The organism is Nocardioides humi, assembly GCF_006494775.1.
In the GTDB taxonomy this organism is placed as follows: Bacteria; Actinomycetota; Actinomycetes; order Propionibacteriales; family Nocardioidaceae; genus Nocardioides; species Nocardioides humi.
The window spans coordinates 2,523,482-2,638,824 of the sequence record NZ_CP041146.1 but is presented as its reverse complement, the minus strand read 5'-3'; the positions used below and the strand labels follow the sequence as shown (position 1 = coordinate 2,638,824).

100 protein-coding genes, 1 pseudogene and 1 riboswitch (1 of these 102 cut by a window edge) are annotated in these 115,343 nt (G+C 73.5%); of the genes and pseudogenes, 67 read left to right on the top strand and 34 right to left on the bottom strand.

Annotated features, from left to right (window positions below; all coding sequences use genetic code 11):
- The 5 genes in view from FIV44_RS12875 to FIV44_RS12855 are tightly spaced (at most 31 nt apart) and all read left to right on the top strand, a layout consistent with a single transcriptional unit that may run on beyond the window.
- Positions 1–249, top strand: the final stretch of a protein-coding gene (locus tag FIV44_RS12875) for an acyl-CoA dehydrogenase family protein (RefSeq protein ID WP_141004785.1). Its footprint begins 783 nt before the window's first position; 249 of the gene's 1,032 nt are visible here — the last part of the coding sequence; its start codon lies off the left edge, out of view; its stop codon occupies positions 247–249.
- Positions 246–1,784: an AMP-binding protein gene (locus tag FIV44_RS12870; protein WP_141004784.1), complete on the top strand. Its 1,539-nt coding sequence runs from the start codon at positions 246–248 to the stop codon at positions 1,782–1,784. Before FIV44_RS12875 ends, FIV44_RS12870 begins: the two co-directional genes overlap by 4 nt.
- Positions 1,785–1,787: 3 nt before the next feature.
- Entirely contained in the window at positions 1,788–2,183 is a 396-nt protein-coding gene (locus FIV44_RS12865; protein WP_141004783.1) for a Zn-ribbon domain-containing OB-fold protein, read from the top strand.
- A complete protein-coding gene (locus FIV44_RS12860; RefSeq protein ID WP_141004782.1) occupies positions 2,180–3,334 on the top strand; it encodes a thiolase C-terminal domain-containing protein in 1,155 nt (384 codons plus the stop codon). Before FIV44_RS12865 ends, FIV44_RS12860 begins: the two co-directional genes overlap by 4 nt.
- 31 nt (positions 3,335–3,365) lie before the next feature.
- Complete coding sequence (locus FIV44_RS12855) at positions 3,366–4,514, top strand: ABC transporter substrate-binding protein (protein ID WP_141004781.1); 1,149 nt, start codon at positions 3,366–3,368, stop codon at positions 4,512–4,514.
- Between the two features lie 42 nt (positions 4,515–4,556).
- On the opposite strand, the gene FIV44_RS31340 is transcribed toward FIV44_RS12855, so the two are convergent.
- The 4 genes from FIV44_RS31340 to FIV44_RS12835 all read right to left on the bottom strand — a co-directional run bounded on the left by FIV44_RS31340 (position 4,557) and on the right by FIV44_RS12835 (position 7,715).
- Complete coding sequence (locus FIV44_RS31340; RefSeq protein WP_219996429.1) at positions 4,557–4,883, bottom strand: LLM class oxidoreductase; 327 nt, start codon at positions 4,881–4,883, stop codon at positions 4,557–4,559.
- A gap of 544 nt (positions 4,884–5,427) precedes the next feature.
- A complete protein-coding gene (locus FIV44_RS12845; protein WP_141004779.1) occupies positions 5,428–5,934 on the bottom strand; it encodes a nuclear transport factor 2 family protein in 507 nt (168 codons plus the stop codon).
- Positions 5,935–5,949: 15 nt separating this feature from the next.
- Positions 5,950–6,435: a MaoC family dehydratase gene (locus FIV44_RS12840; protein WP_141004778.1), complete on the bottom strand. Its 486-nt coding sequence runs from the start codon at positions 6,433–6,435 to the stop codon at positions 5,950–5,952.
- Positions 6,432–7,715, bottom strand: a complete 1,284-nt coding sequence (locus tag FIV44_RS12835; protein WP_141004777.1) for an acetyl-CoA hydrolase/transferase family protein — start codon at positions 7,713–7,715, stop codon at positions 6,432–6,434. Before FIV44_RS12835 ends, FIV44_RS12840 begins: the two co-directional genes overlap by 4 nt.
- A gap of 193 nt (positions 7,716–7,908) precedes the next feature.
- Here FIV44_RS12835 and FIV44_RS12830 point away from each other — a divergent pair, with 193 nt between their 5' ends.
- The 12 genes from FIV44_RS12830 to FIV44_RS12775 all read left to right on the top strand — a co-directional run bounded on the left by FIV44_RS12830 (position 7,909) and on the right by FIV44_RS12775 (position 21,124).
- A complete protein-coding gene (locus FIV44_RS12830; RefSeq protein ID WP_181411146.1) occupies positions 7,909–8,796 on the top strand; it encodes a branched-chain amino acid ABC transporter permease in 888 nt (295 codons plus the stop codon).
- Positions 8,797–8,812: 16 nt separating this feature from the next.
- On the top strand, positions 8,813–9,736 hold the full coding sequence (locus FIV44_RS12825; RefSeq protein ID WP_141004775.1) for a branched-chain amino acid ABC transporter permease: 924 nt from the start codon (positions 8,813–8,815) through the stop codon (positions 9,734–9,736).
- A complete protein-coding gene (locus tag FIV44_RS12820; RefSeq protein WP_181411145.1) occupies positions 9,733–10,554 on the top strand; it encodes an ABC transporter ATP-binding protein in 822 nt (273 codons plus the stop codon). Before FIV44_RS12825 ends, FIV44_RS12820 begins: the two co-directional genes overlap by 4 nt.
- On the top strand, positions 10,499–11,203 hold the full coding sequence (locus FIV44_RS12815) for an ABC transporter ATP-binding protein (protein ID WP_141004774.1): 705 nt from the start codon (positions 10,499–10,501) through the stop codon (positions 11,201–11,203). The genes FIV44_RS12820 and FIV44_RS12815 overlap by 56 nt, the downstream gene beginning before the upstream one ends.
- A 41-nt stretch (positions 11,204–11,244) precedes the next feature.
- A complete protein-coding gene (locus tag FIV44_RS12810; protein ID WP_141004773.1) occupies positions 11,245–12,165 on the top strand; it encodes an SDR family NAD(P)-dependent oxidoreductase in 921 nt (306 codons plus the stop codon).
- Between the two features lie 4 nt (positions 12,166–12,169).
- Positions 12,170–13,135 carry a nuclear transport factor 2 family protein gene (locus tag FIV44_RS12805; RefSeq protein ID WP_141004772.1) on the top strand — a complete coding sequence of 322 codons (966 nt, stop codon included), beginning with the start codon at positions 12,170–12,172 and terminating at the stop codon, positions 13,133–13,135.
- Positions 13,136–13,272: 137 nt separating this feature from the next.
- Positions 13,273–14,442 (top strand): acyl-CoA dehydrogenase family protein, encoded by a 1,170-nt coding sequence (locus FIV44_RS12800; protein WP_141004771.1) that lies wholly within the window; start codon positions 13,273–13,275, stop codon positions 14,440–14,442.
- Complete coding sequence (locus FIV44_RS12795) at positions 14,442–16,454, top strand: SDR family oxidoreductase (RefSeq protein WP_141004770.1); 2,013 nt, start codon at positions 14,442–14,444, stop codon at positions 16,452–16,454. Before FIV44_RS12800 ends, FIV44_RS12795 begins: the two co-directional genes overlap by 1 nt.
- 3 nt (positions 16,455–16,457) lie before the next feature.
- Positions 16,458–17,426: an amidohydrolase family protein gene (locus FIV44_RS12790; protein ID WP_141004769.1), complete on the top strand. Its 969-nt coding sequence runs from the start codon at positions 16,458–16,460 to the stop codon at positions 17,424–17,426.
- Entirely contained in the window at positions 17,423–19,000 is a 1,578-nt protein-coding gene (locus tag FIV44_RS12785; protein WP_141004768.1) for a class I adenylate-forming enzyme family protein, read from the top strand. Before FIV44_RS12790 ends, FIV44_RS12785 begins: the two co-directional genes overlap by 4 nt.
- Positions 18,997–19,881 (top strand): LLM class F420-dependent oxidoreductase, encoded by an 885-nt coding sequence (locus FIV44_RS12780; RefSeq protein WP_141004767.1) that lies wholly within the window; start codon positions 18,997–18,999, stop codon positions 19,879–19,881. The genes FIV44_RS12785 and FIV44_RS12780 overlap by 4 nt, the downstream gene beginning before the upstream one ends.
- Positions 19,882–19,891: 10 nt before the next feature.
- Positions 19,892–21,124 (top strand): PucR family transcriptional regulator, encoded by a 1,233-nt coding sequence (locus FIV44_RS12775; RefSeq protein WP_141004766.1) that lies wholly within the window; start codon positions 19,892–19,894, stop codon positions 21,122–21,124.
- On the opposite strand, the gene FIV44_RS12770 is transcribed toward FIV44_RS12775, so the two are convergent.
- On the bottom strand, positions 21,070–21,840 hold the full coding sequence (locus FIV44_RS12770; protein ID WP_141004765.1) for an SDR family NAD(P)-dependent oxidoreductase: 771 nt from the start codon (positions 21,838–21,840) through the stop codon (positions 21,070–21,072). The genes FIV44_RS12775 and FIV44_RS12770 overlap by 55 nt on opposite strands.
- Before the next feature lie 80 nt (positions 21,841–21,920).
- On the opposite strand from FIV44_RS12770, the gene FIV44_RS12765 reads away from it, so the two are divergent.
- Together FIV44_RS12765 and FIV44_RS12760 are read left to right on the top strand one after the other, a co-directional pair.
- A complete protein-coding gene (locus tag FIV44_RS12765; RefSeq protein ID WP_141004764.1) occupies positions 21,921–22,523 on the top strand; it encodes a hotdog fold domain-containing protein in 603 nt (200 codons plus the stop codon).
- Between the two features lie 99 nt (positions 22,524–22,622).
- Positions 22,623–24,308: a flavin-containing monooxygenase gene (locus tag FIV44_RS12760; RefSeq protein WP_141004763.1), complete on the top strand. Its 1,686-nt coding sequence runs from the start codon at positions 22,623–22,625 to the stop codon at positions 24,306–24,308.
- Positions 24,309–24,367: 59 nt separating this feature from the next.
- Here the strand turns inward: FIV44_RS12760 and FIV44_RS12755 are convergent, their stop codons facing one another.
- Positions 24,368–26,080 (bottom strand): cation:proton antiporter, encoded by a 1,713-nt coding sequence (locus FIV44_RS12755; RefSeq protein ID WP_141004762.1) that lies wholly within the window; start codon positions 26,078–26,080, stop codon positions 24,368–24,370.
- A gap of 68 nt (positions 26,081–26,148) precedes the next feature.
- Here FIV44_RS12755 and FIV44_RS12750 point away from each other — a divergent pair, with 68 nt between their 5' ends.
- Together FIV44_RS12750 and FIV44_RS12745 are read left to right on the top strand one after the other, a co-directional pair.
- A complete protein-coding gene (locus FIV44_RS12750; protein WP_141004761.1) occupies positions 26,149–26,580 on the top strand; it encodes a helix-turn-helix domain-containing protein in 432 nt (143 codons plus the stop codon).
- Between the two features lie 9 nt (positions 26,581–26,589).
- Positions 26,590–27,021, top strand: a complete 432-nt coding sequence (locus tag FIV44_RS12745) for a VOC family protein (RefSeq protein WP_141004760.1) — start codon at positions 26,590–26,592, stop codon at positions 27,019–27,021.
- 8 nt (positions 27,022–27,029) lie between these two features.
- Here FIV44_RS12745 and FIV44_RS12740 read toward each other — a convergent pair whose 3' ends face one another.
- Positions 27,030–28,307, bottom strand: coding sequence for a Glu/Leu/Phe/Val dehydrogenase dimerization domain-containing protein (locus FIV44_RS12740; RefSeq protein ID WP_219996428.1), 1,278 nt, complete (start codon positions 28,305–28,307; stop codon positions 27,030–27,032).
- A complete protein-coding gene (gene hppD / locus FIV44_RS12735) occupies positions 28,307–29,512 on the bottom strand; it encodes a 4-hydroxyphenylpyruvate dioxygenase (RefSeq protein WP_141004759.1) in 1,206 nt (401 codons plus the stop codon). The genes FIV44_RS12740 and hppD overlap by 1 nt, the downstream gene beginning before the upstream one ends.
- Before the next feature lie 119 nt (positions 29,513–29,631).
- Here hppD and FIV44_RS12730 point away from each other — a divergent pair, with 119 nt between their 5' ends.
- The gene (locus FIV44_RS12730; RefSeq protein ID WP_219996427.1) at positions 29,632–30,135 is read left to right on the top strand and encodes an Lrp/AsnC family transcriptional regulator; all 504 of its coding nucleotides are present in this window, start codon (positions 29,632–29,634) and stop codon (positions 30,133–30,135) included.
- A gap of 290 nt (positions 30,136–30,425) precedes the next feature.
- On the opposite strand, the gene FIV44_RS12725 is transcribed toward FIV44_RS12730, so the two are convergent.
- From FIV44_RS12725 to FIV44_RS30455, 4 genes are all read right to left on the bottom strand, one after another.
- Positions 30,426–31,127, bottom strand: a complete 702-nt coding sequence (locus FIV44_RS12725; protein ID WP_141004758.1) for a hypothetical protein — start codon at positions 31,125–31,127, stop codon at positions 30,426–30,428.
- A gap of 226 nt (positions 31,128–31,353) precedes the next feature.
- Complete coding sequence (locus FIV44_RS12720) at positions 31,354–33,147, bottom strand: TolB family protein (RefSeq protein ID WP_141004757.1); 1,794 nt, start codon at positions 33,145–33,147, stop codon at positions 31,354–31,356.
- A gap of 68 nt (positions 33,148–33,215) precedes the next feature.
- The gene (locus tag FIV44_RS12715) at positions 33,216–33,911 is read right to left on the bottom strand and encodes a helix-turn-helix domain-containing protein (RefSeq protein ID WP_141004756.1); all 696 of its coding nucleotides are present in this window, start codon (positions 33,909–33,911) and stop codon (positions 33,216–33,218) included.
- Positions 33,908–34,675, bottom strand: a complete 768-nt coding sequence (locus tag FIV44_RS30455; protein ID WP_181411144.1) for a hypothetical protein — start codon at positions 34,673–34,675, stop codon at positions 33,908–33,910. The genes FIV44_RS12715 and FIV44_RS30455 overlap by 4 nt, the downstream gene beginning before the upstream one ends.
- Positions 34,676–34,842: 167 nt before the next feature.
- Here FIV44_RS30455 and FIV44_RS30450 point away from each other — a divergent pair, with 167 nt between their 5' ends.
- Together FIV44_RS30450 and FIV44_RS12705 are read left to right on the top strand one after the other, a co-directional pair.
- Entirely contained in the window at positions 34,843–35,856 is a 1,014-nt protein-coding gene (locus FIV44_RS30450; protein ID WP_181411143.1) for a hypothetical protein, read from the top strand.
- Between the two features lie 175 nt (positions 35,857–36,031).
- Positions 36,032–37,855 carry a phosphoenolpyruvate carboxykinase (GTP) gene (locus tag FIV44_RS12705; RefSeq protein WP_141004754.1) on the top strand — a complete coding sequence of 608 codons (1,824 nt, stop codon included), beginning with the start codon at positions 36,032–36,034 and terminating at the stop codon, positions 37,853–37,855.
- Between the two features lie 4 nt (positions 37,856–37,859).
- Here FIV44_RS12705 and FIV44_RS12700 read toward each other — a convergent pair whose 3' ends face one another.
- Positions 37,860–38,423 (bottom strand): TetR/AcrR family transcriptional regulator, encoded by a 564-nt coding sequence (locus FIV44_RS12700; RefSeq protein ID WP_141004753.1) that lies wholly within the window; start codon positions 38,421–38,423, stop codon positions 37,860–37,862.
- A 64-nt stretch (positions 38,424–38,487) separates the two neighbouring features.
- Between FIV44_RS12700 and FIV44_RS12695 the strand changes: the two genes are divergently transcribed.
- The gene (locus FIV44_RS12695; protein WP_141004752.1) at positions 38,488–39,135 is read left to right on the top strand and encodes a lysophospholipid acyltransferase family protein; all 648 of its coding nucleotides are present in this window, start codon (positions 38,488–38,490) and stop codon (positions 39,133–39,135) included.
- Positions 39,136–39,142: 7 nt separating this feature from the next.
- Positions 39,143–40,291, top strand: a complete 1,149-nt coding sequence (locus FIV44_RS12690) for a zinc-binding dehydrogenase (protein WP_141004751.1) — start codon at positions 39,143–39,145, stop codon at positions 40,289–40,291.
- An 8-nt stretch (positions 40,292–40,299) separates the two neighbouring features.
- On the opposite strand, the gene FIV44_RS12685 is transcribed toward FIV44_RS12690, so the two are convergent.
- Together FIV44_RS12685 and FIV44_RS12680 are read right to left on the bottom strand one after the other, a co-directional pair.
- Positions 40,300–40,860, bottom strand: coding sequence for a hypothetical protein (locus FIV44_RS12685; RefSeq protein ID WP_141004750.1), 561 nt, complete (start codon positions 40,858–40,860; stop codon positions 40,300–40,302).
- Positions 40,861–41,127: 267 nt separating this feature from the next.
- Positions 41,128–42,846 (bottom strand): FAD-binding dehydrogenase, encoded by a 1,719-nt coding sequence (locus FIV44_RS12680; RefSeq protein WP_246086938.1) that lies wholly within the window; start codon positions 42,844–42,846, stop codon positions 41,128–41,130.
- Positions 42,847–42,929: 83 nt separating this feature from the next.
- Here FIV44_RS12680 and FIV44_RS12675 point away from each other — a divergent pair, with 83 nt between their 5' ends.
- Positions 42,930–45,917, top strand: coding sequence for an MMPL family transporter (locus tag FIV44_RS12675; RefSeq protein ID WP_219996426.1), 2,988 nt, complete (start codon positions 42,930–42,932; stop codon positions 45,915–45,917).
- Entirely contained in the window at positions 45,914–46,501 is a 588-nt protein-coding gene (locus FIV44_RS12670; RefSeq protein ID WP_141004749.1) for a TetR/AcrR family transcriptional regulator, read from the top strand. Before FIV44_RS12675 ends, FIV44_RS12670 begins: the two co-directional genes overlap by 4 nt.
- Before the next feature lie 98 nt (positions 46,502–46,599).
- On the opposite strand, the gene FIV44_RS12665 is transcribed toward FIV44_RS12670, so the two are convergent.
- Positions 46,600–48,186: an adenylate/guanylate cyclase domain-containing protein gene (locus FIV44_RS12665; RefSeq protein WP_141004748.1), complete on the bottom strand. Its 1,587-nt coding sequence runs from the start codon at positions 48,184–48,186 to the stop codon at positions 46,600–46,602.
- 48 nt (positions 48,187–48,234) lie between these two features.
- Here FIV44_RS12665 and FIV44_RS12660 point away from each other — a divergent pair, with 48 nt between their 5' ends.
- Together FIV44_RS12660 and FIV44_RS12655 are read left to right on the top strand one after the other, a co-directional pair.
- Positions 48,235–48,744, top strand: a complete 510-nt coding sequence (locus FIV44_RS12660) for a nuclear transport factor 2 family protein (RefSeq protein WP_141004747.1) — start codon at positions 48,235–48,237, stop codon at positions 48,742–48,744.
- Positions 48,741–49,277, top strand: coding sequence for a PGPGW domain-containing protein (locus tag FIV44_RS12655; RefSeq protein ID WP_141004746.1), 537 nt, complete (start codon positions 48,741–48,743; stop codon positions 49,275–49,277). The genes FIV44_RS12660 and FIV44_RS12655 overlap by 4 nt, the downstream gene beginning before the upstream one ends.
- 72 nt (positions 49,278–49,349) lie before the next feature.
- Here FIV44_RS12655 and FIV44_RS12650 read toward each other — a convergent pair whose 3' ends face one another.
- From FIV44_RS12650 to FIV44_RS12630, 5 genes are all read right to left on the bottom strand, one after another.
- Positions 49,350–50,588 carry an Ig-like domain repeat protein gene (locus FIV44_RS12650; protein WP_141004745.1) on the bottom strand — a complete coding sequence of 413 codons (1,239 nt, stop codon included), beginning with the start codon at positions 50,586–50,588 and terminating at the stop codon, positions 49,350–49,352.
- Positions 50,585–51,214, bottom strand: coding sequence for a hypothetical protein (locus tag FIV44_RS12645; RefSeq protein WP_141004744.1), 630 nt, complete (start codon positions 51,212–51,214; stop codon positions 50,585–50,587). The genes FIV44_RS12650 and FIV44_RS12645 overlap by 4 nt, the downstream gene beginning before the upstream one ends.
- A 181-nt stretch (positions 51,215–51,395) precedes the next feature.
- The gene (locus FIV44_RS12640; protein ID WP_141004743.1) at positions 51,396–52,082 is read right to left on the bottom strand and encodes a response regulator transcription factor; all 687 of its coding nucleotides are present in this window, start codon (positions 52,080–52,082) and stop codon (positions 51,396–51,398) included.
- A complete protein-coding gene (locus tag FIV44_RS12635) occupies positions 52,079–54,103 on the bottom strand; it encodes a sensor histidine kinase (RefSeq protein WP_141004742.1) in 2,025 nt (674 codons plus the stop codon). Before FIV44_RS12635 ends, FIV44_RS12640 begins: the two co-directional genes overlap by 4 nt.
- 189 nt (positions 54,104–54,292) lie before the next feature.
- On the bottom strand, positions 54,293–54,814 hold the full coding sequence (locus FIV44_RS12630) for a hypothetical protein (RefSeq protein ID WP_141004741.1): 522 nt from the start codon (positions 54,812–54,814) through the stop codon (positions 54,293–54,295).
- A 118-nt stretch (positions 54,815–54,932) separates the two neighbouring features.
- Here FIV44_RS12630 and FIV44_RS12625 point away from each other — a divergent pair, with 118 nt between their 5' ends.
- The 9 genes and pseudogenes from FIV44_RS12625 to FIV44_RS12580 all read left to right on the top strand — a co-directional run bounded on the left by FIV44_RS12625 (position 54,933) and on the right by FIV44_RS12580 (position 67,589).
- Positions 54,933–55,517 carry a sugar O-acetyltransferase gene (locus tag FIV44_RS12625; RefSeq protein ID WP_141004740.1) on the top strand — a complete coding sequence of 195 codons (585 nt, stop codon included), beginning with the start codon at positions 54,933–54,935 and terminating at the stop codon, positions 55,515–55,517.
- Positions 55,514–56,035: a patatin-like phospholipase family protein gene (locus tag FIV44_RS12620; RefSeq protein WP_141004739.1), complete on the top strand. Its 522-nt coding sequence runs from the start codon at positions 55,514–55,516 to the stop codon at positions 56,033–56,035. The genes FIV44_RS12625 and FIV44_RS12620 overlap by 4 nt, the downstream gene beginning before the upstream one ends.
- A 1-nt stretch (position 56,036) precedes the next feature.
- On the top strand, positions 56,037–57,215 hold the full coding sequence (locus FIV44_RS12615) for a TetR/AcrR family transcriptional regulator (RefSeq protein WP_141004738.1): 1,179 nt from the start codon (positions 56,037–56,039) through the stop codon (positions 57,213–57,215).
- 32 nt (positions 57,216–57,247) lie between these two features.
- Positions 57,248–57,499 carry a type II toxin-antitoxin system Phd/YefM family antitoxin gene (locus FIV44_RS12610; protein WP_141004737.1) on the top strand — a complete coding sequence of 84 codons (252 nt, stop codon included), beginning with the start codon at positions 57,248–57,250 and terminating at the stop codon, positions 57,497–57,499.
- A 199-nt stretch (positions 57,500–57,698) separates the two neighbouring features.
- Entirely contained in the window at positions 57,699–57,917 is a 219-nt protein-coding gene (locus tag FIV44_RS31335; protein ID WP_219996425.1) for a PIN domain-containing protein, read from the top strand.
- 50 nt (positions 57,918–57,967) lie between these two features.
- Positions 57,968–61,692, top strand: a pseudogene (recC, locus tag FIV44_RS12600) (exodeoxyribonuclease V subunit gamma).
- Positions 61,689–65,054: a UvrD-helicase domain-containing protein gene (locus tag FIV44_RS12590; RefSeq protein ID WP_246086937.1), complete on the top strand. Its 3,366-nt coding sequence runs from the start codon at positions 61,689–61,691 to the stop codon at positions 65,052–65,054. Before recC ends, FIV44_RS12590 begins: the two are co-directional and overlap by 4 nt.
- Positions 65,051–66,844, top strand: a complete 1,794-nt coding sequence (gene recD / locus FIV44_RS12585) for an exodeoxyribonuclease V subunit alpha (RefSeq protein WP_141004733.1) — start codon at positions 65,051–65,053, stop codon at positions 66,842–66,844. Before FIV44_RS12590 ends, recD begins: the two co-directional genes overlap by 4 nt.
- Positions 66,845–66,989: 145 nt before the next feature.
- On the top strand, positions 66,990–67,589 hold the full coding sequence (locus FIV44_RS12580) for an ACT domain-containing protein (RefSeq protein ID WP_425465172.1): 600 nt from the start codon (positions 66,990–66,992) through the stop codon (positions 67,587–67,589).
- Between the two features lie 9 nt (positions 67,590–67,598).
- On the opposite strand, the gene FIV44_RS12575 is transcribed toward FIV44_RS12580, so the two are convergent.
- Positions 67,599–68,045: a nitroreductase family deazaflavin-dependent oxidoreductase gene (locus FIV44_RS12575; RefSeq protein ID WP_141004731.1), complete on the bottom strand. Its 447-nt coding sequence runs from the start codon at positions 68,043–68,045 to the stop codon at positions 67,599–67,601.
- 55 nt (positions 68,046–68,100) lie between these two features.
- Here FIV44_RS12575 and FIV44_RS12570 point away from each other — a divergent pair, with 55 nt between their 5' ends.
- From FIV44_RS12570 to FIV44_RS12470, 20 genes are all read left to right on the top strand, one after another.
- Positions 68,101–69,045 carry a 1,4-dihydroxy-2-naphthoyl-CoA synthase gene (locus tag FIV44_RS12570; protein WP_141004730.1) on the top strand — a complete coding sequence of 315 codons (945 nt, stop codon included), beginning with the start codon at positions 68,101–68,103 and terminating at the stop codon, positions 69,043–69,045.
- A 181-nt stretch (positions 69,046–69,226) separates the two neighbouring features.
- Positions 69,227–70,024 (top strand): TIGR04255 family protein, encoded by a 798-nt coding sequence (locus FIV44_RS12565; protein ID WP_181411142.1) that lies wholly within the window; start codon positions 69,227–69,229, stop codon positions 70,022–70,024.
- Positions 70,025–70,170: 146 nt separating this feature from the next.
- Positions 70,171–70,545, top strand: coding sequence for a hypothetical protein (locus FIV44_RS12560; protein ID WP_141004728.1), 375 nt, complete (start codon positions 70,171–70,173; stop codon positions 70,543–70,545).
- A 25-nt stretch (positions 70,546–70,570) separates the two neighbouring features.
- Positions 70,571–71,008: a hypothetical protein gene (locus FIV44_RS12555; protein WP_141004727.1), complete on the top strand. Its 438-nt coding sequence runs from the start codon at positions 70,571–70,573 to the stop codon at positions 71,006–71,008.
- Positions 71,009–71,337: 329 nt separating this feature from the next.
- Positions 71,338–72,564, top strand: coding sequence for an ROK family protein (locus tag FIV44_RS12545; protein ID WP_141004725.1), 1,227 nt, complete (start codon positions 71,338–71,340; stop codon positions 72,562–72,564).
- Between the two features lie 88 nt (positions 72,565–72,652).
- The gene (locus FIV44_RS12540) at positions 72,653–73,207 is read left to right on the top strand and encodes a flavin reductase family protein (protein ID WP_141004724.1); all 555 of its coding nucleotides are present in this window, start codon (positions 72,653–72,655) and stop codon (positions 73,205–73,207) included.
- A gap of 145 nt (positions 73,208–73,352) precedes the next feature.
- Positions 73,353–74,426 carry an ABC transporter substrate-binding protein gene (locus FIV44_RS12535; RefSeq protein ID WP_141004723.1) on the top strand — a complete coding sequence of 358 codons (1,074 nt, stop codon included), beginning with the start codon at positions 73,353–73,355 and terminating at the stop codon, positions 74,424–74,426.
- Positions 74,426–75,277 (top strand): ABC transporter permease, encoded by an 852-nt coding sequence (locus FIV44_RS12530; RefSeq protein ID WP_141004722.1) that lies wholly within the window; start codon positions 74,426–74,428, stop codon positions 75,275–75,277. The genes FIV44_RS12535 and FIV44_RS12530 overlap by 1 nt, the downstream gene beginning before the upstream one ends.
- The gene (locus FIV44_RS12525; RefSeq protein ID WP_141004721.1) at positions 75,250–76,056 is read left to right on the top strand and encodes an ABC transporter ATP-binding protein; all 807 of its coding nucleotides are present in this window, start codon (positions 75,250–75,252) and stop codon (positions 76,054–76,056) included. The genes FIV44_RS12530 and FIV44_RS12525 overlap by 28 nt, the downstream gene beginning before the upstream one ends.
- The gene (locus FIV44_RS12520; protein WP_141004720.1) at positions 76,056–77,420 is read left to right on the top strand and encodes an LLM class flavin-dependent oxidoreductase; all 1,365 of its coding nucleotides are present in this window, start codon (positions 76,056–76,058) and stop codon (positions 77,418–77,420) included. Before FIV44_RS12525 ends, FIV44_RS12520 begins: the two co-directional genes overlap by 1 nt.
- Entirely contained in the window at positions 77,417–78,490 is a 1,074-nt protein-coding gene (locus FIV44_RS12515) for an LLM class flavin-dependent oxidoreductase (protein WP_141004719.1), read from the top strand. Before FIV44_RS12520 ends, FIV44_RS12515 begins: the two co-directional genes overlap by 4 nt.
- The gene (locus tag FIV44_RS12510; protein WP_141004718.1) at positions 78,490–79,302 is read left to right on the top strand and encodes an NADPH-dependent oxidoreductase; all 813 of its coding nucleotides are present in this window, start codon (positions 78,490–78,492) and stop codon (positions 79,300–79,302) included. The genes FIV44_RS12515 and FIV44_RS12510 overlap by 1 nt, the downstream gene beginning before the upstream one ends.
- A 59-nt stretch (positions 79,303–79,361) precedes the next feature.
- Complete coding sequence (locus FIV44_RS12505; protein WP_141004717.1) at positions 79,362–80,411, top strand: aldo/keto reductase; 1,050 nt, start codon at positions 79,362–79,364, stop codon at positions 80,409–80,411.
- On the top strand, positions 80,408–84,202 hold the full coding sequence (locus FIV44_RS12500; RefSeq protein ID WP_141004716.1) for an ABC transporter ATP-binding protein: 3,795 nt from the start codon (positions 80,408–80,410) through the stop codon (positions 84,200–84,202). The genes FIV44_RS12505 and FIV44_RS12500 overlap by 4 nt, the downstream gene beginning before the upstream one ends.
- Before the next feature lie 99 nt (positions 84,203–84,301).
- A complete protein-coding gene (locus FIV44_RS12495) occupies positions 84,302–85,867 on the top strand; it encodes a sulfatase family protein (protein WP_141004715.1) in 1,566 nt (521 codons plus the stop codon).
- Positions 85,868–85,901: 34 nt separating this feature from the next.
- Complete coding sequence (locus FIV44_RS12490) at positions 85,902–86,594, top strand: NAD-dependent deacylase (protein ID WP_141004714.1); 693 nt, start codon at positions 85,902–85,904, stop codon at positions 86,592–86,594.
- Complete coding sequence (locus FIV44_RS12485; protein ID WP_141004713.1) at positions 86,594–87,055, top strand: MarR family winged helix-turn-helix transcriptional regulator; 462 nt, start codon at positions 86,594–86,596, stop codon at positions 87,053–87,055. Before FIV44_RS12490 ends, FIV44_RS12485 begins: the two co-directional genes overlap by 1 nt.
- A gap of 86 nt (positions 87,056–87,141) precedes the next feature.
- Positions 87,142–87,531 carry a cupin domain-containing protein gene (locus FIV44_RS12480; RefSeq protein WP_141004712.1) on the top strand — a complete coding sequence of 130 codons (390 nt, stop codon included), beginning with the start codon at positions 87,142–87,144 and terminating at the stop codon, positions 87,529–87,531.
- A 55-nt stretch (positions 87,532–87,586) separates the two neighbouring features.
- Entirely contained in the window at positions 87,587–88,312 is a 726-nt protein-coding gene (locus tag FIV44_RS12475; protein ID WP_141004711.1) for a hemerythrin domain-containing protein, read from the top strand.
- Between the two features lie 7 nt (positions 88,313–88,319).
- A complete protein-coding gene (locus tag FIV44_RS12470) occupies positions 88,320–88,625 on the top strand; it encodes a thioredoxin family protein (protein WP_141004710.1) in 306 nt (101 codons plus the stop codon).
- Positions 88,626–88,639: 14 nt separating this feature from the next.
- Here the strand turns inward: FIV44_RS12470 and FIV44_RS12465 are convergent, their stop codons facing one another.
- Both FIV44_RS12465 and FIV44_RS12460 read right to left on the bottom strand, forming a co-directional pair.
- Entirely contained in the window at positions 88,640–89,998 is a 1,359-nt protein-coding gene (locus FIV44_RS12465) for a hypothetical protein (protein ID WP_141004709.1), read from the bottom strand.
- Positions 89,935–92,007 (bottom strand): ATP-binding protein, encoded by a 2,073-nt coding sequence (locus FIV44_RS12460; RefSeq protein ID WP_181411141.1) that lies wholly within the window; start codon positions 92,005–92,007, stop codon positions 89,935–89,937. Before FIV44_RS12460 ends, FIV44_RS12465 begins: the two co-directional genes overlap by 64 nt.
- A 135-nt stretch (positions 92,008–92,142) precedes the next feature.
- On the opposite strand from FIV44_RS12460, the gene FIV44_RS12455 reads away from it, so the two are divergent.
- From FIV44_RS12455 to FIV44_RS12445, 3 genes are all read left to right on the top strand, one after another.
- Entirely contained in the window at positions 92,143–93,543 is a 1,401-nt protein-coding gene (locus FIV44_RS12455; protein WP_181411140.1) for an Ig-like domain-containing protein, read from the top strand.
- Between the two features lie 133 nt (positions 93,544–93,676).
- On the top strand, positions 93,677–94,189 hold the full coding sequence (locus tag FIV44_RS12450) for a sigma-70 family RNA polymerase sigma factor (protein WP_141004706.1): 513 nt from the start codon (positions 93,677–93,679) through the stop codon (positions 94,187–94,189).
- On the top strand, positions 94,182–94,874 hold the full coding sequence (locus tag FIV44_RS12445) for a hypothetical protein (protein WP_141004705.1): 693 nt from the start codon (positions 94,182–94,184) through the stop codon (positions 94,872–94,874). The genes FIV44_RS12450 and FIV44_RS12445 overlap by 8 nt, the downstream gene beginning before the upstream one ends.
- A gap of 69 nt (positions 94,875–94,943) precedes the next feature.
- On the opposite strand, the gene FIV44_RS12440 is transcribed toward FIV44_RS12445, so the two are convergent.
- Positions 94,944–96,236, bottom strand: coding sequence for a PD40 domain-containing protein (locus FIV44_RS12440; protein WP_141004704.1), 1,293 nt, complete (start codon positions 96,234–96,236; stop codon positions 94,944–94,946).
- A gap of 758 nt (positions 96,237–96,994) precedes the next feature.
- On the opposite strand from FIV44_RS12440, the gene FIV44_RS12435 reads away from it, so the two are divergent.
- Positions 96,995–98,278 (top strand): FAD-binding oxidoreductase, encoded by a 1,284-nt coding sequence (locus FIV44_RS12435; protein WP_141004703.1) that lies wholly within the window; start codon positions 96,995–96,997, stop codon positions 98,276–98,278.
- Positions 98,279–98,510: 232 nt separating this feature from the next.
- On the opposite strand, the gene FIV44_RS12430 is transcribed toward FIV44_RS12435, so the two are convergent.
- Positions 98,511–99,155, bottom strand: coding sequence for a TetR/AcrR family transcriptional regulator (locus FIV44_RS12430; RefSeq protein WP_141004702.1), 645 nt, complete (start codon positions 99,153–99,155; stop codon positions 98,511–98,513).
- A gap of 128 nt (positions 99,156–99,283) precedes the next feature.
- Here FIV44_RS12430 and FIV44_RS12425 point away from each other — a divergent pair, with 128 nt between their 5' ends.
- Positions 99,284–101,446: an MMPL family transporter gene (locus FIV44_RS12425; RefSeq protein ID WP_141004701.1), complete on the top strand. Its 2,163-nt coding sequence runs from the start codon at positions 99,284–99,286 to the stop codon at positions 101,444–101,446.
- A gap of 57 nt (positions 101,447–101,503) precedes the next feature.
- Positions 101,504–103,396 carry a serine/threonine-protein kinase gene (locus tag FIV44_RS12420; protein WP_141004700.1) on the top strand — a complete coding sequence of 631 codons (1,893 nt, stop codon included), beginning with the start codon at positions 101,504–101,506 and terminating at the stop codon, positions 103,394–103,396.
- A gap of 158 nt (positions 103,397–103,554) precedes the next feature.
- Here the strand turns inward: FIV44_RS12420 and FIV44_RS12415 are convergent, their stop codons facing one another.
- From FIV44_RS12415 to FIV44_RS12380, 8 genes are all read right to left on the bottom strand, one after another.
- Positions 103,555–104,307 (bottom strand): ABC transporter permease, encoded by a 753-nt coding sequence (locus FIV44_RS12415; RefSeq protein ID WP_141004699.1) that lies wholly within the window; start codon positions 104,305–104,307, stop codon positions 103,555–103,557.
- On the bottom strand, positions 104,304–105,386 hold the full coding sequence (locus FIV44_RS12410) for an ATP-binding cassette domain-containing protein (RefSeq protein WP_141004698.1): 1,083 nt from the start codon (positions 105,384–105,386) through the stop codon (positions 104,304–104,306). Before FIV44_RS12410 ends, FIV44_RS12415 begins: the two co-directional genes overlap by 4 nt.
- Before the next feature lie 166 nt (positions 105,387–105,552).
- The gene (locus tag FIV44_RS12405) at positions 105,553–106,314 is read right to left on the bottom strand and encodes an ABC transporter ATP-binding protein (RefSeq protein ID WP_141004697.1); all 762 of its coding nucleotides are present in this window, start codon (positions 106,312–106,314) and stop codon (positions 105,553–105,555) included.
- Positions 106,311–107,330: a FecCD family ABC transporter permease gene (locus FIV44_RS12400; protein WP_246086936.1), complete on the bottom strand. Its 1,020-nt coding sequence runs from the start codon at positions 107,328–107,330 to the stop codon at positions 106,311–106,313. The genes FIV44_RS12405 and FIV44_RS12400 overlap by 4 nt, the downstream gene beginning before the upstream one ends.
- Positions 107,327–108,100 carry a class I SAM-dependent methyltransferase gene (locus FIV44_RS12395; protein ID WP_246086935.1) on the bottom strand — a complete coding sequence of 258 codons (774 nt, stop codon included), beginning with the start codon at positions 108,098–108,100 and terminating at the stop codon, positions 107,327–107,329. The genes FIV44_RS12400 and FIV44_RS12395 overlap by 4 nt, the downstream gene beginning before the upstream one ends.
- Entirely contained in the window at positions 108,097–109,134 is a 1,038-nt protein-coding gene (locus FIV44_RS12390) for an ABC transporter substrate-binding protein (protein WP_141004696.1), read from the bottom strand. Before FIV44_RS12390 ends, FIV44_RS12395 begins: the two co-directional genes overlap by 4 nt.
- A gap of 67 nt (positions 109,135–109,201) precedes the next feature.
- A riboswitch (cobalamin riboswitch) is annotated at positions 109,202–109,387 on the bottom strand.
- Positions 109,388–109,424: 37 nt separating this feature from the next.
- Entirely contained in the window at positions 109,425–110,054 is a 630-nt protein-coding gene (locus FIV44_RS12385; RefSeq protein WP_181411139.1) for a PadR family transcriptional regulator, read from the bottom strand.
- Positions 110,055–110,080: 26 nt separating this feature from the next.
- Positions 110,081–112,867, bottom strand: coding sequence for an ATP-binding protein (locus tag FIV44_RS12380; protein ID WP_141004695.1), 2,787 nt, complete (start codon positions 112,865–112,867; stop codon positions 110,081–110,083).
- Between the two features lie 108 nt (positions 112,868–112,975).
- On the opposite strand from FIV44_RS12380, the gene FIV44_RS12375 reads away from it, so the two are divergent.
- Complete coding sequence (locus FIV44_RS12375) at positions 112,976–113,452, top strand: hypothetical protein (protein ID WP_141004694.1); 477 nt, start codon at positions 112,976–112,978, stop codon at positions 113,450–113,452.
- Positions 113,453–113,499: 47 nt separating this feature from the next.
- Complete coding sequence (locus tag FIV44_RS12370) at positions 113,500–114,984, top strand: MFS transporter (RefSeq protein WP_246086934.1); 1,485 nt, start codon at positions 113,500–113,502, stop codon at positions 114,982–114,984.
- Positions 114,985–115,343: the final 359 nt, after the last annotated feature.

Here is a 115,343-nt window from a genome sequence, read left to right as displayed (position 1 = left end):
GCGGTCGACGAGCCGGACGGGTCGCGCCGTGCGGCCGCCGCCAAGGCCTACGCCGGCGACGCGGCCGCCCGGGCCAATGTCGACGCGCTCCAGCTGCACGGCGGGATCGGGTTCACCTGGGAGTACCACCTGCACCTCTGGCTCAAGCGCGTGATGGGCCTCGCCGCGTCGTACGGCACCACGACGGCGCTGCGCCGCGACCTCGCGCGCGAGCTGCTGGCCCGGGTGACCGAGGAGCGGCGCGGATGAGCGAGCTGGGCTTCTGGCGGCTCGCCGCGGCCGCTCCGCAGGCCTGCGCCGTGGTGGAGCCGGACGGCACCGCCGTCACCCGCGGTGAGCTCCTGGCCCGGGCGAACGCCACCGCCCGCCTGCTGCGCGCGCTGGGCCTGGAGCGCGGCGACCGCGTCGTGGGCGTGGTCGCCAACGAGTCGTGGGCGATCGCGCTGGTGCTCGCCTGCCAGCAGGTCGGCGCCTACTACGTCCCGGTCAACACCGCGCTGACCACCACCGAGGTGGGCCATATCGTCGAGGACGCCGCCCCGGTGGCCGTGCTCTGCTCGCTCCCGTACGCCGACACGGTGCGCGCCGCGGCCGACGCGGTCGGCCTGCCGGCCGAGCGACGCCTCGCGTTCGGCGTCGCCGAGGGCTTCCGCGACCTCACCGCCGCGATCGCGGGCGTGCCCGCGGGACCGGTCGAGGACCGCTCCCCGGGCTCCTACCTGGGCTACACCTCCGGTACGACGGGCCGCCCCAAGGGCGTGCTGCGCCGGCTGCCCGAGGGCGACCCGGACGACGTGTTCGCCGCGGGCGCCGCCTGGCAGCTCGGCATGTTCGGCATCACCCCGCTCGACGACGGCGTGCACCTGGTGACCTCGCCGCTGAGCCACACCGCGGTGAGCGGGCTCGCGGTCACCTCCCTGCACTACGGCCACGCCGTGGTGCTGACGAGCCGCTTCGACGCGGAGCAGGTGCTCCGGCTGATCCAGGAGCACCGGGTCACGACGACGCACATGGTGCCGACCCAACTGCACCGGCTGCTGCGCCTGCCCGAGGAGACCCGGGCGGCGTACGACGTCGGCAGCATGCGCAACCTGGTGCACGGCGCCGGGCCCTGTCCCGCGTCGGTGAAGCGCGCGATCATCGCGTGGTTCGGGCCGGTCGTGTGGGAGTACTACGGCGCGACCGAGGCCGCCGGCACCGCCATCTCCAGCGCCGAGTGGCTGGAGCGGCCCGGCAGCGTGGGGCGCCCGCAGCCCGGCGCCGAGGTCCGGATCCTCGACGAGGACGGTGCGGAGGTCCCCACCGGCACCGACGGCGCGGTCTACCTCCGGATGGGCGCCCACGCGTTCGAGTACCGCGGCGACGACGCCAAGACCCGGTCCGGCCGCGTCGGCGACTTCGTGACCGTCGGGGACCTCGGCCACCTGGACGAGGACGGCTACCTGTACCTGCTCGGCCGCTCCGCCGAGGTCATCGTCAGCGGCGGCGTCAACATCTACCCCGCCGAGGTCGAGGCCGCGCTGCTGGAGCACCCCGACATCCAGGACGCCGGCGTGGTCGGGCTGCCCGACCCCGAGTGGGGCGAGCTCTCGTGCGCCGTGATCCAGGCCGCGCCCGGCTCGTCGCTGCACGGCGGCGACGTCGCCGGCCAGCTCGCGCCCTTCCTCCATGACCGGCTCGCACGCTACAAGGTGCCGCGCCGGTACCAGGTCGTCGCCGAGCTGCCCCGCGGCGCCAACGGCAAGCTCCGCAAGCATCTGCTGCCCGACCTCGTGAGGAAGTGACCCGTGAAGCCCGTCCCGACGCCCACCCCGGACACCCGGGATTGGTTCGACCGGATCGACGCCGGTGAGCTGACCGTGCCCCGGTGCGCGGCCTGCGGGTCGTTCTTCCTGTACCCGCGCAGCAGCTGCCCCCGCTGCGGTGCGCGCTCGGTCGAGCTGGTCCCGGCCGCGGGCACGGGCGTCCTGCTGTCGTTCGTCGTCAACCACCGCGGGCCGGCCGGCTTCGAGGCGCCGTACGCCCTCGGTGTCGTCGCGCTCGCGGAGGGACCGCGCCTGACCGGCGTGGTCCGCACCGACCGGCCGGATCGGCTGGAGGTCGACGCGCCCGTGCGGGTGGCCTTCGAGGAGCGCGGCGAGCGCCGCGTCGTCTGCTTCGACCTCGAGGAGGCCACGGCATGAGCCTGCGCGGAGCGATCGCGATCGTCGGCGCCGCCGAGAGCACCGACCTGGGGAAGATCCCCGACAAGTCCGCCCTGGAGCTGCACGTCGACGCCGCGCTCAACGCGCTCGCGGACTGCGGACTCACCCCGGCCGACGTCGACGGCGTCGCCTCGGCGGGTGAGATGCCCGTCGACGTCGCCGACTACCTGGGCATCGTGCCGGAGTATCTCGACGGCACCAACGTCGGCGGCTCGTCGTACATGCTGCACGTGCGGCACGCCATGGCCGCGATCAGCGCGGGCCTGTGCGAGACGGTCCTCGTGACCCACGGCGAGTCGGGGCGCTCGCGGATCGGCATGACGCCGTGGGCGCCGGCGCCGCAGTCGTTCATGGCGCAGCTGGAGGTGCCGCACGGCCCGGTGGGCGCGCCGTCGCTGTTCCCGATCGGCGTGCGCCGCTACATGGCGGAGTACGGCATGACCCGCGAGCAGCTCGCGCTGGTCCCCGTCGTGCAGCGCCGGTGGGCGGCGATGAACCCGCGCGCCAAGCTGCGCGACCCGATCACCGTCGAGGACGTGCTCGCCTCGCCCGTCATCGCCGATCCCGTGCACCTGCTGCACTGCTGCCTGGTCACCGACGGCGGCGGCGCGCTCGTGCTCACCTCCGCCGAGCGGGCCCGCTCGCTCGACCTGCCCCACCCGCCCGTGTACGTCCTCGGCGCCGGCGAGTCCAGCGAGTCGTCGGTCGTCTCCGGGCTGGAGAGCCTGACGTCGTCGCGGGCCATCCGGGTCGGCGGCGAGCGGGCCCTCGCCCAGTCGGGCGTCGCGCACGCCGACGTCGACCACCTGATGATCTACGACGCCTTCGCCCACGTGCCGATCTACGGGCTCGAGGACCTGGGCTTCGTCGGCCGCGGCGAGGCGCCGGCGTTCATCGAGGACGGCAACACCGCCCCCGGCGGCAGCCTGCCGATGAACACCAACGGCGGCGGGCTGTCGTACACCCACACCGGGATGTACGGCATGTTCGCCATCCAGGAGTCCGTGCGCCAGGTCCGCGGCACCGCCCCCGCGCAGGTCGACGGCGTCGACGTCAGCGTCTGCACCGGCGTCGGCGGCATGTTCATGAGCTCCGGCACGCTCGTGCTCGGCAGCGCAGCGACCCTCTGATCCTTCTGCCCCCACCTGACAGGAGCGCCCGATGCGCCGAGCCGCCCGCACCCTCATCGCCCTCGCCGTCGCCGGCGGCGTCCTCGCCGGATGCTCCTCGTCGGACGACGACGGCGCGACGACGTACCTGATCGGCGCGCCGATCGTGCAGTCCGGGCCCGGCGCCTTCGCCGGCAAGCCGGTCGCACAGGGGATCGAGCTCGCCGTCGCGGAGATCAACGACAGCGGCTTCCTCGCCGACGGGGCGCGGATCGAGCTCGAGATCGTCGACACCGCCGGCGACCCGGGCAAGGCGATCGCCGCCTATCGGCAGCTCGAGGCCGACGACGCGTCCGCCGTGCTGTGCTGCACGCTCGGCGGCGAGGCCGGAGCGCTGTCGCCGCTGCTGAAGGAGAGCAGCGTCCCCGGCGTCGTGACCGTCTCCATCCTCGACGACCTGGCGGACCCGCCGTACCTGTTCCGGCCGTTCGAGGTCCCCTCGGCGCCGGGCGGGATGTACGACCAGTTCCTCGACACCGTGCTCCCGGCGAGCGGCTTCGGCGACGCGGTGATGGTCGTCAACGACGACAACGACGCGATGGTGCAGGATGCGGCGGTCTACGAGACGGGCCTGGAGCGCCACGGCGTCCGCCTCGCCAAGACGATCAGCGTCGGCACCGCCGAGACGTCGTTCACCTCCGTCGCCACCGAGATCGCCAGCATCGACCCGGACGTCGTGGTCGCCAGCACCATCGGCTCCTCCACCGCCAACCTCGCCAAGGCGCTGCGCAGCCGCGGTTGGGACAAGCCGATCGTCTCCAACGTCGGTGCCGACAGCCGCGCGGCCTACGACGCGTCGGGCGGCGACCTGGCCGGCACCGTCTTCCCGACGCCGTTCAGCGCCGCGTTCCCCGTCAACGACGAGGGCGCCGCCTTCGCCGCGGCCTACGAGGAGGAGTACGGCGAGGCGCCCGACATGTTCGCCGCGCAGGGCTACACCGCCCTGTGGCTCGTCGCCACCGCCCTGCGCGACGCCGGCAGCGGCGACCCGGCCGACGTCGCGAAGGCGCTCGCGGCGATCGAGGAGCAGGTATCGGTCTACGGATCGCTGCGCTACACCGAGGGCCAGGCCGAGGTCGAGGAGCCCGGTCGGTACCTCGTCTGGGGCGAGGACGGCGCGCTCACCCCCTGGTCCGCCTGATTCCGCCGGGTCGGCGCAATTCTCAGGCCACGTCGTGCCTGATCAAGGGGCGAGAGCGGCCAGGAGGCGCTGCCAGTCGGCGACCGGGAGGGCCTGGTCCTTCCAGCCGGCCTCGCGGTCGAGCACCTGGAGGCAGACGTGGTCGGCGCCGGCGGCGACGTGCTCGTGGAGCCGCGCGGCGACCCGTTCCGGGTCTCCCCAGGCGACGAGGCCGTCGACCAGTCGGTCCGAGCCGCCCTGGCCGGCGTCCTCCTCGGTGAAGCCGAGGCGCTCCCAGCTGGACCGGTAGTTGGGCTGGCCGAGGTACATCGCGAGGTGGCGGCGGGCCGCGGCCCGGGCCAGGCCGGCATCGGCCTCGAGCACCACCATCTGGGTCGGGGCGAGGAACGCCCCGGGCCGAGGGCGTCCCGGGCGCTCGCGGTGTGCTCGGGCGTCGTCAGGTACGGGTGCGCCCCGGCGGCGCGGGTGGCGGCGAGCTCGAGCATCCGCGGACCGAGGGCTGCGAGCACCCGGTGCCCGGCATCCGGGCCGCCGGCGTCGTCGAGCTCGTCGAGATAGCCGCGCATCCGGCTCAGCGGTCGGCGGTAGCGACCGGGGTCGGCGTGGTCGACGAGCTGGGCGTGGCTGACGCCCAGCCCGAGCAGGAACCGGTCGGGGTCCGGGAGCGCGCGGACGGCGCTCGCGACGTCGTCGGCCGCCATGGTCCAGATGCTGAGGATGCCGGTGGCCACGACGGTGCGCGAGGTGGCGGCGAGCAGCTCCGCCACACGGGGGAACGGGTCGGCGAGGCCGCCGGTCATCCACAGCGCGGAGCAGCCCGCCTCCTCCAGGGCGGCGGCGGCATCCTGGGCGGCGGGCGCCTCGCGCAGCCGGAGCGCGCTGGACCAGGCACCCCACCGGCCGGCGGGCAGGCTCACCGCTCCTCCGCCGTGGGCGGCGTCAGGACGGAGCCGTGCGCCAGGTCGGCGACCCAGGAGGCGAACCGCCATCCCTCGCCGGTGCGGACGAAACGGCCGGCGTACGACCCGACGACGACGTGGCTGCCGCCGTCGCGGCGGTAGTAGGCGATGCCCTTGAAGGTGCCCGTCGCCCGGTCGCCGTCGACGTCGATCTCGCTGTTGGTGAAGGTGTGCAGGATCCACGGCATCGAGGAGCGGAGCCGGACGAACTGCTCGCGGATCTCCTCCCGGCCGCGGCAGGGCGGCCGCGCGGCGTTGATGCTGTAGACGCCGTCCGGCAGCCAGAGGTCGGCGAGCGCGTCGACGTCCGCATGGCTCGGTCCGGCCCAGCCGCCGTCGCACAGCGTGTGGTAGCGGCTGGCGAGCGCCTCGATCGCGCGGACGCTCTCGAGCTCGGCCAGCCGCTGCTCCAGCCGCTGCAGCCGGAGGGTGGGGTCGTCGGTCTCCGTGGGGGTGGTCATGCCGGTCCTCCGATGTCAGGCGAGCGCGGTCTCGCCCTCGGGGACGAACTTCACGAGCGCGGTGCGGACCGCCGTGCACACCAGCACCCCGTCCTGGTTGAGACCGCGGTGCTCGAGGGTGACGATGCCCTGCCCGGGGCGGGAGGCCGACGGCCGGCGGTCCTTGATCTCGGTCTCGCAGTAGAGCGTGTCGCCGATGAAGACGGGCGCGGGGAAGGCGATCTGCTGGAAGCCGAGGTTGGCGATCGTCGTCTTCTGGGTGAGGTCCGGTACGCCGATGCTGCAGACGATGCCGAGGGTGAGCAGGCTGTTGACCAGCCGCTGGCCGAACTCCGACTCCGCCGACTTCACCGCGTCGAGGTGCAGGCTCTGCGTGTTGAGGGTGATGCTGCAGAAGAGGACGTTGTCGGCCTCGGTGATCGTGCGTCCCGGCTCGTGCTTGAACACGTCGCCCGGGATCATCTCCTCGTAGTAGCGGCCGCGGCGGGTGTGGACGGTCATGGAGTCTCCTCGTTGCGTGGTTCGGGCTCGGTGGGGGTGAGCAGGCCGTCCCGGTGGTCGGGATGCGCGACGGCCGCGAGGGCCTCGGCCCGCTCGGCCTCGGTGCGGCCGCGGAGCCAGGCGACGCCGTACTCCGTGACCACGGCGTCGGGGGTGTGCCGCGCCAGCGAGACGACGTCGGCCCCCAGGCGCCGGACGATCCGGCTGTGCCGGCCGTCGGGGGTGGTCGAGGGCAGCGCGATGACGGAGAGCCCGCCGTCCGAGCCGAAGCCGGCCTCGACGAAGTCGGCGCTGCCGCCGATCCCGGAGACCTGCCGGCTGCGGACCAGCTCGGAGCCGACCTGGCCGGCCAGGTCGACCTCGACGGCGGAGTTGACGGCCACCAGCCGCGGGATCTGCGCCAGCACCCGGGGAGCATGGGCGACCCGGCTGTCGCGCAGCACGATCGCGGGATTCCCGTCGGCGAACTCCATGAGGGCGCGCGTGCCCATCAGCTCGGCGGCGGAGATCGCCGGGGTGTCGCCGGTGTCGGTCCAGCGCAGCAGCCCGCGCTCGAAGAGGCCGACCATCGCGTCGTTGGCCATGCCGACGACGCGCACCGGGCCGACGCCGCTCTCGGCGAGGAACGCCGTGATCGCCTCGGGGACGGCGCCGATGCCCAGCTGGAGGGTCGGCTCGGAGGGCAGCAGCCCGAGCACGTGGGCCGCGACCCGGTCGCTGACCTCGTCCCGGACCGCGGCGGGGAACTCGCACGGCGGTGTGTCCGCGTCCACCAGGACGTCGAGCTGGGAGACGTGCAGCAGGGAGTCGCCGGTCGTGCGGGGCGTGTGCGGGTCGACCTCGGCGATGACGAGCGCGGCGCGGGCGACCGCGTGGCACACGTAGCTCGCGGACGGCCCGAGGCTGCACCAGCCGTTGCGGTCCGGCGGGGAGACGCGGACGAGCGCGACCGAGGTCTCCCACTGGTCGAGCAGCCCGGGTACGGCGGATCCGCGCGCCGGGACGTACTCCACCCGGCCGGGGGCGAGGGCGGCCCGGGCGGGTCCGTAGGGATGCCAGGTGCGGTAGCGGAGCAGTCCCTCGGCGGCGGCGTCGAGGAAGGGGTAGTCGCCGAGCTGCAGGCCGGAGTAGAGCGTCGGGCGGCCGAGCAGGTCGGCGGCGCCGGCCAGGTGGGTCAGCAGCGTCTCCGGCGTCCCGCATCCGGGGGAGGCCACGATCGCCGCTCCGGGGGGGATGCGGCGCACTGCCTCGCTGGGCGTGCGGTGCGCGGGCAGCTGCACGCGGCCACCTCCTTGGGTCGTCCGGCGGTCCCGGGGCAACCGCGAACGTAGTCCCTGCCATGAATTTAAGCAAGTGCTTGATTCACCTCTTGACAGGGGGTGTGTGACGTGGCTTACTTGCCCTTCAAGCGAGCGCTTGATTCAGCGACGGGACCGGACTCGGCGTCGCTCGCCAGAAGGAAGGGACCGTTCCGTGCACCTGCTGATGCAACAGCTGCTCAACGGCATCGCACTCGGGTCGATCTACGCGCTCTTCGCGGTCGGGTTCTCGCTGATCCTGGCCAAGATGGGCATCCTCAACGTCGCCCACGGCACCTTCGCGACCTGGGGCGCCCTGTCGTCGTACTGGCTGGTGTTCGAGCACGGGCTGAGCTTCTGGCTCGCCCTCGTCCTCGGCGTCGTCTTCGCCGGCGGGCTGGGCGTCGCCGCCGACCTGATCGCCTTCGAGCCCCTGCGCAAGCGCAACGCCGGCGTCTTCGCCCCGATCATCGCCAGCATCGGCATCTGGATCGTGCTGCTCACCCTCGCCGAGGCCTTCAGCGGCCCGTCGGCCACCAGCTACCCGACCGACTCGGTCCCCACCGAGCCGATCCGGTTCGCCGGGCTGCTGCTGCTCCCCGCGCAGGTGATCAGTGTGATCGCCCTCGTCGCGATCGTGACCGCGGTGCACCTCCTGCTCACCCGCAGCCGGTTCGGCGCCGCGGTCCGTGCCGTGTCGGTGGACCCGCGGTCGGCGACCATCGTCGGCGTCAACGCCCGGCGCACCCTGATCGCGGTCGCCTTCCTCGCCGCCGCCATCGCCGGACTGGCCGGCATCCTCGCGGCCCTGTCCGACAACAACGTGTCGTTCGGCATCGGGGAGGCCCTGCTGCTCAAGGGCTTCGCCGCCGTGGTGGTGGGCGGCTACGGCGACATCCGCGGCGCGGCCCTGCTCGGCGTCGCCATCGGCGTGCTCGAGGTGATGAGCGCGCAGTACATCTCGTCCGGCTTCCGGGACGCGATCACCTTCGGGGTGCTGCTGGTGGTCCTCGTGGTCCGGCCGCAGGGCATCTTCGGCGAACGACAGCTCGTCCGAGCCTGAGCAAGGAGAACGACTCGTGAGCACAACAGCCTGGATGATCACCCTGCAGTTCGCGGGGGTCAACGCGCTCTTCGCCCTGGCGATCTACGCGTCGCTGTGGACGGGCGTCCTGAGCCTCGCGCCGGTCTTCTTCGGTGCGGTCAGCGCCTTCACCTTCGGCTACGTCGCCGGCACGCTCGGCCTGTCGCCCTTCCTCGGCCTGCTGCTGGGCGCGGCCCTCGGGGCGGTCCTCGGCGCGCTGACCGCCGGCCTGCTGGTCCGCCTCGACAGCCACTACCTCGCCATGGCCACCATCGCCATGGTGCTGATCGGACGGGTGCTCATCCTCAACCTGCCGGAGTACACCGGCGGCGCGACGGGCACCCTCGTCCCGGGCGACCTCGGCACCTGGGCCTGGCTGATCGGGACCCTGGTGGTCGCCGGCTACGTGATGGCGCGGCTCGCCGGCTCGCGCTTCGGGCTCGCCGCCGACGCCGTCCGGGAGGACCCGGCCGTCGCGGAGACGCTGGCGATCTCGCCCCGCCGCATCCAGTTCGTCGGCATGATCATCTCCGGTGCCCTCGGCGGGGTCGCGGGCATCCTGCAGTCCAGCTTCCTGCAGTACATCGGCCCGGACACCTTCTACACCCACCTGGGCTTCGTCACCCTGGCGGCGGTCGTCCTGGGCGGTGCCTTCCACTGGCTGGGACCCATCATCGGCGCGATCGTCTTCACGATCCTCCCGGAGCTCCTCCGGGAGCCGATGGGGGAGTACGACCGGGTCGTCACCGGCGTGCTCCTGGTCCTCATCATCATCTACATGCCGCGCGGCCTGGTCGACGTACGACGGCTCCGGCTGGTGCGCTCGCGCTGGTGGCGACCGAAGGGCGGAGGCTCCGAGCCGGACGGCCCGGACCCGCGCGACCCCCGGCCCGCCGTCCCGGCGGAGGTGGCGTCGTGACCGGGCTCGCGGTCGACATCGTCGGCCTCACCAAGGCGTTCGGCGGCCTCAAGGCGGTCGACGACGTGACGATCCAGGTGCCCCCGCGCAGGATCCACGGCATCCTCGGCCCGAACGGCGCCGGCAAGACCACCGTGCTCAACATGGTGAGCGGCTTCATCCAGGCCGACTCCGGCCGGCTCGACGTCTTCGGCCACGACGTCACCCGGATGCAGCCGTTCCAGATCGCGCGGCGCGGCGTCGCGCGCACGTACCAGAACATCCGCCTGTTCCCCGGCCTGACGGTCCTGGAGACCGTCGTGGCGGGCGCCTACATGCAGCGGAGCTCGACGATCGCCGGTGCGATCCTGATGAGCCCGGCCGAGCGACGGGAGCGCCGCGAGATGCGCGAGCGCGCGGCCGAGCTCCTGGACAAGGTCGGCTGCCGGGCGCCGCACTCGGCGCTCGCCGAGACCCTGTCGTACGGCGACCAGCGCCGGGTCGAGATCGCCCGCGCGCTGGCGACCAACCCCAAGGTCCTGCTGCTGGACGAGCCGACCGCCGGGATGAACGACGCCGAGTCGGAGCAGGTGGGTCGGCTGCTGGTCGAGCTCCGCGAGCTGGGGCTGACGCTGATCCTCATCGAGCACAACATGCGGCTCGTCGAGGAGTTCTGCGAGACCGTCTCGGTGATGAACTCCGGTGCACTCCTCGCCGAGGGTGCGCCCACGTGGTGCCTGGAGCAGGACGAGGTCAAGGAGGCCTACTTTGGAAAGCGATCCGATGCTGCGCGTATCGCGACTCTCCGCCGCGCACGGCGCGGTCCCGGCGGTTCGTGAGGTCGACATCGAGGTCGCCCAGGGGACCCTGGTCGCCCTCATCGGCTCCAACGGCGCCGGCAAGACGACGACGCTGAACACCATCGCCGGCCTGCACAAGCCCTCGGGCGGCACGGTGACGGTGGGCGGCCGCGACATCACCGGCTGGGCCTGCCACCGGGTGGTCCGCTCCGGCGTGGCCCTCGTCGCCGAGGGACGCCGGGTGGCGCCTCCGCTGACCGTGCTGGAGAACCTCGAGCTGTCCGCCTACAGCGGGCGCAGCACCAAGGCCCAGCAGCGGGAGCAGCTCGCGGAGGTCTTCGACCTGTTCCCCCGGCTCGCCGACCGGCGCGACCAGCTCGCGGCGTCGATGAGCGGCGGCGAGCAGCAGATGCTGGCGTTCGGCCGGGCCCTGATGACCCGTCCGGAGGTGCTGCTGCTCGACGAGCCGTCGATGGGCCTCGCGCCGTCGATCGTCGACGTCCTGTTCCAGACCATCGAGACCCTGCACAACGGCGGTGCCACGATCCTGCTCGTCGAGCAGAACGCCGAGCTCGCCCTGGCCGTGAGCGAGCGCGTCTACGTGATGCAGCGCGGCCAGATCGTCACCGACGGAACCGCGGAGGCCGTGCGCGGTCGCGCGGAGGTCATGTCCGCCCTCTTCGGCTGACCCGTCGAAGCCCGTCCGAACCAGAAGGAGCCCCACCCACCATGAGCGAGATCAGGCTGGACGGTCGCGTCGCCGTCGTCACCGGAGCCGGACGAGGACTCGGCCGCGAGCACGCACTCCTGCTCGGCGCCCGCGGCGCCGCCGTGATCGTGAACGACCGCGGCGGCGCCCTCGACGGCGCCGGCGGCGAGGCGTCGCCCGCCGAGCAGGTCGTCGAGGAGATCCGGGCGGCCGGCGGGATCGCGATCCCCGACACCAACGACGTCAGCACCCTCGAGGGCGCGTCGCGGATCGTGGCGACGGCGACCGAGACCTACGGCCGGCTCGACATCCTGGTCAACAACGCCGGCATCCTGCGCGACCGGTCGATGGCGAAGCTGACCCCCGAGGAGGTCGGCCCGGTCCTCGACGTCCACCTCGGCGGCACGATCTGGATGAGCAAGGCCGCCTGGCCGGTCATGGCCGAGCAGGGCTATGGGCGGATCATCAACACGACGTCGGCGGCCGGCATCTTCGGCAACTTCGGCCAGACCAACTACGCCGCGGCGAAGGCCGGCATCTGGGGCGTCACGAAGACCCTCGCGATCGAGGGCGCCCGCAGCGGCATCCAGGTCAACGCCATCGAGCCCGGCGCGCGGACCCGGATGACGGAGAACCTGCTCGGCGACCTGGCCGACCGGCTCGACCCGAGCCTGGTGGCGCCGCTCGTGCTGTGGCTGGCCGCCGCCGAGTGCGAGACGACCGGCGAGGTCTACAACGTGGGCGGCGGCCGGGTGGCCCGGGTCGTGATCGCCCAGACGCCCGGCTTCTTCTCCCGCGAGGTCACGCCCGAGGCGCTGCGCGACAGCTGGGACACGGTGAACGACCCCGACCTGGCCGAGGTGATGACCTCCTTCCAGCAGGAGCTCGGCGTCCTCGTCCAGCTCCTGTCGGACGGCGACCGCGCCGGAGCCGGTGCCTGACCCGATGACGGTCACCGGGCCCCTCGCCCCGGCGCTGCGCCTGCTGGCAGCGCTGGACGCGAACGACGCGGAGGGCGTACGACGCTGCTTCGCGGCGGACGGGACGTGGTGGGTCGACACCGGCCTGGACCGCGCCGCCGGCAGGCTCGACGTCGACCCGGGCGACGACCGTCCCTGGCCCCTGCACGGGCTGATGCCGGCGCAGGCGAAGTGCGACCTGCTCCGCTCGGTGCCGGAGCGCTTCCCCGGCGGCGTCCGGCAGCACGTCCGCCGGTCCTTCGCGGGCGGCGACGTGGCCGTGGTGGAGGTCGAGGGCGACGGGCTGTTCCGCGGCGAGCGGCCCTACCGGAACAGGTACGCCTTCGTGCTCACGGTCCGCGACGGCGCGGTGACCTCGCTGCGGGAGTACCTCGACACCGCGCACAGCGCCGCGGTCTTCGACGGCCGCGGCCTGGAGCGTCGATCGCTCGCGCCGGAGCCCGTCGCCGACGTCCTCGCGGACGGGGCGGATCGCGCCGGGCCCGGCGAGCGGCTCGCCGCCGACTTCCTCGGCGCCCTCGAGGCGGCCGACGGCGATCGCCTGCTCGCCCTCTGCACGCCGACGGCGACCTGGTGGGCCGACGGCGGCCGCACGCGCACCGCGGGGCCTGAGGCTCCGGCGCACCCCGACGCCGAGCTGGTGGTCGTGGGCCGCGTCCCGGTCGCCGTACGGGCTCCCCGGATCGGCGGCCTGCGCACGACCTTCCCCGACGGGCTGCGCCTGCGCGCGCACCGCGTGGTGACCGACGACGACGTCGACCGCACCGGGCTGGTGGCGGTCGAGGTGCAGGGCCACGGTGTCCACCGCCGTGGCGGCACCTACCAGAACCGCTACGTCTTCGTGCTCCGCGCGGAGCACGGCCGCCTGGCCGAGATCCGGGAGTACTGCGACACCCGGCACGCCTTCGACGTCTACGGGATCGACCGATGACTCCAGTAAAGCAAACGCTTGATTCTAATCAAGCGCATGCTCTACTGTGCGACGAGAGTCGCTCACCGAACACCCCTCACGAAGGACGACGATGAAGCTCACGTTCCGACGCACCGTTTCCCTGCCGGCGGTCGCCGATGCGTGAGCTGCGCGACCCCGAGCACGAGCTGATCGCCACGGCGATCCGCGAGCGCATCGCCGGGTTCGACGACGACTACTGGTCGGCCTGCGACCGCGACCACCGGTTCCCCTGGGAGTTCTTCGACGCCCTGGCGAAGGACGGCTGGGTCGGCCTCGCCATCCCGGAGGAGTACGGCGGCGGCGGCCGCGGCGTCACGGAGGCGGCGATCCTGCTCCGCGAGGTCGCGGCCTCCGGGGCGGCGATGAACGGCTGCACCGCCCTGCACATGAACGTCTTCGGCCTCCAGCCGGTCATCAAGTACGGCAACGACCGCCTCAAGGAGACCTTCCTCCCCGCGGCCGCCGCCGGCGACCTCCACGTCGCCTTCGCCGTGACCGAGCCGGACGCCGGCACCGACACCTCCCGGATCAAGACGCGCGCGGTCCGCGACGGCGACGGCTGGCGGATCAGCGGTCAGAAGATCTGGACCAGCAAGGCGCTCGAGTCGTCGATGGCGCTGATGCTCGCCCGCACGGCCCCCGCCCCCGACACCGACGCCGGCCGCTTCGACGGGCTCAGCCTCTTCCTGATCGACCTCGACCCCGACCACGTCGACATCCGGCCCATCGCCAAGGCCGGCCGCAACGCGGTCGCCACCTGCGAGACCTTCTACGACGACCTGCCGGTCGAGGGCTGGCGGCTCGTGGGCGAGGAGGGCAAGGGCTTCAAGCACATCCTGGCCGGCCTCAACCCCGAGCGGATCCTGATCGCCGCCGAGGCCACCGGCATCGGCCACGCCGCGCTGCGCCGGGCCACGGAGTACGCCAAGGTGCGCCGGGTCTTCGACCGTGCGATCGGCAGCAACCAGGCGCTCAGCCACCCGCTCGCCGACTCCTACGCACGGCTCGAGGCCGCCTGGGAGCTGACCATGGTCGCCGCCGCCCGGTACGACGCCGGCCTGTCCTGCGGCGCCGAGGCGAACATGGCCAAGTACCTCGCCGCCGACGCCGGCTACGACGCCGCCGACCGCGCCGTGCAGACCCACGGCGGGCTCGGCTACGCCGAGGAGTACCACGTCGAGCGCTACTGGCGGGAGGCGCGGATCATGCGGCTCGCGCCGATCAGCCAGGAGATGTCGCTCAACTTCATCGCCCAGCAGGTGCTGGGCCTCCCGCGGAGCTACTGATGGCCGCCGGGGAGCGTCGTCTGGAGGGCCGGGTCGCCTACGTCCTCGGCGGCGGGAGCGACGGCCCGGCGCGGCCGGGGGAGGCCCTGCCCATGGGCAACGGACGCGCGATCGCGCTGCGCCTGGCCGCCGAGGGCGCCACGGTCGTCGTCGGCGACAAGGTTCTCGCCCGCGCCGAGGCGACGGTCGAGCACCTCGGCGGGCCGGGGCTGGCGGTCGAGGTCGATGCCGCCGACCCCGAGTCCTGCCGGGCCGCGGTCGCCGCCGCGGTCGAGCACGGCGCCGGCCGGCTCGACGTCGTCGTCTGCAATGTCGGGCTGTCGGGCCGGGAGCCGTTGAAGGTGCAGAGCCTGGAGGACTGGGACCTCGCGTCCGACGTCAACGTCCGCTCGCACTGGCTGACCGCGCAGGCCGCGCTCGGCCCGATGCTGGCCCAGGGCTCCGGGGCGTTCGCCTTCGTCGGGTCCACCGCCGGCGTCTACAGCAGCCGCCGCTCCCTGTCGTACGAGGCCACCAAGGCCGCACAGCTCGCCGTCATGCGCCATGTCGCCGTCCGGTACGCCGACCGCGGGATCCGGTCCAACGCGGTGGTCCTCGGCAATATCGACTCGGCCCTGGTGCGCCGCGAGTTCGGGGACGCCCCCGGCGCGGCCCGCGCGGCCGTCGTACCGATGGGGCGTGAGGGCCGGCCCGAGGAGGCCGCGGGCGCCGTCGCGTTCCTGGTGAGCGACGACGCCGGCTACGTGACCGGCCAGAGCCTTCTCGTGGACGGCGGCGTGAGCGCGGCCTGGCCCGTCCCCCAGTCGTGTCGTGAACAGGAGGAGCAGCAGATGAGCAAGGTCGTCGTCAGCGGTGTCGGGATGAGCCCGTTCGGGAAGTTCCTGGACAAGTCGATGAAGGACCTCGGCAGGGTGGCCGTCGACGCCGCCCTCGCCGATGCCGGCATCGGGGTCAAGGACGTGCAGGCGATGTTCTTCTCCAACGCGCTGGCCGGTCTGATCACCGGCCAGGAGTGCATCCGCGGCGAGGTCGTCGGCTACCCGATGGGCCTGGCCGGCATCCCGATCCACAACGTCGAGAACGCCTGCGCCTCCGGCGGCAACGCCCTCCATCTCGCCTGGATGGCCGTTGCGTCGGGGATGTACGACACCGTGCTCGCGCTCGGCGTCGAGAAGGCCAACCACGAGGACCGGCAGCGCACCTTCAGCGCGTACGCCGCGGGCATGGACGTCGAGCAGGGCTTCGCGACCGGCGACGGCGCCGGTCAGGAGCGCAGCCCGTTCGTCGACCGCCAGGCACGGCTCGCGGCGACCCTCTTCGAGGAGCGGGGCGTGACGATGGAGGGCCTGGCCCGGGTCGCCTCCCGCTCGCTGGAGAGCGCCCGGCTCAACCCCTTCGCGCACCGCCGCTTCGGCGGCTCGCCCGAGGACGTCCTCAGCGCCCGCGTGGTCGTCGAGCCGCTCACCGTGCTGATGAGCTCCCCGGTCAGCGACGGCGCCGCCGCGGTCGTGGTGACCAGCCGGCCCGAGGCCGTCGCCTCCGGCCGCTCGGTCGACATCCTCGCCTCGCGGATGGCCACCCGCCCGCCGGCCGACCGGCCCGACGCCCCCAACGCCGTCGAGGCGTCGGCGCACGCGGCGTACGAGCAGGCGGGGATCGGCCCCGGCGACATGGACCTGGCCGAGGTGCACGACGCCTCGGTCGCCTACGAGCTGATGGCCTGGACCGACGTCGGGCTCTGCAAGCCCGGCGAGGAGCAGCGCTGGGCGATGGAGGGCGTGACCGAGGCCGGCGGCGCGATGCCGGTCAACCGCTCCGGAGGCCTGGTCGGCCGCGGCCACGCCCTCGGCGCCAGCGGCCTGGCGCAGATCCACGACGTCGTCCGCCAGCTGCGCGGCGAGGCGGGCGATCTCCAGGTGGCGGACCCGCGCCGTGCGGTGGTCCAGATCGGCGGCGGCGTCGTCGACTGGCTGACCGCCGTCTCGAGCGTGCACGTCCTGGCGAAGGGCTGATCCGTGACCGACCTCGTCATCGACGCCCACATGCACGTCTGGGACGCCACCTGGCTCCCGGAGGGGCTGCGGCGTGCCTGGGCGCGGCAGGGGGCCGGACGCCGGCTCCCCGAGCGGCACCCCGAGGAGATCCTCGCGCACGTGGCCGTCGGCCAGAGCGACCCGGACGCGCTACTGACGGTGGCCGCGTTCGACCGGGCAGGGGTCGCGGCGGGGCTGGTCCCGGTGGTCGACTGGACGATCGTCGGCGCCCCGGGCGGTGAGCACCTGCCCATCGGCGCGCTCAACGCGCGGTACGAGGACGTCTGCTCCCGCAACGAGGGGCGGCTCTACTTCGCCGCCGGTCTCGACCCCCGCCACGCCGACGCACGGACCCTGTTCGAGGCGGCTGCCGCGCACCCGCACTGCCGCGGCTTCAAGCTCTATCCCGCGGCCGGCTGGGACCTGCGCGATCCCGCCCATGCCTGGCTGTTCGAGGCGCTGGTCGAGCGCGAGCTCCCCGCCGTCATCCACTGCAGCCCGCTCGGCGGCGACCCCCTGCAGGTGATCCGCTGCCGCCCGGCCGAGGTCGGCGCCCTCCTGGCGTCGTACCCGGCGCTGCGGGTGTCCTTCGCCCATGCCGGCATCGAGGCCTGGTGGAGCGAGGCCCTCGACTGCGCGACGGGCTGGCAGCACGCCTATCTCGAGCTGTCGCTCTGGCAGCGCCTGGCCGGCATCGACTACCCCGAGTTCCGGCGCCGGGTGCGCGCGATGCGCGCCCAGGTCGGGGCGCACCGGCTGGTCTTCGGCTCCGACATCTGCCGGGGGCCGAAGGAGGACCCGGACGGCGCCGACCTGGAGCGCTGGGTCAGCATGGTGCGAGACCTCGCCTCGCCGTACGACGGCGATCCTGCGGTCCTCACCGACGACGAGCTCGGGCTCTTCCTCGCAGGCAACGCAATCCGGCTGTTCGACCTCAAGGAGCACGCATGAGCGACACCCTCGGAGTCCTGTTCGCCAACGCGGGCAGGCGGTTCCACGACAACGTGGCGGTGACCGTCGGAGAGCACAGCCGCACCTTCGGCGAGGTGATCGACCGCGGCTGGCGGCTCGCGCACGCCCTGCGCGACCGCGGCGTCGCGCCCGGGTCCTTCGTCGCCGCGATGCTCGGCGCCAACCGGGTCGAGTCGCTGGAGGTGTACGTCGGGCTCGCCCTCGGCGGCTACACCGCCGTCCACGTCAACGACCGGCTGACCGCGCCGGAGGTCGACTACGTCATCTCCGACTCGGGCGCCGTCGCGCTCGTCCACACCGACGGCGTCGCCGGCGTCGCCGCGGAGATGACCACGACCGCCGGCCTCGCGGCCTGGCTCGCGATCGGCGATCCCACCCCGGCCGGTGCCGAGTCCTTCGACGCCGCCCTCGCGGGCGCGACGAGCGAGCCCGTGCCGACCCCGGTGACCCCCGACGACATCGCCCTGGTCGGCTACACCAGCGGCACGACCGGCTTCCCCAAGGGCGTCCTCGTCAGCCACCGGGCCGTGGTCAACTGCATCAAGCTGGTGCCCTACGCCTACCGCTTCCCGCTCCAGGGGCACGCCGCCTTCCCGGGCGGCTGGTCCTTCGTGTCCGGGCTGTGGGGCGTGATCTTCCCGCACTTCTACACCGGCAGCACGGTCGCCTTCATCGCCGGCGCCAGTCCCGACGAGTGGGGACGCCACATGGTGGAGAACAAGGCCACCTTCACCCTCGGCCTGACCCCCCTCATCCCCGGCCTGATGGAGGCGCTGCGCCTGCACCCGGGCGCCCTCGACACGCTGCAGTCGGTGCTCCACTCCGGCGGCCCGCTGCCGCCCGAGCTCGCCGCCGACCTGGTCGCGCTCATCGACGACCGCCTCGTCGAGACCTACGGGATGACCGAGGTGGTCGGGCCGATCACGATCACCAACCGGTCCGACTGGCGCGGCCTCGGCGGCGCCGACAGCATCTTCGAGACGGTGGGACGGCCGCTTCCGACATCCTCGATGCGCGTCGTCGACGCCGACGGGAACCCGCTGCCGGCCGGGGAGGTCGGCGAGCTGGTCATCGAGGCCGACACCATGTTCTCCGGCTACCACAACCAGCCGGAGAAGACCGCGGCCGTGCTGCGCGACGGCTCGTACTTCACCGGCGATCTCGGCTACCGCGACGAGGCGGGCTATTACTACCTCACCGGCCGCGCCCAGGAGCTGATCATCAGCGGCGGCGCCAATGTGTACCCCGCCGAGGTGGAGCGCGTGCTCATGCTGATGGACGACGTCACCGAGGCCGCGGTCTTCGGGCTGCCGGACGAGCGCTGGGGCGAGGCGGTCTCCGCGGCCGTCGTGCTGCGCCCCGGATCGACCGCGACCGTCGACGAGGTCCGCGACTTCGCCCGCTCGCAGCTGGCCGGCTACAAGAAGCCGGTCCACCTCTTCTTCCTCGACGAGCTGCCCCGCAACTCGGGGATGAAGGTGATGAAGCACGTCCTCAAGGAGCAGCTGGCCGGAGCGGCCGGCTCGACCGACACGACAGGAGGCCAGCGGTGAAGCTGGGCATCAGTGAGCTGTTCCCCGGGTCCGGGCCGCGCGACGGGCGCTGGTCGATGGATGCCGCGCAGCTGATCGAGGAGATCGGCTACAACTCGGTGTGGCTCCCCGAGCACGTCGTGTTCTTCCCGAGCTACCGCTCGCAGTACCCCTACGAGTCCGGCGGCGCCCAGGAGGTGCACCGCATGCTGGGCGTCCACGACCCGCTCGTGCTCGCCGGCTCGATCGCGGCGGCCACCACGACCCTGCGGATCGGCACGTACGTCTTCGTGGTGCCCCAGCGCAACCCGATCATCACCGCCCGCCAGGTCGCCAGCATCGACCAGCTCAGCGGCGGCCGGTTCCAGTTCGGCGTCGGCGTCGGCTGGTCGGAGGAGGAGTACGCCGCGCTGGACGTGCCCTTCGAGCGGCGCGGCGAGCGGATGAACGAGTACCTCGCGGCCATGCGCGCGCTGTGGGACGAGGCGGAGGAGACCTCCTTCTCCGGCGAGTTCGTCGAGTTCGAGCCGCTCTACTGCTTCCCCAAGCCCGCGCAGGCACGCCTGCCGATCATCGTCGGCGGCAACAGCCGGGCGACCCTGGAGCGGATCGTGAAGTACGGCGACGGGTGGGCCGGCTACAGCCGTACGCACGAGGACATCAAGGTCTTCACCGAGAAGCTGACGGTCCTGATGGAGGCCGCCGGCCGGGACATGTCGGAGCTCTCCCTCAAGGTCGGCCGCCGCAGCAAGGGCGCCACCGAGAAGGACTGGGAGGACGACCGGGCCTACATCGAGGAGGCCTTCCGCCTCGGCATCGACGAGGTCGTGGTGTCCCCGCGGATCGGCGACGAGAGCTATGAGAAGGACATGAGGCGCTACGCCGAGATCGTCGGCCTCTGACGAGGCGCAGGTGTCGCCCGACGCGATCGCCGGGATCCGCGCGCGGCTCCCGGAGGTCGCGGAGTGCGTCGTCGACGCCGTGGTCGAGGAGGTGCCGAGCTACGCGCACGCCTTCGACGGCAGCATGGGGGCGACCATCCGGCGCGCCGTGGAGATGGCGCTGGCCGGCTTCCTCTCCCTGGCCAGCGGTGGCGCCGACGGTCGCACGACACCGACCGCGCCCGCGGTCGACGGCTCGTACCAGCTCGGCCGGGGCGAGGCCCGCAGCGGCCGGTCGATCGCGGCCCTGCTCTCGGCCTTCCGGGTCGGTGCCCGGGTGGCCTGGCGGCAGATGTCGACGCCGCTGGTCGAGGCCGGCGCCGAGCCGGAGGCGCTGGTCGACTTCGCCGAGCTGGTCTTCGCCTACATCGACGAGCTCTCGGCGGCGGCCGCGGCCGGTCACACCGACGAGCTGACGACAGCCGGGCAGGCTCGTCAGCGGCTGCTCGAGCGGGTCGTCCGCCATCTCGTGGCCGGGCACGGCCGGGAGGTCGTCCTGTCCGCAGCGAGGACGGCCGGCTGGCAGCCCCCGCAGTCGCTGACCGCCGTACTGCTCCCGGAGGATCGGGTGCGCGACGCCGTCGCCGCGCTGCCCGCCGGGACCCTGCAGTCGACGGACGCCGTGGACGGTCTCGAGGGCCTCGAGGGCCTCGAGGGCATCGCGCTCGTGCTCGTCCCCGACCTGCACGACGAGCGCCGTGCCGTGCTGCTGCGCCTGGCGGCCCGGCACGCGGCGACGGTGGGGCAGGCGACGCCCTGGCTCGACGTACGGCGCTCGGTCGACCGCGCCGTGCGCGCCCGCCGGCTCGGGCTCGGGCCGGACACCGACGCCCACCTCCCGGAGCTGGTGCTGTCGTCCGATCCGGTCGCGCTCGAGGACCTGCGCCGACAGGTGCTCGCGCCCCTCGAGGGACAGCGGCCGGCGACGCGGGAGAGGCTGCTCGAGACGCTCCGTGCCTGGCTGGTCCACCTGGGCCGGCGCGACGACGTCGCCCGGGCGCTGGTGGTCCACCCCCAGACGGTGCGATACCGGATGACCCGGCTCCGCGAGCTGTACGGCGACCTGCTCGACGACCCGCGCCAGGTCCTCTGCCTGACCGTCGCGCTCGGCCTCCCCGGCGGTGGGGACGCCGGGGAGGCCGAGTCGGGTCAGATGGACCAGTGCATGCCGCCGTCGACGCTGAGCACGTCGCCGGTGACATAGGACGCCGGACCGGAGGCCAGGAACGCGACCAGGGCGGCGGCCTCCTCGGGGCGGCCGAACCGGCCGGCGGGGATCCGGCTGCGGATCAGCGCCGCCCGCGACTCCGCGGTGGGGTAGGTGCGGCCGACCTGCTCGCTGTCGATCCGGCCGGGGGCGACGCAGTTGACGGTGACGCCGTCGGCGGCGACCTCGCGCGAGAGCGCCTTGGACCACAGGATGCAGGCGGCGACGGCGGCCTGGGCGGCCGACACGACCGTCGGCTCGAGCAGCCCGACGAAGTTCACGACCCGCCCACGCCCGCTGCCCCGCAGCATCGGCAGCAGCGCCTCGGCGAGGCGCCGCTTGGCATGGAAGTTGAGCTCGAACTGGCGCTGCCACAGCTCCTCGGTGAGGACGTCGCCGGGTTGCTCGGCCGCTCCCGCGACATTGACCAGGACGTCGAGCCGCCCGAGCTCGGCGGCCACGGTGTCGGCGATCCGCGCGGCCGCGAGCGGGTCGGTGAGGTCCGCCTCGACGACGAGCGGGCGGGCGACCCGGCCGCCCCGCTGCGCGGCGGTCTCCGTCACGTCGTCGGCGAGCCGGTCGAGGAGGGCGCACCGCCGGGCGACCAGCACCAGGTCGGCACCCTCCGCCGCGAGCGCCTGCGCCGTGGCGCGGCCGATCCCGGCGCTCGCCCCGGTCACCAGCGCGACGCGTCCTTCGAGCTGCAGATCCATCCGCTCTCCTCAGGCCTAGAAAAATCAATCAAGTGCTTGATAGATTAGCGGCGATCGCCCGACGACGGAAGAGGTGCGCGATGAGCGGGGCCCTGGCTGCCGACGACCGTGGCGGGATCGTCGTCGACGACCTCGCCTACGAGGCTCTGGTCGGTGCGACGAGGAACTTCCTCGACGCCCTCGCCGTGGCCGTGCCCGACGGGCCGACGGCCGACCGGCTGACCGCCGATCTCGCCGGCTGGGCGGGCGTCCTGGGCGGCCTGGCGGCCGAGGAGCGCGACCGGCTCTTCGGCCGGCGCGCCGGCATCGCGTCGTACGGCCAGGCCATGACGCCGGCCTACCGGGTGCTCGAGAGGGACGACGCCGGGCTGCGCGGCGTCGCCCGGTTCGGGCGCTACTTCCACGGCGGCAAGGGCGCTGCCCACGGTGGCGCCGTCCCGCTGCTGTTCGACGAGCTCTTCGGCCGGGTGATCAACGGCGAGGGCCGCCCGCCCGCCCGCACGGCGTACCTCCATGTCGACTTCCGGGCGGTGGTCCGGCTCGACCGGGACCTCGGGCTCCGGGTGTGGCGCGAGCGTGAGGAGGGGCGCAAGCAGTACGTCCGCGGCGAGATCCGGGACGGCGACGTCGTGTGCGCCGAGGCGGAGGCGCTCTTCGTCGCGCTGCGGCCCGGCCAGCCCTGACGGCGTCGCGCGGCGTCGCGCGGCGTCGCGCCCGCTCGCCGGGGGAGCATGTTTCATGTAATGTGCAGCAAGCGCTTGATTCTATAAGGAGATCCGACCATGACCATCCCGACCACTCGGCAGCCGACGCCTGGTCTCGACTACCTGATCATCGGCGCCGGTGTCTGCGGGCTCTACCAGCTCCACCAGCTGCTCGAGCTCGGTGTGTCGGTGCGGATCGTCGACGCGAACGCGGGACTCGGCGGGACCTGGTACAACAACCGCTACCCGGGCTGCCGGTTCGACTCGGAGTCCTACACCTACCAGTACTCCTTCTCCCAGGAGCTGCTCGACGAGTGGGACTGGAAGGAGCGCTTCGCACCCCAGGCCGAGACGCTCTCCTACCTGGAGTACGTCGCCGACAAGTTCGACCTGCGACCGCACATCAGCCTCAACACCCGCGTCGAGCGCGCCGAGTGGATCGAGGACGGCCTGCACTGGCTGGTGACGATGGCCGACGGCGAGCAGGTCCGGGCCCGCTTCGTGCTGTGCGCGATGGGCCTGCTGTCGGTGCCCACCTATCCGCGGGTGCCCGGGCTGGGGACCTTCGGCGGGGTGGAGACCCACACCTTCGACTGGCCGGACGACCTCGACGTGACCGGCAAGCGGGTCGCGGTGATCGGCACCGGCGCCAGCGGGGTCCAGGTGATCACCGACATCGCGGACAAGGTCGAGCAGCTGACGGTCCTGCAGCGCGACGCCAACTGGTGCGCGCCGCTGGGCAACCAGCCCATCACGCCCGAGGAGATGGCGCGGCTGCGCGCGTCGTACGACGAGATCTTCGACTGGTGCCGCGAGACGCCGGCGGGCTTCATCCACCGGCCCGACCGCACCCTCTCCACCGACGTCACCCGCGAGGAGCGGCTCCGGCACTGGAACGACCTCTACGACAACGGCCACGGCGCCGCCCTCTACATGGGCAACTACCGCGACACGATGATGGAGGCCGGCCCCAACCGGGAGCTGTCGGAGTTCGTCGCCGACCGGATCCGGCAGCGGGTCGAGGACCCGGAGGTCGCGGAGCTGCTCATCCCGAAGGACCACGGCTTCGGCAACAAGCGGGTCGCCGGCGAGTCCGGCTTCTACGAGGTCTTCAACCAGGACAACGTCGAGCTCGTCGACCTGATGGCCCACCCCATCCGCGAGGTCACCGAGACCGGCATCCGGCTCGACCTCGCCGACGGCGGCGTGCGCGACCTCGAGCTGGACGTCATCGTCTACGCCACCGGCTTCGACGCCGTCACCGGCCCCTTCGACCGGATCGACTTCCGCGGCGTCGACGGCGTCCGGCTCAAGGAGCAGTGGCTGGGCGGACCGGAGACCTGCGTCGGCGTCCAGGTCACCAACTTCCCCAACCTCTTCATGCTGGTCGGTCCCCAGTCGGGCTCGGCGACCGCCAACTTCCCCCGCGGCATCGAGGACGTCGTCAACTGGATGACCGAGACCGTGCGCCACATCGAGGCCGACGGCGTCGTCCGGTTCGAGGGCCGGCGCGAGGCCGAGATCGCCTGGGTCGAGCACGTCCGCGAGATCAACAGCCTGCTCCTGCTCGCCCACTCCAAGTCGTGGTTCAACGGCCACAACATCAACCTCGACCGGGACGACAAGCCCCGTGTGATGGTCTACCTGGGCGGCGCGCCCCGCTACCGCCGCCGCCTGCAGGAGGAGATCGACCAGGGATACCCGAGCTTCGAGCTCAAGACGGCTGCGGACCTGGGTCGTGAGGAGCCGGGTGTGGCCGTCTGATCGGGCTCGTGGTGGGTCTGGTCTTCGTGGTCGGTTGGGCGGCCGCGCTTAGCCGCCCGTCACACACCCGCGTTGAGCCGCTGCTCCTCCCGGTCGAGCAGCGCCTCGGCCTGCGCGTAGGTCTCGCTGGTGTAGGCGCCGATGGAGCGCTCGGCGAGCAGGGCGTCGCGCATGGTGTCGAGGTAGAGGCGCTGGACGAGCAGGGACTTCTCGCGCAGGCCGGGCTTCTGCTGGCGCAGGTGCTGGATGTTGCCGAGCAGGATGGGGAGGAACCGCTGCTCCAGTGACTCGGCCAGGGCGGGATCGATCGGCTCGCCGTCGATCTCGAGCTCGCGGATCGGTCCCAGCTGCTCGTAGGTCTGGCCGGTGAGCTGCTTCATCAGCGAGAAGAACTCGCCGCGCTGGTCCTCCGGCGTGACCGCCTCCAGGTCGAGGCGCCGGATCAGCACCGGCAGGGTGAGGCCGAACAGGACCAGGGTGGCGACGGCGACCACCACGGCGACGACGACGAGGGTGGAGCGCTGGTCGGTGCCGGCGGGGATGGTCTGGACGGCGGCGAGGGTGACCACGCCGCGCATCCCGGACCAGGCCAGGACCAGGCCGGACCGGCCGTTGAGGGGCTGGCGCTGCTCGAACGCGACGTCGGCGTGCGCCTGGGCGACGCGCCGTCGTCCGGCCTGGACGCGGGCGATCTCCTGGGTGCTCTGCGGGGTGAGGGTCTCCAGCTGTTGCTCGAACTCGGCGATCCGCCGCCGTCGGCGGCTGGACCGCCCGGGGCGCCGGTGCCGGTCGATGAGCAGCGGCCCGGCGACGCCCACGAACCGGAGCACGACCAGCAGGCCGAAGACCACCGCCACCATCGTCGCGATCCGGGAGTCGGGGGTGCTCCCGCGTGCCTCCTCGATCAGGCGGGGCAGCTCGAAGCCCATCGCGAGGAAGACGGCGTTCTCGAGCAGGAAGTTGATGGTCGCCCAGTTGGTGCGCTCCATCTGCCGGTCCCGTGCGGTGAACCGCCGCCCGGCCTGGTGGCCGGTGACCAGGCCCGCGATCACCACGGCGAGCACACCGGAGGCCTCCAGCTCCTCGGCGGGGACGAAGGCGAGGAAGGGCACCGCGAACGAGATCGAGGTGTTGAGCACCGGGTCCGCCAGCTTCTGGCGCACCAGCACGGTGAGCCAGCCGACGGCGAGACCGACGAGGATGGCGCCGACCACCGCCCACGCGAAGTCCAGGACGACGTGGCCCAGGCTGAAGCTGCCGACGGCCATCGCCGCGAGGGCCGTGCGCAGCACGACCAGCGCCGAGGCGTCGTTCACCAGGCTCTCGCCCTCCAGCACGGTCATCACCCGCGGCGGGAGCCCGAGCCGGTGGCCGATCGCCGTCGCGGCGACCGCGTCCGTGGGGCTGACGACGGCGCCCAGCGCCACCGCGAGCGCGAACGGTACGTCGAAGACCACATGCACGACCCACCCGACGCCGAGGGCGCCGACCACCACGATCACCATCGCCAGCCAGGTGATCAGGCCGAGGTTGCGGCGCAGGTCGACGACCGGCAGCCGCACCGCCGACGCGTAGAGCAGCGGCGGCAGGATGCCGGCGAGCACCACCTCGGGGGACAGCCGCACCTCCGGGGCGCCGGGGATGAAGCTGGCGGCGACGCCGAGCCCGATGAGCAGGAGCGGCGTGGCGACGCCGGTACGACGGGAGAAGGCCACCGCGATGATCGAGATCGCGAGCCCACCGCCGGCGAGGACCAGGTACTCGTGCTCCACGCCGGAAGTCTAGGAGCGCCCCGGCAGCGCGCCCGTCGCCGCGACCGACCGACCACTACGGTGGGGGCATGGCCGTCCCTCCGAGCCGGCACCTCCTGCGTGCCCGCGACCTGTGCGACCGGCACTACGCCGAGCCGCTGCGCGTGGCCGACCTCGCACGGGCGGCGGGCTGGTCGCCGGCGCACTTCGCGCGGGAGTTCCGCCGCGCGTTCGGGGAGACGCCGCACCGGTACCTGCTGACCCGCCGGCTGGAGCGCGCCGCCGCGCTGCTGCGCGACACCGACCGGCCGGTCACCGAGATCTGCCACGCCGTCGGCCTGAGCAGCCTCGGCTCGTTCTCCAGCAGGTTCGCCCAGGTGTACGGCGTGCCGCCCGCGGCGTACCGCGCCTCGTTCCCGCCCGCCCGGCGCCACCTGCGGATCCCCGCCTGCGTCGCCAAGGCGTACGGCCGTCCCGGGACAGCAGGATCGGAGAAGCGCCCGCCGGCCGTGGCGTCCTAGCGTCGTGCCATGATCCGAATCGCGAACGCACAGTTCTGGGTGCACGACGCCGACCAGGCCCTCGACTTCTGGACCCGCGTGGTCGGCTGGGAGGTCCGCTCCGACGTGACCATGGAGGAGTGGAACTTCCGCTGGCTGGTGGTGGGCCCGGCGGACCAGCCGGAGATCGGGCTGGTGCTGATGCCCCTGCCCGGTCCGCCGATGCTGGACGCCGGCGACAGCAGCCGGCTGTCCGACCTCGTCGCCAAGGGCGCCGGCGGCACCCTGTTCCTGGAGACCGACGACTGCCAGGCGGCGTACGACGAGCTCTCCGCCCGCGGCGTCGTCTTCAACGACCCGCCGACGCCGCAGCCGTACGGCATCGACACGTCCTTCCGCGACCCCTCGGGCAACAACGTCCGGCTCACCCAGGTGCTGGAGTTCGACCCTTCCCGCAGCTGACCGGGCCGTCAGACCAGCTGGTCGAGGGCGATCTCGAAGGCGGTGGCCGCCACCGAGGTCGGGTACGGCGACCGCGCGTGGCACCGCTCCAGCGCGGTGCGGATGGTCCGGGAGACGTCGCCGAAGATCGCGTCGTCCGACACCTCGGGGATGCCCTCCATGAGGAGGGTGAAGGTGCGGGCCATGCCGCAGTTGGCGATGAAGTCCGGGATCACCGCGACGTGCTGGTCGGCGAACTCGTAGGTGGGTCCGTAGAAGATCTCCGGGTCGGCGAACGGCACGTTGGCGCCGGCCGAGATCAGCTCCAGGCCGCCCGTGACCAGCCGCTTGACGTGCTCGGCGGACACCAGCCGCGAGGCGGCGCAGGGCAGGAAGATCTCCGCGCCCAGGTCCCAGATCTCGTCGTCGAGCCGCTCGAACGGGACGAGCTCGTCGGCGCGCAGCGCGTTGCCGTCCTTGGCGAGGAAGAGCGCCCGCACGTCGTCGGCGGTGAACCCGTCGGCGTTCATCAGCCCGCCGTCGCGGTCGATGATGCCGACGACGCGGGCGCCCGCCTGGGCGAGGTAGTACGCCGCGGCGGAGCCCACGTTGCCCCACCCCTGGACGATCACCCGCTTGCCCTCCAGTGCCTGGCCCTGCCCGGCGCCGTATGTCGCGTAGTAGTGCACGACCGACTCGGCGACGCCCCACCCGGTGATCAGGTCGGCGACGGTGTACTTCCGGTCCCGGTCGGGGGTGTACCGCGGGTCCTCGACGACCTTGGAGACCCCGAGCCGCAGCATGCCGACCCGCTGCACCAGCTCGCGCTCGTCGGCGGCGAAGTGGCCGTTGACGATGCCCTCCTGCGGGTGCCACAGGCCGTACCGCTCGGTGAGCGGGATGACGTCGTGCAGCTCGTCGACGTTGAGGTCGCCGCCGGTGCCGTAGTACGTCTTCAGCAGCGGGGTCACCGCCTTGAACCACCGGGCCAGCACGCCCTCGCGGCGCGGGTCGGTGGGGTCGAAGTCGATGCCCGACTTCGCGCCGCCGATCGCCGGCCCGGAGACGGTGAACTTCACCTCCATGGTCTTGGCCAGCGCCTCGACCTCGCTGCGGTCGAGGCCCGCGCGCATCCGGGTGCCGCCGCCGGCCGCGCCGCCGCGCAGCGAGTTGATGACCGCCCAGCCCTTCGCCTCGGTCTCGGAGTCGTGCCACTCGAAGACGATCTCGGGCGCCTTGGCCTCGAAGCGGCCGAGCAGCTCGAGCATGCCGGCGCCGGTCGTCGTACCGGTCGTCGTGGTCGTCATCAGAAGTTCCCCCGTCGCTCCTGCTCGCGCTCGATCGCCTCGAAGAGCGCCTTGAAGTTGCCCTTGCCGAAGCCGAGCGAGCCGTGCCGCTCGATGAACTCGAAGAAGACGGTCGGGCGGTCGCCGAGCGGCTTGGTGAAGATCTGCAGCAGGTAGCCGTCCTCGTCGCGGTCGACGAGGATGCCGCGCTTCTGCAGCTCCTCGACCGGGACCCGCACCTCGCCGATCCGGGCGCGCAGCTCGGGGTCCTCGTAGTAGGAGTCGGGGGTGGAGAGGAACTCGATGCCCTCGGCGCGCAGGGCGTCGACGGTGCGCAGGATGTCGTTGGTGGCCAGCGCCAGGTGCTGGGCGCCCGGGCCGTCGTAGAACTCGAGGTACTCGTCGATCTGCGACCTCTTCTTCGCGACCGCCGGCTCGTTGAGCGGGAACTTCACCCGGTGGTTGCCGTTGGCCACGACCTTCGACATCAGCGCGGAGTAGTCGGTCGCGATGTCGTCGCCGATGAACTCGGCCATGTTCGTGAAGCCCATGACCTTGCCGTAGAACTCCACCCACTCGTCCATCCGGCCGAGCTCGACATTGCCGACGATGTGATCGAGCGCCTGGAACAGCCGCCGGGGAGCGCCCTCCCGCCTGCGGAAGGTGGAGGTGCGCTCGACGTAGCCGGGGAGGTACGGGCCGTCGTACCGGCTGCGGTCGACCAGGCTGTGCCGGGTGTCGCCGTACGTCGCGATCGCGGCGACCCGGACGGTGCCGTGCTCGTCGGTCAGGTCGTGCGGCTCCTCGAGCACCGTGGCGCCGACCGAGCGGGCGTGCTCGACGCACTTGTCGACGTCGGGGACCTCGAGCGCGATGTCGACGATGCCGTCGCCGTGCTTGCGGTGGTGGTCGTGCAGGGGGCTGCGCGGGTCGACGCCGCCCTTGATCACGAACCGCACGGCCCCGCTCTTGAGCACGAAGGCGACGTGGTCGCGGTTGCCGGTCTCCGGGCCGGAGTAGGCGACCAGCTCCATGCCGAAGGCGGAGACGAAGAAGTGGGCGGACTGGGTGGCGTTGCCGACCACCCACACGGCCGCGTCCCAGCCGGTCACCGGGAACGGGTCCTCGCGGTCGTCGTACTCGACGAGGCCGACGAGCTGCTTCAACGTGTCGAGGTCGAGCTCGGCGAGCCGCTCCTCGCTGGTCAGGGTCTCCTGGAGGGACATGCGAGGAGCAGACCAGTCCGGCTCCGGGACGCACAACCTGTCCATCTGGAGGTGGGCAGAGCGACCAGTTCTGACGGCTGTCGCTGGTTGTGGCTAGGCAGATTGACTATCTTGGAGGAGTGCTCACCCTGGACCAGATCGACATCGCCCTGCTCACCGCGCTCACCGAGCACCCGCGCGCCGGCGACCTCGAGCTCTCCCGGCAGACCAGGGTCGCCCGCGCCACCGTGCAGGCCCGGCTGCGCCGGCTCGCCGAGGCCGGCGTCATCGCCGACTGGGACCCCACCCTCGACGTCGCCGCGGCCGGGTTCGAGGTGCAGGCCTATGTCACCCTCGAGATCTCGCAGGGCGCGCTCGACGAGGTCGCCCGCGACCTCGAGGCGATCCCGCAGGTGCTGGAGGCGTACGTCACGACCGGCTCGTACGACGTGCTCTGCCGGGTCGCCACCCGCTCCCACCCCGAGCTGCAGGCGACCCTGGTCCGGATCGACCAGTCGTCGTCGGTCGTGCGCTCCACCAGCGTGATGGTGCTGTCGGTGCTCGTCCCGCCGCGGGTGCTTCCCCTGCTGGCCAGCGCCGAGACCGCGCCGAGCCGGCGGGCTCCGGCGTACCGGAAGGGCTAAGGCCGGCAGCGTGGCGAGGCCGGCAGCGTGGCGAGGCCGGCAGCGTGGCGAGGCCGGCAGCGTGGCGCACGGCCGCGAAGCGCACGCGGCGAAGCCCGCGGGGCGAGCGAAGCGAGTCCCGGGCGGCGAGCCGCGTATGCGACACGCTCGGCCATTAAAAATGGAAGCCGCCGCAGGCGTCTCGGGTCACCTGCGGCGGCGAGCAGAAGCATGCCAGAGGACCGGACAGGTTGTCAGCAGATCGTAGGAAAAACTTTCGCGCGGTGATCCGGCCGGCCCCGAGACCCGGCTCAGAACTTGAACAGCAGCGCGGACTTGTAGTCGGTGTTCATGTAGTTGACCAGCGAGGTCAGCTTCTTCTCCTTGACCTCCACCTTCGACGTGCCGATGGTGACGGCGATGATGTTGCCGTAGACGCTGGAGTTCCACTTCCCCTGCACGAACGAGGGGTAGAGGCTGTCGTCGGGCAGGTCGAAGTCCTTGTCCTTGAGCGAGCTCTGCGCCGCCTTGGCGTGCCGCTCGGTGTCGAACACCAGGAACAGGTGGGTCAGCCGGACCTTGCCGCCGAGGGCGTTGAAGACCCACTGGACGGCGTACTCGCAGCGCTGCTGGGTGAGCGTCGAGCCCTTCTCGACCGGTGCGCAGCTGTCGTGGTCGACCGAGCGCAGCAGCTTCGCGTGGTGCTCGACGTCACCGAGCTTGAAGTTCCAGTCGCCCGGGAAGTCGGCGGCCTTGACGTCGTTGTGGATGTCGTCGTCGGTGTCGTCGGAGGGCGTGTACGGCGTGGACGGGCCCGAGCTCGCCGAGCCGCTCGGGGACGTGGGGGTGTCCCCGGTCGTGCTCTCCGAGGTCGGCTCGGAGGTGGGGGCCGAGGTGGAGGACGAGGCGCTGGTCGTCGGGTCGTCGGCCGCGCGGTCGTCGTCGCCACCGCCGCCGGCGATGAGGAAGGCGCCGACCCCGATCGCGGCGAGCAGCGCGACCGCCAGCACCACGCCGCCGATGACGAGGGCGAGGGTCGCGCCGCCGCCGCGGCGCCCGGGCGGCGGGCCGAACGGCTGGGGCGAGTACCCCGGCGGCGGACCCCAGCCCGGCGGCGGACCGGAGGGCGGACCGGAGGGCGGGGGCCGGTCGGCGGTCCCTGCGGCGGCGGGGGCGGGAAGCTCATGCCGCCTTCCTACCCCACCCGGCCGCCCTGCAACCGGGTGGGCGGCGCGAGGCTCAGCGCAGCGCGGTGACGTACACGTTGTAGTCGCCGGTCGCGCCGGGCACCACCGGAGCGGCCGAGCCGAACACCAGCACCGACCCGTCGGCGGAGAGCCCCTCGTCGCCACTGGCGCCCGCGCCCGCGCGGGTGATCAGGGTGGTGGTGCCGGTCGCCCGCTCCCACACGGCGACGTCGGCCGTGCTGCCGTTGGTGTCGCCCGGCAGCACGTTCTTGGTCGACAGCGACACGAAGCGGCCGTCGGCGGAGATCTCGCCGCCGGGGTTCCCTGCGGCACCGTAGGGGCCGGCGAAGACGAAGGTGCCGGCCGGCGTACGGAGATAGGTGTCGCGGGCGCCGTTGAGATCGCCGGGCCCGAGGGCGGCGACGGTCGTGAACGCCAGCACGGAGCCGTCGCCGCTCAGCGACGGCTGGTCGGCCCGGATGTCGGGGGTGAGATTGGTCCGGTTCGAGATGGTGCCGTCGGCGGCGACGTCCCACCCGAAGACCGCGACCACGTCGACGTGCCCGGGGTCGAGGCCGTCGTCGCCGCTGGAGAAGGCCACCCGCGACCCGTCCGCGCTGACGTCGAGGCCGTAGATGTTGGCGGTCGCCCAGCCGAGGCCGATCCGGTCGAGGGCGCGGTTCGTGCCGGTCGTGCGGTCGTGCAGGTAGGCGTGCCGGACGTCAGTGTTCGGCGGCTGGAGCACGCCGACCAGGTCCGAGGCGGTCGAGGTGAAGGCGACGAAGCGGCCGTCGTCGCTCATCGCGTACAGCTGCGAGGGCCGGTTGGCGGCCTCGCCGTCCGGCGTCTGGGAGACCAGGTCGACCACGCCGGTGACGCGGTCCAGCACGAAGACGTCGTGGTCGCCGTCCGCCTCGCCGGCGAAGCTGGCCGACGTGGACTGGAAGGCCAGGAACCGCCCGTTCGCGGAGAGCCGAGGGTTGATGGCGAGTCCGCCCGCGTCCGGGAGCAGGTGGGTGAGCGCTCCGGTCACCCGGTCGAACAGGTAGATGTCCTCCCGGTCGTCGGTGTCGCTGGGGAGCAGCCGAGATTGGGAGGTGAAGGCCACCCAGCGGCCGTCGGCCGAGACCGACGGGTCGTGGCTGGTGTCGCCGGCGGCGGTGCCCCGGCTGAGCAGCTCGGTCGCCGGCGCGGTCCGGACCACCTGCGGCGCCGAGGCGACCGTGGCGGACTTGCGGTGGCGCTCGCCCAGGATCCGGTACGACGTGCTGCCGGCCGGCCCGGCGGCGTACGGGATCAGCGCCTGGCCCGCGCCGTCGGTCGTCGCGGTGGCGACGGTGGTCCAGGTGCCGCCGTCGAGCCGCTGCAGCCGGACGGTCCGGCCCGCGCGCGCCGGTGTCACCGTCGCCACGACCGGCCGGGCGATGCCGGTGACGAGGGGCGCCGTCACCGATATCTGGGCCGCCTGCGGCGCGAGCCGCACCTTGGCCTTCTTGCTGGTGAAGGATCCCGCACGGACCCGGTAGGTCCCGGCCTTCTTCACGGGCGCGGCGACCCGGTACTTGCCGCCCTTGCGCACCTTGCCGCGGGCCACCGCCACCCACCGCTTGCCCTTCTTCCGCTCCAGCACGGCCGTGCCGGCCCGGCCGGCGACCTTGCCGCTGAACCGGGTCCTCTCGCCCGCCATCGGCTGGGCAGGCGTGACGGTGACGGCCTTGCCGCGCGCGGCGGGTGCGGCGGGCTCGGCCGGCGCGGGGGCGGGCTCGGCGTGGGACGGCGCGCCGAGCGGGGCGAGGGCGAGCGCCACGAGGAGCAGGGCGGCCAGCAGGCGGATGCGGGAGGTCACGCCGCGATCGTCGGTCGTGCGGGGGCTCCGCTCCGCGGGATCGGGGCAGCCTGAGACCAGCGTGAGACTCAGCGGGCGACCGCGTCGCGCAGCGCCTGGCGCACGGCGTCGGCGTCCCGGTCGATGTCGGCGGCCGGGCCGAGGGCCAGCACGGCGTACGGCGGCGCGGGCTCCACGACCGGCCAGGGCAGCGCGATGCAGCCCGCTCCGGGAAGCGTCCAGGAGCGCTCCTCGGCCGGTGCGCCCGCCCGCACCGCCCGGATCAGCGCGCGCACCGCATCGGCGTCGGCCGGGGCGTCCGCGGACGGTTGCGGCCACGGCGTGACCGCCAGGCGCCGGTCGAGCTCGGCGTCGGGGAGCTGGGCGAGCAGCGCGATCCCGCCCGCGGTGCACCACAGGTGCTCGTACGGTCCCTCGGGGTCGAGGAAGCCGGTGGGGCCGGCGACCGCGACCGGCTGCCCGCCCTCGCCGGCGAGGCGGACCACGACCGAGGTCAGGCCGGTGCGCTCGTGGAGCCGGGCGGCGACCCGGGCCGCCCGGCGGCGTACCTCCGCGGGGTCGGCGGTCACCATCGCCAGCGCGCGCTCGCCGAGCACGTAGCGCGCGCCGGTGCGCAGCACCCAGCCCTCGGCGTGCAGCTGGCCGAGCATCCGGGAGACACCGGCCTTGTCGACCCCGAGCCGTCGGGCGATCTCGGAGACGCCCAGCGCCTCGCCGCCGAGCATCTCCAGGGCGCGCAGGCCGCGCAGCAGGCTGGTCGTCACGCCCCGACCCTACGCCAGTCCGTTGACCACTCGTCAACACTGGCTCTACCCTGGTGGCGGCCTGACCACGAGGAGCAGCCATGGGGATCGTCCAGCTCCGCCCGGGGTCTCCCGACCCGCCGACCCTGGCGACCTACGCCGAGGGCCTGGACGCCGACCGCTACGCCTGCCCGGCGGGCCTGGGCCGGCGGCTGGACCTGCTGCTCGATCCCGCCGGGTCCGCGCGGGTGCTCGCGGTGACCGGCCGGGGCGGCGTGGGGAAGAGCGCCGCGCTGCGCGAGGCCGGGCGCCGGGCGGAGCGAGCCGGGCGGCGGGCCGTCGTCCTCGACGCCCGCGCCGACGACGTCCTGGCCGCCCTCGACCGGATCGACGGCCGCGCACAGGTGGTCGTGGTCGACGAGATCGACGCCCTCGGACCCGCGCTCGGCGCGGTCGGCGCCGCGGTGGCCGGGCTGCCGGAGGACACCCGCCTGGTCGTCGGCGGCCGGATGCTGCCGCCGCGGTGGCTGCCCGAGCCGCTGGCCGCGCTGGCTCTGCACGTCCGGATGGGCGCCCTGGAGCCGGAGGAGGCCGACGCCCTCCTCCGGAGGTACGGCGTCGCCGACCCCGCCGCCCGCACCGCTCTCGCCGCGCAGGCCGGCGGGCTGCCGCTCGCACTGGTCCTCGGTGCTCGCGCGTGGGCGGTGTCCGTGGGTCGCGGCGACGCCGGCCGGGACGACGGCGCCGTGCTCGCCCGCGAGACCGGGGAGGAGCTCGCCGCCCACCTGGCCGACGCCGCGCTGGACCTGCTGGATCCCGACCTGCTCGCCGTGCTCGTCCTGGCGGCCGGCGTGGACGCGCCGCTGCTGGCCGACCTGTTCGCGGACGGGCCGCGGAACTGGGGGAGGCGCTGCGGGAGACCCGCGTCGTCGAGCCCGTCGGCAACCGGCTGGTGCTGCACCCCTCGCTCGCGGGCCTGCTCGCCGAGCGGCTGTGGGCCGAGGAGCCCGAGCGCGCGGCCGCGACGGTGCTGCGGGTCGCCGCCCACGAGCACGCTCGCGCGGCCGCGGGGGAGTCCGGCGCGCTGCCGCGGCTGGCGGCGCTGGTCCGCGACCCCGGACTGCGCGCGGGCCTGGGTCCGACCACACTCACCCGCCACTACGCCGACCGCTGGCGCGCGGGCGACGCGGACGTCGTACGCCAGGCGCTGGAGCGCCGGTACCCCGCCGTGTGGGCGGTGGTCGCGCCGTGGCTGGGCGAGGGTGCGCGGGTGGTCCGCCGGGCCGACGGCCGGCCGGTCGCCGTGGTCGCCGCGCTGGCGCTGGAGCCGGCCGGGGCGGTCGGCGGTGCCCGAGCGCGACTGGTCGCGCCCGTCGTCGAGCATGCCCGCCGGCAGGGCTGCGCCGAGCGCGCGGTGCTGAGCGCCGTCCAGCTCACCTTCGACGACGTCGGCGAGCCCGAGGTCGCGTGGCTGCGCAATGCGGCCGGCCTCGCGCAGTGCGGCGTCGGCAACCCGCGCAGCGACCACGCCAACCTCGTCGGCGACCTGCCCGAGGAGCGCGCGGTCCTGGAGGCCTACGGGTACGCCGAGGTCCCGGATCTGCGCCGCGAGGTCGACGGCGTCCCCGTCACGACCTGGGTCGCCGACGTCGGTCCCGGCGGTCTCGCCGGCCTGCTCTATGCCGCGGTGGTCGCCGAGCAGGGCCGTCCGGCCGCGCCCGGCGGCGACCGGCTGCTGGCGGCGCTCGAGACCTTCCCGACCGCCGGCGAGCAGGTGCGCGCCTGGGTCCGCTCGCGCGTGGACGACGTGCTCGCGGCCGAGCCCGCGCTGCACGATCTCGTGGTCCGCCGGTACCTCACCGCCGGGGCCACGCACGAGTCGGTGATGCGGTCGACGTACCTCAGCCGGGCGACGTACTTCCGCCGGTTGCGGCGGGTTCGCGACCTCCTCGCCGCCGTCGACTGACATTCGATCGATCCAATCTGCGCCGATGTGCGTCAGCGCAAAACGGGTGTCATGGTGACTGTCACGCGGACGACGGTGTCCACGGATCACACGATTCGAACCCCGGAAAAAACCGGGTGGGCTGTGGGGTAGCGTGCCCACACCTTGACAAGGACCGAAAGGCTGGCGAATACAGATGGTTGATGTGGAGCGGACGCTCGACGAGGCGGGGCTGACCAACCCGCACGTTCGTGAGTACGTCGCACACTGGGCCAACATCACCGGAGCAGAGCGTGTCGAGGTCGTGTCCGCGGCTGATGACGCGCGTCTGGTCCAGGAGGCACTGGACGCGGGTGAGCTGTTTCCCGCCGGCGAGGGTCGTTACTACTCGCGTTCGTATTTCAAGGACACCGCGCGTGCTGAGGAGCGCACCATCGTCGCCACCAGTGACGAGAACGACAGGGGTGTGTACAACAACTGGAAGCCTGCTGCGGAGATGAAGCCGAAGCTGGTGGAGTTGATGACGGGTGCGTCGGTGGGCAAGACGATGTACGTGATCCCGTATCTGATGGCGCCGAAGGGCTCGCCGTTGGAGAGGTTCGCCGCGGGTGTGGAGCTGACCGACAACCGCAATGTGGTGCTGCAGATGATCCGTATGTCGCGGGTCGGTGTGGAGTTCGTCAACGATCTGGGCGAGTCCTTCGTCAAGGCCGTGCACGTGACCGGCGATCTGGAGAACCTCGGCCAGGGCACGCCTGAGGACAAGCGGTACTTCGTGACGGTGGCCGACGAGCGCACGATCTTGCACTTCGGCTCCTCCTACGGCGGCAACGCGCTGTTGGGCAAGATCGCCCATGGTCTGCGCCAGGGCGCCTACGACGGGTGGAAGAACGGTTTTCTGGTGGAGCAGTTCATGCTGCTCGGTATCACCGACAAGGAGACCGGGGCGAAGTACAACATCTGCGGTGGGTTCCCGTCGGCCTCGGGCAAGACGAACCTTGCGATGACGCTGGCCCCCGACGCGCTCGGTGAGCGCTACTACGTGGAGTTCTACGGCGACGACATCGCGTGGATCTGGGTGGGTGAGGACGGCAAGCTGTACGGGATGAACCCGGAGAACGGTGTCTTCGGTGTTGCGAAGGACACCAACGAGAAGACCAACCCGACCGCGATCGACTCGATCGTTGAGGGTACGGGTGCGATCTTCACCAACGTGGCCTACAACCCCAAGACCCAGGAGGTCTGGTGGGAGGGTCGCGGCGACAAGCCGGCGGATCTGGATGGTTGGGAGGACTGGAAGGGCGAGGTGATCGCCGAGCGGGCTCCGGAGAACGCCGAGGACCCGTGGGCGCACCCCAACTCGCGGTTCACGACCACGTTGGCGAATGTCCCGAACGTCGCGAAGGACTTCGAGGACCCGGCCGGTGTGGAGATCCACGGGATCATCTTCGGTGGCCGTACCCGCGATCGTGAGCCGTTGATCCGCGCGATCTCCGACGTCGCCGAGGGTGTGTACGACGGCCTGACCCTGGGTGCGGAGGCGACCGCCGCGGCCGACGGCCTCGAGGGTGTGCTGCGTTATGACCCGATGTCGATGCGTCCGTTCATGTCGTACTCCGAGGCCGACTATGCCGCGCACTGGCTCGAGGTGATCGGCCGCGCCACGACGAAGCCGATCTTCGCGCACGTGAACTGGTTCCAGCGTGGTGAGGATGGCCGCTTCCTGTGGCCGGGGTATCGGGAGAACCTGCGGCCGTTGAACTGGCTCATGCAGTTCCTGGGCGGCGAGGTCGAGGGTGTGCAGACCCCGGTCGGGGTGCTGCCGAAGCGTGAGGAGCTCAACCTCGAGGGCCTGGACGAGCAGACCCTGGCCGACCTCGACACGGTCCTGGCCATCGACGTCGAGCGCTGGCAGCAGGAGATGGGCTTCCGCGAGAAGCACCTCGCGCAGTTCGACGGGCTGCCCGAGGAGATCTGGGAAGCACACCGCCGCGTCGCCCAGGCCCTCGACAACGCCTGAGTCTTCAGCGGCTCCTCGCGGCACCCCGGCTCCTCGGAGCCGGGGTGCCGTGCTTCTCCAGCAGTACGTCGAGCGCTCGGGTCGGGTCGATCCCGGTCGGCTCGGTGGCGCGGCGGCTGGTGAGCGCGGCGAGGCCGTGCACCCCCGACCAGAGCGCGAGGCACTCCTCCGGGCGCGGCGTGCGGCCGGTCGTGCGGGCGAGCAGGGCGCCGAGGTCGGCGAACCAGCGGCCGGTGATCTCGCGCAGGTTCCCGCCCGCGCCCTCGAGCAGGTCGTGCCGGCTGATCAGGGCGAACATCTCCGGCCGGGTGCGGGCGAAGGAGAGGTACGCGCGGGCGGCGGCTCGGAGGTCGTCGGCCGCGAGCGCCGGGCCGATCTCGGCGTCGAGGTCCTCGAGGCCGCCGCGGGCGACGGCGGCCAGCAGGGCCTGGTAGGTCGGGAAGTAGCGGCGCGGGGCGCCGTGGGACACCCCGGCCGCGTTCGCGATCGAGCGCAGCGAGATGCCGGCCAGACCGTGCTCCTCGAGGAGCCGGGTGCCGACGGTGACGAGGTGGTCGCGGGCGCTCACCTAGACATTGTCTACGGCGGTGGGCCAGACTGGGAGTAGACAGTGTCTACTCGAGAGGTCCGTCGTGTGGTTCTGGGTGCTCAAGTGGGTCCTGCTCGGGCCGGTGGTGCGGTGGTACACCCGCCCGCGCGTGGCCGGCCTGGACCGCGTCCCTGCGCACGGGCCGGTGATCGTCGCGGCCAACCACCTCGCCGAGATCGACTCGCTCGTGCTCTCCCTCGTGCTGCCGCGGCAGCCGCGGTTCCTGGCGAAGGCGGAGTACTACGACGGCGCCGGGCTGCGCGGTCGCCTCGAGCGCTGGCTGTGCTCGGCGACCGGGCAGATCCCCGTCGACCGCTCCGGCGGCGACGCCGCCGCTGTCTCGCTGGGCGCGGCGTCGGCGGTGCTGCGGGACGGCGGCGTGTGGGCGATCTACCCCGAGGGCACCCGGTCCCCGGACGGCCGGCTGCACCGCGGTCACACCGGCGTGGTGCGGGTCGCCCGGGCGGTGCCGGAGGCCGTCGTGCTGCCCGTCGGCCTCGCCGGGACCGCGGACGTCGACCCACCGGGCCGCCGGGGCTGGCGGCGCGGGCGGGTCACGGTCGTGGTCGGCGCGCCTGTCGACGTACGGGAGGGGGAGGTGCGGGAGGCGACCGACCTGCTCATGCGCGCGATCGGCGAGCTGACCGGCCAGCAGCCGCTCGACCACTACGTCCCCCGCCGGGCGGCATGATGTCCGCATGCGCGCCGTCGTCTGCCACCGGGCCGAGCTCACCGTCGAGGACCTCCCCGACCTGACCCCCGAGCGGGGCCAGGTGCTGATCGAGGTGGAGCGGTGCGGCATCTGCGGCTCGGATCTGCACGCCCGGCTGCACTGCGACGAGACCGCGGCCGACGTCGCCGAGCTCGGGTACGACCACTTCATGCGCTCGACCGACCGCGTCGTGATGGGTCACGAGTTCGTCGGCACCGTCGCCGACTACGGCCCGCGCACCCGCAGGCAGCACCCCGTCGGCACCCGCGTCGTCGCGCTGCCGGTGCTGCGCGCGGGCGGCTCCACGCACCTGACCGGGCTCAGTCCGCTCGCCTCGGGTGGGTACGCCGAGCAGGTGCTCGCCGTCCCGTCGATGACCATGCGCGTGCCTGACGAGCTCGACCCCGCCGCCGCCGCGCTCACCGAGCCGATGGCGGTCGCGCTGCACGCCGTACGCCGCGGCGAGGTCGGCGCGAAGGACACCGCCGTCGTCATCGGCTGCGGCCCGATCGGCCTGGCGGTGATCGCGATGCTCAAGGCCACCGGCGTACGCCATGTCATCGCCAGCGACTTCTCCGCCGGCCGCCGCGCGCTCGCCGAGAGGATGGGCGCCGACGTCGTCGTCGACCCGGCCGAGGAGTCGCCGTGGGCGTCCTTCGCCGAGTCGAAGCGCTATCTCACCGAGGCGATCGCCCTCGCCGAGCTCGGCATCGACGCGATGGACAGGCTGCGCGCCGTCCCCCTCCTGCCCTGGGCCCGCGTCATGCGCGCCGCCGAGAAGGCCGGCGCCACGCCGCGTGGGCCGGTCGTCTTCGAGTGCGTCGGCGTCCCCGGCATGATCGAGCACGTCGTCGCCCACGCCCCGCTGCTCTCGCGGGTGGTCGTCGTCGGCGTGTGCATGGGCGAGGACTCGTTCCGGCCGTCCATGGCGATCAACAAGGAGATCGACCTGCGCTTCGCCTTCGCCTACGACCCCAGCGAGTTCCACCAGACCCTGCAGTGGATCGCCTCCGGCAAGGTCGACGTCCGCCCGCTCGTGACCGGCGTGGTCGGGCTGGACGGGGTGGCGGGGGCGTTCGAGGACCTCGGCGACCCGGAGAAGCACGCCAAGATCCTGGTGGACCCGTCGCGCTGACGGGTGGGTCAGGCGGCGGGATGTCGCAGCAGATGGGCCTTGACGATCTTGAGGTCGTCCTCGACCGCGCCGAGGCGGTGGTCCACGGAGTCGATCCGGATGCCGACGACCTCGGCCACGTGGTCGATCTTGGCGTCGAGCCGGGCTTCGACCCCGTCGATCTTGGCGTCGAGCCGGGTCTCGAGCCCGTCGATCTTGGCGTCGAGCCGGGTCTCGAGCCCGTCGATCTTGGCGTCGAGCTGGGTCTTGACCCCGTCGATCTTGGCGTCGAGCTGGGTCTTGACCCCGTCGATCTTGTCGTCGAACCGCTGCTCCAACGCGTCGAACCGTGTGTCGACTCCAACGAACCGCGCGTCCACGGCAGCGAAGCCGGCCGCCATCTGGGCGGCGAGGGCGTCGGTCCGCGCGGCGAGGACGTCGGCCCGGCCGTCGTGCTTCGCGTCCACGGCCCGGATCTCGGCGCGCAGCGTGGACACCGTGTAGCGGGTGGAGATGCCGAGCGCCGCGAACATCATGGCGCTGAACACGCCGAGGAGCGTCCAGATCTGCGGATCGTTCACGAGGTCCACCCCTTCAGTGTAGGACTCGCCGGCTCGGTGCGACGGCTGCCGAGATCGTGCCATCGCCGGGGGCGTCGGCCAACCGGCATCGAGCGACCTGTGGATAAGAGGTTCCGCCAGTAGGTGGCGTCGTCGCGAGCGTCGCGAGGCGCGTGCGATGGCAAGGCGCGGTCGCGAAGGCAGGCTGGATCGCCTTTCGAGCGGCCGCAACGCCGCCAGCGTGCGTGCGTCGCGGCGCGCAGCAGGCGTCACCTACTGGTGGAACCTCTAACTCGCTCAGCCCCGCGCGATCGCCCGTCCCGCGGCCCGTCCGGAGAAGATGCAGCCGCCGAGGAAGGTCCCCTCGAGCGCGTTGTAGCCGTGCACCCCGCCGCCGCCGAAGCCGGCGACCTCGCCGGCGGCGTACAGGCCGGGGATGACCGATCCGGCGGCGTCGACGGCGCGGGAGGAGAGGTCGGTGGCGATGCCGCCGAGGGTCTTGCGGGTCAGGATGTTGAGGCGTACGGCGATGAGCGGGCCGTGCTCGGGGTCGAGGATCCGGTGCGGCTTGGCGACGCGGATCAGCTTGTCGGTGCGGGAGCGGCGGGCGTTGGCGATCGCCATCAGCTGGAAGTCCTTGCTGAAGGCGTTGTCCAGCTCCGCGTCCCGCGCGGCGATCTGCCGTCGCAGCACGTCGGCGTCGAGCAGCGGCCCGCGCGCCGGGGAGTCGGCGGAGACGATGGCGTTCATGCCGTCGACCAGCGACTCGAGCGAGGACGCCACGACGAAGTCGCGGCCGTCGGTCTTGAACCTCTCCACCGGTGCGGGCGCCCCCTTCGCCAGCCGGGCCCGCAGCATCACGCGGACGTCCTTGCCGGTGATGTCGGGGTTCTGCTCGGAGCCGGAGAGGGCGAACTCCTTCTCGATGATCGACTGGGTCAGCACGAACCAGGTGTAGTCGTAGCCGGTCGCGCCGATCGTCGCGAGGGTGCCGAGGCTGTCGAAGCCGGGGTAGTTCGGCGCCGGCAGCCGCTGCCCGGTGGCGTCGAACCACAGCGACGACGGCCCCGGGATGATCCGGATCGCGTGGTCGGGCCAGACCGGGTCCCAGTTGTGGATGCCCTCGGTGTAGTGCCACATCCGGTCCGGGTTGACCAGCCGCGCGCCGGCGTCCGCGGCGATCGCGAGGCCGCGCCCGTCGACGTACGCCGGGACGCCGCTGATCATGTGCGCCGGGGCGGGGCCGAGCCGGTCGGCCGGCCAGCTGGCACGGATCAGCTCGTGGTTGTGGCCGATGCCGCCGGTGGTGACCACGACCGCCGGCGCGCGCAGCTCGAACTCCTCGGCCTCGACGCGGGTCGACTCGACGCCGCGCTCGACCGAGGACGGCTCCAGGACCGCCCCGCGCACGCCCACCACGGTGTCGCCGTCCTTGACCAGGGCGTCGACGCGGTGCCGGAAGCCGAAGCGGACCAGCCCGGCCTCCTCGGCCGCGAGCACCGGCTCGAGGAAGACCCGGACCACCTCGGGGCCGGTGCCCCAGGTGAGGTGGAAGCGGGGGACGGAGTTGCCGTGCCCGGACGCGTCGCCGCGGCCGCGCTCGGCCCAGCCGACGAACGGCAGCACCTTCAGGCCCAGCTCGCGCAGGTACGACCGCTTCTCGCCCGCCGCGAACCCGACGTACGCCTCGGCCCACTGCCGCGCCCAGTGGTCCTGCCCGGGTGTCCCGTCGTGCTCCGCGTCCACCCGGTCGAACCCGGCCGAGCCCTGCCAGTCCTGCCAGGCCAGCTCGAAGGAGTCCTTGATCCCCATCCGCCGCTGCTCGGGGGTGTCGACGAGGAACAGCCCGCCCAGCGACCAGAACGCCTGGCCGCCGAGATTGGCGCGGTTCTCCTGGTCGAGCACGAGCACCCGCCTGCCCGCGCGGGTCGCCTCGTACGTCGCGACCAGCCCGGCCAGGCCGGCCCCCACGACGATCGCGTCCGGCTCGAATCCCTGCATCGCGTCCTGGGTCACGCCGGGGAGCCTGCCACACCGGCCCCCGTGGCCCGCGCCACACTTCCTTGCCACTGGCAAGGAACCGGTTCTAGTTTCGCCCGGTGGGGACGACGCAGGGCGACCGGGCCGCGGGCTACGCGCGTCTCGCCGTACGGCATGCCGGGTGGGTGGTGCTCGCCTGGCTGGCGATCACGGCCGTGATGAACGTGGCCGTGCCGCAGCTGGAGGAGATCGCCGGGCGGGACTCCTCGCCCATGGTGCCGAAGGACGCCCCGTCGATGCGGGCGGTCGAGCTGATGAACGAGGAGTTCAGCAGCGGCGACAGCGAGAGCTTCATCGTGGTCGCGATGGAGCGGACGTCCGGGCTGACCAAGGCGGACCGCCGGTACGCCGAGGGGCTGGTCGCCGCGCTCGCCGAGGACGAGGACGACGTCGCGTTCGTCCAGGATGTCCGCGACCCCGCGCTGCGCCGGGCGCTCACCAGCGAGGACCGGCAGGCGCGCTACCTGCTGGTCGGCATCACCGGCGCGACCGGCGCGCCGTCGTCGCTGCGCCAGGTCGCCGCCGTCCGCGCCATCGTGGGCGAGCGCGCTCCCGACGGCCTCACCGTCGAGGTGACCGGCCCGACCGCGACCGTGGTGGACCTCGCGACCGAGACCGAGCACAGCGTCGTGCGGATCACCGTCGTCACCATCGGCCTGATCGCGCTGATCCTGTTCCTGATCTACCGCTCGTTCGCGATCCCGGCGCTCATCCTCACCGTCGTCGGGCTGGGCCTGGGGCTCGGGCGCGCGGTGGTGGCGTGGTGCGGGCTGCAGGACCTGTTCGCGGTCTCCACCTTCAGCGGCTCCTTCCTCACCGCGATCGTCCTCGGCGCCGGCACCGACTACGCCGTCTTCCTGGTCGCGCGCTACCACGAGCAGCGCCGGCTGGGCGTCGAGCCGGCGCGGGCCGCCGCGATCGCCGCGACCCGGGTGGGCTCGGTCATCGCGGGCTCGGCGGTCACCGTCGTCCTGGCCACCCTCGCCATGGCGCTCGCCGACCTCGGCTTCTTCAACACCACCGGGCCCGCGGTCGCGGTCAGCATCGCGGTCAACCTGCTCGTCAGCCTCACCCTGACTCCCGCCCTGCTCGCGCTCGCCGGCCGCCGCGGCTGGGCCGAGCCGCGCACCTCGAAGGCCGCGGGCGTGTGGCAGCGGGTCGCCGACGTCGTCGCCGCGCACCCGGTCCGGATGCTCGCCGCCTCGCTCGTGCCCCTCGCGCTGCTGGCGGCCCTGTTCCCCCTGGCCGACCTGTCGTACGACGTCCGCGACCCGCTCCCGCAGGACGCCGAGAGCAACCGGGGCTACGCCCTGCTCGCGCGGCACTTCCCGGTCAACGAGGTGCTGCCGGACTACGTCCTGGTGCGCGCCGACCACGACCTGCGCACCAGCAAGGATCTCGCCGTCCTCGAGCGCGCCGCCGCCGCGGTCGCCCAGCACGACGGGGTGGAGCTGGTGCGCGGCGTGACCCGCCCGCTCGGCGTACCCATCACGGAGGCGTCGGTCGCCCACCAGGCCGGTCTCGTCGGCGACGAGCTCGACCGGGCCAGGGGAGAGGTCGCCGAGGGCGCCGGTGGCGCCGAGGAGCTGGCCGACGGCGCGGGACGACTGGACGCCGGCGCCGGGCGGCTCGCCGCGGGCGCGGACCAGGCGGTCGACGGCGCCGGCCGGATCGCCGCCTCGACCCGCCGGCTGACCAAGGGCATGACGAGGCTGCTCGACGGCGCCGACGCCGCGATCGCCGGCACCGGCGACCTGCGCGCGGGTGCGGGCGGCCTCGCCGACGGGCTGGAGACCGCCGCCGACCAGGTCCAGGTGGCGGTCGACGGCCTCGCGCTCGTGTACGACGCCCTCGCCACCAAGAGCCTCACCTGCGGCCTCGATCCCGCCTGTCGCCAGGCGCGCACCGGCATCCGGCAGATCTGGGAGGCCGAGCGCGACCAGCTCCTGCCCGGACTGCGCCAGGCGGCCGCCGGGGCGCGAGCGCTGGCCGACGGTGGCGGCGAGCTCCGGACCGGCCTGCAGCAGCTGCGCGCCGGCCTGGCGCAGGCCCGCGACGGCAGCCGGCAGCTCGCCGACGGCCAGCGGGTCTTCGCCGACCGGCTCGGCGAGCTGTCCGCGGGAGCCGAGGAGCTCGCCGCCGGTGCGGGCCGGCTGCACGGCGGCACCCAGCAGGTCGCCGCGTCGTTGCCGGAGCTCGAGGACGGCCTCGAGGCCGCCGCCCGGCACCTCCGCGAGACCCGGTCCGCCGCCGACGACCCGGTGAGCGGCGGCTTCTACCTCCCGCCGGCCGCGCTCGAGGACCAGGACTTCGCCGCCGCCATGCGGCTCTACCTCTCCCCGGACGGCCGCACCGCGCGGCTCGCGGTACTCGGCTCCACCGACGCCTTCGGGCCCGAGGCCTCCGACCGGGTCGAGGACATCCGGACCATCGTGGCGACCTCGCTCAACGGCACCGCCCTCGACGGCGCCGAGGTCGTCACGACCGGCATGGCCAGCACCAACGCCGACCTGCGGCGCTACTCCCTGTCCGATCTCGAGGTGATCGCCGGCTTCGCGCTGGTGGCGGTCTTCCTCGTCCTGCTCCTGCTGCTCCGGAGCGTGGTCGCGGCGCTCGCGCTGATGGCGACGGTCGTGCTGTCGTACGTCGCCGCGATCGGCCTCTCGGTGCTCGTGTGGCAGTACGGCCTCGGCATCCAGCTGGACTGGACCGTCGCCGCGGTGGCGTTCGTGGTGCTCGTCGCGGTCGGCGCCGACTACAACCTGCTGCTGACCAAGCGGATCCGCGAGGAGGCGCCCGACGGCGCGGCGTCCGGGATCGCGCGGGCTACCGCCGCGACCGGCGGCGTGATCACCTCCGCGGGCGTGATCTTCGCGGTGTCGATGATGGCGCTGCTGGCGGGCCGCGTGACGACGATCGGCCAGGTGGGCTTCACGATCGCGGTCGGCCTGCTGCTCGACACCTTCGTGGTGCGCTCGCTGCTCGTGCCGGCGCTGGCGACCGTGCTCGGCCGGCGGCTGTGGTGGCCGCAGAAGGCCGCGCGATGAGGCACGGCGACCTGCGCCAGCGGCTGCTGCGGGCGGCCGAGCAGGAGATCATGGCCAACGGGCTCGCGCGGGCCAGCCTGCGCGGGATCGCGCGCCGGGTCGGCGTCTCCCACCAGGCGACCGCCCACCACTTCGAGGACCGCGCCGGACTGTTCACCGCGCTCGCCGTCGAGGGCTTCGACCTGCTGGTCTCCCGGACCCGTGAGGCGGTGGCCGGGGTGCCCGCGGACCGTGGCCAGCAGGTCGTGGCGTCGGCCGTCGCGTACGTCGAGTTCGCCGCCCGCCAGCCGACCATGTTCGACGTCATGTTCCGCCCCGAGCTGCTCCACGTCGACGACCCCCGGCTCCGCGCCGCCCGCCTCGCCCACCGGGCGCTGATGCTCGAGCTGGTCCACGCCGCGCAGGAGCAGGGGTGGGGCGCGTCGGTGCCCGCCGAGGAGCTGGCCACCCTCGGCTGGGCGGCCGTCCACGGGCTCGCCGTCCTCCAGCGCGACGCCCAGCTGACCGTCGTACCCGCGGGCGTGGATCTCGACCCGGCCCGCCTCCTCGCCCGGGTGGGTCAGGCGCTGGACGCGCTGGCCTGAACGCGGTTGCAGGAATCACCGCTTCAGCGGCGATTCCTGCAACTCCTGGACCGATTCTCTCGCTTCCCGCCCGTTGCAACGGTCAAGAAGCGAGGGAATCACCGCTTCAGCGGCGATTCCTGCAGCACCGCGAGCCGGGTCGGGGTCGAGCGGCCCCGCAGCGTGGTCTCGCCGTACGGCGCCCAGTGGGCGTCCTCGGGAGGGCCGGCGGCGGCGACGGTGTCCCAGGAGGCGAGGACGCAGCCGGGGACGTCCTTGGCGAGGTCGGTGAGCCGGGCGGCGGAGTTCACGGCGTCGCCGATGACGGTGTACTCGAAGCGCTGCTCGTGGCCCACGTTGCCGGCGACGACCTGCCCGGTGGCGACGCCGATCCCGGCGCCCACCTCCGGCACCTCGACGGCCAGCCGCGCGGCCGTCGCACGCGCCGCGGACAGCGCTGCGGCGGCATGGTCGGGGTGCTCCACCGGCGCGCCGAAGATGGCGAGCACCGCGTCGCCGATGAACTTGTTGACCAGGCCGTGGTGACGGTCCACCTCGTCGACGACCACCCCGAAGAACCGGTTGAGGACGGCGACCACCTCGGCCGGCCCGTGCTCGGTGGCGTACGTCGTCGAGCCGACCAGGTCCACGAACAGCACCGAGCACACCCGGGTCTCCCCGCCGAGCTCGATCTCCCCGGCGCCGAGCGCGGCGGCGGCCGCCGCGACCTCCTGGCCGACGTGCCGGCCGAACAGGTCGCGGATCTGCTCGCGATCGCGCAGGCCGTGGACCATCGAGTTGAAGCCGCTCTGCAGCTGCCCGAGCTCGGTGCCGTCGTACACGACGATGTCGGTGTCGAGCCGGCCGTGCTCGACCTCCTGCATGGCGTCGCGCACCGAGAGCAGCGGCGCGACGACGGAGCGGGCGTTGAGGTCGGTGAGCAGGAAGCCGAAGACCAGGACGATCCCGCACACGATGATCGTGACGACGGCGAGCTGCGCGAGCGTCGCGTCCGAGCCGGCGGGGGTGAGGGCCAGGATGGCGGTGACCATGAGGCCGATCAGCGGGGCGCCGGTCCCGAGGGTCCAGAAGATCGCCATCCGCGGGCCGACGCCGACGCCACGCACCCGCTGGGTGACCTTCACGTCGGCGAGCGCCCGGGCCGCGATCGGGCGCAGCGTGAACTCGGTGAGCAGGTAGGCGATGCCGGACACCACGACCGCGCCGATCCCCACCGTGAGGCCGGTGCCGACCGCGCGCGACGGCTGCAGCAGCACCGTCAGCACCGTGAACAGGATCGTCCCGACCAGCCAGATGAAGAATTGCGCGGACGTCAGCGACAGCGGCACCCGCAGCGCCTGCGCCCGCTGGCTGCGGTCCGGGTCGACCTCGGGCTGGGTGGCCCAGCGCAGCGCCCGCAGCGAGGACGTCGTCCCCCAGACCGCGCCGACGACGGCGGCCAGGACGACGTACGTCGGGATCGCGATCGCGAGGGCGAGCACCATCGCGTGGTTGGGCGCGGGCGAGGGGATCGCCCAGGTGTTGACGACGAACACCACGAGCGCACCGACCAGGTTGGTCGTCACCAGCATCGCCGTCAGCAGCACCTGGATCCGGACCCGCAGCTGCCGCGGCCCCTGGTCGCGCGGGCCGAGGATCCGCGAGCCGAACGGGCTCCGGCGTCTGGAGGCGGTCCCGCGCGGCATGGCCCGAAGCGTAGTGCCGACGTTGGGCCGACCTGATTGGATCGAGTCATGATCGCAGCGCCCGTCTTCGCCGCCGAGGAGATCATCGAGGCCTACGCCGCCTTCCACGAGCAGGTCGCGGGCTTCACCGCGACCGGCGAGTGGGAGGGCTATGCGGAGCTGTTCACCCCCGACGCCGAGTACGTCGAGCACGCCATGGGCACCTTCCGCGGCCGCGACGAGATCCGGGACTGGGCGGTGCGCACCATGACGTCGTACCCGGGCCGGATGATGACCGGCTTCCCGATCTCCTGGCAGGTCGTCGACGCCACGCAGGGCCGGCTGGTCTGCGAGGTCCTCAACCCGATGCCCGACCCCGGCGACGGGACCATGCTGACCGAGCCCAACATCACGATCATGACGTACGCCGGCGACGGGCTCTTCTCCCGCGAGGAGGACGTCTACAACCCGCTGCGCTTCCACACGATGGCGCAGCGCTGGGCGCGGATCGCCGCCGAGCACGGCAACGCCGACGAGGACGTGCTGTCCTGGCTCGACCGCTTCGGGGGTGGCCGGTGACCGGGGCCGCGAAGCGGCTGGCGCTGGAGGTCGTCGGCTGGGTCCTGGTGCTCGCCGGCATCGCCGCCCTGGTGCTGCCCGGCCCGGGCCTGCTGCTCCTGTTCGCCGGCCTGGCCGTGCTCTCCCAGCAGTACGAGTGGGCGGAGCGGATGCTCGAGCCGGTCCGGCTGCGGGCGCTGCGCGGTGCCGCGGAGGGCGTGGAGACCTGGCCGCGGGTGATCCTCTCCACCGTCTTCGCCCTCGGCATCGGGGTGTTCGGCGTGATCTGGCTGGTCGGCCCCGATGTCCCCGGCTGGTGGCCGATCGCCGACCGATGGTGGCTGATCGGCGGGCCCTGGACGGGCGTCACGCTGCTGGTCTCCTGCGCGATCGCGCTCGCCCTGCTCGTCTACTCCTTCCGCCGGTTCCACGGGAAGCCGGAGGCCGTCGCCGCCCTGGAGGGCGAGATCGACGAGGCGACGGAGGACGCGCGCGAGGAGCGCGAGCGGCTGCGGCACCGGATGGACGAGCGCCGGCGCCGCGAGGACGACTGAGCCGGCGCGACCCCGCGCGACCCGGCGCGACGACCGGGGACGGTCGCCGCGCCGGGGCCGGTGGCGGACCGCTCAGCGCACGGTCGCGCGGACCTTCGCCGTGCTCGCCGCCACGACGGCGCTGCCCTGGTAGCCGACGGTGAGCTTGACCTTGCCCCGCGGCAGGCCGCGCAGCACGATCGTGACCCTGCCGTTGCGGAGCTTGGCCTTCCCCACGACCTTCTTCCCGCGCCGGACGACGATCTTGCCGGTCGCGACCTCGGCCGCGCTCACCGTGACCAACAGCTTGACCTTGCCGTGGGCGCGGGACCTCGCCTTGGCGCTCACCACGGAGGACGCCTTGGCCGCGGGCGGCGGCACCGGCGCCGGGCCGTCGTTCGCGGGCGTCCGCTCGATGACGACGGGGCTCGAGGTGGCCGGCGTGCCGGCGTAGTGCGTCCGGTGCGGGACCGAGGCGTAGTGGATGCTGCGGCCGGCGTCGGCCGGCCTCACGACGTACGACGCCTCCTCCTCGTCCTCGATCTGCTCGCCGTCGCGGTACCACCGGTGCTCGATGCGCGTCGGGTCGGGGGTGAAGGCGGCGGGTGTGGCGGTGAGCGTCTCGCCGGTGCGCGGCGTCCCCGAGATCGAGGGCGGCCGCTGGACGGAGAACGTGCCCTCCCGGACCTGGTAGGTGAGCGTCGACTGCCGGGCGTTGCCGACCGGGTCGGTCGTCGTCACGGTGACCGTGTGTGAGCCGGGGGTGCTGGTGTCGAGCGGTGCGCCGTCGGCCACGCTGCCGTTGCAGGTGGCCACGCCGGAGTGGGCGTCCCAGCAGCCGAAGCCGTTGACGACCCGCTGTCCCAGGGCGTACTCGGCGTTCTGCGCCAGGTGCGGCGCGAAGGTGATGGTCGGTGCGACCCGGTCCACGCCGACCCAGATCCGGGCCTCGGCGCGGTTGCCGTTGCCGTCGAAGGCGGTGATGTCGATCTGGGTCGAGCCCTCGTTGCTGACCGGCAGGCTTCCCCGGCGGCCCTCGAACACGTCCTCGAGCTCGGTGGCGCCGGTCATCCGGTACGACACCTGGCTCACGCCGGAGCTGGCGCCGCCGCCCGTGCCCTCGTCGCTGACGAGGACCGTCACGGTGCGGGGGCCCGGGAACCAGCCGTCGACGCCGCCGGTCGGGTAGTCGAGGTGGATCGTCGGCGGGGTCTGGTCGATCGGGCCGGGTGGGGGAGTGGGGTCCTCCGGGTCGACCGGCTGAGCCGCCGCCGGGGTGGCGACGAGCACGGCAGCGGCGGCCAGCAGGGCGATGGTGCGGGTCCTTCTCATGACAGGTCCTCCTTGACGATGCGGCTGCGGCTCAGCGAGAGCCAGCTGCCGACGAGCACGAATCCGGGCAGGGCGACGAAGGGCAGGCCCGGTACGCCGGTCGCGGCGACCGCGACGAAGGCGAGCAGGCAGACCAGGCCGGCGAGGACGGCCGGTCCGCGGGTGACCAGGCCCTCGCGCAGGCCCATCCAGGCGATGCCGCCGAGGGCGACGGCGAGCGGGAGCGCGGCGATGAACGGACTGAAGTCGTTCATCACGTAGTAGGTGTAGAGGCCCGCGTCGTCGTAGGTGCCCTCCTCGATCGCGCCGTGCAGGTAGTTGCCGAGCGCGCCCTTCCAGCCGTAGGCCAGGGTCAGCGTGCCGGCCGCGGCGACGGCGCCGAAGGAGACGATCGAGGCGCCGATCGACCAGTCGTAGCGCTGGCTGACGTGGCGGCGCCACACGGCGGCGAAGACCAGCAGGGCGGCGACGCAGAGGAAGCCGCCGAAGCCGCCGATGCGGAAGGGCAGGTGGTCGAGGTCGGGGATGTCCCGGACCGAGACGGTGTAGTCCCCGGACGCCTCACCGGCGGGCCGCTGGTCGGTGAAGAGCGTGCCGACCATGCCGAGCAGGCCGGCGGCGCTCATCCACAGCGGCCAGGCGCGGAAGCGGGGGAGTCCACGGGCACGGGCGTGCCCCGTGGATCGGTGGCGAGTGACATGAGGAGTGGCTCTCTCGGGAGCGGCGCGCCGGCGCCGTCCGCCGTGCTCTACGGCGGCGTCCTCACCCTCGTCCGCGCGGCAGCCCGGCCGGCAGGTGCAGGCGTCCTCAGTACGCCGGGTCGCCGCCCTCGGGCCGGCTGACCCCGATCCCCGCCTCGCGCGCCTTGACCACCAGCGCGGCCCGGTCGTTCACGTCCAGCTTGGTGAAGACGGCGTACACGTAGTTGCGCACCGTCTTGGTGGTGAGGACCAGCATCCGCGCGATGGTGGCGTTGTCGTGCCCGCGCGCGACCAGCTCCAGCACGTCCCGCTCGCGCTCGGTGAGCTCGGCGAAGACGCCGCCGCGCACGCTGCGGGCGCCGGTCAGGTAGTCCATCGCCCGCCCGGCGACCTGCGGCCCGAGCATGACCGCCCCCGCCGCGACCGCCCGCACCGCGCTCTCGATCTCCTCCGGGTCCGCGCCCTTGACGAGGTAGCCCCGCGCCCCGGCGCGCATCGCGCCGAACAGCGCCTCGTCGTCGCCGAACATGGTGATCACCAGGACCCCCGTCTCGGGCCGCCGGCGCAGGATCTCGCGGGTGGCGTTCGCCCCCGACCCGCCGGCCAGGTCGAGGTCCATGAGCACGACGTCGGGTGCCGTCGTACCGACGACCTCCACCGCCTCGTCCTCCCCGGCCGCCTGGCCGACGACCGCGAACCCGGACTCCTCGAGCAGCGAGGCCATCCCGATCCGGAAGACGGGGTGGTCGTCGACCACCACCACCCGGATCGGATCCGTCGCGGGTGTCGTCATGGCAGCACCATCCTCACTCGGGTTCCCGCGGCCTCGCCGCGCGGCTCGACCACCACGTGCCCGCCGAGCTCGTCGGCCCGCTCCCGCATCGAGACCAGGCCGACCCCGCCGCGCGGCGAGCCGGCGATGCCGCAGCCGTCGTCGGTGACGTCGAGCAGGACGGCGCCCTCCGGCGTCGTGGTGACCAGGACGTCGACCGTGCCGGCCCGGGCGTGCCGGTGGGTGTTCATCAGCGCCTCCGTGGCGACGTGGTAGATCGCGATCTGCTGCCGGGTGTCCAGCCCGGTCGCCTCCACCCGGGTCCGCACGCCCAGGCCGGCGCCCCGGAAGCGCTCGGCCAGCACCTCCAGCGCCTCGCCGAGGTCGCCGTCGTCCAGCTGCGCGGGCAGCAGCGAGCGCGCCAGCAGGCGCACGTCCTCGGTACGCCGGGTCAGCTCCGCGCGCATCCGGTCGATCAGCTCGGACGCGCCCTCCGGGTCGTGCCGGAGCCGGCGCTGGGCGGCGGCCAGGCCGAGGCCGACCCCGGCGAGCGCCGGGCCCATGCCGTCGTGCAGCTCGCGCCGGAGCATCCGCCGCTCCTCGTGGCGTACCTCGCCGAGCCGCTCGGACGCCGCCCGGAGCCGCAGGTTGGTCTGGGTGAGGTCGAGGCCGAGCGCCAGGACGTCGGACAGCGAGGTGAGCACGCGGACGGTCCGTCCCTCCAGGCGCTGGCCGGGCGCGGCCTGGGCGGTGAGGTCGCCGACGTGCCGGTCGTCGACCACCAGCCGGAGCGTCACCTGCCGGTCGGGCTCGATCCCGGGACGATCCGGCCCGGCGCTCGCCACCACCCGCGGCTCGTCCGCGGAGACGACCTCGACCCGGCCCAGCCGCAGCCCGCCGCGGACGGTCTCCACGAGCGCCGGCAGTACGTCGCGCGCGCCCCCGCGGACCTGCCGCCCGAGCTGCGTCAGCAGCTTCACCGGGTCGGCGGCGCCGCCGTGCACCAGCTGGTCGACCCGGCTCTGCAGCCACTGGCGCAGCGGGTGGATGACCAGCGCCAGCCCGGCGACGACGACGGTGCGGATCGCGTCGTCGCTCATCGGCAGCAGCCGGCTGGTGACGCTGACGAGGGTGACGTAGAGGACCACGACCAGGGAGGACAGCAGCCCCCACACGGCGAGCCGGGGCACGGCGACGTCCAGCCCGCGGTCCCAGGTGCGGAGCACGACGACCACCACGGACAGGCAGAGCAGCAGCTGGGCGACGGCGACGACGGGGATGCCCAGCGGCTCGGCGACGCCTCGCCACCACGACTCCGGCCAGAACTGGAGGATGGCCATGCCGACGAACATCAGCGTCACGGCCAGCGCCAGCACGCCGTACGCCCGCGCGCCGTCGCGGGGCTCCTGCCGCCACTGGCGCACGACGTCGACCACGGCGAGCAGGCCCACCGCCGCCGACACCCACAGGCTCGGCCACACCAGATGCCCGAGCAGCGGGCCGAGGGCGGTGTCGTCGAGCGCGAGCGGGTTCTCCGGCGCGCCGTCCTGCTGGCTGGTCGCGCTGAGCAGCATGATCACGGCGCTGACCACGACGCCGGTGGCCGCGAGCGCGCGTCGTACGGGCGTGAGCCGGTCCGGGCGCAGCAGCCACGGCAGCACGGTGATCGCCAGGAACCCGCCCGGCGCGGACAGCCACGCCGACGCATGCACGGCCAGCCCGGCGCCCGGCAGGCCCGGCCAGGTCCAGGCCGCGAAGCTCCAGGCCAGCGCCGCGGCCGACGCCGCGAACCCGATCCCGATCACCGCCGTGAGCCGGCCGACCGGGTGGTCGCCGTGCTTCACGATCAGCGCCGAGGTCGGGCCGGTGGTGGTCGCGACCAGGAGGTAGAGCACGAAGTAGCTGCGCTCGGCGTACCACGGCACCTCGTCGAAGGGCGCGTCGGCGGCGAGCGTCAGCACGACCGCCACCACCACGAGTCCCCAGGTCGTCGCCACGATCCCCAGGGCGACGCCGGGCCGGCGCCCGACGCGCTTGTCCATGCCCGGCATTGTGCTGGATCGGACGGCCCGGCGGGCAAGGTCCGCAGTCCTCGATCGGCCGGGCACCGCTTGTGGCGGTCGGGGTGCATGGATCCCCGGACATCCGGGGATCCATGCGCTTGTCAGGTGTTGCAACGCCTGACAAGCGCATGAACCGCCCGTCCGCTGTGACGGTTGGGACGCGAGTGATCAGCCGATGTCGACGGCGATCCGGAACCCGCCGTCGCGCGGGTCGACCTGGAACCCGCCGTCGTCGCCAGCGGTCCCGCTGACCACCTCGTGGCCGAGCCCGGGCGGCTCCTCGCGCGCGACGTCGTACCCCTCGACGCCGGCCAGGGCGCTCGCGTAGTGGTCGAGCACGGCGACGGCGTCCTGGTCGGTGGCGTAGTCGACGGTCTGCACGCTCCCGGTGTCGTCGGACACCGCGCACAGGACGGCGCCTGCGGGCGGGTCGGGCCAGCCGGCGGGCAGGGCGGCATCGGCCAGGTCCGGCTCGCCCCAGGCCAGCGGGAACGCGCCGGCGCACTCCTCGGGGACCCCGGAGTCCTCCTGGGCGTCGGCGAGATCCTCCCGGGCGTCGTCGACGTCGCCGAGCTCGTCGGAGGCGGTGGGACGGGCCTCGGGGCCGTCGTCGTCGCCGCAGGCGGAGAGCGCGAGCATCCCCAGGACGGCGGTGATGGTCGCGGCGGGGCGCGCGATGGTGGTGAGCATGTCTCTCCTCGTGGCGTAGGGGCATGGGGCGGTCGACAGCAGAGCCTCCGGCGGCGGACGGCCCGGCATCGAGAGGCCGTCGTCCCCGATCCGCCGGGTCGTCGGGCAGGCTGGACCCATGACCGGACGAACCGAGCCCGACGGCCGCACGATGCGCGAGCGGATGGACGCCGGCGACCTCTACCTCGCCGACGACCCCGAGCTGATCGACGCCCATGTCCGCGCGCAGGAGCTGACCGAGGCCTACAACGCCACCGGCGTGGGGGAGCGGGAGCGTCGTACGACGATCCTGGGCGAGCTGCTCGGCGCGATCGGCGAGGAGACCGCGATCCGTCCGCCGCTGCGGGTCGACTACGGCACGCAGATCCGGATCGGCGCGCGGTCGTTCGTGAACTTCGGCCTGGTCGCCCTCGACGTCGCGCCCATCACCATCGGCGACGACGTGCAGATCGGCCCGCACGTCCAGCTGCTCACGCCTCTCCATCCACTGGAGGCGGGCCTGCGGCGCGACAAGTGGGAGAACGCGCTGTCGATCGCGATCGGCGACAACGTCTGGCTCGGCGGCGGCGTGATCGTCTGCCCCGGCGTGACGATCGGCGCCGACACCGTCGTCGGCGCCGGCTCGGTCGTCACCCGGGACCTGCCTGCCGGCGTGCTGGCGGTCGGCAGCCCGGCCCGGGTGGTGCGCGAGCTGCCCGCATGACCACGCTCGTCGCCGCGCTCGCGGAGCGCCGTGCGTCCGGAAGCGGGCCCGGGCAACGCAGTGACGGGCTCCGGATCGCACTGGCGATCGAGGGCGGCGGCAACCGGGCGGCGTACTCCGCCGGCATGGCGCTGGCCCTCGACGAGGCCGGGCTCACGCGTGCCTTCGACGATGTCTACGGCACGTCCGGCGGGGCGCTGAACGCCGCCGGCACCCGCCGCTCCGACCAGCGCGCCGCGCCGCCCTCGCGAGTCGAGCGAGTGCTGCTGGCGCCGTACTTCCTGCGGCACGGACGGGCCGCCGGCGTCGCGCACGTCGGCCGGCACCGGACGTACGCCGAGGACGACCTCCGGCTCGCCGAGGGCACCTCCGCCGAGGTACCCACGCTGGTCGAGGTGCGCCCACCACCCGGCTCGCCGGACGTGGCCCGGCTGACCAGCGACCTGGGCGCCATCGACACCGCGACCGAGCACGGCCGCTCGGCGATGAACGCCTTCCTCGACCGGCTGCCGGGCTGACATGACCGACCTCGCTCCCCAGCGCAGGCCGCGCGACCGCAAGCAGCAGATCGTCGCGGCGGCGGCCCGGCAGTTCGAGCGCGCCGGGTTCCACGACGTCGCGGTCGCCGACATCGCCGCGGAGGTGGGGGTCACCGCGTCGGCGCTGTACCGCCACTTCCGCGGCAAGTCCGGCCTGCTCGCCGCGGCGGTCGAGCAGGAGATCGACCTCCTCGAGCAGGCGTACGGCGGCGCGGCCGACCTGCCGCTGCTGCTGGACCACGCGGCGACGCTGCTGCTGGGGCCCGGGCGCCCCGGGAGCGTGTGGCAGCGCGGGCAGTTCTTCCTCGAGCCGGATCGGGCCGCGGAGCTCGAGGCGCGGTACCTCGCCGCGCTGCAGCCCCTGCGGCGCGCGGTGGTGGCCGCCGCCCCGGCGACGGGCGACGCCGACGCCGACGCGTTGACCTGGGCGGTCCACACCGTCCTCACCACCGGCCGGGCCTTCGAGCGGGCCCGACTGGACCGGGACCGGGCCCGCACGCTGATGGTCGGCGCCGCGACCGCCGTGGCCGACCTGGGCACGCTCCTGCCCGCCGGGGTCGTCCCACCGGGGACCGCCGCCGCTCCCGGCCGGGGCCTGCGCCCGGCGTCCCGGCGCGAGGCGGCGCTCTCGGCCGCCGTACGACTCTTCGCCGAGCGCGGCTTCCACGCCGTCGGCATGGACGACATCGGCGCCGCGGCGGGCATCTCCGGGCCGACGCTCTACCACCACTTCCCGAGCAAGTCGGCCCTCCTCGCCCACGTCCTCACCCGCTGCCTGGACGCCCTGCAGTTCGACCTGTCCGGCGTCCTGTCCGCCACCGACGACCCGGTCGAGGCGCTCGAACAGGCGCTGGCGTCGCTGGTGCGGATCAACGCCGCGCAGGGCGACGCCCTGGCCGCGCTGTTCACCGAGATCGTCCACGTCCCCGAGGACGAGCGGGCGCCGATCCGCCGCATGCAGCAGGACTACGTCGACGAGTGGGTCGTCCTGCTCGTGGCCTGCCGGCCCGAGCTGACGCGCGCGGACGCCCACGCCCTGGTCCGCTCGTCCCAGACGGTCGTCAACGCGATGCGGCTGCGCCTGCCCCTCGCCGAGGCGGACCAGCGGGACGCGCTGCTGCGGATCGGGCGGGCGGTGCTGGGGACTCGGCGTAGGTAGATTCAGGTAGACAAAAGTCGTCAGATGGCTCCATGAAGTCGATCACCGTCGCCGAGCTCCGGCAGAACCCGACCGAGGCGCTGCGCGACGTCGAGTCCGGTGAGACGTACGTCGTGACGCGTCACCGGCGCGAGATCGCCCGCCTGGTGCCGCCGGTGGCGGACGCGGAGCTGATCCCCCCGCGGGCGCGGACCGGCTCGCGTCTGACGGAGCGGCCACGACGGCGGTTGCGGACCGCGGGCTCGGTCGAGGAGCTGCTGGAGGCGATGGAGTCCGACTGGTGACGAGGTACTACCTCGACACCTCGATCGCGGTCCATGCGCTGCTGGGCTCGCGGCGCGCGGAGGAATGGTTCGATGCGGTCACGGCCGATCCCGCCGACACGTTGGTGTCCTCGCGGATCCTTCGCGCGGAGCTCACCCGGGGCTGCGGAGGGAGGACATACCCGTCACCGAACGGGACGCCGTTCTCGACCACGTCGCGATGATCCTGCTCACGGAGGGGATCCTGACCGGTGCCGAGGCGATCGCCGACCACGTCAGGACCCTCGACGCGGTGCATCTGGCCTCGGCGATCGCCTGCGGTGCGGAGACCGTCGTCGTCACGCACGACCTGAGCCTGCGAGCGGTCGCCGAGGGGCTGGGGTTCCGGGTGCACGATCCGCTGCTGGACGACGGAGACCGCGGCGGCAGTGCCGGCTGACCGGTCTCGCTTCGGAACCGTCGGACCCCACCACTAACGTCGGGGCCGACATGACCCTCCACCTGCACCGCGCCGCGCGGACCGACCTGCTCGCCGACGAGCTCGGCGGGCTGCTCGCGACGCCGCTGGCCGACCCGTTCGCCAGCGAGGTCGTGGTGGTGCCCGCGAAGGGCGTGGAGCGCTGGCTCACCCAGCGACTGTCCCACCGGCTCGGCGCCGGCCCGGCCGGCGGCGACGGCGTCTGCGCCGGGGTGCGCTTCCTCCAGCCCGCCTCGCTGGTCGGGCTGCTGGTGGGCGGCACCGGCGGTTCGTCGGGTGTCCCGCGCCCCGGGCACGCACCTCGCGGCGTTGCCGACGCTCACGAGACAAACCCGGTCTCGCTTCGCGCCGGCGCCTTGCGAGGCACGCACCCGGAGCACGGCCCACCATCGACGACCCCCCGGCGACGCCCACCCGGCCGCGACCGCGACGACCCGTGGCACCCCGACCGGCTGGTCTGGCCGCTGCTCGCCACCATCGACGACTCCCTCGACGAGCCGTGGTGCGCGACCCTCGCCACCCACCTCGGGCACGGTCTCGACGGCGAGGAGGGCGAGCTGCGCCGCAGCCGCCGCTGGTCGGTCGCGCGTCGGCTCGCGCAGCTGTTCACGTCGTACGCCGTCCAGCGGCCGGCGCTGGTCCGCGACTGGCGCGCGGGGCGCGACACCGACGGCGCGGGCGCGCCCCTGGCCGAGGACCTCGCGTGGGAGGCCGAGCTGTGGCGGCGGCTGCTGCGCCGGATGGCGGACGCCGGCCACGTCGAGCCGCCCGACGTCCGCCACGAGCGGGTGTGCGCGGCGCTGCGGTCCGGCGAGGTCGACGGTCTGGACCTGCCCGACCGGCTGTCGCTGTTCGGCCACACCCGGCTGCCCGAGACCGAGATCGACCTCCTCGTCGCGCTGGCCGCGCACCGCGACGTCCACCTGTGGCTGGCGCAGCCGTCGGCGGCGCTGTGGGACGCGGTCGCCGCGGCCGGCGTCGAGGTCGGGCCGCGGGACGCCTCGGCCTCCGCCGAGCTGGCCCGGCATCCGCTGCTCGCCTCGCTCGGCCGCGACGCCCGCGAGCTGGCGACAGTGCTGGGCGCGCGGGTGCGTGCGGGGGAGGCTGAACCCGAGTCCCCGGATTCCCCGCTGCTGCGCGCCACCAGATGGAGCGTTGGCGACGTTGCCGACGCTCAACAGTGCAACCAGACTGCCGTCGCGCCGGACGCCTTGCCACCGCACGCATCTGGCGGCGCTCGCGACGCGGCCAATCCGGGGACTCGGGTTGTCGACGCCGGCGCGGCGCCCGACCCGGCCGCGCCCGACGACCTGCTCGGCTGGCTGCAGGCCGACCTGCGCGCCAACCGCGCGCCCGCGGAGGAGGAGCGCAGGGATCGGGTCCTCGCCGCCGACGACCGGTCGGTGCAGGTGCACGCCTGCCACGGCCCGGCCCGCCAGGTCGAGGTGCTGCGCGAGCTGCTCGTCGGCCTGCTCGAGGACGACCCGACCCTCGAGCCCCGCGACATCGTGGTGATGTGCCCCGACGTCGAGACCTACGCGCCGCTGATCTCCGCCGGGTTCGGCCTCGGCGAGCTGATCGGAGAGCAGGCCGATCCGCGCGGGCCCGGAGGATCCGAGCTGCATCCGGCCCACCGGCTCCGGGTCCGGCTGGCCGACCGGGCGGCCAGCAGCACCAACCCGCTGCTCGCGGTCGCCGTGGTCCTCGTCGAGCTCGCGGGTGCGCGGGCGACCGCGTCGCAGGTCCTCGACCTGCTGTCCCGACCGGTGTGCCGGCGCCGGTTCGGGTTCACCGACGACGACCTCGCCCGGATGACCCGGTGGGTCGCCGAGGCCGGGGTCCGGTGGGGGATCGACGCGACCCAGCGCTCGGCGTACGCCATGGACGGCTTCGAGCACAACACCTGGCGCGCGGGGCTCGACCGGCTGCTGCTCGGAGTCGCGATGAGCGACGACGACCACCGCCACGTCGGCCGCGGGCTGCCCGTCGACGACATCGCCAGCGGCGAGATCGAGCTCGTCGGCCGGCTGAGCGAGGCGGTGGCGCGCCTCGGCGCGTGCCTGCGCGCCCTGGACGCGGCGAGTGTCGCCGATGCGTGGTTCGCGGCGATCATCGAGGGCGTGCGCGACCTGTGCGAGGTCGACGAGGACGACGCCTGGCAGCTGCCCCAGTTCGAGCGGGAGCTGGCCCGCGCGCGAGCCAGCGCCGACGAGAGCGACCCGGACGTGCCGCTGCGGCTCGCCGACGTCCGGGCGCTGCTCCAGGCGCGCCTGGCCGGCCGCCCCACCCGTGCCAACTTCCGCACCGGCACGCTCACCGTCTGCACCATGGTGCCGATGCGGTCCGTGCCCCACCGGGTGGTCTGCCTGGTCGGCCTCGACGACGGCGTCTTCCCGCGTACGACGGGCGTCAACGGCGACGACGTCCTCGCCCGCCGGCCCCGCGTCGGCGAGCGCGACCTGCGCGGCGAGGACCGCCAACTGCTGCTCGACGCGATCCTCGCCGCGGGGGAGCGGCTCGTGATCACCTACACCGGCGCCGCCGAGCACACCGGCCAGGAGCGGCCGCCCGCGGTGCCGCTCGGCGAGCTGATCGACGCGCTCGATCGCACCGCCGCGGAGCCGGTGCGGTCGCGGGTCGTCGTCCGCCATCCGCTGCAGGGCTTCGACCCGCGCAACCACGTCCCCGGCGAGCTGGTCGGAGCCGGGCCGTTCAGCTTCGACCGGGCCTCGCTCGCCGGCGCGCGGGCGTCCGTGCGCGAGCGGACGCCGGTGCCGCCCTTCCTCGGTGAGCCGCTCCCCGCCCGCGCTGTCCAGGACGTCTCGCTCGCCGATCTCGTCGACTTCGTCCACCGTCCGGCCCGGGCGTTCCTCCGCGGGCGGCTCGACGTCGCCACGCCGTTCGAGCCCGGCGAGGTCGCCGACGCGATCCCGGTCGATCTCGACAACCTGGAGAAGTGGGGGTCGGCGACCGGCTGCTGCGCGCCGTCCTCTCCTCCGACGACCCGGCCGCCACCGGCGAGGCGGTGATGCTCGCCGAGCAGTTGCGCGGGACGCTGCCGCCGTTCGGGCTCGGGTACGGCACCCTCGCCGACGTCGTCCGCGACTGCCAGGCCCTGCTCCAGCAGAGCGCGCCGCTGCGGGCCGCGCCCGGCCGCAGCATCGACGTCGACGTCGACCTCGGGGGCGGCCGTCGCCTCACCGGCACCGTGCCCCGCGTCCACGGCAACCAGGTCGTCGACCTCACCTACTCCCGTCCCGGCCCCCGCCAACGGCTCACCGCCTGGCTCGCGGTGGTCGCCCTCAGCGCCAGCCACCCCGACGAGAACTGGACCAGCCACGCCATCGCCCGCGCCCGGGGCGGTCCCCAGCGCGCCCTGGCCGGTCCGCTCGACCACCGCGCCGCCGAGTGGCTCGCCGCCGTCGTCGCGCTCTACGACGAGGGCGCCGTCCGTCCGCTCCCCATCCCGCTGCGGACCGCGCACGCCTGGGCCGAGGCCCGCGCCCGAGAGCTGCGCGGAATGGACGTCGACCCGGTCGAGGCCGCGGCCAAGGCCTGGACGACCGACCGGTTCCACCCTCTCGGGATCAAGGGCGAGGACGACGACGCGATCCACCGCCGGATCTGGGGCCACGACGCTCCCGTCTCGGTGCTGATCGACGCCGGCCTGCCGTCGTACGCATGGGCGCTGTGGGAGCCGCTGCTCTCCGGCGCCGAGAAGGTGGGACCCTTGTGATCCCCTTCGACATCCGCGGCCCGCTGCCGACCGGCACCACCCTGCTGGAGGCGAGCGCCGGCACCGGCAAGACCTGGACCATCGGCGCCCTGGTGACCCGGTACGTCGCCGAGGAGGGCGTGCCGCTGGAGCAGCTGCTCGTCGTCACCTTCGGCCGGGCGGCGAGCCAGGAGCTGCGCGAGCAGGTACGCCGCCAGCTGGTCGAGGCCGAGCGCGCGCTCGCCGGCATCGACCTGGCCGAGGCGGCGCGGACCGAGGTGATCGAGCAGATCCTCGACTGCCCGCCCGACGAGCGGCGGCTGCGCCACCGCCGGGTGGCCCAGGCGCTCGCCGACTTCGACGCCGCGACCATCGCCACCATCCACCAGTTCTGCTCGCTGGTGCTCGAGTCCCTCGGCGTGGCCGGCGACACCGACGCCCGCGCCCGGCTGGTCGAGGACCTCGACGACCTGCTGGTCGAGGTGGTCGACGACCTCTACCTCCGCGCCTTCGCCCAGCTCCCCGACGGCACCGCTCCCGCCTTCACCCACACCGAGGCGCTCGCCATCGCGCGCGCGGTCGTGGGCGACCCGCAGGCCGTCCTCGAGCCGGCCGGCCTCCCGCGCGAGGACCCCGCCGGGCGCCGGGTCGCCTTCGCCACCGCCGTGCGCCGCGAGCTCGACCGGCGCAAGCGCCGCCTCGGCGTGCTGTCGTACGACGACCTGCTGAGCCAGCTCGCCGAGGCGCTCGCCCACCCCGACTCCCCGGCCCGGGCGCGGATGCGGGCGCGCTGGCGGATCGTGCTCGTCGACGAGTTCCAGGACACCGACCCGGTGCAGTGGCAGGTCTTCGACCGCGCGTTCACCGGGCACGCGACGATGGTGCTCATCGGCGACCCCAAGCAGGCGATCTACGCCTTCCGCGGCGGCGACGTGACGACCTACCTCACCGCGGCCGACACCGCCACCACCCGCCAGACCCTGGCCGTCAACCGGCGCAGCGACGCCGGGCTGATCGCCGGCTTCGGCCACCTGCTGGGCGGCGCCGAGCTCGGCGATCCGCGGATCGTCGTCCACGACGTCGAGGCCCACCACCGGGAGTCGCGGCTGGTGGGGGCGCCGCGGCCGGCGCCGTTCCGGATGCGGGTGGTGCGCCGCGAGACCTTCCGCAAGCGGGGGTCGACCGCGCTCCCGGTCGCCCGGGTCCGGCCCCACATCGCCCGCGACCTCGCCCACGACGTCCGGGCGCTGCTCGCCGGCGACGCCACCTTCGACGGCCGGCCGCTGCGGCCCAGCGACGTCGCCGTCATCTGCTACCGCCACGCCGACCTCGCCGCCGCCCGCGCCGCCCTCCAGGAGGTCGGCGTCGCCGCGGTGATCGCCGGCGGCGGCAGCGTGTTCGCCACCCCGGCGGCGGTCGAGTGGCTCTCGCTGCTGGAGGCGTTGGAGCAGCCGCACCGCACCGCCCGGGTCCGGGCCGCGGCGCTCACCTGCTTCCTCGGGTACGACGCCGCGACCCTCGACGCCGGCGGCGACGAGCTGAGCGACGAGCTCGGTGACCGGCTGCGGTCGTGGTCCGAGGCGCTCGGCCGGCGCGGCGTCGCCGCCGTCGTCGAGGCCGCCACCTCCGGCGGGATGCCGGAGCGGCTGCTCGGCCAGGTCGGCGGCGAGCGCACCCTCACCGACGTCCGCCACATCGGCGAGGTCCTCCACGAGGCCGCGCTGCGCGAGCAGATGGGTGCCGTCGCCCTGCTGGCCTGGTTGCGGCAGCAGGTGCTCGAGGCCCGCGAGGGCCGTGGCGCCGAGCGCACCCGCCGGCTCGACTCCGACGCCGCCGCGGTGCAGCTTGTGACCATCCACGCCAGCAAGGGCCTGCAGTACCCCGTCGTCTACCTCCCCTCCCTCGCCGACCGCTGGGTCGGCAAGCCCGACAAGCCGCTCTACCACGACGCCGACGGCCGGCGCTGCCTCGACGTGGGCGGCTCCGGTCCCGACTGGGCCGACCACGTGCGCCGGTGGACCGACGAGGAGAACGGCGAGTGGCTGCGGCTGCTCTACGTCGCCCTCACCCGGGCCCAGAGCCAGGTCGTCGCGTGGTGGGCGCCGACCCGCAACGCCGAGGCCTCGCCGCTGCACCGGCTGCTGATGCGCCAGCCCGCCGCCGACGGGCCGGGCCTGCGCGGGGACGTCCCGGTCGGGCCGCCGGTGCCCGACGAGGATGCCGCGACCGCGCTGTTCGCGACCTGGCGCGACCGCGGCGCCTTCGTGCCCGAGGTCGCCGAGCCCGCCGCCGACCTGCCGGCGGTGCCGCGCGACCCGCCGGCCGCGATGGACGCCCGGGCGTTCACCCGCACCGTCGACACCGAGTGGCGGCGCACGTCGTACTCCGCGCTGAGCCGGGTCGAGCTCGGTACGCCGGTCCCCGGCGTCGGCAGCGAGCCCGAGGTGGCGGCCAAGGACGACGAGGCGCTGGGCGACCTGCCGGCCGTCTCCACCGTCCGGGACGAGGATCCCGCGCTCGCCGTACCCTCGCCGATGGCCGCTCTCCCGGTCGGCGCGACCTTCGGATCGCTCGTCCACGCGGTGCTCGAGCACGCCGATCCCACGGTGCCCGACCTGCGCGCCGAGCTGCTCGAGCACATCGACGAGCAGCTCACCTGGTGGCCGGTCCCGCTCGATCCCGAGGAGCTCGCCGACGCCCTCGTGGCCGTGCTCGACACCCCGCTGGGGCCGATGCTCGACGACACCACGCTGCGCGTCGTCGGGACCGCGGACCGGCTCTGCGAGCTGGACTTCGAGCTGCCGCTCGCGGGCGGCGACCACCCCGCGGCCATGTCGTCGGGTGTCGACGAGGTGCTGCTCGGCGACATCGCCCGGCTGCTGCGGGCGCACCTGCCCGCGGGGGACCCGGTCCGGGCGTACGCCGACGCCCTCGACAACCCGCTGCTCGGGGGACAGGTGCTGCGGGGATACCTCACCGGCTCGATCGACGTCGTCCTCCGGCTGCGCCCGGCGGGCGGCGGGGCCGGCGGTGATCCGCGCTATGTCGTCATCGACTACAAGACCAACTGGCTCGGGCCGGCCGACGAGCCGCTGACCGCCGGGTCGTACCGACCGGCCGCGCTCGACGAGGCGATGGGCCATTCCGACTATCCGCTCCAGGCCCTCCTGTACGCCGTCGTGCTGCACCGGTTCCTGCGCTGGCGGCAGCCCGGGTACGACCCGGCGCGGCACTTCGGCGGCGTCGCGTACCTCTACCTGCGCGGCATGTGCGGCCCCGACACCCCGCGGGTCGACGGCAGCCCGTGCGGGATCTTCACCTGGCAGCCGCCGGTCGCGCTCGTGCTCGCGCTGTCCGACCTGCTGGACGGGAAGGCATCGTGACCGAGATCTTCGAGCCCACCTCGGCCCACGACCCCCGACTGGCCCGCGGCGTGGACGGACAGCTGGGTGCGTTCAACGCCGCGGGCGTCGTCGACGCCGCCGACGTCCGGGTGGCCGAGCGGGTCGCCGCCCTGGCGGGGGAGGACGACGAGCGGGTGCTGCTCGCCGCCGCGCTCGCTGTCCGCTCCGTGCGGGGCGGGTCCGTCGGCCTCGACCTCGACGCGCTGCCGGACCTCGCGGACCTGCCGGGCCTGCCCGACCTCGCGTGGCCGGACCGCGCCGACTGGGTCGCGGCGATCGAGGCGTCCGCGCTGGTCGCGTCCGAGGTGCTCCACGTGGAGCACGACCTGGTCTACCTCGACCGCTACCACCGGCTCGAGCGCCAGGTCGCCGACGACCTCGCCGCGCGGATGGAGCTCGGCCCGCCGGCGGTCGACGACGGCGTGCTGACCGCGACCCTGCAGCGGGTGAGCGGGCACCACCTGAGCCCGGAGCAGGCGGCCGCGGTCGAGCACGCCGCCCGGCACCGCACGACCGTGCTGACCGGCGGGCCCGGCACCGGCAAGACCACCACCGTGGCCCGGCTGGTGCTCGCGCTGGCCGACCAGTTCGCGCTCGCCCACGAGCGGCCGATGTCGATCGCGCTCGCGGCGCCGACCGGCAAGGCGGCCACCCGGCTGCAGGAGGCGGTGGAGGAGGAGCTGTCCGACCTCGGCGCGCTGGGCGACGGACCCCACCAGATCACCGCCCCGCGGGGGCTGACCCTCCACCGGCTGCTGGGCTGGCGCCCCGACAACGCCACCCGGTTCCGGCACGACCGGGCCAACCGGCTCAAGTACGACCTGGTCGTCGTCGACGAGGCGTCCATGGTCGACCTGACCATGATGGCCCGGCTGCTCGAGGCGGTGCGCCCCGACAGCCGGCTGGTGCTGGTGGGCGACCCGCGCCAGCTGACCTCCGTGGACGCCGGTGCGGTGCTCTCCGACCTCGTCGCCGGCTTCGCCGCCCACCCGGACTCCCCGGTCGCGGCCCTGACCGAGAACCACCGCTCCACCGAGGAGATCAAGGGCCTGGCCGCCGCTCTGCGCGACGACTCGCCGGACGCCGCGGACCGTGTGCTGGAGGTGCTCCGGGCCGGCACCGGCGAGGTCACCTGGGTCGAGACCGACGACCCGGTCGCCGCCCTCCAGGCCGAGTGCACCGCCGCCGCGCTCCGGATCCGCGCGGCCGCCGTCGATGCCGGGCCCGAGGCCGCGCTCGCCGAGATCGAGGCCTTCCGGCTGCTCTGCGCCCACCGCGACGGCCCCTACGGCGTCCGGGTCTGGAACCGCCACGTCGAGCAGTGGCTCGCCGCCGAGCTCGGCGTACCCCTCGGCTCCGCCTGGTACGCCGGCCGCCCCCTCCTGGTCACCAGCAACGACTACGCCCTCGACGTCTACAACGGCGAGACCGGCGTCGTCGTCACCGACCCCGTGGGCCGGCCCCGGGCCTGGATCGCGGGCGCCGGAGCACCCCGCCCGTTCGCCCCCGCCCGGCTCGACGCGATCGAGACCATGCACGCCATGACGATCCACAAGAGCCAGGGCAGCCAGGCCACCCGGATCGCCGTCCTGCTCCCCGAGGAGGACTCCCGCCTGCTCAGCCGCGAGCTCTTCTACACCGCCGTCACCCGCGCCCGCGAGAGCCTGCTCGTCGTCGGCTCCGAGGCCGCCGTACGCGCTGCCGTCACGACCACCGCCCAACGCGCCACCGGCCTCCGCCGCCGCCTCACCACCTCCCGCGAGGTGTGAGCTCTGCACGCGCGAAGTGCGAGGTTTGCACGCGCGAAGTGCGAGGTTTGCAGGCTCGAGGTGTGAGTCCTGCCGCCCGGCCCAACCGGTGGGCCCCGCAACCGGCGCGAAACCTGGTCGGGTTAGTGTCGAGACCATGCCGTTCCTGCTGCGCGTGCTGCTGCCCGACGTCCCCGGTTCGCTGGGCCGCGTCGCCACGGCCATCGGTATGGCGGGCGGCGACATCGAGGCGATCGAGATCGTCGAGAAGCGCGACGACGGCACCGCGGTCGACGACGTCCTGCTCGAGCTGGACCAGGGGATGATGCCCGACTCGGTCGTCTCGGCCTGCAACCGGCTCGACGACGTCGAGGTGCTCTTCGTCAGCCGCTACCCCGCGGGCGGCAACCTGATGATGGACCTCGAGGCGGTCGAGGAGCTGACCGCCTCGCCCGACGACGCCTTCGACAAGCTGATCGACCTGCTGCCCGCGACCTTCCGGGTCGACTGGGCCACCCGGGTGCACCGCGCGAAGGGCGTCGTCTACGGCACCAGCGCCGCCCCCGACGACTTCGAGTTCGTCGAGATCGAGAGCCCGACCCGCCTGGAGTCCCCCGAGGACGAGGTCACCCTCTTCGCCGCCGCCCGCCTCGACGGCAACGAGATCGTCGTGATCGGCCGCCGCGGCGGCCCGGAGTTCGCCGACTCCGAGATCGCCCGCCTCGGCCACCTCTGCGGCTTGGCCGTCACCATCGCCAACAGCTGACCGCGCCCGTCACCCCTCGACCGGCTCCAGGAGGAAGAGGGGGATCTGGCGGTCCGTCTTCTCCTGGTACGACGCATAGGTCGGCCAGGTCGCGACGGCGTGCTCCCACCACCGCTCCCGCTCCTCGCCCTCGGCGATCCGCGCCCGGTAGGCCTTCGGCTCCGGCCCGTCCTGGAGGTCGACGACGGGGTGGGCGACGAAGTTGGCGTACCAGCTCGGGTTGTCCGGGGCGCCGCCCTTGGACGCGACCGCGGCGTACACGCCGTCCCTCTCGACCCGCATGACCGGGTTCTTGCGCAGCTTGCCGGACCTCGCGCCGACGCTCGTGATGACGACGATCGGGTCCTTGCCACCCTGGAGCGTGTTGGCCTCGCGGCCGCCCGACGCCTCGTACGCCGCGACCTGGTCGCGAACCCACTTCGTGCTGCTCGGCTCGTACTCACCTTGAAGAGTCATGACGTCACAAGACCACGCGGTCGGCGGCTATTCCAGAGCGGCTAGCGTTCGGCCCATGAGTGCGATCGAGGGCGTGAGCGAGACGTTCGACGCGAGCCAGTGGGACGTCATCCCCGGGTTCGAGGACCTGACCGACCTGACCTACCACCGCGCGAAGGCGCACGGCACGGTCCGGATCGCCTTCGACCGCCCCGACGTCCTCAACTCCTTCCGGCCCCACACCGTCGACGAGCTGCTGCGCACCCTCGAGCACGCGCGTACGTCGGGCGACGTCGGCTGCGTCCTGCTGACCGGCAACGGTCCGAGTCCCAAGAACGGCAAGCGGTCCTTCTGCGCCGGCGGCGACCAGCGGATCCGCGGCCGGGCCGGCTACCAGTACGAGGACGTCGCCGCCGGCGCCGGCGACACGGGCGCGGAGGAGCCGAGCCCGATCGACAAGGCGAAGCTCGCCCGCCTGCACATCCTCGAGTGCCAGCGGCTGATCCGGTTCATGCCGAAGGTCGTCATCTGCGTCGTACCCGGCTGGGCGGCCGGCGGCGGCCACAGCCTCTTCGTCACCTGCGACCTCGCCCTCGCCTCCGCCGAGCACGCCCGCTTCAAGCAGACCGACGCCGACGTCGGCTCCTTCGACGGCGGCTACGGCTCGGCGTACCTCGCCCGCCAGGTCGGACAGAAGTTCGCCCGCGAGATCTTCTTCCTCGGCCAGGAGTACTCCGCCGACGACGCCGTCCGGATGGGCGCCGCCAACCGCGCCGTCCCCCACGCCGAGCTCGAGGCCACGGCCCTCGAATGGGGCCGCCTGATCAACAGCAAGAGCCCCACCGCCCAGCGGATGCTCAAGTACTCCTTCAACCTCCTCGACGACGGTCTCGTCGGCCAGCAGCTCTTCGCCGGTGAGACCACCCGGCTGGCGTACATGACCGACGAGGCGCAGGAGGGTCGCGACCAGTTCCTGGAGAAGCGGGAGCCGGACTGGTCGCCGTTCCCCTGGTACTACTGATCGGGCGCGTTTGTGCAGGTCAGGCGAGGGTTCTGGCCGCGAAGTCCGCGTCTGGTCCGCAAAAAGTCCGTTGCTAGTCGGCAACGCCCGCACTCTTGGTCGCGCGGCTAGCATTGAAGACGCGGGGCCACGAGGACCACAGCGCCGCTTCGCCGGGAGGCACGCACCCTATGATCAAGTTGTGGCGCTCACTGTGACTTGGCCGGACTACAGCGCCGCGCCCGTCGTTGAGGTTGTGGTTGGCGTCGAGTTCGCCCCGCTTCCGAACTTCGGTGTGCTCTCCTTTGGCGCCCTCCATGAGCTCTGGAAGGCTCGCTATCCCGAGGTCGCAGAGCGAGAGGCGCTCCCACCAACGCGTCCGCTCCGACCAACTGGTGGGTTCGAGTTTCAGTTCGGTCAGGGCATACCGCCGACTCGCCTCTGGATGGCCTCGCAGGGCGGCGAGCGGCTTATCCAGATCCAACACGATCGTCTGTTGCTGAACTGGCGAAAGGTCGAGGCCGGTTCCGAGAGCGCTGTCTACCCAGGGCACGAGGCATTGATCGCCGAGTTCAGACAGCTGTTCGAGGAGTTCGCGACCAGCGCCGCCGTTGGCGGCGTCGCTCTGACGCCACTAGTGACTGAGTGGAGCTATGTGAACCGGCTGACCTCGGACCATCTGCTTGATGGTCAGGCCCTGTCGGTGTGGACGGCGCCGGACCTTCCGATCGAGACGGAGCCCCTTTTCACCAACCTCCAACATGTGCGACGTTTCCACCACGAAGGCCGGGATGGCCAAGTTGAAGTCTCTGCCGCCCCCCAGCAGATCGGCGAAATGTCGGCGGGGTTGTTGACAATCTCCGTGAAGTGCTTCCACCGACCTGATACAACTATGACTTCTGCGCTGGACAGCGCAGAAGTGGCTTGGCAGGTGGCGCGGGCAACGTTCGCCGCCACGACGACCGAATCGGCACGACAGCAATGGGGTGAAGCCCGGTGAGCCTCACGTATGCCGTTCCATCGACATCTCCCGTTGGGATCCGCCGTCCCACCCTCGTGCGCAAGAGCAGGCAGCCGCTGCCTGTTCCGGAGATGACTCTGGCCGAGCCGAGTCTCAGCACGGGTGTTCAGCGAGACCGTCTGCTGGTGCACTTCGTCGCATCGCTGCGTGACATCGTCGTATCGAGCACTGACATCGACGCAGACCTCGCGCGAGCCGAGGTCGCTTTGGAGCTCCTCGACGCTCTTCTGACGGATGATCACCCGACGCCGCAACTGTCGAGGGGGCCTAGTGGCGCTCTGACGATCGAGTGGCTCGTGGACGGCTGCGTCCTAGTGATTGACGTCGTATCGCCCTCCGACGTCCGGCTCTGGGCGGAGGACGCTGCGGGGAGCGACGTTTTTGACTACGAGTTGAACCGGAACTGGGAGCCGTCAGATGGCGCGATCCGCGAGGCGCGCGACTTTCTTGAAGCTCTTGCGAAGGGTGTTCGTCACCGGGTTCAGCTTCGGGGACTCTGAAAGCTCGAGCAAGTCGAACCTCCGCATGACGCCTGTCTCACAGCACGAACTCCTGCTTCGCAGGTACTCACCGGTCAATCCCAATCACATCACCAAAGATGAAGGCACGGGCAAGCCCGTCCTGAACTGGTCGGCCTTGGAGTTCGATGAGGATGGCTGCTCCGTGTATCGCGAGAAGCTCCTCCTTGAGGACGGACTGACCCGCGACGCCATACTCGATCCACCATACGTCGGCATCGCCACGACGATGGCGGCGGACGTCGAGCGGTATAGCGTTCAGACGGGCGCTGCGACTGTTCATCCCTTCTTCGTCCTGGCCTCGCCGCGAACGGAGCGGCCTCCGCTCCCCACGGATCGGGCCCATGCGTCGATTCGTGAGAGGGAAGGCCACGGTCTGTCGGCGCGAAAGCTCGACAAGGCGCGTCGAGGACTGGGGCGCCATGCGTTCACGGTTGTCGAGTAGGGGCAGCCACCGAGGCGCGCATGAGATCTCCCGCCGCCGCCCGCGTCCGATCCTCCGCCGTCGGCCACAGATGGCTGGCCGCGAGCGAGTGGGCGGTTGCCGAGGGGGAGCGACGGGTGCGACATGGGCCGTGCCTCCGAGACGATCGTGAACGGGTCGTACGTCGATCGCGGCTCAGCATGGGCCACCCGGGTGTCGCCGGGGTGACCGGCGCGTGTCGTGTCGCGAAAGCGGTGCCCACCACGCGCCGGGTGAGCGAGCCTCACTCGCCGACTAATCTACTGTTAGTCTCCTGAATTGGTTCAGTTAACGACGATCAGGAGTCGCTCGTGGAGACCAGGCGTACGCGGCGGGCCGATCTCCCTGCGGGTGCGCGGGGTCGGCGGTCCTCGGGCATCACGGCCGACGTGCTGCGGGTGGTGCTCGATCACGGGCCGGTGGCGCGCAGCACGGTGGCGAGGGTGGCGGGCTACTCGGCGGCGTCGCTGACCGGGGTCTCCACGCTGCTCATCGACAAGGGGCTGCTGCGGGAGGCGCCGGAGGCGGCGGGTCCGCCGGGGGTGGGCCGGCCGCATGTGCCGCTGGCCATCGACACGGAGACGACGGCGGTCGTGGGCGTGCACATCGCCGTCCACCGCTTCACCGTGGCCCTGCTCGACCTCCGCGGCCGGGTGCTGGTGGAGCACAAGCACGAGCACGCCGGCCGCGATCCCGAGGTGGTGCTCGGGCGGATCGCCGTGGAGGTCGGGCGCCTGCTGGAGGAGGCCGGGGGCCGGCGGGTGCTCGGGCTGGGGCTGGCCACCGGGGGATGGGTGGACGCGGCGGCCGGCGTCGTCGTCGAGCACCCGATGCTGGGCTGGTACGACGTCCCGGTCCGCGAGCGGCTCGCCGACGCGACCGGCCTGCCGGTGGCCGTCGACGGGCACTCCCGCGCGCTGGTGCGCGCCGAGCAGCTGTTCGGCCGGCACGTCGAGCAGGCGCGGTCGAGCATCCTCCAGCTCTTCGTCGGCAATGTGGTCGACATCGCCTTCGCGACCGCGGGAAGCGTCCAGCAGGGACCGCGCTCGGCCGCGGGCGCGGTGGCGCACCTGAAGATCGACGACAGTGCGGAGCCGTGCGAGTGCGGCAAGGTGGGCTGCTTCCAGGCGGCGGTCTCCGAGCGCACCCTGGTACGACGCGCGCTGGCCGCCCGGATCATCGACCGCCCCGTCTTCCGGGATCTCATCGGCGCGGCCGAGGGCGGTGACCCGCGTGCGGTGGCGCTGTTCGAGGAGCGGGCGGGCCTGGTCGGGCGGGCGGCCGCGCTGCTGCTCGATCTGTTCGACCCCGACCTGCTGAGCGTGGTGGAGGTGGGGGAGCGGGTGCTTCCCCGGTGCCGGGAGCTGTTGTTGGCCGAGGTCGAGTCCGGCTCGCGCGCCGGTGTCGGGGCGGGGCAGGTCGTGGCGGGCACGAGCTTCCCCGAGCACGTGCTGGCGACGGCTGGCGGTGCGGTGGTCCTGGACCGCATCTACGCCGCTCCGGTCAGCGTCCCGGGCCGGCTCTCACGCGCCTCCTGACGCTGCCGGAGCCGGTCCGCGGCCGACTTCCCTATTTTCAATCCGACGCATTGTTGCGTATAAAGTTGATCGGCTTAGTCTGATTTGCATGACGACGCCGGCGCCCGCTCCCCACGACGGCATCGCCGCCACGGCGGCGGACCTCATCCCGCGCTCCACCGGGCACTGGCCGGTCGGCCCGTCGGCCTTCCGGCGGGCCTTCCGAGGTCACCCGGCCGGGGTCGTGGTGATCACCCTCGACGCCGGCAACGGCCCGGTCGGCTTCACCGCCACCTCGCTGGCCTCGCTGTCGGCCGAGCCGCCGCTGGTCAGCTTCGGCATCAACGCCCGGTCCTCGAGCTGGCCGCACGTCCGGGACGGGCGCACGGCCGTCGTCCACTTCCTCGACGCCCGGCACCAGCCGGTCGCCGCGACCTTCGCCACCAGCGGCATCGACCGCTTCGCGGCGACCGCGTGGCGCCGGCTGGCCACCGGGGAGCCGGTGCTCGCCGAGCACGCCGGCTGGCTGCGGGTCCGGTTCCGGCACCAGATCCCGGCGGGCGACTCCCGGCTGGTGATCGCCCACGTCGAGGAGGCTCGCCTCGCCGAGGCCGTCACGACCTCGCCGCTGCTCTACCACGACGGCGCCTACCACTCCCTCTGACCACCAGGAGCGGGATGTGACCTGCGGCACATTCCTTATTTCAGGCCGACGCATTGTTGTGTTCTAACTCTAGTGACTTAATCATATTTGGAGTACGGCACCGTCCCGCACCCGCACTCCCGCTCTGTCCCCCGGAGGAGAATCGATGAAGCCCAGTCCTGTGCCCCGCGAGGGAAGCCGCCTGCGCCGCGGCGCCCTCGTCCTCCTGACCGCGCTCTCCGTCACCGCGCTGGCGGGCTGCGGCAGCGACAGCACGCCGGTGAAGGCCCTCGCCGCCGACGCCGCGCTCCCCGACGACGTCGCGGACGGCACGGTGCTCCGGCTCGGGATCCCCGACGCCGAGGTCGCGCTCGAGACGTCCGGCCTGATCGACGAGGTCGAGGGCTACCGGATCGAGTGGGCCAACATCAGCGGCGGCCCGCAGAGCCTGGAGGCCTTCCGGGCCGGCGCGCTCGACGCGAGCTCGGTGGCCGAGATCCCGCCGCTGTTCGCGACCTGGACCGACACGCCGGTCAAGATCTTCGCGGTCAGCGAGAACCCCGACCCGCTCGACAACCCGATCTACGAGCTCGGCGTGGCGCCGGGCGTCGAGGTCGGCGACCTGGCGGACCTCAAGGGCAAGAAGATCGCCTACTCGCCGGGCCAGGCCCAGGGCGCGCTGGTGCTGAAGGCCCTGCAGAAGGCCGGACTGGCCCAGGACGACGTCGAGCTGGTCGAGCTCCAGAGCGTCAACGACACCTACGTCAACGCGCTCGGCAGCAAGCAGGTCGACGTCGCCCCGCTGGGCGGCACGCTGCTGACGTCGTACCTCGCGAAGTACGGACCCGACGGCGGTACGTCGATCCGCACCGGCATCCGCGACGACGCCAGCGTGCTCTACGGCCCCGCCGAGGTCTTCGAGGACGCCGACAAGGCGGCCGCGCTCAAGGACTTCGTCCGGCTCTGGGTCAAGGCCCGGCAGTGGGTGAAGGACCACCCCGACGAGTTCGCCCAGGCCTACTACGTCGAGCACGAGGGGCTGACCCTCGAGGACGGCAAGCGGCTGCTGGCCACCTCGGCCAACCGCGACGTCATCGGCAGCTGGGACGACTTCATCGCCCGCCAGCAGGAGACGGCCGACCTGCTCTCGAGCGAGCAGGGTCACCCCGAGCTCGACGTGACGACCCTCTACGACCGTCGCTACGAGCAGGTCGTCGCCGACGCGCTGGGAGGCTCCTGATGACCGCGTCCGTGATCAGCCGGCCGACTGCCGAGCTGACGCCGGTGACCGTGCCGGACCGCCGGGTGCTGCGCCGCCGCCTCGGCCCCGGCCGCCGGATCCCCTTCGCGCTCTGGCTGGGCCCGCTGCTCCTCGTGGCGCTGTGGTTCCTCGCGTCCTGGACGGGCGTCCTCGATCCGCGCACCCTCTCCGAGCCGTGGGTGGTCGTCTCCACCGCCGGCGACCTGATCGAGAGCGGCCGGCTCCAGGAGGCGCTGCGGGTCTCCGCGGTGCGCGCGTTCGCGGGCCTCGGGCTCGGCATCGCCGTCGGCCTGGTCCTCGCGCTGGTCTCCGGTCTCAGCCGGGTGGGCGAGGCGCTCATCGACGGGCCGGTCCAGGTGAAGCGGGCGATCCCGAGCCTGGCGCTGATGCCGCTGCTGATCCTGTGGCTGGGCATCGGCGAGGAGATGAAGATCATCACCATCGCCATCGGCGTGGCGATCCCGATCTACATCCACACCCACAACGGGCTGCGCGGCATCGACGGACGGTACGTCGAGCTGGCCGAGACCGCCGACCTCAGCCGGAGCCGCTTCGTCCGGCACGTGGTCCTCCCCGGCGCCACCCCCGGCTTCCTGCTCGGTCTCCGGTTCGCGGTCACCACCTCGCTGCTGTCCCTGGTCGTCGTCGAGCAGATCAACGCGACCAGCGGCATCGGCCACCTGATCACCCTCGCGTCCAGCTACGGCCAGACCGAGATCATCGTCGTCGGCCTCGTGGTCTACGCCCTGCTGGGCCTGATCGCCGACGGCACCGTTCGACTCATCGAGAGGAAGGCGCTGTCATGGCGACGCACACTGGGCTCGAGGTGAGCCCCACGACCGGTCCCCCGACCGGTCCCCCGACCGGCCCACCGACAGCCGGAGCGGTCCGGGTGGAGCAGCTGCACCGCAGCTTCAACGAGGCCGGCGGCGTCCTCAAGGGACTCGACCTGCAGATCGCTCCCGGGCAGTTCGTGGCGCTGATCGGCAAGTCGGGCAGCGGCAAGTCGACCCTGCTGCGGGCGCTGGCGGGGCTGGACCGTGAGGTCGCGGGCACCGGGATCGTCGAGGTCCCCGACCGGGTGTCGGTCGTCTTCCAGGACTCCCGGCTGCTGCCCTGGAAGCGGGTGCTGGACAACGTCGTGCTCGGCCTCGACGGCAGGGACGCCCGGGACCGCGGCCGGCAGGCGCTGGCCGAGGTCGGCCTCGCGGGTCGCGAGCGCTCCTGGCCCCACGAGCTCTCGGGCGGGGAGCAGCAGCGGGCGGCGCTGGCGCGCTCCCTGGTGCGCGATCCGCAGCTGCTGCTCGCCGACGAGCCGTTCGGCGCGCTCGACGCCCTCACCCGGATCCGGATGCACGCGCTGCTGCACCGCCTGTGCGCCGTGCACCGTCCGGCGGTGCTGCTGGTCACCCACGACGTCGACGAGGCGATCGTGCTCGCCGACCGGGTGATCGTCCTGGTCGACGGCGTCGTCGCCACCGACCTGACCATCGACCTCGGCGACCAGCGCTCGCCGGCCGATCCCCGGTTCGCCGCGCTGAGGGCCCGGCTGCTGGCCGACCTCGGCGTCGAGGACGACACCCGCCGGGTCGTGGAGGTAGCGGTCTGATGGCCACCCGCGACCAGGTACGCCGCCAGCTACACCTCAACCTCTTCCTCCACGACACCGGCCACCACGAGGCGTCGTGGCGGCTCCCGGAGTCCGACCCGCACGCGCACCTCTCGCTCGAGGCACACCAGCACCTGGCGAGGGTCGCCGAGGCCGCCAGGTTCGACTCGCTCTTCCTCGCCGACAGCCCGGTGCTCTGGGGCGATCCCGGCCGCCGGCCGTCCGGCAAGATCGAGCCGACCGTGCTGCTGGCGGCCCTCGCCGTCTCCACCAGCCGGATCGGCCTGATCGCGACCGCCTCCACGTCGTACAACGAGCCGTTCAACCTCGCCCGCCGGCTGGCCTCCGTGGACCACCTGTCGGGCGGCCGCGCCGGCTGGAACATCGTCACGACCGCCGGCGACGCGGCGGCCCGCAACTTCGGCCTCGACGAGCAGCCCCTGCACCGCAGCCGCTACGAGCGGGCCGACGAGTTCCTGCAGGTCGCCACCCGGCTGTGGGACAGCTGGTCCGACGACGCCGTCGTCGCGGACAAGGAGGCCGGCGTCCACGCGCTGCGCGAGCGGGTGCGGTCGATCGACCACCGCGGCCGGTTCTTCAAGGTCGACGGGCCGCTCAACCTGGCCCGCTCGCCGCAGGGCTACCCGCTGCTCGTGCAGGCCGGCTCCTCCGAGGACGGCAAGGAGTTCGCGGCCCAGTGGGCGGAGGCCATCTTCACCGCGCAGCCGACGCTGGAGGAGAGCCAGCAGTTCTACGCCGACATCAAGCGCCGCGTCGCCGCGGCCGGGCGCAACCCCGAGCACGTGCTCGTCCTGCCCGGCATCGTGCCCGTGATCGGGGAGACCGAGGCGGAGGCGCGCGAGCTCGACGCGGAGCTCGACCGCCTCATCGCCCCGCAGTACGCCGTCGTCCAGCTCGCCCGCACCCTGGGCGTCGACGCCGGCCGGCTCCAGCTCGACCGGCCGCTGCCGGCCGACCTGCCCGACGAGGACGCGATCGAGGGCGCCAAGAGCCGTCGTACCCTCATCGTCGAGTGGGCCCGCCGGGAGCGGCTCACCGTCCGGGAGCTGATCGGCAAGCTGGGCGGCGGGCGCGGCCACCGCACCTTCACCGGCACGCCGGTCCAGGTCGCCGACAGCATCCAGCACTACTTCGAGAACGGCGCCGCCGACGGCTTCAACATCATGCCGGCGGTGCTGCCCTCGGGCCTCGAGGCCTTCACCCGGCACGTCGTGCCGATCCTCCAGGAGCGCGGCCTGTTCCGCACCGAGTACGCCGGCAGCACGCTGCGCGAGCACTACGGACTGCCCCGCCCCGAGAACCGCCTGGACGTCCTCGCAGTCGAGAACAGGAGACCCGCATGAGCGCCGAATTCCTCTGGTACATCCCCAACCAGGTCGACCCCGGGCACCGCGGCGACCCGACCGTCGAGGGCCACAACAGCGTGGAGACCCTGACCGCCCACGCCCGGGCCCTGGAGGAGACCGGCTGGAAGGGCGCGCTCCTCGGCACCAGCTGGGGCCGACCCGACACCTTCACGGTCGCCACCGCGCTCGCGGCCCGGACCACCACCTTCGAGCCGCTCATCGCGATCCGGCCCGGCTACTGGCGTCCCGCCCACCTCGCCTCCGCGGCCGCGACGCTCGACCACCTGACGGGTGGCCGGGTGCGGATCAACATCGTCTCCGGGCAGGACCAGCTCGAGGCGTACGGCGACGCCGAGGGCGACCAGGCGCACCGCTACGCCCGCACCAGGGAGTTCCTGCAGATCGTCCGGCGGCTGTGGACCGAGGAGTCGGTCACCTTCGCCGGCGAGCACTTCTCGGTCACCGACTCCACGGCGCTCCCGCGGATCCGGCCGCGCGGCGAGCGGCGGCACCCGAAGCTCTACTTCGGTGGCGCCTCGGCCGCCGCCGAGCGGGTGGCCGCCACCGAGGCCGACGTCCAGCTCTTCTGGGGCGAGCCGCTGGACGGCGTACGCGAGCGGATCGAACGGCTCCGCGGGCTCAGCGCCGACCTCGGCCGCGAGCACGCGCCGCTGGAGTTCGGGCTGCGGATCACGACCTTCGTCCGCGACACCACCGAGCAGGCCTGGGCCGACGCCGAGGCGAAGGTCGCCGAGCTGGCCGAGCGGCAGAACACCCGGCCGCCGCGCCGGCAGACGGCGGTCGGCCAGCAGCGGCTGCTCGACCTGCACGCGCGCGGCGAGGTGCTCGACGACAACCTCTACACGACGCCCGGGAGGTTCGGCGGCGGTGGCGCCGGCACCACCTGGCTGGTCGGCTCGGCCGAGGACGTCGCGAAGTCGCTGCGGAAGTACCAGGACCTGGGCATCACCCACTTCGTGCTCTCGGACACGCCCTACCTGCCGGAGATCCGGCGCCAGGGCGAGCAGCTGCTGCCCCTGCTGCGGGACGGCGCCGAGGCCGCCTGATGACGATCGCCTTCCGGTACGCCGACCCGGTCGCCGAGCTCGCGCTGGGCGATCTCGCGCCGGGCAACGACGTCCTCGCCACCCAGCTCGCCCATCGCTCGGTGCGGCGGTTCACCGACCGCGACGTCACCGAGGCGGAGCTGACCGCCCTGGTCGCCGCGGCCCAGTCGGCGCCGACGTCGTCGAACCTGCAGGCGTGGAGCGTCGTCGCGGTGCGCGATCCCGCCCGCCGGGCACGCCTCGCCGCGCTCGCCGGCGGCCAGGGGTTCATCGAGCAGGCGCCGCTGTTCCTGGTGTGGGTCGCCGACCTCGGCCGGGCCCGCCGGCTCGGCGCCCGCTCCGGCGTCGACCTGGCGGCGACGGAGTACGTCGAGACCACGCTCATCGGCTTCATCGACGCCGCGCTCGCCGCGCAGAACGCCGTGGTCGCGGCCGAGTCGCTCGGCCTGGGCACGGTCTTCGTCGGCGCGATCCGCAACCGTCCGCTGGACGTGGCCGCCGAGCTCGGGCTCCCCGACCACACCGTCGCCGCCTTCGGCCTCGCGGTGGGCGCCCCCGACCCGGCCGAGAACGCCGGGATCAAGCCCCGGCTGCCGCAGTCGGCCGTCGTCCACCGCGAGCAGTACGACGCGCCGGCCGCCGACGCCGCCATCCCCGCGTACGACGAGCGGCTGGCGGCGTACAACGAACGGCACGGGCTGCCCGGCGACTGGAGCAGCCGGGTCCTCGCCCGGCTGGCCGGGACCTCGTCGATGGCCGGGCGCCACACCCTCCGGGACGCGCTGGCCGAGCGCGGCCTGCCCTCCCGCTGATCACCCACCCACGAAGAAGCCCCGAAGAACCCCGAAGAACCACGGAGAAAGGCAGCACCATGACCATCGAGGTCTCCTCCTACCGCCTGCTGGGCCGGACCGGCCTGCGGGTCAGCCCGCTCACCCTGGGCGCCATGATGTTCGGCGCCTACGGCAACCCCGACCACGACGACTCGATCCGGATCATCCACACCGCCCTGGACGCGGGGATCAACATCATCGACACCGCGGACGTCTACTCCCGGGGCGAGTCGGAGGAGATCGTCGGCAAGGCGCTGGTCGGCCGGCGCGACGACGTCGTCCTCGCCACCAAGTTCCACGGCTCGATGTCCGACACCGACCCCAACCAGCAGGGCAACTCGCGCCGTTGGATCATCCGCGAGGTCGAGAGCTCGCTGCGCCGCCTGAAGACCGACCACATCGACCTCTACCAGGTCCACCGGCCGCGCCCCGAGACCGACATCGACGACACCCTCTCCGCGCTCTCGGACCTGGTGCACCAGGGCAAGATCCGCTACTTCGGCACCACCACCTTCCTGCCCTCGCAGATCGTGGAGGCGCAGTGGACCGCCGAGCGCCGCAACCGGGAGCGACCGGTCACCGACCAGTCGCCGTACTCCCTGCTGGTGCGGCACAACGAGCGCGACCTGTTCCCGACGCTGCAGCGCCACGGGCTCGGCCAGCTGCCGTGGAGCCCGCTCGCCGGCGGCTGGCTGTCCGGCCGGCACCGCCCGGGCTCGCAGGTGGTCTCGAGCCGGGCGAAGCGGCAGCCGGCCCGCCACGACGCCACGCTCCCGGAGAACGCCCGGAAGCTGGAGAAGGTCCAGCAGCTGCAGGCGCTCGCCGACGACGCCGGCATCTCGCTGATCCACCTGGCGCTGGCGTTCGTGCTGGAGCACCCCGTGGTCAGCTCCGCGATCATCGGCCCGCGCACCCTGGAGCAGCTCGAGTCCCAGCTCGACGTCGGCAAGGTCTCGCTCGCCCCGGACATCCTCGACCGGATCGACGAGATCGTGCCGCCCGGCACGACGGTCAACGAGGCGGACCGGGGCTACCAGCCCCCGGCTCTCGCGGACGCGTCCCAGCGCCGCCGCTCGAACGCCCGGTGAGCGGCGGGGCCGGTCCCGAGCGGGGCACCCTCCGCCAGCTCGCGCCGCTGCTCGGACGCGCCAACCTCCGGCGGATCCGGCTGGCGATCGTCCTCGCCGTCCTCGGTCAGCTCGCGCTCGCGGCGATCCCGCTGATCCAGCAGGTGATCGTCGACGACAGCATCGTCGCCCACGAGCGACCGCTCGCGCCATGGATCGCGCTGCTCGTCGTCACCGGCGTCGTCTGCTTCGTCCTGCAGTACCTGCGCCGCTCGGTCGGCTTCAAGGCGGCCGCGCGCAGTCAGCGCGACCTCCAGCGTCTCGTCCACCACCACCTGCAGCACCTCGACCCGACGGGCCGCGACCGGTTCCGCACCGGCGACGTGATGTCCCGGGCGACCAGCGACCTGACGTTGATCCAGATGTTCCTGCAGCAGCTCGGCATCGCCTGGGGCAACCTGACCCTGCTCGTCGCCGCGCTGGCGGCGATGGTGTGGCTCTCGCCGGTGCTGTCGCTGGTGATGGTCGTCAGCGTCCCGCTGTTCCTGTGGGTGGCGGTCCGGTTCCGCGCGAGGACCTTCCCGGCCAGCTTCACCGACGCGCTGCAGAAGGCCTCGGTCGCGGGCATCGTCGAGGAGGCGGTGACCGGCGTCCGCGTCGTCAAGGCGTTCGGCCAGGAGGCCCAGGAGCAGGAGGCCCTCAACGGCGCGGCCCGCCTGCTGTTCCAGTCGCGGCTGCGGGCGGCCCGGATCACGGCGGCCTTCTCGGCGACGCTCGACGCCTTCCCCGGCCTGACCCAGGTCGGCGTGCTCGCGCTCGGCGGCTGGCTGGTGATGCAGGGCCAGCTCACGCTCGGTGTGTTCCTGGCCTTCTCCAGCTACGTCGTCCAACTGGTCACCCCGGTGCGCTTCCTCTCCAGCATCCTCACCACGAGCCAGCAGGCCCGCGCGAGCACCGCCCGCCTGGTCGACCTGCTCGCGGCGACCTCGGCCGTGCGGGATCGCGCCGACGCCGTACCGCTGGTGGCGCCGGTAGGGCGTGTCGAGCTGGACCACGTCGACTTCGGGTACGCCGGCGGCGAGCCGGTGCTGCGCGACGTGTCGCTGCGCATCGAGCCGGGGGAGAGCGTCGCGATCGTCGGTGCCTCCGGCTCGGGCAAGTCGACCCTCGCGCTCCTGCTCGCCCGCTTCCACGACCCCACGTCGGGCGTGCTGCGGATCGACGGCCGCGACGTGAGGGGCTACACCGTCGCATCGGTGCGGGACGCCGTCGGGCTGGTGTTCGAGGAGGGCTTCCTGTTCTCGACCACGATCCGCGACAACATCGCCTTCGGCCGGCCGGCCGCCAGCGACGACGAGGTGGAGCACGCCGCGATCGCCGCGCATGCCCACGGCTTCGTCGCGGGCATGCCCGACGGCTACGACACCGTCGTCGGGGAGCGTGGGTACACGCTCTCCGGCGGGCAGCGGCAGCGGATCGCCCTGGCCCGCGCGGCGCTCGCCAACCCACGGGTGCTCGTGCTCGACGACGCCACCTCGGCCATCGACGCGCGGACCGAGCACGCGATCCACGCGTCCTTCACGGAGGTGCTCGCCGACCGGACCACGATCCTCATCGCCAAGCGCGCCAGCACGCTGCGGCTCGCCGACCGGGTGATCGTGCTGGACGAGGGGCGCATCGTCGACCAGGGCACGGTGCCGGAGCTGCAGGAGCGTTCGGCGCTCTTCCGGGAGCTGCTCACCGGCCCGGAGGCCGAGGCCGACGACCTGTCCGTGATGGCGGTGACGGTGCCGGTGACCGCGGTCGACGCGGCGGCCTGGCCGGCGGAGGCCGACCGGACCGGCGCGCTCAAGGTGAGCGCCTTCGCCGCCGACGCCGTCGCGCGCAGCACGGGCGGCGGGGGAGGCGGGGGCAGCTTCGCCGACTCCAGCCGGCTCGGCAGCCTCGCCACCGCGTCCCCCGAGCTGCTCGCGGCCGTGGCCGCGCTGCCGCCGCTGTCGGGCGAGCCCGACGTCGACATCGCCCGGCAGACCGCCCCGCACGACGACTTCTCGATCCGCGAGGTGTTCCGGCCGTTCCACCGCCCGCTGCTGTTCGGCGCGCTGCTCGTCGCGATCGACGCGCTCACCGGGCTCTCCGGGCCGACCCTGATCCGCTTCGGCGTCGACCACGGCGTGCTCCGCGACGCGGTCGGCGTACTCCTGGCGGTCGTGGCGGGCCTGCTCGTGCTGCAGCTCGCCACCTGGGCCAACCAGCGGTTCATGACCTCCTTCACGCAGCGCACCGCCGAGCGGATGCTCTTCGGCCTGCGGGTGCGCACCTTCGCCCATCTCCAGCGGCTCTCGCTCGACTACTACGAGCGGCACCAGGCCGGGAAGATCATGACCCGGATGACCTCCGACGTGGAGGCCTTCGCCCAGCTGCTCCAGCAGGGCCTGGTCACCGCGCTGGTCAGCCTGCTCACCTGCGGCGGCATCGCGATCGTGCTGGCGGCCTTCAACCCGCTGCTGGCGCTGGCCGTGGCCGTGGTCCTCGTCCCGTTGGCGGTCACGACCGTGCTGTTCAGCCGGGCGTCGAGCCGGTCCTACCGGATCGCGCGCGAGCGGATCTCGGTCCTGTACGCCGACATGCAGGAGAGCCTCTCCGGCATCGCGGTCAGCCAGGCGCACAACCAGCAGCCGGCCAACGAGGCCCGGTTCGCGCGGCTGGCGCAGGACTACTGCTCGGCCCGTGAGCGCTCCTTCGAGCTGCAGGCCCGGTTCTTCCCGTTCCTCGACCTGCTCTCCACCACCGCCAAGGCGATCGCTCTCGCGGTCGGCGCCGGCATGTACGCCGACGGCGCACTGAGCTCGGGCATCCTGATCGCCTTCCTGCTCTACCTCGACCAGTTCTTCGCGCCGATCCGGCAGCTGTCGACGGTGTTCGACCAGTGGCTGCAGGCGCAGGTCGCCACCACGCAGCTGAGGGAGCTGCTGCAGACGCCCTCGGCGACGCCGCAGTCCGCTGACCCGGTCGTCCCGGGCCGGCTGCGCGGCGAGATCGGCCTCGACCACGTGACCTTCGCCTACGGCAGCACCGGCGCCGTGGTCGCCATGGACGACGTCAGCCTGACCATCCCCCCGGGACAGGTGGTCGCGCTGGTCGGCACCACCGGCGCGGGGAAGTCGACGCTGATGAAGCTGGTCGCCCGGTTCTACGACGCCACCGCCGGGACCGTCCGCATCGACGGCGTACCACTGCGCGAGCTGGACCTGCCGTCGTACCGCCACCAGCTGGGGTTCGTCCCCCAGGAGCCGTTCCTGTTCTCGGGCACGATCCGGTCCAATATCGCCTACGGACGCCCCGGGGCGAGCGACCTCGAGGTGGAGCGGGCGGCCCGGCAGGTGGGTGCGCACGACTTCATCGCCGCGCTGCCCCTCGGCTACCACACGCCGGTCAGCGAGCAGGGCAGATCGCTGTCGGCCGGCGAGCGGCAGCTGCTCAGCCTCGCGCGCGCCCTCCTCGTCGATCCGGCGATCCTGCTGCTCGACGAGGCCACCGCCAACCTCGACCTCGCCACCGAGGCCCGGGTGCAGCGCGCGATGGGCCTGGTCGCGAGCGGGCGGACGACCATCCTGATCGCGCACCGGATCCACACCGCCCAGGCCGCTCACCGGATCCTCGTGGTCGACAACGGCGTGATCGTCGAGGACGGGTCGCACCGGGAGCTGCTGGGTCTCGGCGGCCGCTACGCCGCGCTGTGGGCGGCGGTCGCCCGGGACGTCACGCCCGCCGCGCCGCGGCGGACCGGCGTAGCCTCGACGCTCGGGTGAGCGCCGGGAGGCCGTACTCGAGTAGAGAGGTCTAGTAACCTCACTTTGGGTCGACCGACTGGGGAGAGGTGTGGAGTGGCACGTCGAAGGACCGGTGAGTTGCGCGCGTCGCTCCCCCTCAGCAGGTCGGCGCTGGCGGGGATCGACGACCCCGGCCGGCTCCCGGAGGCGCAGCGGGAGGCGGTGAGGCCCACGCCGACGCCGGGGTTCACGCGTGAGGTCGAGCGGCCGAACGTCCTGCTGGTCACCGTCGACGACCTGGCCACGATCGACATGCCCTACCTGCCGCGGGTCCGGCGGCTGATGGAGCGGGGTGGGGTGGCGTTCGCGGACGCGCTGGCGCCGACGCCGCTGTGCGCCCCGTCGCGGGCCTCGCTGCTCAGCGGGCAGTACGCCCACAACCACGGGGTCCGCACGGTCAGCGGCCGCGACGGCGGCTACTCCGCGTTCTCGCACGCCGACACGCTCGCCACGGCGCTCCAAGAGGCGGGCTACGACACCCTCTTCACCGGCAAGTTCATCAACCGGTACGGCGAGGACGGCACCGCTCACGACGTGCCGGAGGGCTGGACCGACTGGCGGGCGACGGTCGACCCGTCGACGTACCGGTTCTTCGGGCCGCGGATGAACGTCAACGGCGTGGTGGCGCGCTCGAAGGGCTACACGACCGACGTGATGACCGCGCACGCGCAGGAGATGATCGGCGCCGATCGCGGCGGCCGGCCGTGGTTCGCGTGGGTCAACTACGTCGCGCCGCACGTCGGCTTCCCGGGCGGGAAGGACGACCCCAAGCGGCTGTTCCCGGGTACGCCTGCGGGCGAGCTCAAGACGACCGTGCCCGACCCCAAGGACCGCGGCCGCTACCGCCGGGTGCCGCTGCCCCTCTTCCCCAGCTCGTTCCCGGAGGGCGACCCGGCGGTGCCGTCGTACGCCCCCGCCAACGCGAACCGGTTCGACGCGCTGCAGAAGCGGGCGCTGAACATCGTCTACCAGCGCCGGATCGAGGCGGCCCGTGGGCTGGACCGGGCGATGGCGAAGCTGTTCCGCACGCTGCGCAGGACCGGGCAGCTGGACCGGACGCTCGTCGTGTTCCACTCCGACAACGGCTACGCCATCGGCCCGCACAACATGAACGGCAAGCGCTTCCACTACGACGAGTCGCTGCGCGTCCCGCTCTACATGCGCGGCCCGGGGCTGCCGCGGGGTGTCGTGGTGCCCACCGCCGTGACCGTCCCCGACCTCACGGCCACGATCTTCGCCGCGACCGGCGTGCGGCCGCCCCGTCCGCTCGACGGCGTGGACGTGCTGCCCTGGATCGGCGCCCCGCCGCAGGTCCGGGTGGTGCCGATCGAGGCGTGGATCGGACGGGGCGAGGTACGGCGCGCCCGGCGGGTCTATCGCGGCGTCCGGATCGGCACCTGGACCTACGTGGAGTACCGCCGCGGCGGCGTCGAGCTCTACGACCGCGGCCGCGATCCCTACGAGATGCACAACCTGGCCGACGACCCGGCGTACGCCGACGTCCGGGCGACGCTGTCCACGCTCACCGCGCGCTACCGCAACAGCGGCGGCGAGACCGCTCCGCACCAGCTCTACGCCGCCGACCGGCTGGCCGAGCTCGCGGGAACGCCCCCGGCTGCGGCCGCGGTGTCCACCGGCCCGTGACGACGGTCACCCGGTGGGCGGGTAGCCTCCGGTCGTGCCCCAGATCGTCGTCCTGACCGGTGCCGGCATCTCCGCGGAGAGCGGGGTGCCGACCTTCCGCGACGCCGACGGCCTCTGGGAGGGACATCGCGTCGAGGACGTGGCCACGCCGGAGGGCTTCGAGCGGGACCGGGCGACGGTGCAGCGCTTCTACGACGAGCGCCGCGCCGCGCTGGCGACCGTGGAGCCGAACCCGGCGCACCGGGCGCTCGCCGAGCTGGAGGAGACGCTCGGAACCGGGCTGCTCGTGGTCACCCAGAACATCGACGACCTGCACGAGCGGGCCGGGTCGCGCAACGTGGTGCACATGCACGGCGAGCTGCTCAAGGCGCTGTGCCGTGCGTGCGGGGTGGCGTCGCCGTGGCAGGGGACGCTGATCGACGAGCCGGCCTGCCCGGGATGCGGGGTCGAGGACCTGCGGCCGGACGTGGTGTGGTTCGGGGAGGTTCCCTACGAGATGGACCGGATCGCCGACGCGCTGGCGGAGGCGAGCATGTTCGTGTCGATCGGGACGTCGGGCGCGGTCTACCCCGCCGCGGGGTTCGTCCAGCACGCCCGCCGCCACGGCGCCCGCACGCTCGAGCTCAACCTCGAGCCCAGCGAGGGCAGCCACTTCTTCCACGAGTCCCGGCAGGGCCGGGCCGGCGACCTGGTGCCCGTCTGGGCCCGTGAGGTGCTCTGGGCCTGATGGGAGACGCCGAGCCCAACCTGGGGATGCAGTTCGCGTTCGCCTTCCGGGCGCTGGCGGACCGGCACGCCGAGGTCCTCGGGGAGCTGCTCGGCGAGGACCTCAGGCCCGCCCACGCGTACCTGATGCGGGCGGTGGCCGACGAGCCGCAGAGCGTGTCCCGGCTGGCCGGAATGCTGCAGGTCAGCAAGCAGGCCGCCAGCCAGATGGTCGACCTGCTGGAGGACCGCGGACTCGTCGCGCGCACGGTGAACGCCGCCGACCGCCGGACCCGCGACGTCACCACCACGCCGCGCGGCGAGGAGGTGCTGGCGACGGCGGACCGGGCGTGGCGGACGGTCGAGAACGAGGTCGCCGAGGCCGTGGGCCCGCGGGCGTACGCCGCGCTCACCAAGGCCCTGCACGCCTATCTCGCCGCCTCCGGCACCGGTACGACGGGCGGCGTCCGCCCGATCTGGTGACCCGGGTCGCCGATGGTCAATTCGGTTGACCATCGGTCGCAGTCGACCTATATTTGGTCAACCCAATTGACCAAAGGAGATCGATCATGTCCGCCCACGTCACCCGAGCCGACGGCCGGCGCGTCTCGGAGACCCCCAACGCCGTGATGACCACCCTCGCCTCGCCCACCCTCAGCGGGACCGGCGACCTCAGCGTCTGGCGGGTCGCCATGACCGAGGGCCAGCAGGGGCCCTGGCACCTCTTCGACGTCGAGCAGGTCTGGCTGGTGCTGTCCGGCGAGCCCACCGTCGAGGTCGACGGCGACCGGCTCGACCTCGCGCCGGGGGACACCCTGAGCCTCCCGGCCGGGGTACGCCGGCGGATCTCGGCCGGTCCCGGCGCGGAGCTCCTCGTCTGCGGCGCCGGCCGGGGCCGGGCCGTCCCGATCGACGGCGACCGGCTCGGCGACCCGGTGACCCCGCCCTGGATCGCCTGACGCCCACGGGCCCGATCCCAGTCGGCTCCCAGTGCCGGCCGTCATCCTCGGCACCATGAGCACCCCCACCGACCACCCGACCACCCTCCTCCTCCCCGGCCAGGCGGCCGCGCCGCCGGGCCCGTGCGACCTGGGCGGCATGTACCTCATGCACCACGCCTTCCGCCGCGACCTGCGCGACCTGCGGGCCGCCGCGGAGCACACGCCGCTCGACGACCGGGCCACCTGGCGCGCGCTCGGCGTGCGGTGGACCCGGTTCGCGCACCACCTGCACGAGCACCACTCCGTCGAGGACCGGGTGCTCTGGCCGCTCCTCCACGAGCGCGTCGCCGCCGCCGGCGACGAGCAGGCCGGTGCCGTCCTGGAGGCGATGGCGGCCGAGCACGCGCTGATCGACCCGCTGCTCGAGAAGTGCGCCGAGCGGTTCGAGCGGCTGCTCGCCGTACCGGACCCGGAGGCGCTGGCCGGGCTGCCCGCCCTCCTCGCCGAGACCCGCGCGGTCCTCGACGACCATCTCTCGCACGAGGAGCGGGAGGCGGTCGCCCTGGTCCAGCGGTACGTCGGCGCGGGGGAGTGGGAGGAGCTGGAGCGCACCGAGTTCCGCGGCCGGCCGAGCCTGACCGAGCTGCGCTTCCAACTGCCGTGGATGGTCCACGAGGTGCCCGGCGAGGTCGTCACCGGCCTGGTCCGGGCGGCCGGGCCGGTGTTCGCGCTGGTGCTGCGGCTCTCCCGGCGCCGGTTCCTCCGCGACCACGCCGCCGCGTTCCGGCACGTGCCGTGAGCAGGGGGTGCGGTCGGCCACCGACCGCGACTTCGCCGACCTGGTGCTCGGCGCCGCGACGCCGGTCCTGGTCTGCTTCCACCGGGGCGCGCCCGCCGCCGACGAGCTGGACGTGCTCGCCCGCGACCTGCCCTGGTTGACCTGCGTGCGGATCGACATGGACCGCTGGCCGCGCACCGCCGCGTCGTACCGGGTCACCGAGGCGCCCACCCTCGTGCTCTTCCAGCGCGGGGCGCCGGTGCTGACCCTCGCCGCCGGCCAGCAGCCGACGCTGGTACGCCGCACCGTCGAGGCGCTGGCCCCGCGGCCCTGACCGTCCGAGCCCGATCAGATCCGGTACGCCGCGCGCGCCGCCTCGACCCAGGCGGCGTACCTCTCCAGCCCCCACGCCCGCCCCAGCGCGACCGCGGCGTCCGCATGCCGCGCGGCGGCGGCGAGATCACCGGCCGCCGCCGCGCCGAGCGCCAGGAAGCCGTCGACCGGCCCGAGCGGCATGGCACTGCCGCCCGACGCCATCAGGCCGGCGTACGGCGCCGCGACGGCGTACCCCCGGGTCGCGAGGTCCGGCAGGCCGAGCCCGAGGCCGAGCTCGCAGGCCAGGCAGGCGTTGGCGAGCAGCGTGTAGGAGTGGTCGTCGAGGTCGATGTCGGGGTCGGGAAAGGAGTCGCGGGCCAGGTCGACGAGGCCGAGCCGCAGCAGCAGCCAGGGGCCGACGTGGCGCATCGAGACGCCCTCGTCCCCGGTGGCGCCGAGCCGCTCGCCGAGCCCGGCCAGGGTGTCGACGTCGCCGGACCAGAGCGCGGCCAGCGCCGTGGTGCCGATCAGCGCCCGGTCGAAGTTGGGGATCCGGCTGTGCCGGGCGAGGTCGGTGACCTCGGCCAGTTCGCCGGCGGCGATGTCGTCCTCGCCCGCCATCGCGCGCAGCGGGATGTCCGCGGCGAGCAGCACCGCCTCGGCGGTGACCAGGCCGAGGTGCCGGGCCAGGCCGAGCGCGCCCGGCAGCAGCGACCGGAACGCGGCCACGTCGCCGGCCTCCAGCGCCGCGCAGACCACGAGGGCCTGGGCGAGCGCCTGGGCCCGGGCGTCGCCCAGCTCGGTGGCGACCGCCACGGCGCGCTCGGCGAGCGCGCGCCGCCAGCCGAGCGTGTCGGTACGCCACCGGGCCGAGAACGCGCCGGCGAGCACCACCGACTGCAGCCGCAGGTCGTCGGTCGCGTCGGCGAGCGCCACCGCCTCCTCGACCAGTGCGTCCACCCGCGCGAGGTCGTCGGAGTAGTACAGCTCGGTGGCCAGCGCGACCCGGGCCCGAGCGCGCAGCCCGACCGCCGCGTCGCCGGCGTCCAGCTGGGCGATGGTGCGCTCCAGCGCCGCGACGACCGGGGCGTGCACCACGCCGAAGGTCCGCACCTGCCAGACGGCGCCCTCGATGGTCGCCATCGCGGCCCGGGCCGCCCGCTCGGGATCGCCGGTGCGCTCGGCGGCGGCCATGGCCAGGTCGACCGACCGGCCGAGCCCGCCCCACTGCCCCGCCCAGCGCTGGGCGTCGACGAGCAGCATCAGCAGCTCGTAGCGCTCGTGGTCCTGGCCGGCCGGATCCTGCTCCTGCAGCGCCACCGCCCGGGTCAGCAGCTCGGCCTCCTCGCGGTGCGCCGCGTCCAGGCCCGCCTGCTCGGCGGCACGCAGCACCGCGCGCCACGCCGTACCGGCGTGCTCGGGCCGGCCAGCTCCCAGTGCCGGGCCAGCTCCGCGCGCTGCTCGACCCGGCGCAGACCGGCATGCGCGCCGAGCTCGGCGGCGAGCCGCGCGTGCCACCGGCTGCGCTCGGCGCCGCCGAGGGAGTCCAGCACGACATCGCGGACCACGGCGTGCGCGAACGCACCGCGGCGTACGACGCCCGCCGGCTCGTGCACCAGGCCGGCCGTGACCGCCGGAGCCAGCCGGGTGGCGAGCGCCGCGAGGTCGACCCCGAGGGCGAGGGCCACCAGGCCCGGGTCGAACTCCCGGCCGGCGACCGCCGCCACCGCGAGCGCCTCGCGGGTGTCCGGCGGGAGCTCGGCCACCCGGGCCGCGACCACGTCGGTCAGCGAGCCGCTGACCACGCCGCCCGCCCGGGCCAGCTCCACCAGGAAGAACGGGTTGCCGCCGGAGCGCTCGATCAGCTCCGCCACCTGGGCCGCCGGCCAGGCCCGGCCGGTCGCCGTGTCGACGAGGGACTGCGCGGGCGCGGCGGCCAGGCCGGTGAGGTCCACCCGGGCGCCGCCGTGCCGGGCGACGACCGCGGCGACGCCGGCCAGCGCGGCGTCGTCGCCGGCGCCGGCCCGCCTCGTCGCGAGCAGCAGCAGCCGCTCGGCGGTCGCCGAGGCGACGAGCTGGCGGAGCACGTCGAGGGTGGCCGGGTCCGCGTCGTGGATGTCCTCGAGGACGACCAGGACCGGGCGTGCCTGCGCCGCTCGTCGCACGGCGCCGGCGATGGTCTCCCAGGTGTCGAAGTCCTGCGGATCGGCGCCGGCGAGATCCGCGAGGTCCGTCTGCTCGCCGGGATCGGCGCCCTGCTGCCGCAGCGAGCCGAGGACCTGGTGCCACGGCCAGAGTGGCGGTGCGCCCGGCCGGCCGCAGTCGGCCGTCACGACGGTGAACCCACGCTCGAAGGCGCGGTGGGCGGTCTCGAGCGCGAGCCGGCTCTTGCCGATCCCGGCCTCGCCGGTGAGCCAGGCGGCCCGGGCGCGGCCGCTCTCGGCGTCGGCGAGGGTCGCGGTCATCAGGTCGAGCTCGGCCTCGCGCCCGGCCAGCGGCCACGGCGGCGGGGGTGGTGCGGTCCGGCCGCCGGCCGTGGTCGGTGCGGCGTCGAGGTGGACTCCGCCGGTCGCGGGGGCGGTGGTGCGGTCCTGCCAGGTCACCGAGGGGTCCTGGCGCAGGATCGCGGTCTGCAGCTCACGGACCGGCGCGCTGGGCTCCACGCCGAGCTCGTCGTCGAGCACCGACCGCAGCCGCTGCAGCGCCGCGAGCGCGTCCGCCTGCCGGCCGGACCGGGCGAGGGCGACCGCCCACAGCGTCCACCAGCGCTCGTGGAGCGGGTGCGCCCGGGTCATCGCCTCCAGCGCGGGGACGACCTCCGCGTGCCGGCCCAGCGCGAGATGCGCGACCGCGCGCAGCTCCTCGGCGGCGGTCCGGTGGTCCTCGAGCCGGGCGCGCTCGGCGGTGGTGTCGGGGTCGTCGCCCAGCTCGGCGTACGGAATGCCGCGCCAGGCCGCCAGCGCCCCGTCGGTGACCACCAGCGCCTGCTCGACCTGGGCCACGGCCGCGGCAGGCGCGGTGGGCCGCAGCGGATCGGGTACGACGGCCAGCAGCTCGCGCGCCCGCACCACCCCGTCCACCAGGCCGGTGTCGTCGCGCGCGGCGCGGTCGGTCCGCAGGGCGTACCCGCCGTGCTCGGTGACCAGCACCGTCGCCGGCCGGCGCGGCCCGCGATCGGGCTCGAGCGCGCGGCGCAGCTGGCCGACATAGCTCTGCAGCGTCCCGGTCACGCTGGTCGGCGGGCGGTCGCCCCATACCCGCGCGATCAGGCCGGGCACCGAGAGCACCCTGCCGTGCTCCAGGGCGAGGGCGGCGACGATGGCCCGCTGCCGCGGGGTGCCGAGGTCGATCTCGGTGCCGTCCCGGCGTACCCGCACCGGGCCCAGCACGTCGATCTGCACGCGCTGATGGTAGGCGCCGCCACTGGGAGCGGACTGGGAATCGGGAATCCGCGCGCCTGGTCGTCGCCCAGCGGGCTCCCAGCGCGCCGCGACACGCTCCTGCGGCAACCGACAACCGAGATCGATGGAGACCCGATGCGTTCCCCCACCCGCCCCTTCCTGCATGCGCCGGCGCTGGCGCTGTCGACGGTCCTGCTCGCAGTGCTGGCAGTGCTGGCCTCGCTTGCACCGGCCCACGCCCTCGACGACGACGATCCCACGGACCCCGGCGGTCCGGCGCTGAGGTTCACCAAGCTCCAGATGGGCGCGTCGCCGGCGTACGGCGGGCGTCAGGGCCTGCTGTTCACCACCAACTACAGCGCGCAGGAGACCGTGGCGACGGTCTACTACACGCCGAGCAACGACACCCCGCTCACCGACGTGCTCGCGACGAGCGACAAGGAGGGCACCATCTCCTGGCCGACCTCGCCCCGGTTCAAGCCGGGCAGCTACAGCGTCACCCTCGAGGTCGTCAAGGAGAGCAGCTCGGTCACGTCTTCCCGCCTCACCTTCACCGTGAGCAAGGCGGGCGTCACGTCCATCGCCGCCGTCGACGACCTGCGGGTCGCCCAGTACCGCCCCGTCGACCTCAGCCTGACCGTGAGCAGCACCGCGGCCGACGCCCCGCTGCGCGGCGCCTACACGCTGCTGGCGAAGCCGGTCGGCGGCGGGCCGGACGTCTCCGTCAAGGAGGGCGGTTACGAGGGTGCCGGCCCGCACGTCCTCTCCCTGCAGCAGTTCGCCGCCACCCACCCGGGCGTCTGGGAGCTGTACTTCCTCACCTCCGAGACCGACCTGCTCGCCTTCGGCAGCACCCGGGTCGCGCGGCTCGAGGTGCTCCCGAGCCGGGTCCCGACCGCGCTGGCGCTCGACCCGGGCACCACCACGCACGAGTACGGCGACCCGTCGGCCGCGATCTCCGCCAGCCTCACGTCCGGATTCGACGTGGCCGGCCTCGCGGGCCGGGTGCGCCTCCTCGACCGCGGCGTGCCGACCGGCGACGAGGTCGAGGTGACCGGACCGGGCACCGTGACGTTCCCGCTGGGCGCCCTCGCCGTCGGCGAGCACAGCCTGTCGCTGGAGTTCCTCGGCAACGACGTCTTCGAGGGCTCGGCCTCGCCCGCCCGAGCAGTCACCGTGACGAAGCCCGGCGAGCAGGACCCCGACCCCGAGCCCGACCACGCGGACGGCCCGGCGAAGACGACCTTCGCCGCCCAGGTCACCGGCAGAGTCAAGCTCAAGCGCGCCCGGCGGGTCGCCGTCGTCAAGGCCGCCGTGGTCGCGCCCGGGCGAGCCGCCCCGCTCGCCGGCCAGGTGCAGGTGCTGGTCGGGAAGAAGGTGGTCCGCACCGTCGACATCGCCGCGACCAACGGCGTGGTGAAGGTGAAGGTGAAGGGCCTCAAGCCCGGCAAGCGCAAGATCACCGTCCGCTACCTCGGTGCGCCCGACGTGGTGGCCGCCGCGGCGAAGTGGAAGGTCAAGGTCCCGCGCCGCTGACGCCTTCCCCCGGGGTGGTGCCGCTCGGGCGGCGCCGCCCCGGAGTGCGTTGCCGTGAAACCTACGTCCCCACTCCGGCGTCTTCTGGGAGACGAGCTGGTTGCGCGGACCGCGGCCACATGAACGGGAGCCGATGGACGAGCATGACTTCGACGCCTTCTACTCCGCCTCGGCGGCGCGCATCACGGCACAGGTCCACGCCATGATCGGGGACCGCGACGAGGCGCAGGAATGCGTCCAGGAGGCCTTCACCCGGGCCTGGGCCCAGCGGCGGAGATTCGCCGAGGTGGAGTACAGGGAGGCCTGGATCCGGACGACGGCGTACCGGCTCGCAGTGAGCCGCTGGCGCCGCACGAGCCGCGGACGGCGGGCCTCCGATCGTGCGCTGTCGGACGACGGCATCGTGGCCGCGCCGAGTGAGACCCACGTCGCCGTGGTGGCGGCGCTGCGGGAGATCCCGGCCACACAGCGCCAGGCCATCGTCCTGCATCACCTCGCCGACCTCCCGGTCCGCCAGGTGGCCGCCGAGCTCGGCATCTCGGAGAACACCGTCAAGACGCGGCTCCGCCGAGGCCGCGCCGCCCTCGCCGTCCTGCTCGGCGGTGACGAGCACGAGCCGCTGCCGGGGGTGATCGGCCATGGCTGACCGGGAGACGCCGTTCGGCGACCTCGGCGACCTCGGCGACCTCGGCGACCTCGGCTGGACGCTGGGTCAGCTGGCTCCGTCGGCCGAGGTGCGCGCGGCCGGGGATCGCCGCCGCCTGCGCCACGTGCGCCGTGTGCGGGGCGTGACCGGCGGCCTGGCGCTCGGCCTGGCCACGGCCGTGCCGTTGACGCTGACGGCCCTGGGCGGGGGGAGCGGCGCCGGGCCCGCGGCGAGCGACCCGGTCGTCCGGGTGACGACCGTGCCCGACGACTTCGCGCTGGGTGCCGGCATGGGCGCGCCGCGGCTCAGCGCCGACGCCGACCAGGTCGACGGGATCGACCTGTGCGGGGACGCGGACGGGGTCCGCCTGCTGCTGGCCCGGGCCACCGACGTCCTGATGGCCACCGCCGGCTCGAAGGACCCGAGCGAGCAGCGCCTCCTGATCCTGTTCCCCGACGACGCCGCCGCCGAGCGGGCCCTGCACCGCGCGCGACGGGCCCTGGCCCGGTGCGCGGCCGAGCCCCGGGGCGATGCGGTGCTGGCCGTCCGCGTCGGGAACGCGTTGCTGCTGAGCCGGGCGACAGGCGGCCCGGTGGGCGCCGACGCGACCACCGAGGACGAGCTGGTCGAGCGGTCGGCGCCGGTCCTGCTCCGGATGTGCGTCTTCGCGGAACGGCCCTGCTGAGGGAAGCGCCGACGCATCGGGGCGGCCCGGTCCGACGACCCGACCGCCCCGACGTGTGTCACTCGGCTCTCAGCGCACCCGTACCGCGGCTGTCTTCTTGACGGTGGTGGCGTAGCCGGAGCGCCCGACCGTGATCTTGACCGAGATCTTGTGGCCGCGGTCCTTCCGCTTCAGCCGGTACGTCGCCTTCGTCGCGCCCCGGATGGCCTTCCCGTCGCGGGTCCACTGGTAGGTCACCGACGTCGGGGACGGCACCCAGGTGCCCGCCTTGGCCTTGAGCTTCTTGCCGACGCGCGGCGCACCGCTGACCTTCGGCTTCTTCTCGAGCGTCAGATGCTGGCCGGTGCCGGGCGCGGGCAGGTCGGGGGTCTGCCCGATCGCCGCGGCGGACCATGCCGGGTCCGAGCCGCCGGGGGCGAGCAGGATGTCGACCCGGGTCTCGCTGCTGCAGTTCATGTCGCTGGCGCGGTAGATGCCGTCCGGCTCGGCCCAGGCGAGCGTGGAGCCGTCGGGCGCGATCGTCGGCTCGTGCAGGTCGCCGTCGGCCAGGCCGATGTTGCAATAGCGGGTCTGCCCGTAGACCGGCTTCCACGGCGTGGCGCTCGTCCGCACCTCACCCCCGTTGGGGATCACCACGATCGACTCGTCGCCGACGTCCCCGCGGACCCCGACCGTCCATCGGCCGTCCCGGGAGACCTCCATGTCGGAGAGCTCCTTGCGGTTCGTCTCGTAGTCGCTCTCGCTGAACCACGGGATGTCGCGCCGGCCGAGGTCGTAGAGGTGGACCTTGTTGCGGTACCAGTGGTTGAGCACGACCCGGTCGTTCGTCACCCAGGAGGGCTTGTCGTAGAACGCGAGCCCCCACTGACCGGGATCCGTCGGGTGGTCCGCGGCCGTGAATCCGGTCACCCACCGTTTCTCGCCCAGCGCGAGCTTGAAGTAGGTGTAGGCGATCCGGGCTCCGTCGGGGGAGATGGCGGTCTCGGTGAGATCGCGTCCGGAGACCGTGTTGCCGATCGCGTCGTACAGGTCGGGCGGGTCGAAGGCGTTGAACACCTCGCCACGCTGGTTCATCCGGTAGACGATCCCGCCGTGGTGGGCGACCACGACGCCGTTGTCGGACTGGGTGGGCGACTGCCAGGGGTCGGCCGCGGTGCCGCCGTTGGTGACCTGCCGGTGGACACTGCCGTCGCCGTCGGTGAGCCACACGTTGTGGTCCTTGATGTAGACGATCGATCCGCCGCCGGTCGCCGCCTGGGCAGCCGGAACGGGTGCGCCGCCGGGGACGATGCCGAGGACCGTGGCGGCGATGCCGAGCGCGATCGCCGAGCCGAGGCCGCGGCGGCTGGGGGTGATGGACACAGAACTTCCTCTCCTTGGTCGAGATCGCCACGATCGGGCTGGTCAGTGGGACCGCACTGGGAGCGGACTCGGTGCGCCGGGCGGTGAAACCTGGCCGCGGTCCCGGGCGTCTCGTCGGTGTTCGATCACCGAGAAGAAGGAGAAGCAGATGTCTGCCCACCGATCCCAACGGATCGCCGCCGTCGTCGCCGGGAGCTGTCTGGCCGGAGGTCTCGGCGTCGTCGGTCTGGACGGCAGTGCGACCGCAGCCTCCGAGGGGCCGGGGCCGGCGCGCGGGGCCCTGGACGTCGTCCACCCTGTCGGCGAGCCCGATTCCGCGGCAGCCGAGCCGCGGGCGCCCGAGGCGGGAGCGTCCATGTCCTCGCCCTACATCCCGGGCGTTCCACACGTCCCCTCGGACGTCCTGCTCGTCATGGGAGAGGGCGGCTCGCTCGACGGCTCCCGGTTCGTCGGTCCCGAGGGCTCGCTGTTCAACGGCCCGGTCGACGAGGTCGAGGACCGCGTCGACGCCTGGTGGGCCGAGCAGATGGCGGCAGGCCTGACCCCGAGGAGGCCGACGCTCTGCTCGCCGACCACTAGGCCGGGAAGCAGGGACCCCCGACGAGGGCGCGCTGGTCGTCGATGGCGGCCAGCGCGCCCTGCTCTGCTGCGTGGTCGCCTGTCGCTCGGTCGCCTGCCGCCGCTCGCCCCAGTCGGCTCCCGGTCGTACTCCAGCGCTCCCGACGACGCTGCCGGTGACCCCGAGAGAAGGCACATCCATGAACCACGCACTCCCGATGTTCAACCTCGCCCACCGGCACACGCCGCGTGAGGTCGTCGTACCCCGCAGCGCCGAGGAGGTGGCCGAGGTCGTCCGCGGCGCCGCCGGCACCGGGGAGCAGGTCCACCCGATCGGCGCCGGCCACGGCTGGACCCACGCCGTCGTGGGTGGCGTCGCTCTGCTCACCCGCGGCCTCGCGGGCGTCGAGATCGACCCCGTCGCCGGTCGCGCGCGGATCGGCGCCGGTGCCACCTGGGCCGAGGTCATCGCGGCCGCGGCGCCGCACGGCCTGGCCCCGCTGGCGGGATCGGCGCCGGCTGTCGGGGCCGTCGGCTACCTCCTCGGTGGCGGGCTCAGTCCGCTCGGCCGCACCTACGGCTGGGCCACCGACCACGTCCGGTCCTTCGAGATCGTCACGGGCGGCGGCGAGGTCCTCACCACGTCCGCGAGCAGTCACCCCGACCTCTTCCAGGCTCTGTTGGGCGGCAAGCGCGCACCCGGCGTCGTGACGTCCGTGGACGTCGACCTGCTCCCCCTGGCCACGGTGTACGGCGGCGGCCTGTTCTTCGACGGCGCCGACGCCGAGGCCGTGCTCGGGGAGTGGGCCGCGTGGTCGGCCTGCATTCCCGCGACGGTCAATACCTCGGTGGCGCTCTTGCGGCTGCCGGATCGTGACACCGTCCCGGAACCGCTGCGCGGCCGCTGCACGGTTCACGTCCGGTTGGCGGTCGTCGACGAGGAGGATGGGGCGGCCGCCGTGCTGCTCGAGCCGATCCGCAAGGTGGCGCGGCCCGTCATCGACACCGTGGCCCGGCTCCCGGTCTCCGCGATCGGCGCCATCCACGCCGACCCCGAGCAGCCGATGCCCGCTCTCGAGGCCGGAGCGCTGCTGTCGTCCTTCGACGTCGACGCGACGCGCGCGCTGCTGGCCGTGGCCGGTCCGCAGGTACAGGCGCCGTTCGCGGTCGTCGAGGTCCGCCGGCTGGGAGGCCTTCTGGCCGAGGCGCCCCGCCGGCCGGATTCCGTGGCAGGACGTGACGCGGCCTACGGGCTCTTCGTCGTCAGCGCGCCCGTCCCCGAGCTGTTCGAAGGCCCCGTCCCCGCAGCCGTCGGCGATCTCGCCCGGGCCATGGCGCCGTGGGCGAGCGGCCGGTTCCAGCCCAACTTCGTCGGTTCGCTGAACCAGCCCACGGCCCTCGACGCCGCGTGGCCGGACGACGTACGCGACCGGCTGGAGCGCGTCCGACACATCTACGACCCGGCCGGTGTCATCGGCCATTGATCGGTCCGCCAGCCACCGACCCGGCGCGTACTGACCTGCCGGAAGTGTCGACCCGGCAGGAAGTCTCTGCGGGGTCGGCGACGATTCGAGGTCAGTTCGTGACGGGTCGGCGGGCGTCAGGGGCGGGCGAGCTCCTCGTCGAGGATCCTGGTGAGGCGCTCGCGCTCGTGCTGCAGGCCGAGGGGCTCGAGCCAGTCGAGGATGGTGGCGCGGAACAGCTGGCCGGACTCGATCACGCGGGGGTCGCAGTGGCCGGTGGACTCCAGGGTGACGACCCCGTACAGGGCCGACCACGCCCGCATGTAGATCCACAGCAGTCCGCGGTCCTCGCGGGGATGTGGTCGGCCTTCGCGGGGATCAGGGGGTCGAGGACGGAGTCGCGGATGACCGGGTCGAGGTCGTCGAGCGCCGGGAACGGGAACTGGTACAGCTCCCAGATCTGCCAGAGCAGGTCGGTGAAGTAGTGGCCCGACGTGGAGAGGGTCAGCAGGTCGCGGCGCTCGCTGTCGGCCTCGGCGATCGGGTTGGCGAAGACGAGGGCGAACTCGCGCGGCCTCGTCAGCGCCCAGCGACGGAACCGCGTGCACGCCACCGTCAGCCGGGCGGCGGGGTCGTCCTCCGGGAACCGGGAGGCCGCCTCCGCCCACGCGGCCGTGGCGGCCTTGTCGAGCTCGAAGGCGACCAGGTCGACGAGCTGCTGGTAGCTGGCGACGTACCGGTACAGCGCCGGCGCCGTCATCCCCATCCCCGCCGCCACCGCACGCAGCGACAGGTCCGCCCCCTCCTCGAGCAGCCGCGCGGAGACGGCGACGATCTCGTCGTACGTCGCCTCGCGCTGGCGCTCGCGGCGGGTGGCGGGCGTACGGAGGTGGGGCACGGGACTCCTCGAGATCGGCTGGGTCGGATCCGGCAGTGAACACTTGACTACCACAGTTTACACCGTTTACGGTTAACGGCGTTCACGAAACTGACAGAGCTTCACTCTGGTGACCAGGAGGAGTCGGCATGATCGAGCGATGGGGCGCCGTGGTGGTCCGACGTGCCGTGGCCGTGCTGCTGGTCGGGCTCGGCATCACCGCCGCCGCGGCGATCGCCGGCGTCGGCCTGGAGGACTCGCTCTCCGCCGGCGGCTTCGACGACCCCGGCACCGAGTCGGCCCGGGAGCTCGCCCTCGAGCGGGAGACCTTCGGCAACCGGTCGATCGACGCCATCGTGATCTTCTCCAGCGACGACGAGGAGGCCGCCGACCCCGCCTTCCAGCAGGAGGTCGAGCGGACCGTCGCCGCGATCCCCGGCGACAGTGTGGTCTCGGTCCTCACCTGGTACGACGTCCAGGACCCGGCCATGGTCAGCAGGGACGGCCATGCCACCGCCGTCTACGTCTCCCTCGCCGGCGACAGCCAGAACGACTTCATCGACTCCTTCGACGCGATGCGCCCCGCGGTGGAGGAGAGCTCCCTCGACACCGAGCTCGCCGGCGCCTACGCCGTCTACACCGACGTCAACGAGGAGACGAAGTCCGACCTCCTGCGCGCCGAGATCGTGTCGATGCCGATCGTCCTGATCCTGTCGCTCATCATCTTCCGCAGCGTCGTCGCCGCGCTGATGCCCGTGCTGGTCGGCCTGGTGGCCGTGCTCGGCGCCCGCGCGGCGATCGCCGGGCTCAACCAGCTGGTCGACGTGTCGATCTTCGCGCCCAACATCATCACCCTGCTCGGCCTCGGCCTGGCGATCGACTACGCGCTGTTCGTCGTCTCCCGGTTCCGCGAGGAGATCGCCCGCGACCCCGGCGACCCACGCGGTGCCGTCGTCCGCACGATGGCCACCGCCGGCCGGACCGTCGCATTCTCGGCGCTGACCGTCGCGGCCGCGATGAGCTCGCTGCTGGTGTTCCCGCAGACCTTCCTCAAGTCGATCGGGTACGGCGGCATCGCGGCCGTGCTCGTCGCGATGGTCGCCGCGCTCACCGTGCTGCCGGCCGTCCTGGCCCTGCTCGGGACCCGGATCGACGCGGTCCGGATCCCGTTCCTCCAGCGCTCGACGCCCGTCGAGTCCGACCACGGCGCCTGGGCCCGCCTCGCCCGTGCCGTGATGAGGCGCCCGGTCGTGGTCGCGACCGCGGTGGTCGTGGTCCTGCTCGCGGTCGCCTCGCCCTTCCTCGGCGTCAAGTGGGGCAGCGTGGACTACCGGGTACTGCCCGCCGACACGCCGTCCCACCAGGCCTCGGAGCGGCTCAACAGCGAGTTCGGCCCGGAGCGGTCGACCGCCAACGTCCTGGTGAGCGGTGCCGACGACGCCGGCGTGGCGTCGTACACGCGGGCGCTGGCGGAGGTGGACGGCGTCGTCGACGTCCGGCCCGTCGCGACCGAGGGCGACACCACCCTGCTGCGGGCCGCGTGGGAGGGCAACAGCCAGACCGCCGACTCCCAGCAGGTCGTCCGCGACCTCCGGGGGGTCGACGCGCCGGACGGGGCCGACGCCCTCGTGGGCGGCCTGACCGCCGACACCGTCGACCTGGCGGGCTCGGTCGGCGACCACCTGCCGCTGATGGGCGCGATCGTCGTCGGGGTGATGCTGGTGCTGCTCTTCCTCGCCTTCGGCTCGGTGGTGCTGCCGCTCAAGGCGGTGCTGATGAACGGGCTCTCGATCACCGCGTCCTTCGGCGTCGTGACCTGGATCTTCAGCGACGGGCACCTCGCCGGCCTGCTCGGGTTCACGCCGCAGGGCTTCCTCGACCTGACCAACCCGATCGTGATGCTCGCGGTCCTGTTCGGCCTGTCCATGGACTACGAGGTCTTCCTGCTCTCCCGGATCCGCGAGCAGTGGGACGCGACGGGCGACAACGACCTCGCCGTCCAGACCGGCGTGCAGAAGACCGGTCGCATCATCACCAGCGCCGCGCTGCTGCTGGCGGTCGTGATCGGCGCGTTCAGCCTGAGCGGCGTCGTGTTCATGAAGATGCTCGGGCTGGGCATGCTGGTCGCGATCCTCGTCGACGCCACCGTCGTCCGGGCCCTGCTGGTCCCGGCCACGATGAAGCTCCTCGGCCGCTGGAACTGGTGGGCGCCCGGTCCGCTGGCCCGCTGGTGGGGTCGCCACGGCTTCCGCGAGGAGTACGACGCCCCGCCGGCGCCGGAGGTCCCGGACCCGGTTCCCGCGGGTCGCTGACCGCCGCGGGCACCGCCGTCCCCCTCCGCGTCGGGTGGATCGGGTAGAACAGACCGTGTGTCCTTCCCCTCCGGTCCCGGCTCCGGCCCCGGCTTCCCGGGCCCCGGCGAGCCCGCTGCCGCCGGTGCGCGCATCGGGCGGTTCCGGATCCTGGAGCAGCTCGGCCAGGGCGGGATGGGCGTCGTCTACCGCGCGATGGAGGAGAACCTCGGCCGCGAGGTGGCGCTGAAGGTCATCGCGCCGCTGTTCGCCCACGACCCCGAGTTCCGGGAGCGGTTCACCCGCGAGGCGCGGGCCCAGGCGTCGCTGGAGTCCGCCCACGTGGTCGCGGTCTACGCGCACGGCGAGGAGGACGGCTACCTCTACATCGCCAGCCAGCTGGTCCCCGGCGGCGACCTCGGGCAGCTGATCCGCAGCGAGGGCGTGCCCAGCCTCGCCGAGGCGCTGGAGATCATCGAGCAGGTCAGCAGCGGCCTCGCCGACGCCCACGACGCCGGCCTGGTGCACCGCGACATCAAGCCCGGCAACGTGCTGGTACGCCGCCGACCGGGTGCCGTGCGCGCCTATCTCACCGACTTCGGCATCGCGCGCCGGATGAACGCCGACGCGACCCGGTTCAGCTCGTCGACGGCCGGCACGCCGTCGTACATGGCGCCGGAGCTGCACGGCGGGGCGCGGGCGAGCGCCGTGAGCGACCTCTACGCCCTCGGCTGCCTGCTGTGGGTGGCGCTCACCGGGCGGCCGCCGTACCGCGGCGAGTCGGAGTACCAGCTGGTCGCGGCCCACGTCCGGGAGCCGGTCCCGCAGCTGGCCGGGTCGAGCCCGATGGTGAACGCGACCAACCGGATCCTGCGCACGGCGATGGCCAAGGAGCCCGCGGAGCGCTACCAGCGGGCGGCGGAGATGAGCGCCGACCTGCAGGCCGCGCTGCGGCTGCCCGTCACCCCCGGCGCGGCCGTGCCGGAGCAGCGCGGCGCCACGGCGCTGCGCCCCGTGGACCGGCCCACCCCGAGCCCGCCTCCGGCGACCCCGCCTCCGGCGACCCCGGCGCCCGCGGCTCCGGCCCATGCTGCTCCGGTGACGGCGTACACGCCCGTGCCGCACACCCCGACACCGACACCGGGTCCCGGGCCGGGTCACCGTGCGGGCGGCGCCGGGGGGCGTCGTACCGGACCGGGGGTGCGGACCTGGCTCCTCATCGCCCTCCTCGCGGTGCTCCTGGCGGCCGGGATCGGCGTCGCGGCCGCCCTGCTGACCCGGGACGGCGATCCGGAGGGCGCGGCCTTCCTCGACCTGCCGGCCAAGGAGATCGTGCGCGCCTCGGAGAAGGACATGGCCGTCGTCGAGACCGCCCGGATCCGCGGGCAGTTCGCCGACGGCGACGACACCGTCGAGGTCGACGTCGTCTCCACGACCCGCGGCGACTGCAAGGGCACGCTGACCTCGACGAAGTCGGGCGGCTCCGCCGACATCCTGCGCGTCGGCGGCAAGACCTGGCTGCGCGCCGACGCGAAGTTCTGGGACGCCACCGTCGGGCCGGGTACGTCGGCCCTGGTGCTGCCGGTGATCGGCGACCGCTGGGTGCTCGACGACTCGATGACCGACAGCACCGAGGCGGTCTGCGACCTCGACGAGCTGCTGGAGCGCGACGGCCGCGAGAACGCCGAGGCGAAGGTGCTCGACACCACCGAGGTCGGCGGCGACCGGGCGGTGCGGGTCGAGCAGAGCGAGGGCTCCCAGCGCGAGGTGCTGACCATCCGGGTCGCCGAGCCCCACTACGTGCTGCGGATCGACGAGTCCGACGTCGACCACTTCGAGTTCTCCGAGATCGACGAGGAGGCGACGATCGAGGCACCCGACCCCAGCCGGGTCTTCGACCTGCAGGGCTTCCTCGACGGCGTCAACGGGCTCACCGGCGGCGGCTCCGGGGGCGGCTCCGGCGCGAGCTGAGCGGTGGCCGGTGCCGGGCCGCACGGTGCTGTAACACGTGGTCCACCCTTCTACCCGCCCGTTCTCGTCGCGACACGCCGCCGACACGCCGAGCGCGGCGGGGAGAACGGGCGGGTAGTCAGGCGAACAACGTGTTACAGCGGCCCGGGAGACCAGGCTCAGGCGTTCTCCTTCTTGAACACGGCGGTGCCCCACCACACGGCGAGGGCGAAGAGCGCGACCGTCCAGCCGACGCCCCAGACCATCGAGCCGTCGAAGTCGCCGAAGAACGCGGCGCGGACGGCGTCGACGACGTGGCGGATCGGCATGAAGTCGCTGAGCCGCTCGAGCCAGCCGGCGCCGAAGCTCATCGGGAGCAGGATGCCGCTGAGCAGCAGCACCGGCATCATCACCACGTTGATGACCGGCGCCATCACGTCCTCGCTCTTGGTGGTCAGGGCGAGGGCGTTGGACGCCGCCGCGCAGGCGCCGCCGAGCATCAGGGTGAGGACGACGCCGACGACGATGCCGCCGAAGGAGGTCTCCATGCCCATGATCAGGCCGAGGACGACCAGGATCACCGCCTGGACGAACAGCTGGAGCAGGTCGCGGTAGAGCCGGCCGAAGAGCAGTGCCGAGCGGTGCGCCGGGGTCACCCGCTCCGCCTCGACGACGCCCTCGCGCCACTCGCCGATGAGCGAGAAGCCCGCGAAGAAGGCGCCGAAGATGCCGAGCTGGACGAGCATGCCGGGCACGAACCAGGTGTAGGCGTTGCCGCCCAGCTGGGCGATGAGCGGCTTGAGCAGCGGCCCGAACAGCAGCAGGTAGAGGACCGGCTGCAGCATGCCGATGATCACCCAGGCGGGGTTGCGCAGGTTCATCCGCAGCTGGCGGTTGAAGACGATCCAGGACTCGCGGAAGAAGGTGTTCACGCGTTCGCTCCTTCGGTGGGTACGCCGGCGCCGGCGTCCGGGCCGTCCGGGCCGTCCGGGCCGTCCGGGCCGTTCGGGCCGTCGGCCGACGGGGTCGCCGCGTCGGCCGCCTCCGCGGCGGCCTCGGCGTCGCGCAGGGAGCGGCCGGTGAGGGTGAGGAAGACGTCGTCGAGGGTCGGGCGGACCACCTCGATCGACTCCAGCCCGACGCCGGAGGTCTCCAGGTCGCGCAGCAGGCCGGGGACGGCCTTGCCGGCCCGGGCCACCCGGCCGCGGACGTGGTGGCCCTCGACCTCGACCTCGGCGCTGATCGAGGCGAGCTTGTCGCGGGCGACGGCGACCTGCTCGTCGGTGCTGACCTCGAGGTCGACCAGGTCGCCGGCGACGGCGGCCTTGAGGTTGTCGGCGGTGTCGCTCGCGACGATCCGGCCCCTGTCGATGATCACGATCCGGTCGGCGAGCGCGTCGGCCTCGTCGAGGTAGTGGGTGGTGAGGAAGACGGTCGCGCCCTGCTTGGCCCGCAGGTCGGAGATGTGGTGCCACAGGTTGATCCGCGCCTGCGGGTCCAGGCCGGTGGTCGGCTCGTCGAGGAACACCAGGCCGGGGGAGTGGATCAGCGCCATCGCTATGTCGAGGCGCCGCTTCTGGCCGCCCGACATGTTCTTCGGCATCCGCCGCCACAGCCCCTCGAGCTGGAGCTTGTCGAAGAGCTCGTGGCCCTTGGCGACGGCGGCCTTCTTCGACATCCCGTAGAGCATCCCGTGGTCGACGACCTCGTCGCCGGCGTAGGCACCGGAGAAGGTCGAGCCGACCTGGGAGCAGTACCCGATGCTGCGGCGTACGTCGACCGCCTGCGTCGCGACGTCGTACCCGGCGACGGTGGCGGTGCCGGCCGTCGGCTTGAGGAGCGTCGTCAGGATCCGCAGGGTGGTCGTCTTCCCCGCGCCGTTGGGGCCGAGGAAGCCGACGACCTCGCCCTCGGCCACGTCGAGGTCGACGCCCTGCACGGCGTGGACCTCCTTCTTCTGCTTGCCCTGTCCGCTGTGGAAGGTCTGCACGAGTCCTCGTGCCTCGATCATGGAGATCCCCTCGGTAGTCAAGGTTGAATAGAGCGAGTATTCAAGATTGAACACGACGCCGTCAAACGCGTGCGCCGCCGCTCGCCACCCAGCACAGACCATGCCACCGACATCGATTCATCGGCGAGGGAGTTTCCGCCCTCGCGGGCCGCGGGAACGGCTCCGGTCAGAGCCGGCCGAGGATCCGGACCCACGGGCCGTGCTCGTCGGCGACGACCTGGGCCCGGACGTCGTAGACGTCCGCGATGAGCGCGGGAGTGAGCGCCTCGGTCGGCGGGCCGGCCGCCACCACCCGGCCCTCGCACAGCACGACGAGCCGGTCGCAGAACTGCGCGGCGAGGTTGAGGTCGTGCAGGGCGATGACGGAGGTGATCGGCAGGCGCCGCACCAGGGTCAGCAGCTCCAGCTGGTGGGCGATGTCGAGGTGGTTGGTGGGCTCGTCGAGGAGCAGCTCGTGCGGCTCCTGGGCCAGGGCCCGGGCCAGCTGGGTGCGCTGCCGCTCGCCGCCCGACAGCGTCTCCCACGCGCGGTCCAGCAGGTGCCCGACCCCGACCGCGTCGGCCGCCTCCGCGACCGCGGCCTCGTCGGCCGCGTCGTGCGGGCGCCACGGTCCCTGGTGGGGGATCCGGCCCAGCGCCACCACGTCGGCGACGGTGAGGGCCACGGTGGTGTCGGCGTGCTGGTCGACGACCGCCACCCGGCGGGCGAGGGCCCGGCGCCGCCAGTGCGCGACCGGCACGTCGTCGAGGGTGACCACGCCCGACGACGTACGCCGGGTGCCGGCGAGGAGGCGCAGCAGGGACGACTTCCCCGAGCCGTTGGGCCCGAGCAGGCCGACGGTGGCGCCCTCGGGCACCTCCAGCGACACGTCGTCGACGATCAGCCGGCCGCCACGCCGCCACCCGACGCTGTGCGCGCGCAGGCTCATGCCCGCCTCCCGCGGCGGCCCAGGATGAGCGCGAACGCCGGTACGCCGACCAGCGCGGTCACAACGCCGACCGGCAGCTCCTGCGGCTCGACGAGGACCCGGGCGACCGTGTCGGCCCACACCAGGAAGACGGCGCCGGCGAGTGCGGTGACCGGCACCAGGGCGCGGTGCCGCGGACCCACCACGGCGCGCGCGGCGTGCGGCAGCACCAGCCCGACGAACCCGATCGCGCCGGCGGCCGCGACCGCGACGGCGGTGATCGCGGCCGTGGTGACCAGGAGGACCGCCCGGGTCCGGCCGACCGGGACGCCCAGCGTGCCGGCGGCGTCGGTCCCGAACGCGAACGCGTCGAGCGAGCGGGCCAGCACGACGCAGACCAGGGTCCCCGCCGCCACGACGACGCTGACCAGGAGGGCGTCCGACCACCGGGCCCCACCCAGCGAGCCGAGCAGCCACACCAGCACCCCGCGGGTCTGCTCGGGATCGGCGGAGGTCAGCACGATGAAGGACGTCAGCGCCGCGAAGAGCTGGGTGCCGGCCACCCCGGCCAGGATCAGCTTGTCGGGCCCGGACCCGGCCGCCCAGGCGAGGAGGACGACGAGCGCGAAGGACACCAGCGCGCCGACGAACGCGCCGCCGGTCAGGCCGAGGGTGCCGGCGCCGATGCCGAGCACCGCCACCATCACCGCGCCGGTCGACGCACCCGAGGAGATGCCGAGCACGAACGGGTCGGCGAGCGGGTTGCGCAGCAGCGACTGCAGCACCGCGCCGCACACGGCCAGCCCCGCGCCGCAGGCGGCGGCGAGGATGCTGCGCGGCAGGCGCAGCTCCCACACGATCGCCGCGCGCAGGCTCGACAGGTCCGCCGGCGGACCGCCCAGGTGCTCGCGGACGACGGCGACCACGTCGCCCACCGAGAGGTCGGCCGGCCCGATCGTGATCGCGGTCGCCACCGAGAGCAGCACCAGCGCGGTGCCGACGACGACGGCCGTCGCCAGCCGCAGGCGGGAGGTCAAGCGACCCCGTAGACGACGAAGTCGTCGAAGAGCTGCCAGACCGTGCCGTGCTCGGCGAATCCGGCCTGGGCCAGCGCGCCGAGTCGGAAGCCCACGCCGGTCGCCTCGGGGGCCGGCCGGTCGGCGAAGCGCCGGTCGCGCTCGGCCGCCAGCTCGGCGTACCCGGGCCGGGCGGCCAGCTCCGACCACCACGTGTCCCACGGCTCGGCGCCCTGCGCGAACGCCGCGTCCTGGGTACGCCGGTCGTGCTCGGCCGCCCAGGCCCGCAGCCGCGGCTGCCGGTGGTCGTAGCGGAAGTGGTCGCCGTCGAGGAACACCCCCGCGTCGGCGAGCAGGCTCCGCGCGGCGCGGTAGGCGTCGACCAGCTGGGCCGGCGTCAGCCAGTGCAGCGCGGTCGTGGAGACCACGCCGGCCACGGGCAGGTCGCCGAGCTGCTCGCCGATCCGCTCGCGGATCCGATCGACCCAGCCGGGCGCGGTCAGGTCCTCGTCGAGGAAGACCGCGCGGCCGTCGTACCGCTCGCCGGCCTCGCGCGCCAGGGCGAGCAGCGCCGGGTCGTGGTCGACGCCGACGACCCGGGCCCGCGGGAACCGCTCCAACACGCGGAACGACAGCGAGCCCGGGCCGCAGGCCAGGTCGACCACGAGCGCCGGCGCGCCACCGGACTGCAGGTCGAGCACGTCGAGCATGGCCGTGAAGCGGCCCTCGCGGTCAGCGATGTACGCCGCCTGCTGGCGGTCCCAGCGCTCGAGCAGGCCGGGCTCGCTCACGACGCCAGCCCCAGCTCGCGCAGCCCGGCGGCGAGCTCCTCGATGCCGTCGACGTTGCGGATCGAGGGGTCCATGGTGGTGCCGTCGAGGACGATGTAGCGCTTCTCCCTGACCGCCGTGAGCTGGCTGGCGACCGGGTCGGACTCGAGGAAGGCGATCTTGTCCTGCGCGCTGTCCCCGTCGCCGCCGCGGCCCAGGTCGGCGAGCACGAGCACCGTCGGGTCGCGGTCGAGGAGGCTCTCCCAGCCGATCTCCGGCCAGTACTGGTCGGAGTCCTCGAACGCGTTGGCGGCGCCGACGGCACGGGTCATCAGGCCGGGCGCGCCGCAGCAGCCGGCGATGTACGGCGTCTTCGTGGCGGCGTACCACCAGGCGAGGGTGACGTCCTCGGCGCCGGAGGCGGGCTTGGCGGCGGCGGTGCGCTGCTGCAGGTCCGCGATCAGCTCCGCGCCCCTCTCGGGGACGCCGAACAGGCGCGCGACCTCCTCGATCTCGTCGTACTGGTCCTGCAGCTCTAGCGCATCCTGCTGGTGCGCGTCCTGGCCGGTGCACTCGCTCGGAGACTGGTACGTCGGCACGCCGAGCTCGGTGAACCGGTCGCGGTCGGCGATGCCCTCGTCGGTGAAGGTGTAGTCGAAGGTCGTGTAGACGAGGTCGGGCTCGCGGTCGAGCACGGTCTCGAACGAGGGGAACTCGGTGCTGAAGGGCTCGACCTTCGCGCGCTCGGCCTCCAGCTGGGGGAGCACGCTGTCGTCGCTGATGGCGTACCCGGCCATCCGGTCGCCGAGGCCGAGGGCGAGGAGCAGCTCCAGGGCGGGCTGGTTGACCGCGATCGCCCGCTCCACGGGCTTCTCCACGGTCACGTCGACCTCGCAGTTGGCGACCTCGACGGGGTACGCCGCGCCCTCCGCCGGGGAGCCGGTGGACGGGCGGTCGCTGCCGGCGGTGTCGTCGGAGCCGCAGGCGGTCAGCGCCCCGAGCAGCAGGACGCCGCTCAGGAGGGCAGCAGGGCGGAACAGGGTGGGATGGGGCATGGGGGACTCGCCGTCGTCATCCGCAGGCCCGGGTCGCGGGGCCTGTCCATCGGGTTCACGCGGGCCGGTCGGTCCACGGAAGCCAGCAGGTCTTCGGGCTCGGGATCGATCGGGCGGGGCGCCTTCCCAGACCGGGGTCCAGTGGCTGGCTGATGCCTGCTCCGCCCGTCACCCACACCGCTGCGCGTCAGCTCCGGAGTCACACCGGATTCCCTGGCCACCGGGTGGCTTGACTGGCACGCGGAGCGTAGCAGCGCCCGGTCGGCCCGGTCGCCCCGCCCTCAGCGGTCTCAGCGGTCCAGCAGGGCGCGGTAGCGCTCGCGGTCCGCGTTCATCTGCCAGCCGGGGTCGTCGGCGGGCGGGGTCCACGTGGTGGTGTCGAGCCGGAGGCCGCCGGCCCGCATCAGCTCGATCGTCTCGCGCAGCCAGGCCAGCTCGGCCACGGCCAGGTCCAGCCACATCACCACGCCGCGCAGCGCGTGCGGCGGTGCCTCGGCCGGAGCGGCCGGCGTGGCGAGGCGGGCCACCAGCTCCTCGAGGGCGACCCGGCGTCGTACCAGTGAGCGCAGGGCCTGGTCGGGCGGGACCAGCGGCAGCAGGCCGAAGGCGGCGCTGAAGCCCTTCCGGTCGGCGACGCCGACCTCCTCCAGCCCCGCCGTGACCAGCCGCTCCAGCTCGGCGCGGCCCGCGTCGGTCACCTCGTAGACGGCCACCTCGCGGCCTCCGTCCTCGAGGTCGTGGCGCACCAGGAAGCCCTGCCGGGTCAGCGTGGCCAGCCCGTTGTAGATCGAGCCGGGGTTGAGGTTGGCCCAGTCGTCGACGCTCCACGACATCAGCTCGCGGCGGATCTGGTAGCCGTTGATCGGCTCGAACAGCGCCACGGCACCCAGCAGCAGCATCCGGGTGTCGTGGGCGGCCATGTCCCGGATTCTAGGAGTCGCGGGGATCAGCCATCGAGCAGCGCTGCGAGCCCGCCGCGGCCGACGCCGAGCTTGCGGTAGGCGCGTGAGAGGTGCACCTCGACGGTCTTGGTGGTCACGAACAGCCGCTGGGCGATGTCGCGATTGCGCAATCCGGCCGCCGCGAGCTCGCACACCCGCCGCTCGGCAGCGGTCAGCGCTGCGACGCCGGTGACCTCGATACGGGCGACCCGCCCGCCGGCGAGCGCCAGCTCCGCGCTGGCCCGCTCGGTGACGGCGTGCGCGCTGAGCCGGTGGGCGAGCTCGCGGCCTCGGCGCAGCTCCTCGCGGGCCTCGGTGCGCTGTCCGGTGCGACGCAGCGCCGATCCCAGCGCGACCCGGGACCGGGCTTCCTGGAGCCGGGCCTCCGAGGCCGCCAGCACCGCGACGGACCGCCGCAGATCGGCGATCCCGTCGGCGGCGGTCATCTCGCCGACGATCCTCAGCGCCTGGCCGAGCACGCTCGGCGCGGCCTTCTGCTCCGCGGCGGCGAGCGCGAACCTGGCCAGCTCGACCGCCTCGTCGGCGCGGCCCAGTGCCCAGAGGCTCTCCGCCGCCGCCGAACGCCAGTCGCACCACGTCGGCGAGTCCATGTCGAGCGCGGCCAGCCGCTCTGCGCAGGCGTCCAACGAGGCGAGCGCGGCCGCGTGCTGCCCGCTCGCGGCCCGGACCAGGCCGCGGGCACGCAGCAGGTGGATCCCGGTGGCGTTGCCCGGATCCTTCGCGATCTCGTCGGGGACGCTGTCGACCGCTGCGGTGGCCTCGTCCAGCAGCCCCTGTGCGAGCAGGGCCTCGGCCCGGCCCGCCAGGGCGAGTAGGCGGACGGCCTCACCCCCGGGCACCAGGTCGGCCTGGGCCAGGGCGGCAGCGAAGTCGGTCGCACTGTCGTCGACCTTGCCCGCCCACAGATGCGACCAGCCCCGAGTGACCGCCGCGGCGGCGTACAGCGGGACGGAGCCTTCGCGTGCGGCGTGCTCGAGACCTCGGGCGCACAGGCGCGCGGTCTCGTCGTACGCGCCGGAGCAGGCGAGGTGGGTCCGTGCGATCGTCCAGTCGAAAGGGCTGGCCACCTGCTCCGGCGTCAGCCCCTCGCCGATCGCGCGCCGCGCGAGCTCGCCGGCCTCGGCGATGGGGGCCGTGGAGGCATTGGAGACGGACGCCTGCTGGATCAGCAGCAGCCGCTCGCCGGGGGTGTCGCCGGCGAGGTCGCCGCGAGCGGTGAGCCGGGCTCGGGCCGGCACGACCTCGCCCGGCACGGTGAGCGCGGCCGCGATCAGCATCGCCTCGGTTACCAGGTGGAGGTCGCCGTGCTCGGGGCCGAGGTCGTCGAGGACGGCCCGCAGCAGCGGCACGGTGCGCTCGTAGAAGCCGCCGACGTGGTACGCCGCCGCCAGTGCCAGCGCGCACTCGGCCCGCAGCACCGGGTCCACGACGTCCCGGCCGGCACGCTCCAGGGTGATGACTGCGGCGGGGTCGGCGGCGTGCAGCTCGGCGGTGCCCAACTCCACCAGGACCGGAGGCAGGTCGGCCGCGGCCGGCGGCTCGGCGACCGCGCGGCGAAGCAGGTCGACGGCCACGTGGGGAGCGCCCTCGGCGAGCGCCTCCTGGGCGGCCGCGCGCAGCAGCCCGACCGCCCAGGGGTCGCCGGTGCCCTCGACCTCGAGCAGATGTCCGGCGGCTCGGTGCGGGTCCTCGGCGCCGAGGATCAGCGCTGCCCGCCGGTGCAGTTGGTCGCGAGCCGCCGGTGCGGTCGTGGTGCTGACGGCGCTGCGGAGCAGGGCGTGCCGGAAGGTGAGCGGGCCCTCAGGGGCCAGTAGGCCGGCGTCGCGCAGCCGGTCCGCGGCGTCCGCGGCGTCCGCGATGTCGAGAACGGCCAGGGCGGCCGCGGTCCGGAGCGGAGCGGTCTCCAGGGCGGCCAGCGCGCGGGCCAGCGCCTGCTCGGCGGGTGGCAGCGCGCTCAGCCGCTGGATCACGGCGTCCACCACCGATCCGGGGACCAGGCTGCGCACGGCGTGGGCGGTGGTCGTACTGGGGCGCGAGGCGAGAAGGTCGCCCAGCGCCACCACGAGGAACGGGTTCCCGCCGGTCACGTCCACGCACGCCGCGATCACCTCGTCGTCGGCCTCCGCGTCCCATCGGTCGGCCAGGCAGGCGCGGATGCCGTTCGGGGAGAGGGGACCCAGATCCAACCGTACGGCGCGTGGGTCGGCCAGCACGGCCGCGAGCGCCGGCCGCCGCCGGTCCGGCAGCACGTCCCGGGCGGCCACCACCTGGAGCACCGGCAGGTCGTCCAGCCGGGCCAGCAGGTGCTGCAGGAACAGCAGTGACGCGTCGTCGGCCCAATGCGCGTCGTCCACCGCCACCACGAGCGGCCCGTCGGCGGCCAGCCCGTCGAGCAGCCAGTACAGGCTGTTCAGGATCGCCGACTGGTCGACCGGTGCGGCGTTCGGCCGGTGCAGCACCAGGTCGACGGCCGGACGCGCGGCCCCATGGGCGATTGCCTCCAGCGCGGCGGCGGGCAGTCCGGCCAGGGCTCGTCCGAAGAGCTGTCGCACGACGCCGTACGGCGCGTGCGCCTCGAGCTCGCCCGCTGTGGCCCGCAGCACCCGGGCCGGCCCCGCGTCCTCGAGGACGGCGCTCAGCAGCGCGGTCTTGCCCGCACCCGCCGGACCGATCAGGCAGAGGGCGCCGCCGGTGCCCGCACGGAGGCCGGCGACCCGCGACCGGGCGGCGGCCAGGCTCGTCTCCCGCTCGACGAGTCGGTGCTCCTTCACGGGTAGAGGCTAGGGGGTGAGCGCTGGTGTTGGGGTCGTTCCCTGATGCCGAGCGGCTATCGGCGGTGGGTGAATGGCCCGGTGATCCGTGCCCGACGCCTTGTGGCTGTGTCCTTCGCCGCCGTTCTGCTCACCGCCACCGGCTGCTCGTCCGAGGACTCCGGCGGCTCCGCGGCCGTCGGCGGATCGGGGCAGCCCGACCCGGACGCGCCCCTCGCCTTCGACGTGGTCGAGGGCGTGACCTCCGATCTCGCCAGCGGTGAGTGCGCGCAGCCCTACTGGAGCGAGAACTCCACCGGTGCCGATGGTCAGGTCGACTTCCGCCAGTTGGACTGCTGGGCTGAGGGCGACGACCCGGAGTCGGTGCTGGGTGGCCTCCCCGAGCTGATTCAGACCGTCGTGTGGGTCGAGTTCGACTCCGCGGACGAGGCGAGGACGTACGCCGACGGCGAGCTCAGCGACCGGACGGTGCTCGTCGCCGGGCCGACGGTCCTGGTGGCCAGCCCCTACCCGTGGGCGGAGCAGGCGCCGGAGATCGTCGCCGAGGCCCAGGCCGCCTGCGGCTGCGGAGCGCTGCGCCCCTGAGCGACCCCGGGGGAATGCCGGGTGCGGGCCGCCGGTTGCAGCGATACGTGACCGTCTCCACAGCCAGCCCGATCACCCGCGCGAGCGTCGGGCTGCGCAGCGAGCGGGGGCCGATCCTCGGCGCGGTGATGCTCAGCACGGCGCTCGTCGCCATCGACACCACGATCCTGGCGACCGCGGTGCCGGCGATCGTGACCGACCTGGGCGGCTTCACGCAGTTCCCGTGGCTGTTCTCGACGTACCTGCTCGCGCAGGCCGTCACCACCCCGGTCTACGGCAAGCTCGCCGACGTGTTCGGGCGCAAGCCGCTGATGCTGCTCGGCATCGGGCTGTTCGTGCTCGGGTCGCTGCTGTGCGCGGTCGCGTGGAGCATGCCCGCGCTGATCGTCTTCCGCGGTCTGCAGGGCCTGGGCGCGGGGGCGATCCAGCCGAGCGGGATGACCATCATGGGCGACATCTACTCCGTCGCCGAGCGCGCGGTCGCGCAGAGCTATGTCGCCGGCGTGTGGGCCGTCTCGGCCGTCGTCGGTCCCACCCTGGGCGGGCTGTTCGCCGAGCACGCGTCGTGGCGGTGGATCTTCTGGATCAACCTGCCGCTCGGCCTGCTGGCCGCGGTCGTGCTGTGGCGCCGGTTCGACGAGGCGGCCACCCCGTCCGCCCGGGCGGGCCGTGCGGAGCGCCGGCCGGTCGACGTACCGGGGGCGCTGCTGCTCGCCGCCGCGGCGGGCCTGCTCCTGCTCGGGCTCCTCGAGGGTGGGATCCGATGGGCCTGGTGGTCGCCGGTCGGCGTCGGGATCTTCGTCGTCGCGGCCGCGCTCGCGATGGCCTTCGTGCTCGTCGAGCGCCGGGTGGCCGACCCGGTGCTGCCGCTGTGGGTGTTCCGGTCCCGGGTGCTCGGGTCCTCGATGGCCGGCGCGCTCGTCGTCGGCATGGTCATGCTGGGCGTGACGTCGTACGTCCCCGTCTACGCGCAGCAGGTGCTCGGCGCCGGCGCCGTCACCGCCGGGCTCGCCGTCGCCGCGCTCGCGATCGGCTGGCCGATCGCCGCCAGCACCGCCGGCCGCTTCTACACCCGGGGAAGCTTCCGCGCCTGCCTGCTCGCCGGCTCCGCGCTCGGCCTGCTCGGCGCCGGCGTCGTGGCCACCGCCGGACCGGACAGCCCGGTGTGGCTGCTCGCCGTCGGCTGCCTCGTGCTCGGCCTCGGGCTCGGGTACGTCGCCAGCCCGGGCATCGTCGCCGCCCAGTCGGCGGTCACCTGGCGCGACCGCGGCGTCGCCACCGGCAGCAACATGTTCGCCCGCTCGGTCGGCAGCGCGGTCGGGGTCGCGATCTTCGGCGCGGTCGCCAACGGCGTCGTGGCCTCGCGTCTCGGCGGTGGCCGCGCGGCGGGCGACGTCGACCTGGAGGCGCTGCCCGTCGACGTGCTGGACCCGGCGCTGCACACCGTCTTCCTCGCCGTGACCGCCGCGGCCGTCGGCCTCGTGGCGGCCGGGCTGCTCATGCCGCGGCGGATCACGCCGGTCGACGACTGATCGACCCGGACAGAACCGGGGTCCAGACCGGGCACAGTGCGGCCATCGTGGGCGGCGACCTTTCAGGTGGGCCCGGCAGGCCGTGCACTGCGTATGAGGACGCCTCCTGCCACGATCGCGGCCGAGACGGCGAGCCATGCGGGGCCGGCGCCTGCTCCCGCGAGTATCGCGCTCATCGGCAGCGGCCCTACGCCGGAGCCCAGCATGACCCCGGACTGAAACGGCCGAGGTAGCGGCGCCTGCGGAGGCGGCATCGGCGCGGACCACCAGAAAGTAGACGAGGCCGGACCAGCCCCACCCGAAGGCGAACGCCAGGACCGTGCCCACGGCCATCACCGACGCAGTGCCGGTCGCCAGCA

What these genes read in the sequence shown, in the direction of transcription:
- FIV44_RS12870 (WP_141004784.1), top strand. Translation starts at nt 246, where the DNA reads ATGAGCGAGCTGGGCTTCTGGCGGCTCGCCGCGGCCGCTCCGCAGGCC.
- FIV44_RS12860 (WP_141004782.1), top strand. Translation starts at nt 2,180, where the DNA reads ATGAGCCTGCGCGGAGCGATCGCGATCGTCGGCGCCGCCGAGAGCACC.
- FIV44_RS12855 (WP_141004781.1), top strand. Translation starts at nt 3,366, where the DNA reads ATGCGCCGAGCCGCCCGCACCCTCATCGCCCTCGCCGTCGCCGGCGGC.
- FIV44_RS31340 (WP_219996429.1), bottom strand. Translation starts at nt 4,883, where the DNA reads ATGGTGGTGCTCGAGGCCGATGCCGGCCTGGCCCGGGCCGCGGCCCGC.
- FIV44_RS12845 (WP_141004779.1), bottom strand. Translation starts at nt 5,934, where the DNA reads ATGACCACCCCCACGGAGACCGACGACCCCACCCTCCGGCTGCAGCGG.
- FIV44_RS12840 (WP_141004778.1), bottom strand. Translation starts at nt 6,435, where the DNA reads ATGACCGTCCACACCCGCCGCGGCCGCTACTACGAGGAGATGATCCCG.
- FIV44_RS12815 (WP_141004774.1), top strand. Translation starts at nt 10,499, where the DNA reads ATGCTGCGCGTATCGCGACTCTCCGCCGCGCACGGCGCGGTCCCGGCG.
- FIV44_RS12810 (WP_141004773.1), top strand. Translation starts at nt 11,245, where the DNA reads ATGAGCGAGATCAGGCTGGACGGTCGCGTCGCCGTCGTCACCGGAGCC.
- FIV44_RS12805 (WP_141004772.1), top strand. Translation starts at nt 12,170, where the DNA reads ATGACGGTCACCGGGCCCCTCGCCCCGGCGCTGCGCCTGCTGGCAGCG.
- FIV44_RS12800 (WP_141004771.1), top strand. Translation starts at nt 13,273, where the DNA reads ATGCGTGAGCTGCGCGACCCCGAGCACGAGCTGATCGCCACGGCGATC.
- FIV44_RS12795 (WP_141004770.1), top strand. Translation starts at nt 14,442, where the DNA reads ATGGCCGCCGGGGAGCGTCGTCTGGAGGGCCGGGTCGCCTACGTCCTC.
- FIV44_RS12785 (WP_141004768.1), top strand. Translation starts at nt 17,423, where the DNA reads ATGAGCGACACCCTCGGAGTCCTGTTCGCCAACGCGGGCAGGCGGTTC.
- FIV44_RS12770 (WP_141004765.1), bottom strand. Translation starts at nt 21,840, where the DNA reads ATGGATCTGCAGCTCGAAGGACGCGTCGCGCTGGTGACCGGGGCGAGC.
- FIV44_RS12765 (WP_141004764.1), top strand. Translation starts at nt 21,921, where the DNA reads ATGAGCGGGGCCCTGGCTGCCGACGACCGTGGCGGGATCGTCGTCGAC.
- FIV44_RS12760 (WP_141004763.1), top strand. Translation starts at nt 22,623, where the DNA reads ATGACCATCCCGACCACTCGGCAGCCGACGCCTGGTCTCGACTACCTG.
- FIV44_RS12750 (WP_141004761.1), top strand. Translation starts at nt 26,149, where the DNA reads ATGGCCGTCCCTCCGAGCCGGCACCTCCTGCGTGCCCGCGACCTGTGC.
- FIV44_RS12745 (WP_141004760.1), top strand. Translation starts at nt 26,590, where the DNA reads ATGATCCGAATCGCGAACGCACAGTTCTGGGTGCACGACGCCGACCAG.
- FIV44_RS12740 (WP_219996428.1), bottom strand. Translation starts at nt 28,307, where the DNA reads ATGACGACCACGACGACCGGTACGACGACCGGCGCCGGCATGCTCGAG.
- hppD (WP_141004759.1), bottom strand. Translation starts at nt 29,512, where the DNA reads ATGTCCCTCCAGGAGACCCTGACCAGCGAGGAGCGGCTCGCCGAGCTC.
- FIV44_RS12705 (WP_141004754.1), top strand. Translation starts at nt 36,032, where the DNA reads ATGGTTGATGTGGAGCGGACGCTCGACGAGGCGGGGCTGACCAACCCG.
- FIV44_RS12690 (WP_141004751.1), top strand. Translation starts at nt 39,143, where the DNA reads ATGCGCGCCGTCGTCTGCCACCGGGCCGAGCTCACCGTCGAGGACCTC.
- FIV44_RS12670 (WP_141004749.1), top strand. Translation starts at nt 45,914, where the DNA reads ATGAGGCACGGCGACCTGCGCCAGCGGCTGCTGCGGGCGGCCGAGCAG.
- FIV44_RS12665 (WP_141004748.1), bottom strand. Translation starts at nt 48,186, where the DNA reads ATGCCGCGCGGGACCGCCTCCAGACGCCGGAGCCCGTTCGGCTCGCGG.
- FIV44_RS12660 (WP_141004747.1), top strand. Translation starts at nt 48,235, where the DNA reads ATGATCGCAGCGCCCGTCTTCGCCGCCGAGGAGATCATCGAGGCCTAC.
- FIV44_RS12650 (WP_141004745.1), bottom strand. Translation starts at nt 50,588, where the DNA reads ATGAGAAGGACCCGCACCATCGCCCTGCTGGCCGCCGCTGCCGTGCTC.
- FIV44_RS12645 (WP_141004744.1), bottom strand. Translation starts at nt 51,214, where the DNA reads ATGAGCGCCGCCGGCCTGCTCGGCATGGTCGGCACGCTCTTCACCGAC.
- FIV44_RS12640 (WP_141004743.1), bottom strand. Translation starts at nt 52,082, where the DNA reads ATGACGACACCCGCGACGGATCCGATCCGGGTGGTGGTGGTCGACGAC.
- FIV44_RS12635 (WP_141004742.1), bottom strand. Translation starts at nt 54,103, where the DNA reads ATGGACAAGCGCGTCGGGCGCCGGCCCGGCGTCGCCCTGGGGATCGTG.
- FIV44_RS12630 (WP_141004741.1), bottom strand. Translation starts at nt 54,814, where the DNA reads ATGCTCACCACCATCGCGCGCCCCGCCGCGACCATCACCGCCGTCCTG.
- FIV44_RS12625 (WP_141004740.1), top strand. Translation starts at nt 54,933, where the DNA reads ATGACCGGACGAACCGAGCCCGACGGCCGCACGATGCGCGAGCGGATG.
- FIV44_RS12620 (WP_141004739.1), top strand. Translation starts at nt 55,514, where the DNA reads ATGACCACGCTCGTCGCCGCGCTCGCGGAGCGCCGTGCGTCCGGAAGC.
- FIV44_RS12615 (WP_141004738.1), top strand. Translation starts at nt 56,037, where the DNA reads ATGACCGACCTCGCTCCCCAGCGCAGGCCGCGCGACCGCAAGCAGCAG.
- FIV44_RS12610 (WP_141004737.1), top strand. Translation starts at nt 57,248, where the DNA reads ATGAAGTCGATCACCGTCGCCGAGCTCCGGCAGAACCCGACCGAGGCG.
- FIV44_RS31335 (WP_219996425.1), top strand. Translation starts at nt 57,699, where the DNA reads ATGATCCTGCTCACGGAGGGGATCCTGACCGGTGCCGAGGCGATCGCC.
- FIV44_RS12575 (WP_141004731.1), bottom strand. Translation starts at nt 68,045, where the DNA reads ATGACTCTTCAAGGTGAGTACGAGCCGAGCAGCACGAAGTGGGTTCGC.
- FIV44_RS12570 (WP_141004730.1), top strand. Translation starts at nt 68,101, where the DNA reads ATGAGTGCGATCGAGGGCGTGAGCGAGACGTTCGACGCGAGCCAGTGG.
- FIV44_RS12555 (WP_141004727.1), top strand. Translation starts at nt 70,571, where the DNA reads ATGACGCCTGTCTCACAGCACGAACTCCTGCTTCGCAGGTACTCACCG.
- FIV44_RS12540 (WP_141004724.1), top strand. Translation starts at nt 72,653, where the DNA reads ATGACGACGCCGGCGCCCGCTCCCCACGACGGCATCGCCGCCACGGCG.
- FIV44_RS12535 (WP_141004723.1), top strand. Translation starts at nt 73,353, where the DNA reads ATGAAGCCCAGTCCTGTGCCCCGCGAGGGAAGCCGCCTGCGCCGCGGC.
- FIV44_RS12530 (WP_141004722.1), top strand. Translation starts at nt 74,426, where the DNA reads ATGACCGCGTCCGTGATCAGCCGGCCGACTGCCGAGCTGACGCCGGTG.
- FIV44_RS12525 (WP_141004721.1), top strand. Translation starts at nt 75,250, where the DNA reads ATGGCGACGCACACTGGGCTCGAGGTGAGCCCCACGACCGGTCCCCCG.
- FIV44_RS12520 (WP_141004720.1), top strand. Translation starts at nt 76,056, where the DNA reads ATGGCCACCCGCGACCAGGTACGCCGCCAGCTACACCTCAACCTCTTC.
- FIV44_RS12515 (WP_141004719.1), top strand. Translation starts at nt 77,417, where the DNA reads ATGAGCGCCGAATTCCTCTGGTACATCCCCAACCAGGTCGACCCCGGG.
- FIV44_RS12510 (WP_141004718.1), top strand. Translation starts at nt 78,490, where the DNA reads ATGACGATCGCCTTCCGGTACGCCGACCCGGTCGCCGAGCTCGCGCTG.
- FIV44_RS12505 (WP_141004717.1), top strand. Translation starts at nt 79,362, where the DNA reads ATGACCATCGAGGTCTCCTCCTACCGCCTGCTGGGCCGGACCGGCCTG.
- FIV44_RS12485 (WP_141004713.1), top strand. Translation starts at nt 86,594, where the DNA reads ATGGGAGACGCCGAGCCCAACCTGGGGATGCAGTTCGCGTTCGCCTTC.
- FIV44_RS12480 (WP_141004712.1), top strand. Translation starts at nt 87,142, where the DNA reads ATGTCCGCCCACGTCACCCGAGCCGACGGCCGGCGCGTCTCGGAGACC.
- FIV44_RS12475 (WP_141004711.1), top strand. Translation starts at nt 87,587, where the DNA reads ATGAGCACCCCCACCGACCACCCGACCACCCTCCTCCTCCCCGGCCAG.
- FIV44_RS12455 (WP_181411140.1), top strand. Translation starts at nt 92,143, where the DNA reads ATGCGTTCCCCCACCCGCCCCTTCCTGCATGCGCCGGCGCTGGCGCTG.
- FIV44_RS12450 (WP_141004706.1), top strand. Translation starts at nt 93,677, where the DNA reads ATGGACGAGCATGACTTCGACGCCTTCTACTCCGCCTCGGCGGCGCGC.
- FIV44_RS12445 (WP_141004705.1), top strand. Translation starts at nt 94,182, where the DNA reads ATGGCTGACCGGGAGACGCCGTTCGGCGACCTCGGCGACCTCGGCGAC.
- FIV44_RS12435 (WP_141004703.1), top strand. Translation starts at nt 96,995, where the DNA reads ATGAACCACGCACTCCCGATGTTCAACCTCGCCCACCGGCACACGCCG.
- FIV44_RS12425 (WP_141004701.1), top strand. Translation starts at nt 99,284, where the DNA reads ATGATCGAGCGATGGGGCGCCGTGGTGGTCCGACGTGCCGTGGCCGTG.
- FIV44_RS12410 (WP_141004698.1), bottom strand. Translation starts at nt 105,386, where the DNA reads ATGATCGAGGCACGAGGACTCGTGCAGACCTTCCACAGCGGACAGGGC.
- FIV44_RS12405 (WP_141004697.1), bottom strand. Translation starts at nt 106,314, where the DNA reads ATGAGCCTGCGCGCGCACAGCGTCGGGTGGCGGCGTGGCGGCCGGCTG.
- FIV44_RS12390 (WP_141004696.1), bottom strand. Translation starts at nt 109,134, where the DNA reads ATGCCCCATCCCACCCTGTTCCGCCCTGCTGCCCTCCTGAGCGGCGTC.
- FIV44_RS12385 (WP_181411139.1), bottom strand. Translation starts at nt 110,054, where the DNA reads ATGGCCGCCCACGACACCCGGATGCTGCTGCTGGGTGCCGTGGCGCTG.